This window comes from Pannonibacter sp. CBAS1226, assembly GCF_055685825.1.
On sequence record NZ_JBVOUO010000002.1, the window covers coordinates 507097 to 619162 of the forward strand.

At 63.6% G+C, this 112066-nt stretch carries 110 protein-coding genes (2 of these 110 running past the window's edge); 74 read left to right on the forward strand and 36 right to left on the reverse strand.

Features of this window, described 5'->3' with window-relative positions:
* The 9 genes from AC0CMF_RS09325 to AC0CMF_RS09365 all read left to right on the forward strand — a co-directional run.
* A protein-coding gene (locus AC0CMF_RS09325; RefSeq protein ID WP_050471094.1) for a Na+/H+ antiporter subunit B crosses the window boundary here: on the forward strand, positions 1-345 show its 3' portion. It extends 75 nt beyond the left edge of the window; only the last 345 of its 420 coding nucleotides appear in the window; its start codon lies beyond the left edge, outside the window; it ends in the stop codon at positions 343-345.
* Positions 345-722, forward strand: a complete 378-nt coding sequence (locus tag AC0CMF_RS09330; RefSeq protein ID WP_050471095.1) for a Na+/H+ antiporter subunit C — start codon at positions 345-347, stop codon at positions 720-722. Before AC0CMF_RS09325 ends, AC0CMF_RS09330 begins: the two co-directional genes overlap by 1 nt.
* Before the next feature lie 3 nt (positions 723-725).
* Positions 726-2330 (forward strand): Na+/H+ antiporter subunit D, encoded by a 1605-nt coding sequence (locus AC0CMF_RS09335; RefSeq protein ID WP_374628637.1) that lies wholly within the window; start codon positions 726-728, stop codon positions 2328-2330.
* Positions 2327-2803: a Na+/H+ antiporter subunit E gene (locus AC0CMF_RS09340; protein WP_050471097.1), complete on the forward strand. Its 477-nt coding sequence runs from the start codon at positions 2327-2329 to the stop codon at positions 2801-2803. Before AC0CMF_RS09335 ends, AC0CMF_RS09340 begins: the two co-directional genes overlap by 4 nt.
* Positions 2800-3156: a cation:proton antiporter gene (locus tag AC0CMF_RS09345; protein ID WP_050471098.1), complete on the forward strand. Its 357-nt coding sequence runs from the start codon at positions 2800-2802 to the stop codon at positions 3154-3156. Before AC0CMF_RS09340 ends, AC0CMF_RS09345 begins: the two co-directional genes overlap by 4 nt.
* A complete protein-coding gene (mnhG, locus tag AC0CMF_RS09350) occupies positions 3153-3509 on the forward strand; it encodes a monovalent cation/H(+) antiporter subunit G (RefSeq protein ID WP_374628638.1) in 357 nt (118 codons plus the stop codon). Before AC0CMF_RS09345 ends, mnhG begins: the two co-directional genes overlap by 4 nt.
* 450 nt (positions 3510-3959) lie before the next feature.
* The gene (locus AC0CMF_RS09355) at positions 3960-4376 is read left to right on the forward strand and encodes a Ros/MucR family transcriptional regulator (RefSeq protein WP_050471100.1); all 417 of its coding nucleotides are present in this window, start codon (positions 3960-3962) and stop codon (positions 4374-4376) included.
* Positions 4377-5261: 885 nt separating this feature from the next.
* On the forward strand, positions 5262-5588 hold the full coding sequence (locus AC0CMF_RS09360) for a helix-turn-helix domain-containing protein (RefSeq protein WP_050471101.1): 327 nt from the start codon (positions 5262-5264) through the stop codon (positions 5586-5588).
* On the forward strand, positions 5585-6427 hold the full coding sequence (locus AC0CMF_RS09365) for a DUF6456 domain-containing protein (RefSeq protein WP_374628641.1): 843 nt from the start codon (positions 5585-5587) through the stop codon (positions 6425-6427). The genes AC0CMF_RS09360 and AC0CMF_RS09365 overlap by 4 nt, the downstream gene beginning before the upstream one ends.
* On the opposite strand, the gene AC0CMF_RS09370 is transcribed toward AC0CMF_RS09365, so the two are convergent.
* Complete coding sequence (locus tag AC0CMF_RS09370) at positions 6390-6821, reverse strand: SufE family protein (protein WP_050471103.1); 432 nt, start codon at positions 6819-6821, stop codon at positions 6390-6392. The genes AC0CMF_RS09365 and AC0CMF_RS09370 overlap by 38 nt on opposite strands.
* A 264-nt stretch (positions 6822-7085) precedes the next feature.
* The gene (locus AC0CMF_RS09375) at positions 7086-7568 is read right to left on the reverse strand and encodes a DUF5330 domain-containing protein (RefSeq protein ID WP_058900372.1); all 483 of its coding nucleotides are present in this window, start codon (positions 7566-7568) and stop codon (positions 7086-7088) included.
* A gap of 332 nt (positions 7569-7900) precedes the next feature.
* On the opposite strand from AC0CMF_RS09375, the gene AC0CMF_RS09380 reads away from it, so the two are divergent.
* From AC0CMF_RS09380 to AC0CMF_RS09390, 3 genes are read left to right on the forward strand one after another with little or no spacing between them, the layout of a single operon-like run.
* Positions 7901-9646 (forward strand): sensor histidine kinase, encoded by a 1746-nt coding sequence (locus AC0CMF_RS09380; protein ID WP_374628642.1) that lies wholly within the window; start codon positions 7901-7903, stop codon positions 9644-9646.
* A 30-nt stretch (positions 9647-9676) separates the two neighbouring features.
* Positions 9677-10585 carry a peptidoglycan-binding domain-containing protein gene (locus tag AC0CMF_RS09385; protein ID WP_374628643.1) on the forward strand — a complete coding sequence of 303 codons (909 nt, stop codon included), beginning with the start codon at positions 9677-9679 and terminating at the stop codon, positions 10583-10585.
* A 42-nt stretch (positions 10586-10627) separates the two neighbouring features.
* Positions 10628-10975, forward strand: a complete 348-nt coding sequence (locus tag AC0CMF_RS09390) for a DUF1491 family protein (protein WP_208997463.1) — start codon at positions 10628-10630, stop codon at positions 10973-10975.
* Between the two features lie 39 nt (positions 10976-11014).
* Here AC0CMF_RS09390 and AC0CMF_RS09395 read toward each other — a convergent pair whose 3' ends face one another.
* The gene (locus AC0CMF_RS09395) at positions 11015-11908 is read right to left on the reverse strand and encodes a DMT family transporter (protein ID WP_374628644.1); all 894 of its coding nucleotides are present in this window, start codon (positions 11906-11908) and stop codon (positions 11015-11017) included.
* A 118-nt stretch (positions 11909-12026) separates the two neighbouring features.
* Here AC0CMF_RS09395 and AC0CMF_RS09400 point away from each other — a divergent pair, with 118 nt between their 5' ends.
* Positions 12027-12866, forward strand: coding sequence for a helix-turn-helix transcriptional regulator (locus tag AC0CMF_RS09400; protein ID WP_374628645.1), 840 nt, complete (start codon positions 12027-12029; stop codon positions 12864-12866).
* Positions 12867-12922: 56 nt separating this feature from the next.
* On the opposite strand, the gene AC0CMF_RS09405 is transcribed toward AC0CMF_RS09400, so the two are convergent.
* On the reverse strand, positions 12923-14098 hold the full coding sequence (locus AC0CMF_RS09405) for a hypothetical protein (protein ID WP_374628646.1): 1176 nt from the start codon (positions 14096-14098) through the stop codon (positions 12923-12925).
* A 193-nt stretch (positions 14099-14291) separates the two neighbouring features.
* On the opposite strand from AC0CMF_RS09405, the gene AC0CMF_RS09410 reads away from it, so the two are divergent.
* Complete coding sequence (locus AC0CMF_RS09410; RefSeq protein ID WP_082205770.1) at positions 14292-14489, forward strand: hypothetical protein; 198 nt, start codon at positions 14292-14294, stop codon at positions 14487-14489.
* Positions 14490-14719: 230 nt separating this feature from the next.
* Positions 14720-15406, forward strand: coding sequence for a hypothetical protein (locus tag AC0CMF_RS09415; protein WP_208975833.1), 687 nt, complete (start codon positions 14720-14722; stop codon positions 15404-15406).
* Between the two features lie 70 nt (positions 15407-15476).
* Here AC0CMF_RS09415 and AC0CMF_RS09420 read toward each other — a convergent pair whose 3' ends face one another.
* The 3 genes from AC0CMF_RS09420 to AC0CMF_RS09430 are packed head-to-tail and all read right to left on the reverse strand — an operon-like array spanning position 15477 to position 18861.
* Positions 15477-16067, reverse strand: a complete 591-nt coding sequence (locus AC0CMF_RS09420; protein WP_208977360.1) for a DUF1254 domain-containing protein — start codon at positions 16065-16067, stop codon at positions 15477-15479.
* 38 nt (positions 16068-16105) lie between these two features.
* The gene (locus AC0CMF_RS09425) at positions 16106-16768 is read right to left on the reverse strand and encodes a DUF1214 domain-containing protein (RefSeq protein WP_374628648.1); all 663 of its coding nucleotides are present in this window, start codon (positions 16766-16768) and stop codon (positions 16106-16108) included.
* A complete protein-coding gene (locus tag AC0CMF_RS09430; protein WP_247647846.1) occupies positions 16765-18861 on the reverse strand; it encodes a transglycosylase domain-containing protein in 2097 nt (698 codons plus the stop codon). Before AC0CMF_RS09430 ends, AC0CMF_RS09425 begins: the two co-directional genes overlap by 4 nt.
* A gap of 324 nt (positions 18862-19185) precedes the next feature.
* Here AC0CMF_RS09430 and AC0CMF_RS09435 point away from each other — a divergent pair, with 324 nt between their 5' ends.
* The gene (locus AC0CMF_RS09435; RefSeq protein ID WP_058900364.1) at positions 19186-19689 is read left to right on the forward strand and encodes a YcgN family cysteine cluster protein; all 504 of its coding nucleotides are present in this window, start codon (positions 19186-19188) and stop codon (positions 19687-19689) included.
* 48 nt (positions 19690-19737) lie between these two features.
* Here AC0CMF_RS09435 and AC0CMF_RS09440 read toward each other — a convergent pair whose 3' ends face one another.
* From AC0CMF_RS09440 to AC0CMF_RS09450, 3 genes are all read right to left on the reverse strand, one after another.
* Positions 19738-20355, reverse strand: coding sequence for an alpha/beta hydrolase (locus AC0CMF_RS09440; protein ID WP_374628649.1), 618 nt, complete (start codon positions 20353-20355; stop codon positions 19738-19740).
* 103 nt (positions 20356-20458) lie between these two features.
* A complete protein-coding gene (locus AC0CMF_RS09445) occupies positions 20459-21391 on the reverse strand; it encodes a VOC family protein (RefSeq protein ID WP_122519650.1) in 933 nt (310 codons plus the stop codon).
* A gap of 136 nt (positions 21392-21527) precedes the next feature.
* Positions 21528-22079 (reverse strand): DUF3833 family protein, encoded by a 552-nt coding sequence (locus tag AC0CMF_RS09450; protein ID WP_374628651.1) that lies wholly within the window; start codon positions 22077-22079, stop codon positions 21528-21530.
* 214 nt (positions 22080-22293) lie between these two features.
* Between AC0CMF_RS09450 and AC0CMF_RS09455 the strand changes: the two genes are divergently transcribed.
* The 15 genes from AC0CMF_RS09455 (at position 22294) to AC0CMF_RS09525 (ending at position 32521) form a co-directional block, all read left to right on the forward strand.
* Positions 22294-22977: a PAS domain-containing protein gene (locus tag AC0CMF_RS09455; protein WP_374628652.1), complete on the forward strand. Its 684-nt coding sequence runs from the start codon at positions 22294-22296 to the stop codon at positions 22975-22977.
* Complete coding sequence (locus AC0CMF_RS09460; RefSeq protein WP_374628653.1) at positions 22934-23770, forward strand: methyl-accepting chemotaxis protein; 837 nt, start codon at positions 22934-22936, stop codon at positions 23768-23770. Before AC0CMF_RS09455 ends, AC0CMF_RS09460 begins: the two co-directional genes overlap by 44 nt.
* A gap of 350 nt (positions 23771-24120) precedes the next feature.
* Positions 24121-24684, forward strand: a complete 564-nt coding sequence (locus AC0CMF_RS09465; RefSeq protein WP_122519651.1) for a hypothetical protein — start codon at positions 24121-24123, stop codon at positions 24682-24684.
* Positions 24665-25909, forward strand: a complete 1245-nt coding sequence (locus AC0CMF_RS09470; RefSeq protein WP_122521159.1) for a DNA-packaging protein — start codon at positions 24665-24667, stop codon at positions 25907-25909. The genes AC0CMF_RS09465 and AC0CMF_RS09470 overlap by 20 nt, the downstream gene beginning before the upstream one ends.
* An 87-nt stretch (positions 25910-25996) precedes the next feature.
* On the forward strand, positions 25997-27190 hold the full coding sequence (locus AC0CMF_RS09475) for a phage portal protein (protein WP_374628654.1): 1194 nt from the start codon (positions 25997-25999) through the stop codon (positions 27188-27190).
* The gene (locus AC0CMF_RS09480) at positions 27187-27381 is read left to right on the forward strand and encodes a hypothetical protein (RefSeq protein ID WP_374628655.1); all 195 of its coding nucleotides are present in this window, start codon (positions 27187-27189) and stop codon (positions 27379-27381) included. The genes AC0CMF_RS09475 and AC0CMF_RS09480 overlap by 4 nt, the downstream gene beginning before the upstream one ends.
* Positions 27382-27714: 333 nt before the next feature.
* Complete coding sequence (locus AC0CMF_RS09485; RefSeq protein ID WP_374628656.1) at positions 27715-28203, forward strand: HK97 family phage prohead protease; 489 nt, start codon at positions 27715-27717, stop codon at positions 28201-28203.
* Complete coding sequence (locus tag AC0CMF_RS09490; protein ID WP_472481533.1) at positions 28200-29501, forward strand: phage major capsid protein; 1302 nt, start codon at positions 28200-28202, stop codon at positions 29499-29501. Before AC0CMF_RS09485 ends, AC0CMF_RS09490 begins: the two co-directional genes overlap by 4 nt.
* Before the next feature lie 111 nt (positions 29502-29612).
* Complete coding sequence (locus AC0CMF_RS09495; protein WP_374628658.1) at positions 29613-30179, forward strand: head-tail connector protein; 567 nt, start codon at positions 29613-29615, stop codon at positions 30177-30179.
* The gene (locus AC0CMF_RS09500; RefSeq protein WP_374628659.1) at positions 30176-30499 is read left to right on the forward strand and encodes a phage head closure protein; all 324 of its coding nucleotides are present in this window, start codon (positions 30176-30178) and stop codon (positions 30497-30499) included. Before AC0CMF_RS09495 ends, AC0CMF_RS09500 begins: the two co-directional genes overlap by 4 nt.
* A complete protein-coding gene (locus AC0CMF_RS09505) occupies positions 30496-30903 on the forward strand; it encodes a DUF3168 domain-containing protein (protein ID WP_374628661.1) in 408 nt (135 codons plus the stop codon). Before AC0CMF_RS09500 ends, AC0CMF_RS09505 begins: the two co-directional genes overlap by 4 nt.
* A gap of 31 nt (positions 30904-30934) precedes the next feature.
* On the forward strand, positions 30935-31348 hold the full coding sequence (locus AC0CMF_RS09510; RefSeq protein WP_374628662.1) for a phage major tail protein, TP901-1 family: 414 nt from the start codon (positions 30935-30937) through the stop codon (positions 31346-31348).
* 14 nt (positions 31349-31362) lie between these two features.
* Positions 31363-31713: a gene transfer agent family protein gene (locus AC0CMF_RS09515; protein WP_374628663.1), complete on the forward strand. Its 351-nt coding sequence runs from the start codon at positions 31363-31365 to the stop codon at positions 31711-31713.
* The gene (locus AC0CMF_RS09520; RefSeq protein WP_050471126.1) at positions 31710-31958 is read left to right on the forward strand and encodes a phage tail assembly chaperone; all 249 of its coding nucleotides are present in this window, start codon (positions 31710-31712) and stop codon (positions 31956-31958) included. Before AC0CMF_RS09515 ends, AC0CMF_RS09520 begins: the two co-directional genes overlap by 4 nt.
* A complete protein-coding gene (locus AC0CMF_RS09525; protein WP_374628664.1) occupies positions 31940-32521 on the forward strand; it encodes a phage tail tape measure protein in 582 nt (193 codons plus the stop codon). The genes AC0CMF_RS09520 and AC0CMF_RS09525 overlap by 19 nt, the downstream gene beginning before the upstream one ends.
* Before the next feature lie 99 nt (positions 32522-32620).
* On the opposite strand, the gene AC0CMF_RS09530 is transcribed toward AC0CMF_RS09525, so the two are convergent.
* Entirely contained in the window at positions 32621-32857 is a 237-nt protein-coding gene (locus tag AC0CMF_RS09530) for a YdcH family protein (RefSeq protein WP_050471128.1), read from the reverse strand.
* 94 nt (positions 32858-32951) lie between these two features.
* On the opposite strand from AC0CMF_RS09530, the gene AC0CMF_RS09535 reads away from it, so the two are divergent.
* The 11 genes from AC0CMF_RS09535 to AC0CMF_RS09585 all read left to right on the forward strand — a co-directional run bounded on the left by AC0CMF_RS09535 (position 32952) and on the right by AC0CMF_RS09585 (position 43960).
* Entirely contained in the window at positions 32952-33584 is a 633-nt protein-coding gene (locus AC0CMF_RS09535) for a phage distal tail protein, Rcc01695 family (RefSeq protein ID WP_374628665.1), read from the forward strand.
* Positions 33585-33640: 56 nt separating this feature from the next.
* Entirely contained in the window at positions 33641-34534 is an 894-nt protein-coding gene (locus tag AC0CMF_RS09540) for a DUF2163 domain-containing protein (protein WP_374628666.1), read from the forward strand.
* Positions 34524-34979: an NlpC/P60 family protein gene (locus AC0CMF_RS09545; RefSeq protein ID WP_374628668.1), complete on the forward strand. Its 456-nt coding sequence runs from the start codon at positions 34524-34526 to the stop codon at positions 34977-34979. The genes AC0CMF_RS09540 and AC0CMF_RS09545 overlap by 11 nt, the downstream gene beginning before the upstream one ends.
* Complete coding sequence (locus AC0CMF_RS09550; RefSeq protein WP_374628669.1) at positions 34967-38833, forward strand: baseplate multidomain protein megatron; 3867 nt, start codon at positions 34967-34969, stop codon at positions 38831-38833. Before AC0CMF_RS09545 ends, AC0CMF_RS09550 begins: the two co-directional genes overlap by 13 nt.
* Positions 38826-39551 (forward strand): DUF2793 domain-containing protein, encoded by a 726-nt coding sequence (locus tag AC0CMF_RS09555; protein WP_374628670.1) that lies wholly within the window; start codon positions 38826-38828, stop codon positions 39549-39551. Before AC0CMF_RS09550 ends, AC0CMF_RS09555 begins: the two co-directional genes overlap by 8 nt.
* Before the next feature lie 45 nt (positions 39552-39596).
* Entirely contained in the window at positions 39597-40481 is an 885-nt protein-coding gene (locus AC0CMF_RS09560; RefSeq protein ID WP_208997467.1) for a glycoside hydrolase family protein, read from the forward strand.
* Positions 40482-40505: 24 nt separating this feature from the next.
* Positions 40506-40706 (forward strand): hypothetical protein, encoded by a 201-nt coding sequence (locus AC0CMF_RS09565; protein WP_050471135.1) that lies wholly within the window; start codon positions 40506-40508, stop codon positions 40704-40706.
* A gap of 120 nt (positions 40707-40826) precedes the next feature.
* A complete protein-coding gene (locus AC0CMF_RS09570; protein WP_055455670.1) occupies positions 40827-41084 on the forward strand; it encodes a PepSY domain-containing protein in 258 nt (85 codons plus the stop codon).
* 57 nt (positions 41085-41141) lie between these two features.
* Positions 41142-41804, forward strand: a complete 663-nt coding sequence (locus AC0CMF_RS09575; protein ID WP_050471136.1) for a response regulator transcription factor — start codon at positions 41142-41144, stop codon at positions 41802-41804.
* Positions 41801-43201 (forward strand): ATP-binding protein, encoded by a 1401-nt coding sequence (locus AC0CMF_RS09580; RefSeq protein ID WP_374628671.1) that lies wholly within the window; start codon positions 41801-41803, stop codon positions 43199-43201. The genes AC0CMF_RS09575 and AC0CMF_RS09580 overlap by 4 nt, the downstream gene beginning before the upstream one ends.
* 303 nt (positions 43202-43504) lie before the next feature.
* The gene (locus tag AC0CMF_RS09585) at positions 43505-43960 is read left to right on the forward strand and encodes an RT0821/Lpp0805 family surface protein (RefSeq protein WP_050471387.1); all 456 of its coding nucleotides are present in this window, start codon (positions 43505-43507) and stop codon (positions 43958-43960) included.
* Between the two features lie 6 nt (positions 43961-43966).
* Here the strand turns inward: AC0CMF_RS09585 and AC0CMF_RS09590 are convergent, their stop codons facing one another.
* Positions 43967-44164 (reverse strand): hypothetical protein, encoded by a 198-nt coding sequence (locus tag AC0CMF_RS09590; RefSeq protein ID WP_058900345.1) that lies wholly within the window; start codon positions 44162-44164, stop codon positions 43967-43969.
* A gap of 70 nt (positions 44165-44234) precedes the next feature.
* Here AC0CMF_RS09590 and AC0CMF_RS09595 point away from each other — a divergent pair, with 70 nt between their 5' ends.
* The 5 genes from AC0CMF_RS09595 to AC0CMF_RS09615 all read left to right on the forward strand — a co-directional run bounded on the left by AC0CMF_RS09595 (position 44235) and on the right by AC0CMF_RS09615 (position 49877).
* Positions 44235-45590 carry a hypothetical protein gene (locus AC0CMF_RS09595; RefSeq protein WP_374628672.1) on the forward strand — a complete coding sequence of 452 codons (1356 nt, stop codon included), beginning with the start codon at positions 44235-44237 and terminating at the stop codon, positions 45588-45590.
* A gap of 104 nt (positions 45591-45694) precedes the next feature.
* Entirely contained in the window at positions 45695-46840 is a 1146-nt protein-coding gene (gene ccmI / locus AC0CMF_RS09600) for a c-type cytochrome biogenesis protein CcmI (protein ID WP_472481540.1), read from the forward strand.
* Between the two features lie 41 nt (positions 46841-46881).
* Positions 46882-47334: a cytochrome c maturation protein CcmE gene (gene ccmE / locus AC0CMF_RS09605; protein WP_122519666.1), complete on the forward strand. Its 453-nt coding sequence runs from the start codon at positions 46882-46884 to the stop codon at positions 47332-47334.
* Between the two features lie 48 nt (positions 47335-47382).
* Complete coding sequence (locus AC0CMF_RS09610; RefSeq protein ID WP_050471140.1) at positions 47383-49374, forward strand: heme lyase CcmF/NrfE family subunit; 1992 nt, start codon at positions 47383-47385, stop codon at positions 49372-49374.
* Between the two features lie 5 nt (positions 49375-49379).
* A complete protein-coding gene (locus AC0CMF_RS09615; RefSeq protein WP_050471141.1) occupies positions 49380-49877 on the forward strand; it encodes a cytochrome c-type biogenesis protein in 498 nt (165 codons plus the stop codon).
* Positions 49878-49902: 25 nt separating this feature from the next.
* Here the strand turns inward: AC0CMF_RS09615 and AC0CMF_RS09620 are convergent, their stop codons facing one another.
* Positions 49903-50982: a DUF2336 domain-containing protein gene (locus AC0CMF_RS09620; RefSeq protein WP_374628673.1), complete on the reverse strand. Its 1080-nt coding sequence runs from the start codon at positions 50980-50982 to the stop codon at positions 49903-49905.
* A gap of 275 nt (positions 50983-51257) precedes the next feature.
* On the opposite strand from AC0CMF_RS09620, the gene AC0CMF_RS09625 reads away from it, so the two are divergent.
* The 4 genes from AC0CMF_RS09625 to AC0CMF_RS09640 all read left to right on the forward strand — a co-directional run bounded on the left by AC0CMF_RS09625 (position 51258) and on the right by AC0CMF_RS09640 (position 58075).
* Positions 51258-52805: a Do family serine endopeptidase gene (locus AC0CMF_RS09625; protein ID WP_374628674.1), complete on the forward strand. Its 1548-nt coding sequence runs from the start codon at positions 51258-51260 to the stop codon at positions 52803-52805.
* A 192-nt stretch (positions 52806-52997) separates the two neighbouring features.
* Complete coding sequence (locus AC0CMF_RS09630; RefSeq protein ID WP_019962717.1) at positions 52998-53684, forward strand: winged helix-turn-helix domain-containing protein; 687 nt, start codon at positions 52998-53000, stop codon at positions 53682-53684.
* Positions 53668-55131 carry a sensor histidine kinase gene (locus AC0CMF_RS09635; RefSeq protein ID WP_050471144.1) on the forward strand — a complete coding sequence of 488 codons (1464 nt, stop codon included), beginning with the start codon at positions 53668-53670 and terminating at the stop codon, positions 55129-55131. Before AC0CMF_RS09630 ends, AC0CMF_RS09635 begins: the two co-directional genes overlap by 17 nt.
* A complete protein-coding gene (locus tag AC0CMF_RS09640) occupies positions 55094-58075 on the forward strand; it encodes a bifunctional [glutamine synthetase] adenylyltransferase/[glutamine synthetase]-adenylyl-L-tyrosine phosphorylase (protein WP_058900339.1) in 2982 nt (993 codons plus the stop codon). Before AC0CMF_RS09635 ends, AC0CMF_RS09640 begins: the two co-directional genes overlap by 38 nt.
* Before the next feature lie 92 nt (positions 58076-58167).
* Here AC0CMF_RS09640 and AC0CMF_RS09645 read toward each other — a convergent pair whose 3' ends face one another.
* Both AC0CMF_RS09645 and pepN read right to left on the reverse strand, forming a co-directional pair.
* The gene (locus AC0CMF_RS09645; RefSeq protein WP_244274418.1) at positions 58168-60480 is read right to left on the reverse strand and encodes an ATP-binding protein; all 2313 of its coding nucleotides are present in this window, start codon (positions 60478-60480) and stop codon (positions 58168-58170) included.
* A gap of 207 nt (positions 60481-60687) precedes the next feature.
* Positions 60688-63321 (reverse strand): aminopeptidase N, encoded by a 2634-nt coding sequence (gene pepN / locus AC0CMF_RS09650; RefSeq protein ID WP_374628675.1) that lies wholly within the window; start codon positions 63319-63321, stop codon positions 60688-60690.
* A 187-nt stretch (positions 63322-63508) separates the two neighbouring features.
* Here pepN and AC0CMF_RS09655 point away from each other — a divergent pair, with 187 nt between their 5' ends.
* From AC0CMF_RS09655 to AC0CMF_RS09685, 7 genes are all read left to right on the forward strand, one after another.
* Positions 63509-64687 (forward strand): CaiB/BaiF CoA transferase family protein, encoded by a 1179-nt coding sequence (locus AC0CMF_RS09655; protein WP_374628676.1) that lies wholly within the window; start codon positions 63509-63511, stop codon positions 64685-64687.
* Between the two features lie 98 nt (positions 64688-64785).
* Positions 64786-66660, forward strand: a complete 1875-nt coding sequence (locus tag AC0CMF_RS09660; RefSeq protein WP_208991384.1) for an adenylate/guanylate cyclase domain-containing protein — start codon at positions 64786-64788, stop codon at positions 66658-66660.
* 210 nt (positions 66661-66870) lie between these two features.
* A complete protein-coding gene (locus AC0CMF_RS09665) occupies positions 66871-68760 on the forward strand; it encodes an ABC transporter ATP-binding protein (RefSeq protein ID WP_374628677.1) in 1890 nt (629 codons plus the stop codon).
* Complete coding sequence (locus tag AC0CMF_RS09670) at positions 68757-70673, forward strand: ABC transporter substrate-binding protein (RefSeq protein ID WP_374628678.1); 1917 nt, start codon at positions 68757-68759, stop codon at positions 70671-70673. The genes AC0CMF_RS09665 and AC0CMF_RS09670 overlap by 4 nt, the downstream gene beginning before the upstream one ends.
* A 78-nt stretch (positions 70674-70751) precedes the next feature.
* Positions 70752-71777 (forward strand): ABC transporter permease, encoded by a 1026-nt coding sequence (locus tag AC0CMF_RS09675; protein ID WP_050471152.1) that lies wholly within the window; start codon positions 70752-70754, stop codon positions 71775-71777.
* Complete coding sequence (locus tag AC0CMF_RS09680) at positions 71774-72937, forward strand: ABC transporter permease (protein ID WP_374628680.1); 1164 nt, start codon at positions 71774-71776, stop codon at positions 72935-72937. Before AC0CMF_RS09675 ends, AC0CMF_RS09680 begins: the two co-directional genes overlap by 4 nt.
* A 90-nt stretch (positions 72938-73027) precedes the next feature.
* Positions 73028-73621: a class I SAM-dependent methyltransferase gene (locus AC0CMF_RS09685; protein WP_374628681.1), complete on the forward strand. Its 594-nt coding sequence runs from the start codon at positions 73028-73030 to the stop codon at positions 73619-73621.
* Here AC0CMF_RS09685 and AC0CMF_RS09690 read toward each other — a convergent pair.
* The 5 genes from AC0CMF_RS09690 to AC0CMF_RS09710 all read right to left on the reverse strand — a co-directional run bounded on the left by AC0CMF_RS09690 (position 73605) and on the right by AC0CMF_RS09710 (position 79646).
* Positions 73605-75278: an ABC transporter ATP-binding protein gene (locus tag AC0CMF_RS09690; RefSeq protein ID WP_374628683.1), complete on the reverse strand. Its 1674-nt coding sequence runs from the start codon at positions 75276-75278 to the stop codon at positions 73605-73607. The genes AC0CMF_RS09685 and AC0CMF_RS09690 overlap by 17 nt on opposite strands.
* Positions 75275-76093 carry an ABC transporter permease gene (locus AC0CMF_RS09695; protein WP_050471156.1) on the reverse strand — a complete coding sequence of 273 codons (819 nt, stop codon included), beginning with the start codon at positions 76091-76093 and terminating at the stop codon, positions 75275-75277. Before AC0CMF_RS09695 ends, AC0CMF_RS09690 begins: the two co-directional genes overlap by 4 nt.
* Complete coding sequence (locus tag AC0CMF_RS09700) at positions 76090-77040, reverse strand: ABC transporter permease (protein ID WP_374628685.1); 951 nt, start codon at positions 77038-77040, stop codon at positions 76090-76092. Before AC0CMF_RS09700 ends, AC0CMF_RS09695 begins: the two co-directional genes overlap by 4 nt.
* Positions 77041-77101: 61 nt before the next feature.
* A complete protein-coding gene (locus AC0CMF_RS09705; RefSeq protein ID WP_374628687.1) occupies positions 77102-78604 on the reverse strand; it encodes an ABC transporter substrate-binding protein in 1503 nt (500 codons plus the stop codon).
* A gap of 115 nt (positions 78605-78719) precedes the next feature.
* Positions 78720-79646, reverse strand: coding sequence for a pirin family protein (locus AC0CMF_RS09710; RefSeq protein WP_058900327.1), 927 nt, complete (start codon positions 79644-79646; stop codon positions 78720-78722).
* Between the two features lie 122 nt (positions 79647-79768).
* Here AC0CMF_RS09710 and AC0CMF_RS09715 point away from each other — a divergent pair, with 122 nt between their 5' ends.
* Positions 79769-80290 (forward strand): AAA family ATPase, encoded by a 522-nt coding sequence (locus AC0CMF_RS09715; protein ID WP_374628688.1) that lies wholly within the window; start codon positions 79769-79771, stop codon positions 80288-80290.
* A gap of 12 nt (positions 80291-80302) precedes the next feature.
* Here AC0CMF_RS09715 and AC0CMF_RS09720 read toward each other — a convergent pair whose 3' ends face one another.
* Positions 80303-81184, reverse strand: a complete 882-nt coding sequence (locus tag AC0CMF_RS09720) for a LysR family transcriptional regulator (protein ID WP_374628690.1) — start codon at positions 81182-81184, stop codon at positions 80303-80305.
* Positions 81185-81317: 133 nt separating this feature from the next.
* Between AC0CMF_RS09720 and AC0CMF_RS09725 the strand changes: the two genes are divergently transcribed.
* Positions 81318-82817, forward strand: coding sequence for a CoA-acylating methylmalonate-semialdehyde dehydrogenase (locus AC0CMF_RS09725; protein WP_374628691.1), 1500 nt, complete (start codon positions 81318-81320; stop codon positions 82815-82817).
* Positions 82818-82898: 81 nt separating this feature from the next.
* Here AC0CMF_RS09725 and AC0CMF_RS09730 read toward each other — a convergent pair whose 3' ends face one another.
* A complete protein-coding gene (locus tag AC0CMF_RS09730) occupies positions 82899-83384 on the reverse strand; it encodes a glyoxalase superfamily protein (protein WP_374628692.1) in 486 nt (161 codons plus the stop codon).
* A 411-nt stretch (positions 83385-83795) separates the two neighbouring features.
* Here AC0CMF_RS09730 and cydD point away from each other — a divergent pair, with 411 nt between their 5' ends.
* The 5 genes from cydD (at position 83796) to cydX (ending at position 90390) form a co-directional block, all read left to right on the forward strand.
* A complete protein-coding gene (cydD, locus tag AC0CMF_RS09735; protein WP_374628693.1) occupies positions 83796-85604 on the forward strand; it encodes a thiol reductant ABC exporter subunit CydD in 1809 nt (602 codons plus the stop codon).
* Positions 85601-87265: a thiol reductant ABC exporter subunit CydC gene (gene cydC / locus AC0CMF_RS09740; protein ID WP_374628694.1), complete on the forward strand. Its 1665-nt coding sequence runs from the start codon at positions 85601-85603 to the stop codon at positions 87263-87265. Before cydD ends, cydC begins: the two co-directional genes overlap by 4 nt.
* Before the next feature lie 256 nt (positions 87266-87521).
* A complete protein-coding gene (locus tag AC0CMF_RS09745) occupies positions 87522-89105 on the forward strand; it encodes a cytochrome ubiquinol oxidase subunit I (protein ID WP_374628695.1) in 1584 nt (527 codons plus the stop codon).
* A gap of 4 nt (positions 89106-89109) precedes the next feature.
* A complete protein-coding gene (gene cydB / locus AC0CMF_RS09750) occupies positions 89110-90264 on the forward strand; it encodes a cytochrome d ubiquinol oxidase subunit II (RefSeq protein WP_374628696.1) in 1155 nt (384 codons plus the stop codon).
* Positions 90265-90276: 12 nt separating this feature from the next.
* Positions 90277-90390, forward strand: a complete 114-nt coding sequence (gene cydX / locus AC0CMF_RS09755) for a cytochrome bd-I oxidase subunit CydX (protein ID WP_019962693.1) — start codon at positions 90277-90279, stop codon at positions 90388-90390.
* A 103-nt stretch (positions 90391-90493) separates the two neighbouring features.
* On the opposite strand, the gene AC0CMF_RS09760 is transcribed toward cydX, so the two are convergent.
* Positions 90494-91444, reverse strand: a complete 951-nt coding sequence (locus AC0CMF_RS09760) for a LysR family transcriptional regulator (RefSeq protein ID WP_374628697.1) — start codon at positions 91442-91444, stop codon at positions 90494-90496.
* A gap of 47 nt (positions 91445-91491) precedes the next feature.
* On the opposite strand from AC0CMF_RS09760, the gene AC0CMF_RS09765 reads away from it, so the two are divergent.
* Together AC0CMF_RS09765 and AC0CMF_RS09770 are read left to right on the forward strand one after the other, a co-directional pair.
* Entirely contained in the window at positions 91492-91815 is a 324-nt protein-coding gene (locus AC0CMF_RS09765; RefSeq protein WP_374628698.1) for a nuclear transport factor 2 family protein, read from the forward strand.
* Entirely contained in the window at positions 91812-92591 is a 780-nt protein-coding gene (locus tag AC0CMF_RS09770; protein WP_050471168.1) for an SDR family oxidoreductase, read from the forward strand. Before AC0CMF_RS09765 ends, AC0CMF_RS09770 begins: the two co-directional genes overlap by 4 nt.
* A gap of 23 nt (positions 92592-92614) precedes the next feature.
* Here the strand turns inward: AC0CMF_RS09770 and AC0CMF_RS09775 are convergent, their stop codons facing one another.
* Positions 92615-93082, reverse strand: coding sequence for a MarR family winged helix-turn-helix transcriptional regulator (locus AC0CMF_RS09775; RefSeq protein WP_050471169.1), 468 nt, complete (start codon positions 93080-93082; stop codon positions 92615-92617).
* 141 nt (positions 93083-93223) lie between these two features.
* Here AC0CMF_RS09775 and AC0CMF_RS09780 point away from each other — a divergent pair, with 141 nt between their 5' ends.
* The gene (locus tag AC0CMF_RS09780) at positions 93224-94018 is read left to right on the forward strand and encodes an alpha/beta fold hydrolase (protein ID WP_050471170.1); all 795 of its coding nucleotides are present in this window, start codon (positions 93224-93226) and stop codon (positions 94016-94018) included.
* Between the two features lie 118 nt (positions 94019-94136).
* On the opposite strand, the gene AC0CMF_RS09785 is transcribed toward AC0CMF_RS09780, so the two are convergent.
* The 6 genes from AC0CMF_RS09785 to AC0CMF_RS09810 form a co-directional block, all read right to left on the reverse strand.
* Positions 94137-94682 (reverse strand): peroxiredoxin, encoded by a 546-nt coding sequence (locus tag AC0CMF_RS09785; RefSeq protein ID WP_050471171.1) that lies wholly within the window; start codon positions 94680-94682, stop codon positions 94137-94139.
* A gap of 359 nt (positions 94683-95041) precedes the next feature.
* The gene (locus AC0CMF_RS09790) at positions 95042-95923 is read right to left on the reverse strand and encodes an ABC transporter permease (RefSeq protein ID WP_374628700.1); all 882 of its coding nucleotides are present in this window, start codon (positions 95921-95923) and stop codon (positions 95042-95044) included.
* 21 nt (positions 95924-95944) lie between these two features.
* Positions 95945-96895, reverse strand: a complete 951-nt coding sequence (locus tag AC0CMF_RS09795; protein ID WP_050471173.1) for an ABC transporter permease — start codon at positions 96893-96895, stop codon at positions 95945-95947.
* Positions 96896-96964: 69 nt separating this feature from the next.
* Positions 96965-98626, reverse strand: a complete 1662-nt coding sequence (locus AC0CMF_RS09800) for a peptide ABC transporter substrate-binding protein (protein ID WP_374628701.1) — start codon at positions 98624-98626, stop codon at positions 96965-96967.
* 41 nt (positions 98627-98667) lie between these two features.
* A complete protein-coding gene (locus AC0CMF_RS09805; RefSeq protein WP_374628702.1) occupies positions 98668-100326 on the reverse strand; it encodes an ABC transporter ATP-binding protein in 1659 nt (552 codons plus the stop codon).
* 100 nt (positions 100327-100426) lie between these two features.
* Positions 100427-100714, reverse strand: coding sequence for a hypothetical protein (locus tag AC0CMF_RS09810; protein WP_157757190.1), 288 nt, complete (start codon positions 100712-100714; stop codon positions 100427-100429).
* Between the two features lie 319 nt (positions 100715-101033).
* Between AC0CMF_RS09810 and AC0CMF_RS09815 the strand changes: the two genes are divergently transcribed.
* Positions 101034-101864 carry a GNAT family N-acetyltransferase gene (locus tag AC0CMF_RS09815; RefSeq protein WP_374628703.1) on the forward strand — a complete coding sequence of 277 codons (831 nt, stop codon included), beginning with the start codon at positions 101034-101036 and terminating at the stop codon, positions 101862-101864.
* A gap of 131 nt (positions 101865-101995) precedes the next feature.
* On the opposite strand, the gene AC0CMF_RS09820 is transcribed toward AC0CMF_RS09815, so the two are convergent.
* The 3 genes from AC0CMF_RS09820 to AC0CMF_RS09830 all read right to left on the reverse strand — a co-directional run bounded on the left by AC0CMF_RS09820 (position 101996) and on the right by AC0CMF_RS09830 (position 105212).
* Positions 101996-102676, reverse strand: coding sequence for a GntR family transcriptional regulator (locus AC0CMF_RS09820; RefSeq protein ID WP_123193907.1), 681 nt, complete (start codon positions 102674-102676; stop codon positions 101996-101998).
* 92 nt (positions 102677-102768) lie between these two features.
* On the reverse strand, positions 102769-104139 hold the full coding sequence (locus tag AC0CMF_RS09825) for an aspartate aminotransferase family protein (protein ID WP_186393873.1): 1371 nt from the start codon (positions 104137-104139) through the stop codon (positions 102769-102771).
* Positions 104140-104147: 8 nt separating this feature from the next.
* A complete protein-coding gene (locus AC0CMF_RS09830; RefSeq protein ID WP_374628704.1) occupies positions 104148-105212 on the reverse strand; it encodes a phosphotransferase in 1065 nt (354 codons plus the stop codon).
* 416 nt (positions 105213-105628) lie between these two features.
* On the opposite strand from AC0CMF_RS09830, the gene AC0CMF_RS09835 reads away from it, so the two are divergent.
* From AC0CMF_RS09835 to AC0CMF_RS09855, 5 genes are all read left to right on the forward strand, one after another.
* Complete coding sequence (locus tag AC0CMF_RS09835; protein ID WP_058900312.1) at positions 105629-106318, forward strand: haloacid dehalogenase type II; 690 nt, start codon at positions 105629-105631, stop codon at positions 106316-106318.
* Between the two features lie 117 nt (positions 106319-106435).
* Positions 106436-107761 (forward strand): NAD(P)/FAD-dependent oxidoreductase, encoded by a 1326-nt coding sequence (locus AC0CMF_RS09840; RefSeq protein ID WP_374628706.1) that lies wholly within the window; start codon positions 106436-106438, stop codon positions 107759-107761.
* A gap of 74 nt (positions 107762-107835) precedes the next feature.
* The gene (locus AC0CMF_RS09845; RefSeq protein WP_122521170.1) at positions 107836-108312 is read left to right on the forward strand and encodes an Lrp/AsnC family transcriptional regulator; all 477 of its coding nucleotides are present in this window, start codon (positions 107836-107838) and stop codon (positions 108310-108312) included.
* Between the two features lie 233 nt (positions 108313-108545).
* Positions 108546-109637 carry a tRNA dihydrouridine(20/20a) synthase DusA gene (gene dusA / locus AC0CMF_RS09850; protein ID WP_374628708.1) on the forward strand — a complete coding sequence of 364 codons (1092 nt, stop codon included), beginning with the start codon at positions 108546-108548 and terminating at the stop codon, positions 109635-109637.
* Between the two features lie 84 nt (positions 109638-109721).
* On the forward strand, positions 109722-110543 hold the full coding sequence (locus AC0CMF_RS09855) for a sulfite exporter TauE/SafE family protein (protein ID WP_050471392.1): 822 nt from the start codon (positions 109722-109724) through the stop codon (positions 110541-110543).
* A 316-nt stretch (positions 110544-110859) separates the two neighbouring features.
* Here the strand turns inward: AC0CMF_RS09855 and AC0CMF_RS09860 are convergent, their stop codons facing one another.
* The 3 genes in view from AC0CMF_RS09860 to AC0CMF_RS09870 are tightly spaced (at most 32 nt apart) and all read right to left on the reverse strand, a layout consistent with a single transcriptional unit that may run on beyond the window.
* Positions 110860-111564: a retropepsin-like aspartic protease family protein gene (locus tag AC0CMF_RS09860; RefSeq protein WP_050471183.1), complete on the reverse strand. Its 705-nt coding sequence runs from the start codon at positions 111562-111564 to the stop codon at positions 110860-110862.
* A 12-nt stretch (positions 111565-111576) separates the two neighbouring features.
* Complete coding sequence (locus tag AC0CMF_RS09865) at positions 111577-111795, reverse strand: DUF1289 domain-containing protein (protein ID WP_055455636.1); 219 nt, start codon at positions 111793-111795, stop codon at positions 111577-111579.
* Between the two features lie 32 nt (positions 111796-111827).
* Positions 111828-112066, reverse strand: the 3' portion of a protein-coding gene (locus tag AC0CMF_RS09870) for an alpha/beta hydrolase (RefSeq protein ID WP_058900310.1). It continues 931 nt past the right edge of the window; the window shows 239 of its 1170 coding nt (coding positions 932-1170); its start codon lies beyond the right edge, outside the window — the gene reads right to left on this strand; its stop codon occupies positions 111828-111830.

Here is a 112066-nt window from a genome sequence, read left to right on the forward strand (position 1 = left end):
CTGCGCGGCCACAATGAGCCCGGAGGCGGTTTCATTGGCGGCCTGATTGCAGCTTCCGCCCTGGCCATCTACGGCATCGCCTGCGGTGTGGAGGGTGTCCGCAGGGCCATCGGCGTGCATCCGATGACGCTCGCTGGTATCGGTCTGCTGCTGGCTGCCGTTGCCGGGCTGCTGTCGGCTTTCACGGGGCAGGCCTACATGACCAGCCAGTGGGCTGTCGTGCATATTTTCGGCACGGATGTGGATCTGTCCACGCCGATGTTCTTCGATATCGGGGTTTATCTCGTCGTGGTGGGAGCCTTCGGCTCCATCGCGCTCGCGCTTGAGGAAAGGGAGAGCGACTGATGGAAGCCGGACTGTCCATCCTCATCGGCCTGTTCTTCACCGTGGCCGTCTATCTGATGCTGTCGCGCATGTTCGTGCGGATGCTGATCGGTGTCGTCATCCTCGGCAATGCGGTCAACATGCTGATCTTCGTCAACGGGCGCCTGACCCGCGAAGTGCCGCCGCTGATCCCGCTGGATCAGGCGACTGTCACGCAGGCAACCGCCAATCCGCTGCCGCAGGCCCTCGTGCTGACGGCCATCGTGATTTCCTTCTCCTTCTTCGCCTTCCTGCTGGTGCTGGCCTACCGCACCTATCAGGAACTGGGCACCGATGACGTGAACGACATGCGCATCGCCGAGCCCAAGGGTGAAGCCGGTCCTCCGCAGGGGTACTGATCCATGGCCGGACCTTCCTATTCGGTTGATATTTCGCAGGCTATGACCACCGCGCCGGTGACGGCGGCGGACTGGCTCATCGTCGTGCCCTCGATTCTCACCCTCATCGGCGGTTCACTCTGCCTGCTGCTGCGCAAGAACACGTCCCTGCAGCCCAAACTGGCGCTGGCCTTCCTCGGTCTGCTGGTTCTGGCGACCGGAGCCCTGCTGGTGCATGTGCTGAAGGCCGGCGTCGTGACCATGGTAATGGGCAACTGGCTGCCGCCTTTTGGCATCGCCTTCACGGCCGATCCTCTGGGCGCAGTCCTTGCCTTCATTGCCTCGGTGGTGGCGCTGTGTGCGGGCATCTACGGAGCAGGGACCATTGACACCTCCGGGCGGCGTTACGGGTTCTATCCGTTCCTGCTGTTCCTGATGACGGGTGCCTGCGGCGCCTTCCTGACCGGCGACATTTTCAACATGTATGTCTGGTTCGAGGTGCTGCTGATCTCGTCCTACGGTCTTCTTGTGCTGGGCAACGGCAGGGCGCAGCTGGACGGCGCCGTGAAATACGGTGTGCTGAACCTGATCGGCACAAACCTCTTTCTGATCGCCACAGGCCTGCTCTATGGCCATCTGGGCACGCTGAACATGGCGGATGCCGCCATGAAGCTGGCGAATGCAGAGCCTTCCGGCCCGGTGATGACCATCGGTGCCCTGTATCTGCTGGCCTTTGCGATGAAGGCGGCAGCCTTCCCGGTGAATGCCTGGCTTCCGGCGTCCTATCACACCCCGACTGTTGCGGTTTCGGCGATCTTTGCCGGACTTCTGACCAAGGTTGGCGTCTATGCGCTGCTGCGCGTCATGGTGATGCTGATGCCGGTGGCCCGCGCCGAAATGAGTGAAGTGATTGCCTGGGTGGCGGCTCTGACCATGCTGGTGGGGGTTATCGGTGCGCTGGCGCAGTCCGATCTCCGGCGTCTGCTCGGCTATCTGGTCATTTCCGGCATCGGCTCGATGTTGGCGGGCATCGCCATGGGCACGCCTGCGGCGATTTCCGGCACCATTTTCTATGCGGTGCATTCGATCATCGTCATGACGGCGCTCTATCTGGCCGCCGGTGTGATGGCTTCGATGTGCGGCAGCAATGATCTGCGCAAGCTGGGCGGCCTTTACGGCGAGAGCCCGGCCCTTGCAGCCGTGTTCCTGATCCTTGCCTTTGCCGTGGCCGGCCTGCCGCCCTTCTCGGGCTTCTGGCCCAAGCTGATCCTCGTCGATGCCGCGCTGGAGACCGGCTGGTCCTGGCTGGCGGCCGCCATCCTCGTGACAGGGTTCCTGACCTCAATGGCCGTTGGCCGGGTGTGGATCTATGCGTTCTGGCGCGGCGGGCCCGAGGGAACGGCTGACGGCGGCCAGGTGGCGCTGCAAGGCGGTGGTTCTGCAGCGGTTGCCGTGCAGGCCTCAGGCCTTGCTTCTCCGGCGCTCTGGATCCCGGTTGGCGCGCTGACGGCACTGGTCATCCTGTTCGGACTTGCGCCGGAATGGCTGATGAACATCGCCATGCGCGGTGCCGGCGGCCTGATTGATCCGGCCGGTTACTTCCTGTCTGTCTTCGGAGGTGCAGCATGAGCGGCCTGTTCCTCGTCAATATCCTGCTGGCTGCCGCATGGGGGGCGGTGACTGGCTCCTTCTCGGTGGTCAATCTTGCTTTCGGCTTCGTGCTCGGACTGGGAGCGCTGTATCTGATCCGCGAGCAGATCAACACCGGCGGCTATTTCCGCCGTGCCTCGCGCGTCACCGGGCTGATCCTGCTCTTCCTCTACGAGTTGGTCATGTCGGCCTGGCGCGTGGCACGGATCGTGATCCGCCCGAAACTTGACCTCAATCCGGGGTTCATCGCGTTCCCCCTGACGGTTGAAAGCGACTTCGAGATAGCGCTTCTGGCCAATCTGATCACGCTGACGCCGGGAACGCTGTCCGTGGATGTCTCAGAGGACCGGAAGGTGCTCTACATCCACTGCATCGACGTTCCTGATCCGGAAGGGACCATTGCGGACATCCGCAATGGGTTCGAACGCAAGATCATGGAGGCCTTCCATTGAGCCCGCTTGACCTGTTTGCCGAAAACTTCCTTGAGGTCTGCATCCAGATTTCTCTGGTGCTGCTGGTCTTCACCTTCGCCGTGACGGTGGTGCGCACAGTGCTCGGACCGAGCCTTCCGGACCGGGTGGTGGCGCTCGACATGCTGGTGGCGACGGCGATCGGCTTCATTGCCGTGATCGGCATTGCAACCGAGTTCTATCTCTACGTGGACATCGCCATTACGCTTGGCCTTGTCGGGTTCCTCAGCACAGTGGCGCTGGCGCGCTTCATTCTGAACCGGGGGCAGGTTGGCGATCCGACCATCTCCGCGGAAGTGAAGGAAGATCTCGCCCGCAGAAAGGCTGGAAAATGAACGCTGTAATCGAAATCGCCAGTGGGCTCTTCCTGGTTGCCGGAGCGCTGTTTGCGGCAGCTGCCGCACTTGGCCTCATCCGCTTTCCCGACGTGTTCTCGCGCATGCATGCCGCGTCAAAGGCCGGGACCCTGGGGTCCGGGCTGATGCTGATCGCGCTGGCTCTGCACGCGAGGGAACTGGATGTGATCACCAGAGCGATCGCTGGCGTTGTTTTCTTTCTGCTGACCGCTCCGATTTCGGCGCATCTTGTGGCCAAGGCGGCTCTTGCTGCCGGATACCGCCCTTGCGCGGTGACAAAAATGGACGTCCTCGCACCGCTTCTCGACCGGAAGAAGAAGCAGAAGACCTGACAGGGTTGCCCTTCCGGTCAGGAGAGGAAAGTGCTTGTTGCAAGGCCTGGTGTCAGACACCGGGCCTTACTTTTGCCGGGACAAGTTTCGGCTCTGTGAAAGCTTGCAGGGCCGGGCAGGGCGCGGCCAAAGGCTGGTTGCGCGCGGGATGCGGGAAAGCCGCAACTTGACGGCACTACAGCGGGTTTTTACCACAATATGGACAAATTTGGACTACAGATGACGGAGGTGTTTCGTTGAAAACAGGCCGTTTTACTTTTTTCTTGTTTGTTAGGGCTTGTCCAATGAATGAAGCATCTATATAAGCTCGAATACGTTGCCTCTGCATAAGAATCAAATTTTTCTCGTCGCGCTTCCCAAGTAAGCTTGTGCTGCAAAGCGTCGATTGGTGAAGACCTTGGGTTTGTGCAGGAATGCGAACACGCGACAAATTTACGAGATGGGTGAGAAATGACTGACACGCCGGTAGATGCAAACCTGATCGACCTGACCGCTGAGATTGTTTCCGCTTATGTGAGCAATAATACCGTAGCGGCAACTGAGCTTCCGGGCCTGATCAACGAAGTTTACGGTGCATTGCAGCGCACGTCTGGCGCCCAGGTCGAGCCGGAGCCGGAGCCGCTCAAGCCGGCCGTTCCGGTCAAGAAGTCTGTGATGCCGGACTACATCATCTGTCTGGAAGACGGCAAGAAGTTCAAGTCGCTGAAGCGTCACCTGCGCACGCACTACGACATGACCCCGGAAGAGTACCGCGAGAAGTGGGACCTGCCGGCCGACTACCCGATGGTTGCTCCGAACTATGCTGCTGCACGTTCGGAACTGGCCAAGAAGATGGGCCTGGGTCAGCAGCGCAAGCGCGCCAAGTAACTGGCAGCCCTGCACTGCAGGCATGATTTTGAGACCGCTGCGGGAAACCGCAGCGGTCTTTTGCATTTGTGGCTGCAGTGCTTGGAGGCTCAGGCGCCGCACCGGCCGGAGCTCTTTCGGTGAAAACGACGGCGCTGAGAGGCTCTCTCTTGGCCTTGAAGTAAGTATGGCCGAAAAGCCGGTTCCCGCTTCTGTCCGAGTTGCCTGAGATGAGCTGCTGGCAGGACAAGCTCACCGGCGGCGGCATGAGTGGCGCAGGGGCCACAATATGCGGAAGGAAGCGCGCAGTCCGGCAAGGCGGTTGAGATCGCCTGTCCAGTGCGCTTGCCGGCACCTTGCCCGCTCTGCCCGCATGGCACGGACCAGGCTGAGCAGCAGGGTGGGAATGCCGATGCCGCGGTCATGGTGATCAGTCCCTCCCATTTCTGCCCCAAGCCCAAGACGCGCAAGACGCATCCAGAACAATCCGTCCGGCACTGTCGGTTTATGCATCCGGGCTCCCTTCACGCCTCCTGGAGCAAGCCAAGGCTTCGATGCTGACGCGTTCTGCCAAGGCTTTCGATGCTGACGCATCACGCCTTGAAATTGCTCAGGCGCCGAAGAGGCTCAGGCTCCGGTTTCCCGTCCGCAGCTGCAGACAGGAATTTATCCATCATCGCCGGACTGGCTGGCATGGGGAGAAATGGCGGATATCTGCGCTCCCTTAAAAGTTGCTAGGAAACTTATCCCTCACCCCGGATTGCTGACGTATTATGTAGGAATATAAGCCTAAAGGGGAAGCCCACGGGGAGATTGGTGATGGAGTGCGTAGCGAGGACTTCTATCCGGCAACAGCGTCAGGGTGGAGGCGGGGGACAGGCGGGAGAGGTGAGGAACAGAACCGTCTTGGCCCGGCTTCTGCTGATCGAGGGGTTGGTTGCGGAAGTTTATGGCATCAGCCCGCCGGAGCTGCTCAGTGAGGGCCGTGGCGTCCGGCTGATTGCCGATGCCCGGCAGCTGGTGATGTATCTGGCCCATGTCGCCCTTGGCCTCTCCTGCGCCGAAGTGGGGGACTACTACGGCCGAGACCGGTCCACGGTCGCCTACGCCTGCCGCAAGTGGGAGGACCGGCGCGATGATCCTCAGGTCGACGCCGTACTTTTCAAGATTGAACAACTGATTGCAGGTGGCATGACGGTCTATGGTCTTGCCCGCTGGGAGGGTTTCCGATGAGCAGAGCGCTGACAGAGGAAGGTCGCAAGGTTCTCAAGTTTCTGGCCGCGACAGGGGCTGTCATTGTGTCCGGCAGCGGTCAGGAAGACGCTCCGGTCCGGCTTGAGGGACGCCAGGAGACAGGCGGGAAGCGCCGGCAGATGATTGCGACAGTGCGGGTGCTGCACGAACTGAAGCATCTGGGCCTGACGCGTGAGGCGCCGGATGGCGCATTGAGGCTTTCGACTGAAGGCCGCCTGCATGTGCGCAGGATGTTGAGCGGGGGCAGGGACGGCTTTCAGCTGCAGCACCAGATCCGGGAGGCGCAGACGCTGCAAGCAGGGGCGGACGGCCCGATCCGGGTGACGGTCAATCTGGCGGAAAGCCCTCTTGCCTGGCTGGCGCGGAGAAAGGATGGCAAGGGCAAGGCGATGCTGACGGCAGCCCAGTTTGAGGCAGGTGAACGCCTGCGGGAAGACTATACATTTGCGGCGATGATGCCGAACCTGTCCGGCGGCTGGCGCACGGAAGCCGGAGCCGGGCGCCATACCGGCCGTGGCCCGGCCGGACCGGACATGAGCGACAATGTGATGGCGGCGCGCCTCCGGGTGGAGCGGGCTCTGGATGCCGTCGGCCGCGGGCTTGGCGGCGTGCTTGTGGATGTCTGCTGCCTGCTCAAGGGGCTGGAGACAGTCGAGCGGGAACGGGGCTGGCCGGTCCGCTCGGCAAAGGTGGTGCTGGGGATCGGCCTGTCCGCTCTGGCCTCGCACTACGGCATGGCGGAAGCGAGGAAAGCGCGCCGGAAATGCGATGGCCCGGCGGTCACGCCGCAGCCAGAGCCGAGGCCGCGTCGTCCTTGATGCGCTGGACCATGGACTTCAGGCCGTTGGAGCGCTGCGGTGTGAGGTGATCCTTGAGACCGATGCGGGCAAAAATCGCGTCCACATCGGTCGCAAGAATGTCTTTGGCTGAATGGCCCGAGAAGACGGCAAGCACGATGGCGACAAGACCCTGCACGATCAGGGCGTCGCTGTCGCCGAGGAACGTAAGAATGGCACTGCCATCCTCGCCATGCGTGATCTGGGTGACGAGCCAGACCTGGGACACGCAGCCGCGCACCTTGTTGTCTTCGGTGCGCTGGTCATCAGGAAAGGCGGGCAGGGCGCGGCCCAGTTCGATGACATATTTGTAGCGGTCTTCCCAGTCATCGATGAATTCAAAGTTCTCGAGGATTTCGTCAAGACTGGCGGTCATGTGCCGGGGTTCCGCTTTCTGGAGCACGTCAGGTGCGCAGATATAGACGTTGCGGCCCGGCAGGCAAGGGTGCCCGGCATGGCGGCAGGAAAAAAGACGCCGCAAGTGGAAGGGGCAGCAATCCACTTGCGGCGCGGCGGCATGGCCACCGAGTTTTTCCGTCTCTCCAGTCCGGCCCCGGGTCAGGACGGGGGACCGGTCCGGTCATGCGGGCGCAAACCACCGCGGTCCGGAATGACAGGCCCGGTGCCGCGGCAGGGTCGGTCAGACCCGGGGGACTGACCTGGGATTGGGCCGTGGCACCGGCCCAAAGGAGGCCTCCGGAACGGAGGAATTCTGCTGTGCAATCTCCGGCGCAGGCAGATGCCACGACGGGATGCTGAGTTCACCGCCGGATGTGCCATCCGGGGCTGGAATGGAGCCAGTGACGTCACCGGGGGCAGGGTGCGCTGCCAGCGCCGGATCGTTTGTTCCACTTCCTGCCTCTGCGCCGTCGAAATACTGGTAGACCAGCTTTGCGCCGTCGCGGGCATTGGCGCCGATGGCCGCAAGGGCCTCGCCACCGGTTTCACAGGCCTGCGGATTGCGGCCGCAGAAGCCTGTCAGATCACTTACGGTTGCCTGAGCGGCCATGAAAGCCGCCACAGGGTCGACGTTGAAGCCGCCTGCCTGCTCCTTGCCGGCGAAGAACGGCACCATCGCCAGCACCAAGACAAGCCAGAAGGCTTTCCTGACGAGGAAGAACATTGCGCTACCCTTCAGTTTTCCGGTTCCGCCAGTCTCCGTGCCATGGGCTGACGGTTTTGTTATGGCACGACATTAGCCGGTACATCCAAAAGCGGCGTTTCTCTCCGGGGGGTGATTTTCTTCAAAGAAAACAGAATGTTGAATATATATTTCGGCAAACTTGATTCAAATTTGAACGGGATTGAGCCAAGGGGCTGCGCGGAACTGGTGTTTTTTTGCCCGGGCTTTTGAGGAGTTTCGATCCGCCTTCAACGTTCCTTAAGTGATCCGGGCGAAAAATCGGGTAACGAGAAACTGGAGGTACCGGGCTTACCGGTCCCGTGGTGAGTGTGTTGCGTAGCGTATCCAGGTTCCTAACCATCTATGGCCAGCCCATAGCCCGTTTTGTCGAGGGACTGGTTCATCCATCCGTCGAAGGGGATGAGCTGCGCGCGCCGCGCCACAAGACCTTTATCACGGCCAATCTGGTGACAGGCTCGGCCGCTCTGCTTCTGTTTCCGTTGCATCTCGCTGTCGCCGGGCCGGCCTCGCTGCCCTTGACGCTGATTCTCGGCTGGGCTCTGGCTCAGTGGCCGCTGGCACTGTTCCTGTCGCGCACAGGCAATCTGACGGTGGCACAGGCCGCCTCTGCGGCAGTCTTTGCGCTGTTCATTGGCGGCATTGCGGCCATAACGGGCGGTATTGCGTCCTTTGCCCTGATCTGGCTGATCCTGGCGCCCGTTGAGGCGGCCTTGACCGCCGACCGGCGCGCGATTCTCTACGTGACAGCGCTCTGCATAGTCGAAGTGGGACTGCTGGCTCTGCTGGGAGCCGTTGCACCCGTCTATGCCCTGGCCGGCAGCCCGGAAGCGGCGCTGGCCGTCTCCTCTGGCGGTGCTCTCGCCTATGCCATGATGATGGGCGTCAAGCTTGCGCGCGAACAGCAGCGCGGCGAGGGCCTGTTCCGCCATCTGGAAAGCCGCCTGAAGATGGTCAATGACGAGGCCAGCGGCATGGTTGCATTGCTGGGCGAAGGCGGTGACGTGATTTCCATCGGCGGATCCTGCGAGGCATTGCTTGGCGCCAGCGCACGGCAGGTGCAGCGGGAAGGGCTGTTCCAGCGGCTGCATGTGGCAGACCGGCCGGCCTTCCTGAAGATGGTGTCGGATGTGGAGCGCGACCGCTGCTCCATGAGCCTTGAGGTGCGGCTGCGGCAGGGCCGGAACCGTCCGGGTGAGGCGGGAATGGCCGATTACCGCAGCGTTCTGATCGAATGCCGCCCGGCTTCGCGTGCCGATGCAAGAGACAGGTCCGGCCGCGTGCTCGCGGTGCTGCGGGAAGCGGCGGGCCACAGCAATGCAGGATCTGCCGAAGAGAATGTGTCGCGGACAGTTGCTGAAGCCGGGCATGAATTGCGTGCGCCGCTGACCGCGATTGCCGGTTTTTCCGAGGTGTTGCGGGAACGGCCAGACAGCCTGAGTGATGCTGCCCGCAGGCGCGAATATGCCGACCTGATCCATGCGTCCAGCACCCATCTGCTGGACGTGGTGGACGGGATGATATCCGGGCAGCACAAGCCGGCCGTTCCTCTCAAGCCCGGCAGCCGGGCTGAGGCGGATCTGGTTGCCTGCCTGCAGGACTGTGTGCGGGTGGCAGCGGATGAGGCGCGGCTGCGCAATGCTGCGCTGGTTAGTGAAATCGATCCGGCGCTGGGAAGTTTTCCGGCGGACGAGGTAGCTTGCCGCCAGATCGTGATCAATCTGCTGTCCAATGCCGTGAAGTCGGCACAAGCGGGAGGGCGGGTCGAGCTTCTGGCCCGGCATCTCGGCAATGGCGCGGAATTCCGCGTGACGGCGACGGGGATGCTGCCGGATGCAGGCGCGGCCTCGCGGCGCGGGCAGCCGGAGCCGCTGCCGGGCGCTGAAATCGGTCTTGCCCTGGTGAGAGGCCTTGCCGAGCTGCATGGCGGCAGCTTCCGTGTTGATGCGACACGGGGCAACGGGACAAGCATGACGGTTCTTCTGCCGCCCTCTGCGGCAGGGGCAAAAACAAATTCACCGCGCAAGGCAGGTCAGCTGCCGGTGCGAACGGTGGCCTGAGGCCGGAAAGCGGAGAGCGGACTGGAGCGCATGGCACGCAAGCGAGTTGACCCTGAACCGCCGCCCCGTGAGGGGCTGGTTGCCCGCATGGGCACGGCTGCGATGGACAATCCCGTCGCGGCCGGTGGTTCCATCGTCATGGCGCTGACCGGGTGCCTGATCATTGCCAATGCGGTTGGACTTCAGCCAGGCCGTCATCCGGCGCCGCTGGTCGTGACGCGTGAGCGGCACAGCGAAGTGGTGCCCCAGGAAAACCGTGTGGTGATGCCGCAGGCGGTTTCGACGCTGGTTCTGGACGTACAGACCGAATTGCGCCGCATCGGCCTGTATGAGGGGCTGCTGGACGGCATGGTGGGCCCTGCGACGGAACGGTCCATCCGCCGCTACGAGATCCTGACCGGTTTGCCGGAAAGCGGCGAGGTGAACAGCGCCCTGCTTGCCCGTCTGCTGATGGAGACCGAAGGGTTGGTGGAGCGGGCCGCTGCCAGCAGCAGCAGCAGCGGCGGCGGGGCGGTGCCCTTGCCGAGACCCTCACCTTTCGCCAGCCCGGCACATCGCAACAGCGCAGCTGCGGCGAGCCCGGCACCGGCTGCGGCTGCTCCTCAGCCTCCGGCAACGATTGCGGCTCTTGTCGAACAGTCGCAGCCGGTGCGCCATGTGCCGCTTCCCACCGCAACAGGCACAGTGCCTGTGCCCCCCCAGGAGGTGGGCAGAGGGACACAGGTTGCGGAGAATGGCGGTGGGCAGCTTGCCAAGGTGCAGCGGCTTCTCTCGGAACTTGGCTATGGCCCCTTGCGGGCAGACGGCATGATGAGCGACAACACCGCCAACGCGATTCAGCGCTTCGAGCTGGACCGGGGGCTTGCCATCACCGGACAGGTGTCGCCCTCGCTCATTCGTGAGCTCGAAGAATTCACAGGGATTCCGTTCGAGGGATAACCGGGCCTGCCTTGCGGGCTGGCCCGCAGGAAGGAAATGCGCATGCCGCGGCTTACATCCAGATTTTTCGTCAGCGCGCTGGTGCGGCAGGTCTTCACGGCCGGTAGCTTTGCCGCGACCACCCGCAAGGGCGCGGAGGAAGCCGGGGTTGTTTTCGTGCTGGTGGACCGGATGGACGGTACGGTCGACCTCTACGGTCCTGCGCCGCAGGCCTTCATGGATACGGCGGCCGATGACAGGGCTTTCGAACTGCTGATCTCCCAAGGCACGCGCGAAGACGCACGGGCGCGGCTTGAGAGCGAAAAGCGGATGGACCCGGATTTCTGGGTCGTCGAAATCGAGAGCAAGGGCGGGACGGATCTGTTGCAGGTGGTGGATACGGGCGCCTGATCGCAAGGCTGGGGGGAGAGAGTCAGACGCCCGCCGCCGTCACGCCACGGCTCTTGCCGGACGGAAGCTGACCTTCGTGAACATCACCAGATTGCCAAGACCGGTCAGCGCCAGCCCGGCGATGGCTTCGGGCGTCCACTGATAGCCTTCAAACAGGCTGGAGGCGGCAAGGGCGATGACCGGAAACAGCACCGTGGCATAGCCTGCCTTGGCCGAGCCGATGCGTGCGACAAGCATCAGATAGGCCGTGAAACCTGCCACAGAGCCGAAGACGGCAAGGTATCCGGCGGCGAGCCAGTAGGCCGAAGAGGGCGGGGTCACCAGGGTGTTGCCGGTGGCGTAGATGATCGCCAGCAAGGCAATGGCGCCAAAGCTCATGCCCCAGGCATTGGCCGTGGCTGGGGGAACGCCTTCTGCCGTGTTGCGCCGCGAGGCCATGTTGCCGAGCGAAAAGAAGCAGGTGCCGAGCGCCGCCCAGCCGATGCCTTTCAGCACGGAAATGTCGAAGTCGACCGTCAGGTCGTGCCAGAACAGCAGCAGCAGCCCGCAGGCCCCGAGGGCTGCGGCAACCAGGGTGCGCGGCGTGATCCTGTCGCCGAAGAAGATCCGCGCATTCACCGCGTTGAAGAGCGAGGCCAGCGAGAAGATCACCGAAACGAGGCCGGAAGGGATGAGCGTTGTGGCCGTGTAAAGCGCGATGAAGTTGCAGCAGAACAGGCAAAGCGCCTGCGCGAACACAAAACGCCAGACACGGGGGCGGCGCAGGCGGCCCATGAGCGCCAGCCCCGCGACCATGACAAGGGCGGCCAGCGCAAAGCGGTGGAAGATGGAGACGAAGACCGGGACGGGCGCGGCCTCAATCTGGAAGGCAATGGCGATCCAGGTGGTGCCCCAGAGCAGGACGGTGGAAGCGAAAAGCAGAATGTTGGTCATGGGCAGGCTCCTTGCCTGCCGGTGTTACGCTGTCTCTTGAATGCAAGGCTTGCACGATCTTGCGGTATTCTCCGTCCAGCCTCTGCCTTGCAGGCCGTCAATGATGTAGAAAGTGGTCATGCGTCCGACCGTTCACGACTTTCTCAGCCAGTCTGCCACCGCCTTTGCGGCCGCCCATCTCGGCATGGGGGCTGAACGCTCTGTGACGATCTGGGAAAATCATGACGACGAAGTGTCCTATGAGACGCCGGAGCGGCATACGTTCAGCCTCTATCTTCAGGGTGGAACGGGCACATCACGGCTCGACAAGGGCGCCTTGCCCGGCTGGCAGGGGGCAGTCTGCGTGATGCCGGAGGGGGAGGCATCGGACTGGAAGATCACCGAGCCTTTCCGCTTCGTGCATCTCTATGTCAGCGACAAGGCGTTGCGTGCGGCCTTCGCCGAGGTGCATGACTGCGACGCGCGGCGGCTGGACCTGAGGGATGAAACCTTTGTGGCGGCGCCTTCCATCGCTGTGCCGTTGTTCCAGATGGCCGAGGCGGCCATGGCCGGAGATGCTCTCAAGGCGGATGAGGCCTTTGCCGTGATGGTGGCGCATCTCACGCGTGGTGCACCGTTGCTCAAAGGCGGGCTCAGCCCGCATCAACTGCGGCGGGTGGATGACTGGGTGCGGGCCCATATGGACGGCGTGATCCATCTGGAGGACCTTGCCGCGCTGACGGGCCTTTCCGTGTTTCATTTCCACCGCATGTTCAAGCTGGCGCGCGGCATGGCGCCCAGCGAATGGGTGATGATGCAGCGGATCAATCTGGCCAGGCAATTGCTGAGGGCAGGGGAAACGGCGGCAGGAGTTTCGGCTGCCTGCGGCTTTGCCAACCAGAGCCACATGACGCGGGCCTTCCGCAAGCAGACGGGAATGACGCCCGGCCGCTATGGCGAGCTGACTGCTGGCCGGTGAAGCAGGGGTGGTGAAGCAGGGGTGGTGAAGCAGGGGCGCTGACCCCTCTGCCCCGGTCAGACGCTGGTGATACGGCGGGTCGAAGGAACGGCGCGCGGTGCGGGCCTGTGGGTTGGCAGCGGGCGTTCGCCGGGGCGGGCAATGTCCTGCGGCCGCTGGCCGGCGCGGGCACCTCCGGCCTGCTGCAGGCGGGCAGCTGCGGCCTGCTGAAGCTCTCCGTCGATGATTTCGCCCCTGTGACGCCAGCTTGATAGCAGGCAATCGGCCGCATCAAGGGACATGTTCTCGAACAGGTGTTGAAGCTTGCGCAGGCGTGCAAGATCCAGTGTGACGCCGCCAAGGCGCACCAGCATTGCGGTTGCGCTCTCGCTGTCAAAGCCGAGTACCTTCAGGCAGACCGTCAGGGCTTCGCCCTGTTCGTCTGCGGCCAGATGCAGGGCAAGTCCGGCATCGAGCCCCAGTGCATAGGCAATACCTTCCGCAAAGGCCTCGTGGCCACCGGACAGGGCAGTCTCGCGCAGCCGCTGCAGCAGGGCGGGCTTGAAAGCCGGACGGGGCGGGCGATTGCCGCCCTGCCGGGTCAGGTTGCCAAGGGCGCGCAGCTCTGCAGCGCCAATGGCCAGCAGACGGTTTGCATGATCCAGAAACGGGAAGTTGGCGAGCAGAAGCGGCGTTGGCAGCAGGGCGCGGGCGGCCAGATCCGGCCCGATCACGGCCATGACATCGGAGCGTTCGCTGAGCGCTGCGAGGATTTCGGGACGGTTTGCAAGATCAATGCGGGGCAGAAGCTGCTGAAGCGATTGGGCATCCGCAGTTCGGGCGAGCACGGTCTGGGCGGCAAGGACGAGATCTTCACGGCGGATCAAGGCCCGGCGCAGGCTCTCCGGTCCGCGCTCGGCAATGAGAAGCTGCGCCTGTGTGCTGATCATGGCCGCATGCAGAACAATCGGATAGGCGACGAGCGCGTCTTCATCACGGGCGAGAAGATCCAGAAACTCGGCCGGAATATCGCTGGCGCGGGCGGCGAGGCAGGCGATGCGGCGGCGGTCTGCCACATCGGTTCCTTCGTAGAGATTGATGGCCAGCTCGCCAAAGGCGCGGATCTCCTGCCGGTCGTGCCGTTCGCGGGCCACAAACAGCTCGGTGGCCGCCAGTAGCAAGCGTTCGCGCCGGGTGAGATCCGGAGTGCCGCTCAGGAAGTTGGGACCGCGACCAGGCGGAACTGATGACATGATACGCGCCGCTACAGCCAGATACTCAATACAAGGACGGACAGGCTACCCCCAGTCCAGTGGCTAAAATTAGACATAAACCGTTAGCGGCCTGTTAACCCTGCAGGGGCGTTACTCTGAAAACCAGCATAAGTGTCCACAGTCCTGAAACAGCCCGCGCCTTTTGCCGGAGCTGCTGCCGAAGGAGGAAGCGATGGGATACGTGCTTGATTTCCGCATGGCACCAAGGCGGCCGCAGCGCAAAGCAGCGGGCGGGCAGGGGCCTGTTTCACAGGAAGACGTGGTCGTTCTGTTCCCCGGAGCGCGTATCGAGCGGGAAGCGCTTGATCTTGCCGCCCGAATCGGGACCATCGGAACACCAGCCGGACAGGCTGCGCCCGAGGCGGAGTGACGCGCAAGGCGTGCCTGCCGCACCCATGGCCAGGGAACGCCAGCATGACCACTACCAGGGCAAACAGTGCCCGGCCGGCCTGTGTTGCGATCCGGCCCATCCGGACGAAGCGCGGCCCCTCGCGTTCTGCCGTTTTGCCGCTGCTGTGCTGTGCTGTGCTGGTTGCAGGATGCAGCCGGCCGACGGGAGATTTCGGCAGGGCGGAGCCCTCCGTCATACATGACACGATCATGCCTGAAGCAGGCAAGCTGGCGGCGCGGGTGCGCGGTGAGCCGGTGTCGGAGTTTATTCTCACGGACGATGAAAAGCTGCTGCGGGATCTTGGCTGGGGGCTGATCCGGCCGCCCTGGGCGAAGGACTGGATCGGTGGCACCAAGGTGGAACTGGCCCGCACGCGAGTGCTGCCGGAAAAAGAGGGCAAGGTTCCGGTGACACTCTATTCGGTGTTCCTCGGATCCGAAAAGTTCAACTCCAGCGAGGCGCGGTTTGACCGGATTGCCGCGGATGCCCGCGGCGACACCAAGCTGGTGCCGCCGTTCTGCGAGGTGGCAGCGCGCGTGGAGGCCGCCGACCGGGAGAGGCTGGCTGCGGTGTCGCGCCGGGATATCCTGACGCAGGATACCTTCGAAGGGGCTAATGCCCGCGTCTGGGAGAACCGGGCCTATATCGGCTGGGTGGCACAGGCGCTGCGCTTCCGCATCCAGGCCTATCAGACGGCAACAGACCATTTCGAGATCGAGACCCCGTCCGGATCCCGGCTTTGGGACACGAACCGGGCGATCAAGGAACTGGAAGACGTGGTGCGTCTGACGGAAAAAGGCTGTGCGGCGGAAAACCGGTTCGATACCCCAGACGATCTGAAGCGGTCGCGTATCTATAACAACTGGGGGCTGGAGCGTCCGCCAGTTCAGAAGTGATGCCAAGGCTTTCGATGCTTAGACGCATCGCGTCTTGAATTTGCTCAGGCCCGGTGCGTCTCAGGCTGGTTTATGTATCCGGCGTGAAGATATCCGCACATCTGGCGGCACCCAGTTCATCCGCAAGGACGGGGTCTGCGGCGGCATCCGGCACGAAGGCGCGCAGGAGAGCGAAGCCCTCGTTCTGATCGGTCTCGATGACGATCATCTCATCCAGGTTTTCCGGCGGGTTCTCACGCAGGATCGACAGCTGGCTTGATGTCAGGACCAGCATGGCGAGGGCGCCTGAGCCGGAGGTGCGGTTGTTGAGGCTGTAGACCACCTCTCCACGCCCGTTGAACAGCGCCATGGACCAGAAGGGCGAGTCCACGTTGGCCGCAAGTGTCAGGGGACCATCCTCCAGGCGGAACCAGCAGACGGCATGGCGCATGGCCGGGTCCAGCATGGGGGCGAGTTCTTCCCCGCCGGTAATGGGGGGGAGGACATGGAAAATGCGGTCCGGGCCGAGGTGACGCAACTCGGCAAATGCCTTGGCGCGCACGTGGCCGGGAACAGTCAGAACCACGAAGATATGAATGATGCCGCCGATCAGCAGCATCGCGAGCAGCCAGAGCGAGAACCGGGGCAGAGCGGCCCGGACGTGTCCGGATGCACGGCTCAAGAGACGGGGCAACCGCATAGATCCGGTGATGGCGCGGCTCATGGGCAGGAGACCTCGCTGATCGCGGGCATGGTCAGGCCTGCAAGGGAGGAGCCCGTGGTGATGGGCGCATCATAGAGGCGCAGAATGAAGGAAAGGCCCTCGCCTTTGCCTGTCGGCAGCCAGTTTCCGGGGGCAGGGCGGGCGGAGGCGGTGATGTCGAAGGATCCGTCCGGTTTGCGCAGGATCTGGTTGCTGTCGAGATAGAGCCGTTCCATCGGTACCGGGACGAGACGGGCCTCTCCATCAGCGGAGGTCAGTGTCCACAGGCGTGCGGATGGGGTCAGGCCCGAAATCAGATAGGTGCAGCCGGGGCGGAGCGGGCGTCCGGCGGAGGTTTCCCTGGCGATGAAGGCCACACCCTCGCCGGAGGCAAGCGGTATACGGCCCAGCCGTGCAAAGATGGCTGCGGAATAGGGATCGGCCTCCGGTGTTCCGGCCAGCGGATGAGCACCCCAGACACCGATGCGCACGCTCTGGAAAAGATCCTCACGGCTGAGGGCCAGATAAGCAGAGCCGACGCCAATGATGAGCGCACCGGCAAACAGCAGCGTGATGGTGAAGGCCCGCCACAGCGGATGCGGCTTGCGGCGCGACAGGACGGCGGGTGTTTCCACCTGTTTCCAGTCGAGTTCCGGGCCTGAGTCAAAGCGGGCGTTCATGGCTGGGCTGCCCCGCTGCTGTCCATGCCGGCCGCGCTGGCCGTCTGGCCAATGGCCGCGAGTGCGTCGCCGATCTGCGTGATGACCGCCAGCGAGCGGCTGTTGAGAATACGGGGCTGGCTGCCGGTGCTGGCCACTTCCGGTCTTGCAGCCAGCTGCTTGGCAGGCTTGACCTTGGCCGCATCAACGCCGGGAATGGGCTGGATTTCAATGCCCTCATGCGCATAGGCCATGAAACGCTGCCAGATCATGGCCGGAAGCGTGCCGCCGGTGACATTGTTCGTGCCGGTGAAATCATCATTGCCTACCCAGACGGCGGCGGTGAAGTTGCCGGTATAGCCCACGAACCACGCATCTCGGTAGGCCGAGGTGGTGCCGGTCTTGCCTGCTGCCACGACCCCGTCCAGCAGGGCGCGCCTGCCGGTGCCGCGCTCCACCACGTTGACGAGAATGTCGTTCATCTCGAAGACCTTTTCCTCCGGCAGGATACGCTGGGGCTCAGGCTCGTTTTGGGCGCGGTCATAGATGACAGTGCCGCTGGAGCTGCGAACCTCCAGAATGGTGTAGGGCGTTGCCTTGTAGCCGCCATTGGCGAAGACGGAATAGCCTGCGGCCATGTCGATGACCGAGACATCCGAAGAGCCGAGCGCCAGAGAGGTGGAGTTCTGCAGTTCGTGACTGATACCCATGAGATAGGACATCTCGATGATCTTCGGACGGCCAAGGGCAATGGACAGGCGGACGGGGATCGTGTTGATCGAGCGGGTGAGGGCTTCTTTCAAGGTGATTGCACCGGCATAGCCGCGCGAGTAATTGCGCGGGCTCCAGTTGCCGATGGAAACGGGGGCATCCGGAACGATGCTGTCCTTCGAATAGCCGTTCATGAAGGCCGTCATGTAGACGAAGGGCTTGAAGGCCGATCCTGGCTGACGCAGCGCGTCAACGGCCCGGTTGAACTGGCTGGCACCATAATCGCGGCCGCCGACCATGGCGCGCACCGCGCCATCCGGCACCAGGGCGACGATGGCCGCTTCGCGGGCACGCCGCTCTTCCGAGAACTGACGCATGATGGCATCGATGGACTGCTCGGCTTCCCGCTGAAGGGCGGGGTCGAGTGTGGTCCGGACGGTCACGATACGGTCGCGGGCGAGGGCGGGATAGCGGCGGGCGAGACGCTTGACCTCGTTGAAGGCCCAGTCGAGATAGAAATCGGGGGCCTGCTCACGGGAGCGGTCGACTGCAACGGCCGGATTGCGCCGCGCACCGATGACCTGGCCTTCCGTCATGAAGCCGGCCTGCACCATGTTGCTCAGCACCTCGTTGGCGCGGGCACGGGCGGCGGGAAGGTTGATATGCGGGGCGTATTTCGAGGGGGCCTTGTAAAGGCCTGACAGCATGGCGGCCTCAGCCAGCGTCAGTTCCCGGACATTCTTGCGGAAATAGAATTCAGACGCCGCCGTGACGCCGAAAACGCCGCCGCCCATATAGGCGCGGTCCAGATAGAGTTTCAGGATCTCGCGCTTGGAGAGGTTCGCTTCCAGCCAGAGGGCGAGGAAAGCTTCCTTGATCTTGCGCTCCAGCGTGCGCTCGTTGGAGAGGAAGAGGTTCTTGGCCAGCTGCTGGGTGAGAGATGAACCGCCCTGCACAACGGTGCGGGCGCGCAGGTTCTCCACCATGGCGCGGGCGGTGCCCAATACGTCGATGCCGAAATGCTCGAAGAACCGGCGGTCTTCCGTCGCCAGCGTTGCCTTGATCAGGATATCGGGAAGTTCGTCGAGGGGCACGGTGTCGTTGAGCACAATGCCGCGCCGGCCGACTTCCTTGCCGAAACGGTCGAGGAAGGTGACGGCGAAGTCATCCGTCGTGCGCCAGTCCGCCACACGCGTTGCCTCAAAGGCGGGCTGGGCAAAGGTGAGCAGGATGATGAAGCCGAGAAGGCCGAAGGTGAAGCCATCCGAGCCAAGCTCTGCCAGCCCACGCCAAAGGCCGCGGGCCCGGAAGCGGCGCAGGAACCGGGAATAAGCATCCCAGCCGTCCGTGATGGCCTGCCAGCTGCGCCACAGGGCCGTATCCAGCCAGGCGTCAATTGACATGAGCAGGGCCGGCAGCGACCGGCGCGGACGGGTGGCAAACGGCTGGCGGGGTTTTTCTTCAGGAGGTAATGGGACGGAATGGACTTCAGCCTCGGGCGGCGCGTGAGTTTCAGCGCTCACCGCATCCGGCTGGCCAGCCTCCGTCACTGCAGCCTCAGAAGGGCTGTCCATATCCGGTTTGCTGCCGTTCTCCGGCGGGCTTCCGTTGCCGTTGTGTTGGTCCGACGTCACCGCAAGCTACCTGTGCCCTGCAGATGGTGATAAGGAAACTATCGAGTGACATACCCTGTCCCGCAAGGGAAGCCGAAAGCGAACATGAAATCAATGACCGAAGCGGAAAACCCGGGAAATGCGCCCTTCTGGAAGACAAAAACTCTGGAGGAGATGACGCAGACCGAATGGGAATCGCTGTGCGACGGCTGTGCCCGCTGCTGCCTGAACAAGCTGGAGGATTGGGACACGGGGGCAATCGTGTGGACGGATGTGGCCTGCGAGCTGCTGGATGGCACCACGTGCCGTTGCCGCGACTATGCGAACCGGACCGATACCGTGCCTGATTGCATCCAGCTGACGCCGGCTGAAGTGCGGACGCTGACATGGCTGCCGCCAACCTGTGCCTACCGCCTGGTGCGGGACGGGGAGGATCTGGCCTGGTGGCATCCGCTGATCTCGGGCTCGCCGGAGACGGTGCATCTGGCAGGCATCTCCGTATCCGGCCGCACGGTGACGGAAGCGGGGATCGAGATCGAGGACTACGAGAACCATGTGGTCAGCTGGCCGGAGGAATGGCCGGAAGAGGCACTTGAAAGGCCCGCGCAGAAGGCCTGAAACGTGCCGCCGGACAGCACCTTGCGGGTGCCGTCCGGCGGGTTTTGGTCACAGATGAGAGCTGGCGAAGGCGGCGAGCGCCTGTATTTCGCCCTGGCGCAGTTCGTGGCCGCCATCGTGCCACACCAGTTCCACATCCGCTGTCTGGCCCGTGAACCAGTCCGCCAGCGACTGGGTGAGAGGCGCGGGGCAGATCGGGTCACGCCGCCCGGCGGTGATCAGGACCGGCAGGCCGGGGAGGCCCGCATTCTCCTTCGGTGTGAAGGGAATGAGCGGATGCAGCAGCGCAATGGCGCTGAAGAGTTCCGGCCGCTGGAACGCAACGCTCGCCAGAATGTTGGCGCCGTTGGAATAGCCATAGGCGAAGACCTTTGATGGGGCGAGACGCGCCGTCTGGTCCGCGATGAAGGCTGCCATCCGGTCCGTGCGGGCCGCAAGGTCCGCCATGTCATAGACGCCTTCGCCGGTGCGGCGGAAGAAGCGCAGGGCGCCGCCTTCCGAGACATCGCCTCTGGGGTTGAGGAGCGCGGCCTGCGGAAAAATCTCTGCCGAAAGCCCCGCAAACTGGTGCTCATCCCCGCCCGTGCCATGAAAGGCGAGGACGAGGGGAGCTGGCGCCCCGCCGGGGGCAGGGCGCTCGTATGTGGTGTAGGGTGCTGTGGTCATATCTACCAAGTCTTTCGATGCTGACGCATCAGGCCTTGAACAGGCTCAGACGCCGCTCGGGCTTGATTCTTTCCCGGTGAGACGTGCCCACCGGGAAAGAATTTCAGCCTTCCAGTGAAACCAACTGCTTTTCCAGATAAGGGCGCAGGTGGGCATGCTGGGTGGGAAGCTTGAGTGCTTCGCCCAGATGGGCCGTGTCCTCATCCCGGTTGAAGCCCGGTTCATTGGTGGCAATCTCGAACAGCACGCCGCCGGGCGTGCGGAAATAGATCGCGTAGAAGTAGTCGCGGTCGATCACCGGGGTGACCTGATAGCCCGTGTCCATGAGGGCCTTGCGGACCTCAAGCTGGGCGGCCCGGTCCTCCACCGCGAAGGCGATGTGGTGGACGGAACCGGCACCGGAGACGGCCGGGGCAATCGAGGGCATGGTTTCCACATCGATGACATGGGCGCCATTGCCGCCGGGCACCGCGAAACGCTTCACGCCATCTGCGGAGTCTGCCAGTTCATAGCCCATGAAGCCGAGCAGTTCCGCCGTTGCACCATCATCGCGGAGGCGCAGGCTGGTGGAGTGGAAGCCGCGGATGGCCGCATCTTCCGGGACGCCGCCCGCCGTCCAGGGCGCGCGGGCGTCTCCGTCCACTTCAACAAGCGCGAAGGCATCGTTGTCGGGGCCGAAGAAATGCAGGCGCTTCTGGCCGAAAGCCGTGTCTTCGACAAGTCCGGCCGCCCCGGCGCCGGCAAGCCGCGTCTGCCAGAAGCCGAGAGAGTCTTTCGGGACGGAGAAGAGCGTGGTGCCGACTTCCCCCGTGCCCGGGCGGCCCTGACGGGCACCTGGGAAGGGGAAGTAGGTCATCACCGTGCCGGCGGAACCGGTCTCGTCACCATAGTAGAGATGATAGACATCGGGCGCATCGAAGTTGACCGTCTTCTTCACGCGGCGCAGGCCGAGCACGCGGGTGAAGAACGCATTGTTCGCCACAGCATCGTCAGCAATCGACGTGACATGGTGCAGGCCTTTGATCTGCGTGATCATTTCCTATCTCCTGATCTGGCGCGGCGGGGCCGCGCCTTCGTTCTGGAGTGAACATAGGTGGTGAACAGCGATCTGATTAGCCGGTCCAGACTTCGACTGATGTTCAGTATATGTGAACAGTTGCTGTGAGCCAGCCTTACTTTGTGAAAGTCAGGTCAACAGTTCCCACGATGATACCGTATTTCATGACGGTGGCCGTATTGCGGACCGTGCGGGGGCCGGTCTGGGTGAGCGTGTCATAGAAACGCAGAGCGACACTGCCGTCCTTCAAGGGCACTTCGACCGGATAGGTGAAGACGATGCTATCGCCCTGATAGCCGATGTTGACCGGGGTCAGAACATCGGAGCGCTGGCCGATGTAGCGGTCTTCTGCGACTTTCTGGAAAAACCAGATCTTGGTGTCCTTCTCGCCATCGTCATAGACGAAGTCCTCGCGCAGGCGGAGGGTGAAGGTCCTGGGATCCCATGTGCCGGTGAGCTTGACGGTGAATTCGCGACGCACGCCGGCGATCCTGCTTTCGAAAACTCCGTGGGCGGTGGTGGTGCCGCGGAAGTAGTCTTCAAGGACGAGCCGTTGACTTGCGCTTGCAAAATTCGTCCATGATATTGTCGAAATTATCAGGGCGAAAATCACTAGAAAAAATGACTTTAACTTCCTGGTTAAAAATAACTCAACCCTGAATTTCATTCGCAGTTCTCCTTCTCAGGGTTTACGTACGCGCGGGATTTGGCTTTGGATCTCTGATTTGCATTCTTTTTTTTAAGTTTACGTAGTTGTGCTGAGAGGGTTGTATTTGCCGTTCAGGAGTTCGTTAAGTTTTTAGTGGGATTTTTGAACGGCTACCCGCATGCAGCCGTTCTGCGTCTCGTGGGTTATGAGGCCGCTTTCTGAGGTGCTTTCGATGCTTATGCATATGTCGCTTTCCAAATCCAAACTCGACGCAATCGGGCGCTCGCAAGCCATTATCGAGTTTGACACTGAAGGGCGGATCGTTACGGCAAACCAGAATTTTCTGGATGTCTTAGGATATACGCTGGCTGAGATCACCGGGAAGCACCACAGCATGTTCGTTCCTGCTGAGGAGGTGAACACGCCCGCCTACAAGGAGTTCTGGCGGGATCTGGCGGCTGGCAAATGGTCGTCGCGGGAGTTCCGGCGCATTGCCAAGGGCGGCCGCGATGTGTGGATCCAGGCATCCTACAACCCGATCATCGGGCGTGGAGGCAGGGTGACCGGTGTCATCAAGGTGGCTGCTGATATAACGGCCGCCAAGCGTAATGCACTCGAAACCGCCAGCAAACTATCGGCCATCAACCGCTCGAACGCTATTATTGAATTTGAGCCGGATGGCACGATCGTCGAGGCCAACGAGAACTTCCTGAAAACGGTCGGCTACCGCCTGGACGAGATCAAGGGGCGCCATCACAGCATGTTCATGCCTCCGGAAGGGGTGAAGAGTGCAGACTACCGGGCATTCTGGGAAAATCTGCGCCAGGGAAAGTTCCAGGCTGGCGATTTCCACCGCCTTGGCAAGGGGGGGCGTGGATGTCTACATCGCCGCCAGCTACAATCCTGTTTTCGATGAAGCCGGGCGTGTTGTGAAGGTGATCAAGTTCGCCGTTGACCGGACTGAATCGGTGCGCCAGCGAATGGCGCGCGAGGAGATTCAGAGGCAGATCGTCGCCGAGCTGGCGAATATCGCCGGTGAAGTGGATATCGCCAATGAACAGATCCGTGAGGTTTCGGCTGCGTCCACAAACACATCCGACAATGTTCAGACGGTTGCTGCAGCCTCCGAGGAACTGGTGGCTTCGATTGCCGAAATCAGCCGGCAGGTGAATCAGGCCAGCGGAATTTCTGCGCAGGCGGCCGAAGAGGCTGCCCAGTCCCGCCAGATCATGGAAGGGCTGAATGCCAATTCGCAGAAAATCGGCGAGGTTCTGGAACTGATCGAGGCGATTGCCGGTCAGACCAACCTCTTGGCCCTCAACGCCACCATTGAAGCGGCGCGCGCCGGTGAAGCAGGCAAGGGCTTTGCGGTGGTGGCGTCGGAAGTGAAGAACCTCGCGTCCCAGACCAGCAAGGCGACGGAGGACATTGCGGCACAGATTGCCTCGGTGCAAAGCTCAGCGGACCGCGCCGGGGAGGCAATTGGTTCCATCCTGGCGACGATCGAGAGCATCCGGACCATTTCGTCCACGATCGCAGCGGCCGTGGAAGAGCAGACGGCCGTGACACGGGATATTTCGCACAACATGCAGGCGGCCTCCACGGGAGTGCAGTCGATCACATCCAGCATGGGCGATATCAGCAACTCCTCGGAGCGTATTGCGCAGGCGACGTCTGAAGTGCGGGAAATGTCGCGCCGGATTGCCTGAGGCGCAGAGATTTGAAACCGGCCCGAATCTGGGCCGGTTTTTTCTTGCAATGGAATAGGAAAATAATCCTTGACACCCGCACGCTGTTTGGGTAGGGTTTTGTCATGATCCGAAAAGTGCGGCTGCGGCGCACAATTGGTTCTGGCGGCAGTTTAGGCTGACATGGACCGGTGAGGGATAGAATTCGGATGACGATTTTGGCGGGCGCCAGCGAGGGCTGGTTGGCCCGCTTTTTGTTTGAGCTGGAATGAGCCTGGGCAGGCTGCGGCCTGCACCGGCTTATGAGACTGGTGCAGGCGGTTTGCCTGTGAGCGCTGCAGGCGCGTTTTGAACACTCCGGAGACGACGGGATGACAGGGGATGCAGCGGTGGAAGGGCCGGGCAGGGACGGGACACGTGTGCCTGCAGCGCGCAAGGGCACGCGCAGCCGCAAGGCGGCGGCTTCTCCAGCTGAGGCAGTCGGGGAAGAGCTGAAAGTTGAGGCGGTGCCCAAGGCACCGGTACGGCGCAGGCGGACGGCGAAGGGCGCGGCGGAGACTGTGGTGCCTTCGCTGGATGCGGCGGCTTTTGCGGCGGCGGGGCCGGAAGCGCGGGGCGTGATGGTGGTCCGGCTCTACCGGGCCTTCGAAGCGCAGGTGGCGCAGCTGGAAGAGCGGCTGGCGGGGCTGGCCAAGGGCGAGCTGAAGCTGACCGAGATGGATCAGGGGGCCAAGACACTGGCGAGCCTGGCCCGCACGCTCGACACGCTGCTGGAATTGCACAGGGACCAGAGCGGGGAGGCGGATGAGACAGGCGATCCCGAACAGATGCGCGAGGAACTTGCGCGCCGCCTTGGCAGCCTGCCGGACGGCGGGGCGGATCGGCACGGTGCTGGACAGCCTGACCCCGGCGGAGATGGCGTTTCTGCTGCATGACTGGCCGACCTTCGCCCATGAGCACCAGCTGCCGCCCGAAGGGGACTGGGGCATCTGGCTGATGATGGGCGGGCGCGGTGCGGGCAAGACGCGGGCCGGGGCCGAATGGGTGCGGGCGATGGCGCTGGGGCACCGCTGGTGCGCGCCGCACGGCCCGGCTGGCCGGATTGCGCTGGTGGGGGAAACCTATGGCGACGTGCGGGAGGTGATGATCGAGGGCGTCTCGGGCCTGCTCGCCATTCACCCCAAGGCGGAGCGGCCGCAGTGGAATGCCAGCCGCAGGCGGCTGGAGTGGCCGAATGGCTCCATTGCACAGGCCTTTTCCTCGGAAGACCCGGAGGCCCTGCGCGGGCCGCAATTTGACATCGCCTGGGCCGATGAACTGGCCAAGTGGCGCCACGGCGAGGAGACTTTCGACATGCTGCAATTCGGATTGAGACTGGGGCTGCGGCCCCGGCAGCTGGTGACGACGACACCGCGCGCGGTGCCGCTGCTGAAGCGCATCATGGAGATGCCGACAACGGTGCTGAGCCGGGCGGGGACGCGGGACAATGCGCTGTTTCTGGCGCCGGGATTTCTGGAGCAGGTGGTGGCCCGTTATGCGGGCACGCGGCTGGGGCGACAGGAGCTGGACGGTGAGCTGATCGAGGACCGGCCCGGTGCGCTGTGGCGGCGGGACCTGCTGGAGGCCTGCCGGGTGAGCCGGGCGCCGGAAAGTTTCACCCGCATCGTCATAGCCATCGATCCGCCTGCCAGTGCGACCAAGCGGTCGGACGCCTGCGGGCTGGTGGTGGCGGGGATTACGGATGCCGGGCAGGCCTATGTGCTGGGGGATCACAGCATGGCACAGGCGCGCCCCTCTGACTGGGCGGCGAAGGCGGTGGCTCTGTGGCATCACCATGAGGCGGACTGCCTTGTGGCGGAGGTGAACCAGGGCGGTGACATGGTGCGGGAGGTGATCCATGCGGCTGATCCCACGGTGCCGGTGAAGTCTGTCCGCGCGAGCCGGGGCAAGTTTGCGCGGGCCGAGCCGGTAGCGCTTTTCTACGAGCAGGGGCGGGTGCACCACGTTGGCACCATGCCGGAGCTGGAAGACGAGATGGCCGACTTTGGGTCTTCGGGTCTTTCCAGCGGGCGTTCGCCGGACCGGATGGATGCGCTGGTCTGGGCGCTGACGGAGTTGCTGATGAGCGGGCGGGCAGAGCCGCGCCTGCGCCAGCTTTGATCCTCCGCTCGAATTCTCCTGCACTGAATCACAGTCTCAAGACGCTGATTTACCACGTGAAGACGGCGCAAAAAGGAGTCTGAAATCATGAACTTGGGACGGCTTCTGGACTCTTTTCGCAAGGCGCCTGCAGTTGAAGAGAAAGCTTCAAGAACGGCGCCGGTGATCGCCTGGCAGACGGCGGGGCGGCCCGTCTGGAGCCCGCGTGACTATGGCGCCCTGTCCCGCGAAGGTTATTGCCGGAACCCGGTGGTCTACCGGGTGATCCGCATGGTGAGCGAGGCGGCGGCGAGTGTGCCGCTGCTGCTGTTCGAGGGAGAAGAGGAGCTGGTGCGCCATCCGCTGCTCGCGCTTCTGGGGCGGCCCAATCCGGGACAGAGCGGGCCGGATTTCCTCGAACAGGTCTATGGTCATCTGCTGACGGCGGGCAATGCCTATGTGGAGCAGGTGCCGCTGGACGGCAGCCCCCGCGAGTTGCATGCGCTGCGGCCGGACAGGGTGAAGGTGGTGCCGGGAGCGGATGGCTGGCCTTCGGCCTTTGACTACAGCAACGGGGCGAAGACCGTGCGCCTGTCCGGAGAGGCAGGGAATGCGGGCGAACCGGCTCAGGTGCGCCAGCTGAAGCTGTTCCATCCGCTGTCGGATCACTATGGTTTCGCCCCCATCGAGGCGGCGCAGGTGAGCCTCGACATCCACAATGCGGCATCGGGCTGGAACAAGGCGCTGCTGGACAATGCGGCGCGGCCCTCCGGCGCGCTGGTCTATGGGGCGGGGGAGGGAGTGAACCTCTCGGCGGACCAGTTCGAGCGGCTGAAGGCGGAGTTGGAGGCGGGCTATCAGGGTGCGCGCAATGCGGGGCGCCCGCTGTTGCTGGAAGGCGGGCTCGACTGGCGGCCCATGGGACTGACGCCGAAGGACATGGACTTCATCGAGGCCAAGCGCGAGGCGGCGCGGGAGATCGCGCTGGCCTTCGGCGTGCCGCCGATGCTGATCGGCATTCCGGGCGACAACACCTTCGCCAACTATCAGGAAGCCAACCGGGCCTTCTGGCGGCAGAGCGTGCTGCCGATGGTGCGCAGGACCGCACTGAGCTTTTCAGCCTGGCTGGCGCCTGCCTTCGGCGAGGGGCTGAGGCTGGAGCCGGATATGGATGCCATCGATGCCTTGTCTACCGAGCGCGAGGCGCTGTGGCGGCGGGTGGGGGAAGCGGACTTCCTGAGCCGGGACGAGAAGCGGCAGGCGGTCGGCTATGGCACGGAAGGCGGCGAGGCCGGGGCATGAGCGGCGTGACGCAGGCCGTCGTCGAACGGGGCGACCTGGCGCATCTGGCGCTGTTTCTCTGGGCGGCCTCCGCCTCGGCACTGGCCGTTGCGCTGCTGAAGGAGCTGGCGGCCTGCAACCGGCGTTTCGGTGACTTCGTTGATGAGATCGACCGCTTGAATCAGATCTTCAACGACCGTGATGCGGGTTGAGCGGATGTAGGCAGAGCGTTGGAATGACTCATGGAACGGGCTTCATTCTGACGTCTGGTGAAATTGGCCGGCACGGTATTCCGGACTTAGGATGTGAAGATTCTGACGTTACGTCAGAAAAGCCTCGTCCGGAATCAGACCGGACAGAAGAGGGAAGAACCTCATGACATTGCTGGGATTTTTGCGAGGGCGGGCGCCGGATGCCCGCCGCGAGGGCTCACGCTTGCCCAAACACACGGGTAACCGCTGCCATCGCTTTGTTTTTGCAGCCTTTGTCTGCCGTCTGGCGCAGCTGGCCGGGGCTGGAGAGCGGACCGGTGACGGGAGGGCCTCATGAAGGCTGGCGTCAAGCGCCTGGCGGCGGCTTCTGCCGGTGAGCCCGCCTTGCGGATCGCGGGCTATGCCAGCCTGTTCAATCTGAGGGATGGCGGCGGCGATGTGGTGGCCAAGGGGGCCTTCCGGACCGCGCTGGGCCGCCGGGGCGCCTCCGGCGTCCGCATGCTCTGGCAGCATGACCCGTCGCGCCCCATCGGCATCTGGGACCGGATCGAGGAGGACCAACTGGGCCTTTATGTGGCCGGGCGGCTGCTGACCGGGCTGGAACTTGGGCGGGAGGCGGCGCTGCTGATCACGGCGGGGGCTCTGGATGGGCTCTCCATCGGGTTCCGGGCGATCAAGGCCCAGAAAATGGCAGGCGGCGCGCTGCGGCGGCTGGCCGAGATCGATCTTTGGGAAGTGTCGCTGGTGACCTTTCCGCTGCTGGATGCGGCGCGGCTGAAGCCCGTGCCGTCTCTGTCCTCTTCTGCAACTGGAGACGCATGATGGATTGCGAGATGAACGGCATGACGGTGGATCATGGCCTTGCGACCAAGAGCCTGCCGCCCTACGAGACCAAGGCGGGCGCTGCTCCGTCCGTTTCCGGCGAGCATCCGCTGAACGAGATGTATGCGGCCTTCGCGGCCTACCGCGAGGCCAATGAGGAGCGGCTTTCGGATATCGAGCGGCGCGGTTCGGCCGATGTGCTGACGCTGGAGCGGCTGGACCGGCTGGATACGGCGCTGGATGCCACCCGCCGCCGCCTTGACGAGCTGTCGCTGAAGAGCCGCCGCCCGGAGCTGAGCCACAAGAGCTTTGAAGGCAGCACACAGGTGCTGGAGCACAAGACCGCCTTCGAGGGTTACATGCGCTCCGGCCGCGAGGAGGGGCTGCGGCCGCTGGAGGTGAAGGCCATGTCCATCGGCTCGGATCCTGATGGCGGCTATCTGGTGCCGGAAGAGACGGAAGCGGGCATCCTGAGCCGCCTTGCGGCAGTCTCTCCGATCCGTGCGATTGCGGGCAACCGGCAGGTCTCGTCGAGTGTGTTCAAGAAGCCCTTCGCCATCTCCGGCCCGCAGACCGGCTGGGTGGGCGAGACCGCAGCGCGGCCGCAGACGGCCGCTCCGGCGCTGGCAGAACTGACCTTCCCGGCGATGGAGCTTTACGCCATGCCGGCGGCCACCGCCTCGCTGCTGGAGGATGCGGCGGTGAATGTGGATGAGTGGCTTGCCGAGGAGGTGGAAACCGCCTTTGCAGAGCAGGAGGGCGCGGCCTTTGTCAATGGCGACGGGGTGAACAAGCCGGTTGGCTTCCTCTCGGTGCCGCGGCTTGCGGACAGTGCCTGGGCCTGGGGCTCGCTCGGAACGCTCAACACCGGTGTCAATGCCGCCTTTGCCGCCACCAGCCCGGCGGACAAGCTGATCGACCTCGTCTATGCGCTGAAGAGCGGCTACCGGCAGAACGGCCGCTTCGTCATGAACCGGCGCACGCAGGCCGCGGTGCGCAAGATGAAGGATGCTGACGGCAACTACCTGTGGCAGCCGCCGGTGAGTTCCGATGCGCCGGCAACCCTGCTGAACTTCCCGGTCAGCGAGGCGGAGGCAATGCCGGATATTGCCACGGGTGCTGCGGCAATTGCCTTTGGTGATTTCCGCCGCGGCTATCTGGTGGTGGACCGCACGGGCGTGCGCATCCTGCGCGATCCCTACTCGGCCAAGCCCTATGTGCTGTTCTACACGACCAAGCGCGTCGGCGGCGGCGTGCAGGACTTCGCGGCCATCAAGCTGCTGGTGTTCTCCGCCTGAGGGCAGGCTGAGCCGATGAGATGAGGATGGGTCGCCCCGGCTGACCGGGGCGGCCTTTTTTCTGCCCGTCTTTTTCTGGCCGCGCGGGTGGCGTGATTTTCCGAGGACAAGATGACCCATATGGTGACGAGCCCGCCAGCGGTGGAGCCGGTGAGCGTGGCTGAACTGCGGGCGCAGGTGCGCCTTGTTCACACGCAGGAAGATGCCCTGCTGGAGCATTACATCAAGGCGGCGCGCCAGCATGTGGAGGCCCTGACGCGGCGGGCGCTGATCACGCAGACGCTTCAGGTGATGCTGGATGCGTGGCCTTCTGGGAGGGCGGTGCGCCTGCCGGTGGGGCCGGTGCAGGACGTGCTGGCGGTGAGCCTGATGGACGGGGACGGGGTGCCACAGCCTCTGCCTTCTTCTGCCTGGCGGTTCTACCGTGGTTCCGAGCCGGGAAGCCTCAGGGCGGCGCCGGGAATGGGGCCGGTTGAGCCGGTGAACGGGATCCAGATTGAGTTCATTGCCGGATACGGGGCTGATGGCTCGTCGGTGCCTGAGCCTTTGCGGCAGGCAATCCTGCTGCTGGCGGCGCATTGGTACGAGAACCGGGAGGCCTCCGTCGAGTTCGGCAACGGCACCATGCCGCAGGCGCTGGACCGGCTGCTTTCCACCTATCGTCTGGTGCTGCTGTGAGCGGGGCGGGGGATCTGCGCCGTCTGGTGCGGCTGTGGAAGCCGGAGCGGACGGCGGATGCCGGGGGCACGGCGCAGACAAGCTTTGAGGACATGGGCGTCGATCATGCGGCGGTGCGGCTGCGCAGCCAGGCAGAGCGGGCGAGTGATGCGCGGGCCGATGGCGTGGCAACGCATGAAATCCGCCTGCGGCACCGCGAAGACATTGCGGGCGGATGGCGCATTGCGGACGGGGCGAAGAGCTACCGGGTGCTGGCGGCGGCGGACCCGGACGGGTGTCGGCGCTGGACCCAGTGCCTGTGCGAGGAGGAAGAGGCATGACCGGCGAAATGGCGCTGCGGGACGCGCTGATTGCCCGGCTTTCCACTGACGCTGACCTGACGCTGATTCTCGGCGCGGGACACGTGCATGACGGGGCGCCGCGTAGTGCGGCGCATCCCTATCTGACGCTGGAGAGCATCACGTCCCGGCCTTTGGCCGGTGAGCCGGACGAGGGCATGGAGCATCAACTGGTGCTGGCGCTCTATTCCCGCGCGGACAGCCGCGACGAGGCGGTGAAGGGCGTTATGGCGGCGGCAGCGGCGCTCTTCGGTTCCGATCTCAGCCTGAACGGCTGGCATCTGGCTGACCTGCGGGCCGTCGAGACTTCCAGCGAACGGCTGAGGGACGGGCGGAGCTGGCGGGCGGCATTGCGCCTGCGCGCCGTGACCGGCCCGGAAGACTGACAGCAACACATCAAACGGCAAGGAGCGCGCAATGGCGGCGCAGCGTGGACGTGACCTTTTGCTGAAGCTCGGCACGGGCAGCGGCAATTCCTTTGTGACATTGGCGGGGCTTCGGGCCCGCAGGATCGCGCTCAATGCAGCAACGGTGGACATCACCAATGCGGACAGCGCCGGGCGCTGGCGTGAATTGCTGGCCGGGGCTGGCACCCGCAGTGCCAGCATCTCGGGCTCCGGCCTTTTCCGTGATGCCAGTGCGGACGAGACGGCGCGGGCGCTGTTCTTCAGTGGCGAGATCAGGGCCTTTCAGGTGGTGATCCCGGATTTCGGCACGCTTCAGGGGCCGTTCCAGATCACGGCGCTGGAATATGCCGGGCAGCACGACGGGGAGGTGACCTATGAGGTCGCCCTCGAGTCCGCGGGCGAACTGGCCTTTACGGCGCTTTGAGGGGAGCGGCAGGGATGACGAACCGGCTGAGAGGCGAAATCAGCGCCATGCTGGACGGGCGGGAATGGACGCTGGTGCTGACGCTGGGCGCGCTGGCGGAACTGGAGGCGGCCTTTGCCTGCGAGGATTTGCAGGGGCTGGTGGAGCGCTTTGCCAGCGGGCGGCTGGCGGCACGGGACATCATCCGCGTGCTGGGGGCGGGCCTGCGCGGGGCAGGCAACAGCGTTTCCGACGAGCAGGTGGCGATGATGCGGGCGCCCGGCGGCGTGGCCGGTTTCGCGGCGATTGCGGCGGATCTGCTGCGGATCACCTTTGGTGCCACCGAAGAGACAGCGGAGGCAGCAGGGGCCCCCGCGCGCCCTTGAGTGGCGGCGCGGGGCAGAAGGCTGCGGCGGGCGGGGCCGGGGCGTTTCCATGGGAGGCGGTGCTTCATGCCGCCATGGGGCGCCTCGGCTGGAGCCCGGCCGGAACCTGGGCCGCGACGCCGCGTGAACTGGCCTTCGCGCTGGGCCTCCGGCGGGGAGCGGGCGCTCTCAACCGCCGTGGGCTGGAGGCGCTGATGCAGCGTTTTCCGGATGAAGGAGGAACTGGATGGCAGACGACAGCCTGATTGGCGCGGGGAGCGCGGACCTCGACCGCATGGCCCAGCAGATGCAGAACATGCAGAGGACAGCGGGCGACTTCTCCCGCGTGCTGAATGCCGGACTTCGAACGGCGGTGGTTAGCGGCAAGTCACTCGACAGCGTGATGAAGTCGATGGTTCTGAGCCTGTCGTCGCGGACGCTTTCCAGCGCGCTGGCACCGCTGACAAACCTGGCGGGAAGTGCAGTGAGCAGCCTGCTGGGTTCGGCAGCCTCAAGCGTTGCAAGCGGTGTGTCCGGGCTGTTCAGCTCCGGCGTGTCGCTGTTTGCCGATGGGGGCGTGGTGTCCTCACCGACCTTTTTCGATCATGGCAGTGGGCTGGGGCTGATGGGGGAGGCAGGGGCAGAGGCCATTTTGCCCCTGCAGCGCGGCGCGGACGGACGGCTGGGGGTGGCTGGACCTAGCGGCAATGGCGGGGGAACGGTGGTCGTCAACGTGACCACGCCGGATGCGCCCAGTTTCCGCAGGTCGGAAGCGCAGGTTTCGGCAATGGTGGCCCGCGCCGTCGGACGGGGACGGCGCGGGCTCTAACACCGGCTTGAAGAGGAGGGGCTCAATGGCCGGTGTTCCCGGGAAGCATTGGCCGGTCAGGTGAGGTACCGGACCGGCCAATGCTTGCATCTGTACACTTCAGGCAGCCAGCATGGCTGCGATCTGGTCCTTCAGTTGAAGGCGTTTCTTCTTGAGGTCTTCCGTAGCTTCATCAGACGCAGGGGCAATGCCGCTCTCGATCCTGTGAAGCTCCCTGTTTACTTCATGATAATCGTCGGCCAGTTTCGCAAAGTGGGCGTTGGACAGCTTCAACGCGTGAAGCGCCCCGGCCGCCTCCGGAAATTCCTCATGAAGTTCGTGGGCAACGTGGCTCATTCAGGTCCTCCTTATGTGTGCTGACCATGGCCGGGCGACCCGGAACCGTCTTTGAGCAAGATCAAAAAACCGCAAGAACACGGGGGAGCATGCCGTGGCTGGATTTCTGGACGAGAGTTTTCCATTGCCGGTGGCCTTTGGTGCCAGAGGCGGGCCGGAACGCCGGACCGAGGTGGTACAGCTGGCGAGCGGTCAGGAAGCCCGTAACGCCAGATGGGCGGACAGCCGCAGGCGCTATGATGCGGGCTCCGGCGTGCGGTCGCTGATGGACCTGCGGGCGGTCGCCGGGCTCTTCGAGCGGGCACGGGGGCGGCTTTACGGGTTCCGGTTCCGAGATCCCTTTGACAACAGTTCTGCCTTGGCCGGGGGGGCGCCCGGGGCAGGAGATTGTCTGCTGGGGCTGGGGGATGGATCGCGGACCCGGTTTGCGTTGGTGAAGACCTACGGGGCAGGCAATCTTTCCTATACGCGCAGTATAACGCTGCCGGTTGCCGGAAGCCTGCAGGTCAGCGTGGAAGGTGTGGCGCTGGCTCCGGCGGCGTTCAGTTTTGATGCCGGGACGGGTGAGGTGGTGCTGACCGCCGCGCCTGCAAACGGGGCGAGGGTGTGGGCGGGGTTCCTGTTCGATGTGCCGGTGCGGTTTGACACCGATACGCTGGATTTCAGCCTGACGCACTTTGAGGCAGGCGAGGCGCCGGCCATTCCGCTGGTGGAAATCCGGCTCTAGGAATTTTTGCCGCAAGCCGCGGAAATCGTTCGCACTGCGAAGCAGGAAAATCATCCATGAAAACAATCGACGAGGCACTGGCCGCCCATCTGGCGGGCCGGATCACGACGCTTTGCGCCTGCTGGCTGGTGACGCGCAGCGATGGGGTGACGCTTGGCTTCACCGACCACGACCGGACGCTGACCGTGCAGGGCGTGATGTGCCACCCGGCCAACGGGCTGGAGCGCAGCGCGGTGACGGAAGGGCCGGGACTGGCCGTGGGTGGCGGCGAGGTGAGCGGTAGCCTGACGAGCGAGGGCCTGAGCGACGCCGAACTGGAGGCGGGGCTGTGGGATGGGGCCGGGGTGCGCGCCTATCTCGTCAACTGGGCTGACCCCTCGCAGGTGCTCCTGGAGCGGCGGGCCACGATCGGCGAGGTGACACGGGCGGGGCTTGTGTTCCGGGCCGAGCTGCGCGGCCTTTCGCAGGCGCTGGAGGCGCGGCGGGGGCGGGTGTTCTCCGGCCAGTGCGACGCGGATCTGGGGGATGCGCGCTGCGGTGTGGATCTGGCCTCGGCCACCTACCGGGGAACAGGAACGGTGCTCCTCTCGCATGACGCGCGGCGGCTGCGGGTCTCAGGACTTCATTCCTACGCCGGCGGCTGGTTCGACGGCGGGCGGCTGGTGGTGACCAGTGGCACGCTGTCCGGCTTTGCCTGCGAGGTGGCCCGGCACGACCGGACGGATGAAGGCGCGGAGCTGGTGCTGTGGCTGGCGTCGCCGCAGATGCTGGCGCCGGGGACCGGCATCACGGTGACGGCGGGCTGTGACAAGCGCTTTGCCACCTGTCAGGCGAGATTCGCCAATGCACTGAACTTTCAGGGCTTTCCGCATATGCCGGGGACGGATTTCGTCTTGTCCTACCCGAACCGCAATTCAGGTGAGAACGATGGAGGGGCGATTGTCTCCTGACGGGATTTCACGGGCGGTGTTGCTGGCCGAAGCGCGCAGTTGGATCGGCACACCCTACCGGCATCAGGCCTCGCTGAAGGGCGTGGGGTGCGACTGCCTCGGACTTGTCCGGGGGCTGTGGCGCCAGTTTGTGGGGCCGGAGCCTGTGCCTGTGCCGGCCTATTCGCCGCAGTGGGCGGAAGCTGGCAGTGCGGGCGAGAGCCTGCTGAAGGCGGCCGGGACCTGGCTTATGCCGGCGCCAGGGACTGGCGCGCCGGGGGATGTGGTGCTGTTCCGCTGGCGCGACGGCGCACCGGTGAAACACGCAGGTCTCCTGAGTGAAACGGGCGGCCTGATCCACGCCTATGAGCGGGCAGGCGTGATCGAAAGCCCGCTGGTGCCTGCGTGGTCGCGGCGCATTTCGCATGTGTTTTCCTTTCCCGGAGTTCTGCCATGGCAACCCTGATCCTTGCAGCGGCCGGTCAGGCCCTTGGCAACATGGCTGGAATTGGGGCCATTGGTGGCATTCTGGGGCGTGCGGCGGGCGCTGTGGCCGGGAGTCTGATCGACAATTCCCTGTTCGGCAGCAGCCGGACGGTGGAGTCCGGCCGGCTGGCCGATCTTTCAGTCCAGTCCTCTGTTGAGGGGGCCTCCCTGCCATTGATCTATGGCCGGGTGCGGCTGGCAGGGCAGGTGATCTGGGCGACACGTTTCGAGGAGGAAGTCAGCGAGGAGACCTCCGGCGGAAAGGCGGGCGGCGGATCACGCACGACGGTGCGCAGCTACAGCTATTACGGCAGTTTGGCCGTGGCCCTGTGCGAAGGGCCGGTGGCGCGGATCGGGCGCGTGTGGGCCGATGGCAAGCTGCTGGATCTCTCCGGCATCAATCACCGCATCTATACGGGCACGCGGACGCAAGGGCCGGATCCCTTGATCACGGCCGTGCAGGGTGTGGCTCCGGCCTATCGCGGGACGGCCTATGTGGTGTTCGAGCGGCTGCCGCTGGAGAGCTTCGGCAACCGTCTGCCGCAGCTGTCCTTCGAGGTGGTGCGGGTGGTGGAGCGGCTGGAGCCGATGGTGAAGGCTGTGACGCTGATCCCCGGTGCGGGCGAGTTTGTCTATGCTCCCACCAAGGTCACGGACGAGCCCTCCACCGGCACGACGGTGGTGGTGAACCGGCACACGTCCATCGCCGCCAGCGACTGGCACGCGGCGCTGGATGAGTTGCAGGGCCTGTGTCCGGCGCTGGAGAGCGTGGCACTCGTGGTGGCCTGGTTCGGGGATGACCTTAGAGCCGGACAGTGCTCCATCCGGCCGAAGGTGGAGACAGCGAGCCGCAACACCTCCGGCATGACCTGGCAGGTGGGCCCGGTGACGCGGGAGGGCGCGCAGCTTGTTTCGCAGATTGACGGGCGGCCAGCCTTTGGTGGAACGCCTTGTGATGCCAGCGTGATTGCAGCCATCCGCGATCTGAAGGCCCGGGGGCTGAGGGTGGTGCTCTATCCCTTCATCCTCATGGATATCCCGGCTGGCAACAGCCTGCCTGCGCCTGAGGGCGGGGCGCCGCAGCCGGTCTATCCCTGGCGCGGGCGGATCGTGCCTTCGGGGAGTGTTGCGGCAGATGTGGCGGCCTTCATGGGAGGCGCGATGCCGGCCCATTTCAGTGTGAGCGGCGAGGCGATCGGGTTCAGCGGCAATACGGAGGACTGGGGTTACCGGCGTTTCATCCTGCATCTGGCGCATCTGGCGGAAGCGGCGGGCGGTGTTGATGCCTTTCTGACCGGCTCGGAAATGCGCGGGCTGACCAGGGCAAGCGCTGGCGGCGGCAGCTATCCCTTCGTGACGGCGCTGAGAGCATTGACCGCAGATGTACGCGGCGTGCTGAGGGCCGGGACGAAGATTTCCTATGCGGCGGATTGGTCTGAATATGGCGCGCATCAGCCGGAGGAGGGGGAGGTGCGGTTTCCGCTGGATCCTTTTTGGGCTGACCCCGCGGTGGATTTCGTCGGCATCGACAATTACCTGCCGCTGACGGACCTGAAGGGCGAAGACGGCGAGGCGCCCTACGATCTTGAAGCCTTGCGGGCCGGAGTGGCGGGCGGGGAGTATTTCGACTGGTATTACCGCTCGGATGCGGAGCGGCGGGCCGGACAGCGCACGCCGATCACCGATGGGGCCTATGGCAAGCCGTTCGTCTACCGCGCCAAGGATATCCGGGGATGGTGGGAAAACCCGCATGTGGAGCGGGTGGGCGGAGTTGAACTGGCGGCTGCGACGGCCTGGGTGCCCATGTCCAAGCCCATCTGGTTCACCGAGCTGGGCATTCCGGCGATTGACCGTGGGGCGAACCAGCCGAATGTCTTCGTCGATCCGAAATCGTCGGAATCCACCCCGCCGCATTTTTCCAGCGGAACGCGTGACGACGCCATGCAGCGGATGGGGCTGGAGGCGGTGCTGAGCTACTGGGGCGGCAATCATCCGGAGCTGGCGCGCGGGGACAATCCGGTCTCACCCGTCTATGGCGGGCGGATGGTGGATGAGGCCAATCTGCATCTTTGGACCTATGACGCCCGGCCCTTTCCGGCCTTTCCGGTCTATGGCGACGTCTGGTCGGACGGGGGCAACTGGGAGGTCGGGCACTGGCTGAACGGGCGGCTTGGCTCGGTGAGTATTGCCGGATTGATACGGCAGATGCTGGAGGATTTCGGCATCGGCGGCGAGGCCTGCGACGTGCTTGGGCCAGCCGCAGTTGTCGAGGGGATGACGCTGGCGGGGCCGGTTTCCTTGCGTGATGCCATCGAGCCGCTGCTGGAGGCCTTTGGCGGGCAGGCGCTGGATCTGGGGGACCGGCTGCGTTTTGCCATTGCCGGAGTAGGACGGGTGCATGCGCTGGACGGGCACCTGCTGGCAGAAGAGGCGGAAGACCAGCCACTGCTGAGCCGGGTGCGGGCGCAGAATGCCGAGCTGACGAGCGAGATCCGGCTGTCGGGCGAAGACCCGCAGCAGGACTTCCGCCGTCAGGTGGTGGCCAGCCGCCGCCTGGAAGGAGGAAGCCGGACGGTGAGTTCGCAGGATCTGGCCGTGACCGCCAATCCGGTGGTGCTGATGCAGGCGGCAGATGCCCGGCTGCAGCGGGTCTGGGCGGAGCGGGAGCGGGTGGAATTCTCCCTGCCGCCCACAGAGGCCAGATTTGAGGTGGGCGATCTGGTTGAGATTGCGGAAACGCCGGATCAGGTGTTCTCGCCTGCGCTGCGCCTGCGGATCGAGCGGATCGAGACTGCGCAGACGCGGAAGATCGAGGCGGTGCGCAGCGCGCCGGTTCTGGCGGTGTCCCGCACGCCGCAGAGCCGGGCGTCTGTCTGGCAGGATACGGAAGCGGGGCCGCCGCATGTGGTGATGATGGACCTGCCGCTGCTGCAGGACACGGATGGTGCCTTCTCTCCCGTGGTTGCGGCTTTTGCGCGGCCCTGGCCGGGGGAACTGGCGGTGCTGCGCAGCCGGACGGGCGACAGTTTCGAGGAAGTGGCGCGGCTGGAGCGGCCGGCCACGACGGGCACGCTGAGGGCGGATCTGCCGCCGAGGCCGGTGTGGCGGTGGGATGAAGCATCCGTCTGCGAGGTGGAGATCCATGGCGGGTTGATGCAGAGCCGCAGTGCGGAAGCTGTGCTTTCCGGTGCCAATGCGTTGGCCGTTCTGAGCCGGACGGGTGGATATGAGCTGCTGCAATTCCGCAATGCGGAGCTGACGGGTACGCGGCGGTACCGCCTGACAGGGCTGCTGCGCGGGCAGAAGGGCAGCGAGGCAGAGGCGGCGGCTGGAGCTGAAGCCGGTGCGGTCATCGTTCTGTTGGATGGCACCCACGGGGTGCTGCCGCTGGAGGCGGATCTGCTGGGGCGGGCGCTGACCTATCGAATCCTGCCCGCCGGTGCGGCTCTGGACACGGTGGCCCGCAGGGATGTGGTCTTTGCGGCGAGCGGCCGGGCGGCCTTGCCGCTGGCGCCGGTGCATCTGAGGGCATTGCGGGAGAGCGGAGGCATCCGCCTGTCGTGGATACGGCGGACCCGAAAGGGCGGCGACAGCTGGGACCTTGCCGAGGTGCCGCTGGGCGAGACGGCGGAAGTCTACCGTGTGGACCTTCTGTCTGCCTCGGGCGGAAGCGTTCTGCGGTCGCTGACCAGCACGGCCACGAGTCTGGTTTATCCGGCAGCGGATGAAGTTGCCGATTTCGGCGGGCCGGTGGCGAGCCTTGCGGTGCGGGTCTGTCAGATTTCGCCCGAGGCAGGGCCGGGCGCATTCCTGAAAGAGGTGTTGAATGTCTGAGACAGCAAGGCTGGGCCTGCCGCTGATTGCGGCGGCGCAGGCGCAGAAACACGTGACCCACAACGAGGCGCTGGTGCGGCTGGATGCGCTGGCGCATCTGCGGCTGATCGAGGAGCGGCAGGCGCCGCTTGCCGTTGCCGGAGAAGGCGATAGTTTTCTGGTCGCCTCCGGTGCCTGGGGCGCTTTTGCCGGGCACGAGGGCAAAGCAGCACATTACAGCGGCGGGGCCTGGGTGTTCTATCCGGGCTTTGAGGGCCTGCGGGCCTTTCTCGCGTCCGAGGGCAGGCTGCTGGTTTTCTCCGGTGGGGGCTGGCGGGACTATGCCGCACTGCTCGGGCCGCAGATGGTGCTGGCCCGCAGCAGCGGCGGGGCGACGGCAGGTCTCTCCGTACTGGAGGCGACGCTCTCCGGGATGAGCGGGGCTTATGTCGAGGCGCCGGACCTGATCCCGGACCGGGCGGTGGTCTTCGCCGTCTCCTGCCGGACACTCACAACAGTCACAGGTGCAGCGTCCTACGACTGCGGACTTTCTTCCGAAAGGTCGAAGTTTGGCGGGTCTCTGGGCATCAGCGCCGGAGCGCAGAATGCGGGAGTGATTGGCCCGACCGCCTTCTACGCGCCCACCAGCGTGCGCCTGTCGGCCAATGGCGGGAACTTCACCGGCGGTGCCGTCCGCGTGGCCGTGCAGTGTCTGGTGGCAGGAGTGCCTGCAGCGTGAGGGCGCAAGGCCACGAGTTCAAGTGTTTTCGAGGGAGTGATGATCATGAATGTCAGTCCTGAAGGGCTTGCCTTTATTGCCCGGCACGAGGGCTTTTCCTCGCGTGCCTACATGGATCCGGCCGGGGTACCGACGATCGGTTACGGCTTCACCCTTGCCTCCCGGCTGTTCCGTGACTGGTGGACGAAGCGGGGCCGCAAGGACCTCAAGGCCGGAGACATGATCGACCGGGCCGAAGCCAATACCGTGCTGAAGACGCTGGCGGATCATGAATATGGCGCTGCGGTGCTGCGCCGCTTCGGCAAGCTGCCGCAGAACCAGTTCGATGCGGTTGTTTCGGCTGTCTACAATCTCGGGGAACAGTGCCTCTCCTGGCGCTGGGCGGCGGCGCTGGCGGCCGGAAACGTGGCCGAGGCCGCGCGGCTGCTGGCCATGACCGGCATCCGGGCCGGGGGGCGCATTCTGCCGGGACTGGTCCGGCGCAGGTCCGAAGAAGCCCAGCTTCTTCAGGGCGGCGATTATGGCTTCAACGGGCATAACTCCTTGCCAGAGCCGGACCCTGAGGTGATGCGGGGCCAGCAGATGCTGGCACGGCTTGGCTTCAAGCCCGGCCCTGCCGACGGGATCGAAGGGCCGATCACACGGGCGGCGGTGCTGGCATTCCAGATCGAGCACCCGCCGCTGAAGCTCGACGGCAGGCTGGGCCCCGCAACCCTCTCCGAACTGGAGCGCGCCGTTGGAAAGCAGAAAGGTGTGGCCGGAACACTCATCTGCGGTGCGACTGGCGCGGGCGTTTCCGTTTCGAATGGCGATGCCTGGGTGGAAGTCCTTGGCTGGGGGCTGGCGCTGGCTGGCCTTGCCTTCGTGACCTATCTGGTGTGGGCAAACCGGGGCCGTATCCGGCTGCTTGCCCGCCAGCTCATTTCCTGAAACCTGATGCGGAAGGACAGGCACATGAATGGTTGGAAGACACTTGCCTTCAATGGAGCGGTTGGCATCGCCAGTCTGGGTGGCGGAGTGCTGGACCAGCTGGAGGTGATCGACTGGAGCAAAATTTTACCGGGTGGCTGGGGGCCGTTTGCCGTCATGGCGATCGGCCTCATCAACATCCTCCTGCGGCATGTGACGACGGAGCCTGCGGCCTGGCGCAAGTAAGCGGGGCCTGAAAAGATGCTTGGGGCTGACGGGAGACTGTCAGCCCCGTTCATTTGCCATTCAGGCAGAGGCAGCTACAAAAGGGATACTTCCGGCCCGAACCGAAGCAGGAACAGTCCCGTGACCAGATCTTTTGCCGCCGCCCTTCTCTTTCTTCTTGCCGGACTTGTCCCGGCTGCAGCCAATTGCCTGTCGCAGGGCGAGGCACAGCAGGCCGTGGCAAGCGGGCAGGCGCAGCCGCTGGGTGCTGTTGCAGGCTCCGTGGGCGGCGAAATCGTCAAGGCGCAGCTGTGTATCGAGGGCGGGCGCTATGTCTACCGTCTCTCCGTGCTGGCCAACGGACAGGTGACGACAGTCGTTGTCGATGCCAGCCGGTAGGCACAGGGCGAAGACTCGCCTAAATGTGACGATAGACAGATCCATCCGGGAAGACAGATGCGCCTCCTCATTGTTGAAGACGACAAGGACCTGAACCGCCAGCTTGCCGAGGCACTGACCGAAGCGGGCTATGTTGTGGATCGTGCCTATGACGGCGAGGAGGGGCACTATCTCGGCGACACGGAGCCCTATGACGCTGTGGTGCTGGATCTCGGCCTGCCAGTGCTCGACGGCATTTCGGTGCTGGAAAAATGGCGCCGGAACAAGCGCACGATGCCTGTGCTGATCCTGACCGCCCGCGACCGCTGGTCTGACAAGGTGGCTGGCATTGATGCGGGCGCGGATGACTATGTGGCCAAGCCCTTCCATATGGAGGAAGTGCTGGCGCGGGTGCGGGCGCTGGTGCGCCGCGCGGCCGGCCTTGCCTCCAATGAAATCGAATGCGGTGACCTGCGCGCCGATTTGCGCACCAGCCGCGTGACGGTGGGCGGCAGTCCGGTGAAGCTGACGTCGCTGGAATACCGCCTTCTGGCCTATCTGCTGCACCACAAGGGCAAGGTGATCTCCCGCACTGAGCTGGTGGAGCATCTCTACGATCAGGACTTTGACCGGGATTCCAATACGATCGAGGTTTTTGTCGGACGGCTGCGCAAGAAGCTGGGCGGGGACTATATCGAAACCATCCGTGGGCTTGGCTACCGGATGGGAGAACCGGTGTGAGCGGGCCGGATCAGGCTTCGCGGAGTGAGGCGGCAGGGCCGCCGCGGCGCAGGTCCCTGGCAACACGGCTGGTGCTCGCTGCCTCGCTCTGGTCGACGGCAGCTCTTGTGATCGCGGGCGTCATTCTGGTTGGCCTCTACCGCGAGGCGGTGGAACGCGGCTTTGACAGCCAGCTTGAAGTCTACCAGAAGAGCATCATTGGCGCGATGGCGCCTGCCGCTGCTGGAGAGCCGCTGAACAGGCCGGACAATCTGGGAGAGCCGCGCTTCTCCCTGCCGCTTTCGGGCTGGTACTGGACGGTGACGGATCTGGCGGGAGGCGAGCGGGTGTTCGCCTCGCCTTCGCTGCTCGGAGATCCGCTGAACCTTCCCGCGCTGGGCGAGGGCGAGCGCAGCGGCAGCGCCGCCATGACAGGCCCGGGTGACGACGAATTGCGGGTGACGCAGCGGATCATCTCCTTCGGAGGCAAAAGCTATCTCATTGCCGTGGCCGGTCGCACAGCCGGGCTGCGGCAGGATGTGAGAGCCTTTGCCGGGCAGGTGGCGCTGACGCTGTTCGTCTTTGGCCTCGGGCTGGTGGCTGCGGTGTTTCTTCAGGTCCGCTATGGACTTATGCCGCTGAAGCGCCTGCAGGCATCGCTGGCGGCGGTCCGTCAGGGCGACGCCGAGCGGGTGGAGGAGGATCTGCCCTCGGAACTTGCGCCGCTTGCCGTGGAGCTGAATGCGCTGATTGCCTCGAACAGGGAAGTGGTGGAGCGTGCCCGCACGCATGTGGGCAATCTGGCCCATGCCCTGAAGACGCCGCTAAGCGTGATTTCCAATGAAGCCCGGGCACAGGGCGGGCCATTTGCGGAAAAGATGGCCGAACAGGCCGGCATCATGCGCACGCAGGTTGATCACCATCTTGAGCGGGCGCGGATGGCTGCCCAGCGGCGGGTGATTGGCGTCGCAACTCCGGCCGAACCGGTTCTGACAAAGCTGGCCCGCGTGATGGAACGTATCCACGATGCCAAGGGGCTGGATATTTCCGCCGATTGCGCCGAGGGGATGCGTTTCCGGGGTGAGCAGCAGGATCTTGAGGAAATGGCTGGCAACCTCATGGACAATGCCTGCAAGTGGGCAAGGTACGAGGTGCGGCTGACATCGCGGCTGACAGACACCGGAACCCCAGGCCGTCAGTTCATCGAAATCATCGTCGAGGATGACGGACCGGGCCTGACGGAGGAGCAGCGCAAGGAAGCCGTGAAACGCGGCAAGCGGCTGGACGAAAGCGTGCCCGGCACGGGGCTCGGGCTGTCGATCGTTGCCGATCTGGCGGGGCTTTATGGCGGCAGTTTCGAGCTGTCGTCTTCGGAACTTGGCGGACTGAAAGCACGCCTGCTGCTGCCTGCGGTCTGACGCCAGGTCTTTCGGTGCTGACGCATCACACCGTGACACTGCCCATGCGCCGCACAGGTTTGTAGGAGGGACTCTGTAAGGTTGGGTAATGCAGCTTTACTGGACGTCCGCCACCCTGTGACCTACATCACTAAGAGTGCGCTGCAACATCCCTAATGTTTCATCAAGATGGCGTGATTCGGCCATAAATTTGGGAAATTTTAAGGATAACGGGCGCAGTATGGGAACCTTGTTACCATTCTTGCGTTGTCGCGTTTGAGAACGCGCGAACCGGTCCTTGGCGGCCGGTTGATGGAGTGCGAGATGCGGTTGAGCAAAAGTGGGTTGATTGTGCTCTTGTCTGCAGGCCTGTCGGCTTGCGGCTCGCTCGGCAGTGACAGCAGCTCCGGCGGCGCGGATCTGTGGGGATCGGCTTTTGGCCGCTCCGAGAAATCCATCGCTGAGGCCGAAGCCAACGCAGCTATCAACAAGCTGCTGGAAGGCACCCCCGGCCTCGTGCTGGAAACGAGTGACCGGCGCGTTGCCGCCGAGGCGCAAAAGCAGGCGCTGGCCACACCGGGAGCCGGTGGCGCCGTGCGCTGGGACAATCCGCGGACCGGACGGCAAGGTGAAGTTCGTCCGGGACCCAAATATCAGGTCAACAACACCGAGTGCCGGGAGTTCACCCATCAGGTGACGTCCAAGGACAATCCCGTGCCTGTGGTGGCCCGCGCAACGGCCTGCACCGACGAAAAGGGGCTGTGGCGCCCGATCGGTTGAGCCGCATCAGAGCTTCGCATATCCCGGTCCGACTTGCGGCCCGCCGGTTTCCGGCGGGTTTTCTGTTTTTGCAAGCAACGCCGTGATCTGGAGGACGTGCAGGATTTTAATGTTCAGGTCAACCAATTGGAAAGGAACACTTAAGCCCTGAAGTGCTAGGCTTCCCGCCAGTCTTATCCGGTTGATCAAAGTTCTGCGTATCATGACCGATCAGGATCTTCTGAAAAGGAAGATACAGTCCTATCTCGGAGAGCTGTCTCCGGGTGCTGTCTCCATGCTGGCCAGAAGCCTGGAGAGGACACATGCACTTGGACAGAACGAGCCCCATGCAGAGCTTATTCTGGCGGCCGCGCTGGCTCTGTTGTCTGGACAGGCCTCCGGCGAAGAGCCTGTGAATGCAATTCCAGCCCGGCATGCCGGCCGCGACGGGCGCCAGAAGCTGGAGCGGAGCTTTTTCGCGCCGCTCGATGCCTTTGCCATAAATGAACAGCTTCCCCACAAGCAGGAAGGCCGGATTTACCGACCTTATCTGAGTGAATTCTGGAACTGGATGGAGCGTGATGTCCTGGCGGACGACATTTCCCGGGCGGTCGAGTTTCTGGAAAAGCGTCCGGATGATGACGAGCGGGTTCACCGCGTGGCTGCGGTCTTGCGTAAGAAGGCGGGAGAGGCGCTGACGGGCATTCTCGAGGAATGCGCCGCATCTGAACGCGAGCAGCGCCGGCTGAAGATGATGCTGGGCGGCGAACGTGCGCTGCAGGATCTTGCCGATGTGGCCAAGGTGTTCAAGGCGGAGCCCTGGCTGAGAGCCTTCCTCCGGCGCATTCCAGATACGCTCAGCGAGCGGGCGTTGAAACAGGATGGGGACATCCTTGATCTGGTTTCCGCCTATGCCACGCGTCATCCCCAAGATGTGCCGGTGATCGCGGCCGCCATGCTGGACCGGGCGGAGGCACCCTGGTCGCTTGGCCCCTTTGCGGAGCGGCTGGCGAAGGTGCGCGGCGCCAGGTGGCTGACGAAGACCCGGTATGCGCCCTTTGCCTCGATTGTGATCTCGGAGGTGGAGCGGCTGCATCTGCTGGCCCATGAGCACCGCAAGAACAACCCCGACCCCGTTGGTTTTGCTGCCGCGCTATCCGCCTATGTCTGCGTGGTCAAAGGGGTGGAACTGGACATGGATCTGACGGGCGCCGACCAGTGGCGCAGCCGGATCGCCGAAACCCGCCGGAGCATTTCGGGCGCTGTTGCTGATGAGCTTTCCGGGGCTGCGGGCGCTGTCCGCCGCGCCTTGCTGGTGCCTAAGGCCGAAGAGCCGGGTGAGAATCGGCCGGATGAGGCGGCCCTTGATGCGGCCGTTCGCGCGCTCCGTGTGCTGGACCTGAGCCGTAGCGCTGCCGAGGTCCTGGCCGTGAATGAAGCTGGAAAGCGGGCACGTCAGTCGGTCGAGCAGACGCTGGAGATTATCTCGCGCTCCCTGATTTCCGATCTGGGAAAGGCGAAAGGAGCCCAGAAAGAGGCTGTTGCTTCTGCCGCCGAGGCAGCCATTCTGCTGAGTGAAATCTGTTTCGGGCAGGAATATGCCGCTCTTTTGAGGCGAAGCCGCCAAAGCGCGATGGCCGCAGCAGCCTGAGGGTGCCGGTCTGTCCGTATTTTCCAGATCCGTGTTTTCACCGCGACCCAAGGTCACACACTCTTTTGTTGCCAGACGGGGTGTGTCTCGATCTATATGACCGCATGACACTGTGGATCTTTTTTGCCGTTCTGACCGCCCTGGCTGCGCTGTCCATTCTCGTGCCCCTGAGGCGCGGGCCCGCCACGTTTTCCAAATACGGCGAAGCGTCTGCGGGCGAAGCTGTCTATAAGGCGCAGCTCGACGAACTGGAGAAGGATCTTGCCTGGGGCGTCATTGACGAGACCGCGGCCAAGGCAGCGCGCACCGAAATTGCCCGGCGTCTTCTGGCTCTGCGCAAGGGCGCAACGGAAGAGGCCGGCGAGCCGCTGGCTGGGTCCGGCAGCGGCGGGGCCCGGCACACGGCAGTCTTGATGCTGGCGCTGGTTGCAGTGCCTCTGGCAACTGTCGCTGTTTACTTGGCCATCGGTTCTCCAGCTTACCCGGACCAGCCGCTGCAGGCGCGGCTTGATGTGCCGGCCGAGACGTTGCCGGTGAGCCAGATGATTGCCCGCGTCGAGCAGCACCTCGCCCAGAACCCGGCCGATGGACGCGGCTGGGAAGTTCTTGCACCCGTTTATCTGTCGATGGGACGCCCGGAAGAATCTGCAAGAGCCTACAGCAACGCCATCCGCCTGAACGGTAGCCGCGAGGATCTGGAATCGGGATTGGGTGAAGCGCTGACCGTTGCCGCCCGCGGCGTGGTGACCGCGGATGCCAAGACGGCTTTCGAGCGGGCGGCCGCCCTATCGCCTGATGCTGTGAAGCCCCGGTTTTTTCTGGCCTTGGCATTGGGGCAGGACGGCAAAAGGGACGAAGCCATCAGGGCATGGAAGCAACTGCTGGCAAGTGCTGATGGCAATGAACCCTGGGTGCCGGTCGCCCGGCAGGAGCTGGCAGTTGTCGAGGGGCGCGTCCCGCCTGCTGCATTACCAGGCCCGGCGGCAGAAGACATAGAGGCCGCCAGCAAAATGGCTGCAGAAGATCGTCAGTCCAGGATCCAGAGCATGGTGGACGGCCTTCAGCAGAGGTTAAATGCGGATGGTGGCTCGATTGATGAATGGGAACGGCTCGTGCGCTCCCAGATCGTTCTCGGGGCGCGTGATGCAGCGAGGGACAGCCTCGGCAAGGCACGCGAGGCGATGGCGCAGGATCAGGACGCGCTGGCCCGCCTGACAGACCTGGAAAAGGAACTCGGGCTCGGATCCTGAGGACCTGAAATAGCTGGAACCGTGAGGGAGCGGAGCGGGGAATGACCAGAAAACAGCGCCGCCTTACGCTGATCGGAGGAGCCGGAGCCGTGCTTGCCGCTGCTGCCGGCCTGATCCTTTATGCGCTGAGCGACCAGATTGTCTTCTTCCAGACACCGACCGATGTGATCACGAAGCAGATTGCGCCGGGCCAGCGCATCCGTCTGGGCGGGCTTGTTGAAGACGGCTCGGTCGAGCGGCGTGCCAACGCGGAAGTTCTGTTCCGTGTGACTGACACGGCGAACACCGTGCAGGTGACCTACAAGGGCATATTGCCCGACCTGTTCCGCGAAGGGCAGGGCGTCGTGACAGAGGGCATGATTGGCCCGGACGGGGTGTTCAAGGCCGACAACGTGCTGGCCAAGCACGACGAGAATTATGTACCGAAAGAAGTCGCCGATGCCCTGAAGGAACAGGGCGTCTGGAAGGGCGATGAGGATCAGCAAAGCAATTGATGCCGTCCGTGCCGGGGAGCCGGACTGGCGTGAGGGAGAACAGGACGCATGATCGTTGAGGCCGGCCATTTCGCCCTTGTACTGGCGCTTGTCATGTCGCTGGTGCAGTCGGTGGTGCCCGTGTGGGGCGCCAAGACTGGCGATCTGCGCCTGATGTCCGTTGCGGCGCCTGTCGCCAATCTGATCTTTGTGCTGGTCGCGATTTCCTTCGCATCGCTGACCTGGGCCTATCTGAGTTCCGATTTTTCCGTCCTGAATGTCTGGGAGAACTCCCATTCGGCCAAGCCGCTGATCTTCAAGATCTCCGGTGTCTGGGGCAATCACGAAGGCTCCATGCTGCTGTGGGTGCTTATTCTGGTGCTCTTCGGGGCCCTGGTGGGTCTGTTCAGCAGCAATGTGCCCGCACCACTGCGGGCGACTGTCCTGAGTGTCCAGTCCTGGGTGTCGACGGCTTTCCTGCTGTTCATCCTGATCACCTCGAACCCGTTCCAGCGGATCGCCGAGGCGCCTTTCGAGGGCAATGACCTCAACCCGATCCTGCAGGACATTGGCCTCGCGATCCATCCGCCGTTGCTCTATCTGGGTTATGTCGGCTTCTCGATCACCTTTTCCTTTGCTGTCGCAGCGCTGATTCTCGGGCGGATTGACGCGGCCTGGGCGCGCTGGGTGCGGCCCTGGACGCTGCTGGCCTGGCTGTTCCTGACGCTCGGTATCTCCATGGGCTCCTACTGGGCCTATTATGAACTGGGCTGGGGCGGCTGGTGGTTCTGGGACCCGGTCGAGAATGCGTCCTTCATGCCCTGGCTGGCTGGCACAGCACTGCTGCATTCGGCCATCGTCATGGAAAAGCGCGAGGCGTTGAAGGTCTGGACGGTTCTGCTCGCCATCTTCACCTTTTCCCTGTCGCTGCTTGGAACATTCCTCGTCCGCTCGGGCGTTCTGACCAGCGTGCATGCCTTTGCGGTCGATCCGTCACGCGGCGTGTTCATTCTGGGAATCCTGTGCGTCTTCATTGGCGGCTCACTGGCGCTCTACGCCTGGCGTGCGCCGATGCTGAAGCAGGGGGGGATCTTCTCGCCGATCAGCCGTGAAGGTTCGCTGGTCCTGAACAACCTGTTCCTGACGGCAGCCTGCGCAGCGGTGTTTGTGGGCACGCTCTATCCGCTGGCGCTCGAGACGCTGACGGGGGAGAAAATTTCCGTAGGGGCGCCATTCTTCAACCTGACTTTCGGCCCATTGATGATTCCGCTGCTGATTGCGGTTCCTTTTGGTCCTCTGCTGGCCTGGAAGCGCGGCGATCTGCTGGCAGCCTGTGAAAGGCTCTATGCAGTGTTCGGCCTGACACTTGTGGCCACGCTCTTTGTCTTCTGGCTTTGGGGCATGGACCGTGTTCTGGCGCCGCTGGGTGTTGGCCTCGCAGTCTGGGTGATGGCGGGCTCGATTGCGGAAGTCATCTCCCGCAGCAGGCTTCTCGAAGTTGGCCTTGCGCGTGGTCTGCCGCGCCTGTTTGGTCTGCCGCGCTCGGCCTGGGGAACGGTGCTGGGGCACTTTGGCCTTGGCATGACCGTTCTGGGCATCGTGGTGGCTTCTGCTTTCCAGATTGAGGTGGTGCGCAACGCCAAGCCGGGCGATACGTTTGACGTATCCGGCTATCAGTTCACGTTTGACGGCGTCGCGCCCCAGCAGGGGCCGAACTTCACGGCGCAGGTGGGGCATTTTACCGTGCGCTCGGGCGGAAGCGAAGTCGCAAAGCTGGATCCTTCGAAGCGGGTCTATACGGCGCGAGGCATGCCGACGACCGAGGCGGCGATTGCCACTTTCGGTTTCTCGCAGCTCTACATCTCTCTGGGCGAAAGCCACGCGGACGGCAGTGTGGACCTGCGCGCCTATCACAAGCCGCTGATCACCCTGATCTGGCTGGGCACGCTGGTGATGTCGCTGGGTGGAGCCGTATCCCTGACCGACCGGCGCCTTAGGGTCGGGGCACCCAAGCCGGCCAAGGCAAAGGCAGGCAAGCCGCAAACCGTGGCAGCGGAGTGAGCCGGATGAGACGTTTTCTTGCAAGCCTGCTCATGGTCTTTTCGCTGTGCGGAACTGCCCTCGCCATTGGACCGGACGAAATCCTGCCAGATCCTGCGCTGGAAGCGCGCGCGCGGGAGCTCTCGGCACAGCTGCGCTGCATGGTTTGCCAGAACCAGTCGATCGACGACAGCGATGCGCCGCTCGCCAAGGATCTGCGTGTGCTTGTGCGTGAACGTCTTGTCGCGGGCGACAGCAACGAGGCCGTCATCGACTATCTCGTTTCCCGTTACGGTGAGTTTGTGCTGCTGAAGCCGCGGATCGGCTGGAACACGATCTTTTTGTGGGCCTCTGCGCCCCTGGCTCTCTTCGCTGGAGGTATCGCGGTTCTGGTGGCGTCCCGGCGTCAGAAGCGAAGGGCAGCCATAGCCGAAGCAGAGCCTCTGACAGCTGCCGAAGAGGCAGAGCTGGCGGCGATCCTCAAGGAGGAACCAGAGGCAGACGCATCCGGGCAGGGCAGGTAGTACCACGCCTCCCGATGCGGGCTCCTCACGCTGCCGCAGCTGCCATGACAGACAGGCGGACCTTGATGAAGCGCATGGTGCGCTGTGCTTCTGCTTCTGAGAGGATCCGGTATTCTCCTGCCCAATGTTCAACCTGAGTGGAGGGGCAGCGCATGTGGCGGCAGCGGGCCTTGCAAAGCGCGCCGAAGGCGGTGTCGCTTACTCCGACTGATCTGCACAGAACGGCAATGGCCTCAACATCTGGGCGCACCATGATATTGCGGACAAACCTTTCGTCGATCTGGGCGAACTGGCCGAGCAGGAAAGCAAGCTCGTAGAGTTCGTTGGACAGACTGTACTCGATAACAGCCTGGTCCAGCTGCTTGTGACCGTCACGCAGATCCTTCAGTGTTGCCTTGGCATTCAGGCGTGATTTGCGCCGCTCCAGCTTTCCCTCGTCAACAAGGGCGCTCGCCTCCTTGAACAAGCTGCGGGCCATCCGCTCGTTGTTTTCAAAGATGTAGCGCAGCTTTGCCTGACGGTCGGGGGGCAGCATGGACAAAAGCCTGTCGAAGTTCGGCTTGGACAGATCGTGCCGTTCTGTCAGTGCCTCGCGCAGCTCCCGGTCACTTTCGGCGAGTTTCACCAGAAGCCGCCCGCCCCAGTCTGAAAGCTCTGCGCCCGTATTGGCCGCAACCGAGTGCTGGACAGGCTTTTCGCCCCGTTCCAGCAACACATCGGTGATCTTCGGCCTGAGACTGCCCCGCCGCGAAATAGCCATCAGATGATCTTGCCCCTTGGTCCGGGCCAGCTGGAAAAGATCCTCATCCGTGAGCACGCATGAATGCTCCAGTACAGGTGCTGCAACATCCGCCTTGTCATTGGCCAGTTTGAGGATGAGCGGACGGGGCGTTGTATCTACATGCGCCATCCGGCCGGAAAATTCCCGGCGCTCATTGATGTCTATCAGATCAAGCAGGTTGATCAGGATGTCATTGAACAGCGTCAGCTCTTCATCCGTGTGGCGGTCTGCGCCTTCAATGAAGAGGCTGGCGATATGGCCCATCAGTTCGCGGCGTTTGCCGCTGCAGCTTTCCTTCGCCAGATCAACGAGCGATCTCAGCATTCTGTCCTCTATACAATGCGGTGTATTTGTGTTGGACATTGCAGAAAACAGATTTACGGAGAGATAAGTTGAATGCTGAAAATTTGATGTTTCCGGATGTATTTTTGCTAATTGTTACTTGTAACATTGTCTGATCTTTCATGCGTGAAAATACATTACGAAGGTTTAATCTGCCGGTCAGGCGCCTGTAATGCGGCGCTCTCCATATTCGTTTGCAACAAGGCGCGGTGCCCCGCCTGCGCCGGAAAGACAGTCAGACGATGAGGAGTGATTTCATGTCCGAGCAGCAGAATTCTGAGCAGTCCGGCAAGCCGTCCGCCGGGTTTTTCGCCCGCCACAAGGCAAGCCTGCTGGCTGGTGCCATGGCGCTTGGCCTCGCCGGTGCTCTGACCGTTCAGGGTCTCGTTCCTTCCAATTATGCTTTTGCTGCCCCCGTCGAGGTCAGCCAGCCCGCCCCGCTGAATTTCTCCAACGTCGTGTCCGCCGTGCAGCCGGCCGTGGTCAGCGTCAAGGTGAAGCAGGCCGCCCAGCCGCGCATGATGAATTTCCGTGGCGGCGAAGACTTCTTTGGCCTGCCGGGGATGGATGAGCTGCCGGACGGTCATCCGCTGAAGCGTTTCTTCGAGCGCCGTGGCCAGGGAGGACAGGGTGGCGGCCAGCAGAATTCCCGTCCTTATGAAATGTCCCAGGGCTCCGGCTTCTTCATCTCCGATGACGGCTATGTGGTGACCAACAACCACGTGGTCGACAAGGGCACGGAATTCACCGTGACCGACAACGAAGGCCATGACTACAAGGCCAAGCTGATCGGGGCGGACCCGCGCACGGACCTTGCGGTCTTGAAGGTGGAATCGGACAAGAAATTCACCTATGTGGCTTTCGCAGATGACGCCCCTTCCGTCGGTGAGTGGGTTGTGGCCATTGGCAACCCCTTCGGCCTTGGCGGAACCGTGACTGCCGGTATCGTCTCGGCGCGCGGCCGTGACATTGGCGCGGGTCCCTATGACGACTTCATCCAGATCGATGCCCCGGTCAACCGCGGCAACTCGGGTGGCCCGGCCTTCAACATGAAGGGTGAGGTGATCGGCATCAACGCAGCCATCTACTCGCCGTCTGGCGGCAACGTCGGCATTGCCTTCGCCATCCCTGCTTCGACGGCGCGTGATGTTGTTGCCTCGCTGCAGAAGGATGGCGCCGTGACGCGCGGCTGGCTGGGCGTCCAGATCCAGCCGGTAACGGATGACATTGCAGCCAGCCTCGGCCTCGCCGATGCACAGGGAGCAATCGTCTCCGATCCGCAGAACGGCAGCCCTGCCGCCAAGGCCGGGATTGAGGCCGGCGACACGATCCTCAAGGTCGATGGCGCGGATGTGAAGGGTCCGCGGGAGCTGTCCCGCATGATTGCGGCCTATGCGCCAGGAACGAAGGTGGACCTGACGGTCTGGCGCAATGGCAAGGAAAAGGATGTCTCCGTCACGCTGGGCAAACTGACCGACAGCCAGCAGATGGCTGCCGCCGGTGATGAGGGTGCGGGCAAGACCGAGCTTGAAGATCTCGGAATTGATCTGGCATCCGCCTCCCAGGCCGGACTTGATGTCGAGGGCGTGGTGGTCCTGAACGTGGACCCGGCTGGGCCTGCCGCAGACAAGGGCCTTGCCCGCGGTGATGTGATTGCCGAAGTCGCCGGTCAGAAAGTCTCAACCCCGGCGGACGTTCAGGCGGCGCTGGCCAAGGCCGAAAAGGATGGCCGCAAGGCCGTGCTGATGCGGGTCTTCCGCGATGACAGCGCCCGTTTCGTCGCCTTGCCGCTCAACGTCGGTTAAGCGGCATGGATTGGGGCGGGGCATCCGGCAGCCTCCGGTGATCCCCCGCCTCATGCCTGGCCTTTCGGGTCTCCGCTGCCCCCGATCCCACCCCGCAGAGGTCAGGCCAAGTGTCCGCAGCACCCGCAAGAGGGTTGCTGCGGACACTTCTTTCCGGTTCTTTCCGGGCAAAAGCTCAGGTAAAAGATTGGCATGCTGAAAATTCTCATCATCGAAGACGACAAGCAAGCCGCCGCCTATGTTGCCAAGGGGCTGCGCGAGGTCGGCCACTCTGCAGATCTTGCCGCCGATGGCGAGGAAGGGCTGCAGATGGCGCAGGACAGCCGCTATGACGTGCTGATCGTCGACCGCATGCTGCCGCGCCTGGATGGTCTTGCGATCATCCAGTCCCTGCGCAAGAGCGGCGACCACACGCCCGTGCTGATCCTCTCGGCGCTCGGCCAGGTCGATGACCGGGTGACGGGCCTCAGGGCAGGGGGCGATGATTATCTGCCCAAGCCTTTCGCCTTCACCGAGCTGCTGGCCCGTGTCGAGGCGCTGGGGCGCCGGCCCAAGGCCGGTGGTGACAGCGAGACGACCTACCGGGTTGCGGATCTTGAGCTGGACCGCCTTGCCCACCGCTGCACCCGCAGCGGCAAGGACATTCCACTGCAGCCGCGCGAGTTCCGCCTGCTTGAGTATCTGATGCAGCACGCCGGTCAGGTGGTGACGCGCACCATGCTGCTGGAGAATGTCTGGGAATATCACTTCGACCCCCAGACCAACGTGATTGACGTGCATGTGTCCCGGCTGCGGTCCAAGATCGACAAGGATTTTGACGTGCCGCTGCTTCACACTGTCCGTGGTGCGGGATACACGATCCGTGACAGCGCTGGCTAGGCTCATCCGCACGACGGCTTTCAAGCTGTCGCTGCTCTATCTGGCTGTGTTCACCGCGCTGTCCGGGTTTCTGCTCTTCTCCATTTCCAGCAACACCAACACGCTGATCACCGGTCAGGTGGTGCAGACCGTTGATGCGGAAATCGAAGGCCTTGCCGACCAGTTCGCGCGCGGCGGCGTCCGGGCGCTGGTCACGGCCATTGACGCGCGGGCGCGCCGGCCTGACGCCAGCATCTATCTTCTCATCGATTTTGCTGGCAATGCGCTTGCCGGGAACATCTCCCGTCTTCCGACGACCGTGCTGGAGGAGGCTGACGGCGGCGTGCGCCGGGTGACCTATTTCCGCCGCGAGGCCGATGGCGAGGTCAACCGGGAAAGCGAGCGGCAGGCCGTTGTCCGGACCTTCGAAATCCCCGGCGGCTTCCGTCTGCTGGTCGGGCGTGATCTTGGGGAGCAGCAGCGCTTCAAGGAAGTGCTGGCCGGGGCCATGCGGGTGTGGCTGCTGGTGGTTCTGGCCATGGCGGGCGTGTCCTGGCTCTTCGTCTCGCGCTATGTGCTGCGCCGCATCGACGCCATGGCTGCGACCAGCAACCAGATCATGGAAGGCAATCTGTCCCGCCGCCTGCCCGTTGCCGGAAACGGCGATGAGTTCGACCGTCTGGCCCTCAGCCTCAACGGCATGCTGGAGCGGATCGAGCAACTCATGCAGGGCTTGCGCGATGTGACCGATAACATTGCCCACGATCTCAAGACGCCGCTCACCCGCATGCGCACCCGTATCGAGGCGGCGCTGCGCGATGGCGGAACCGGGACGGACTACCGGCAGGCCATGGAAGAAACGCTTGAAGACTGCGATGGCCTTCTGCGGATCTTCGATGCCTTGCTGCGGATTGCCCGTGTTGAATCCATGTCGCCGGAAGCCGGGCATGAACAGGTCGATCTGAAGCAGGTGGCGCTTGAAGTGGCGGATCTTTATCAGCCCGTCGTCGAGGATGACGGCGGAAGCCTCACCGTCGTGGGGGAGGGAGAATTCCGGGCTCTGGCCAACCGCGAGCTTGTCGCCCAGGCTCTGGTCAACCTCATTGAGAATGCTCTGAAATACGGCCAGCCCGAGGATGGACAGCCGCTCGCGATCACCTTAAAGCTCGAACAGGAGCATGACCGGATCGCCATAAGCGTCGCTGACAACGGGCGGGGCATTGAAGAAAAGGATCGCGGGCGTGTTCTGGACCGTTTTGTCCGGCTGGAGGAGAGCCGGACCGAGCCGGGATACGGGCTGGGCCTGAGCCTTGTGAAGGCGATTGCCCGGCTGCATGGCGGCTCCCTTGCACTGGGGGATGCCGGGCCGGGGCTGGTTGCGAGGATTGATCTTCCGGCAGCTCAAGTGGACATGCCGGGAGGCGCAAGACGTGACGACAGAAGCAGGGAAGCGGGAAGCCGGAGCTGAAAAGGGGCCGCTGCGCCATCGCATCAAGGTCATTCCGCGGCCACAGTCTCCCGAAAGGGCAGAGAGCGTTCTCTCCGATCTGCTGATCCGGGCAGCGGAGGATGCAAGCACCTCGGATCTTGCGGCATGGCTCGGCCAGGATCCTCAGCTTGGTGCGTTTCTCGCCGGTGTCTTTGCCAATGCCCCTTATCTGCGCGAGCTCGCCATGGTGCGCCCGCAGCGTTTGCAGCGGGTGCTGGGGGAGGATCTGGAAGGCCTGATCTCCGGCACGATCCATGCTGCCCGGGAGGCGCGGCCTGCTGATGAGGCCGGGCTGATGCGCGAGTTGCGCCAGCTCAAGCAGGATCTGGCCCTTGCCGTTGCCCTTGCCGACATTGGCGGGGCGATTGACCTTGATGATGTGACGCGCGCGCTGGCCGAACTTGCCGATGCCAGCCTCACCGCCGCTATCCGTCTGTGCCTGCGGGAGCTTGCCGCGCGCGGCAAGTTTTCGCCGCTGGACTTAGACGAGCCGGAAAAGGGCTCCGGCCTCATCGTTCTTGCCATGGGCAAGCACGGTGCCTTCGAGCTGAACTACTCCAGCGATATCGATCTGATTGTCTTCTATGATCCAGAGATCGCTCCGCTTTCCGCCAATGCCGAGGCCCCGGTGGAGTTCGTGCGCCTGACCAAGCGGCTGGTGAAGATCATGCAGGAGCGCACGGCGGACGGCTATGTCTTCCGCACCGATCTGCGGCTCCGGCCGGATCCCGGTGCAACGCCAGTGGCCATCTCTGTGCCGGCGGCTCTCGCCTATTACGAAGCGCTGGGGCAGAACTGGGAGCGTGCGGCGCTGATCAAGGCGCGGCCATGCGCCGGTGACATTCCGGCGGGCGAAGCCTTCCTGCACGAGATCGTGCCCTTCATCTGGCGCAAGTATCTGGACTTTGCCGCCATTGCCGACGTGCATTCCATCAAGCGCCAGATCCACATGCACAAGGGGCACGGCAAGATCGCCGTTGCCGGGCACAATGTGAAGCTGGGCCGGGGCGGCATCCGCGAGGTCGAGTTTTTCGTCCAGACGCAGCAGCTGATCGCAGGCGGGCGCAATCCCGAACTGCGCGGGCGCCGCACGCTCGACATGCTCGACCGGCTGGTCGCGTTCAACTGGATCAAGCCGGACACCCGCGACGACCTGAAAGAGGCCTACCGCTTCCTGCGCAAGGTCGAGCATCGCATCCAGATGCTCAATGACGAGCAGACCCACCTGCTGCCGCAGTTGGGCGAAGGCCTGCAGCGCGTGGCTTTCCTCGCCGGTTTCGATGACCTGCCGTCTTTTGAGGCCGAGTTGCTGAAGCAGTTGCAGACCGTGCAGAGGCATTATGCCGGTCTGTTCGAGGATGAGCCGGAACTGGCGTCGGACATGGGCAATCTTGTCTTCACCGGCGACGACGATGACCCGGACACGCTGGAAACCCTCTCCCGTCTCGGCTACCGCCAGCCTTCGGATGCGGCGAAGATCATCAAGGCCTGGCATTTCGGCCGTTATCCGGCCATGCGCTCGACCAAGGCGCGCGAGCGGCTGACCGAGCTGCATCCGGCACTGATTTCGGCGCTTGCCCGCAGCGACAATGCGGACGCGGCACTGCGCGCCTTCGACGCGTTTCTGGCCCGTCTGCCGGCGGGCGTGCAGCTTTTCTCGCTGCTGCGCTCCAACCCCCAGCTTCTGCATCTGATGGCAACGGTCATGGGCTCCGCCCCGCGTCTGGCCGAAACGGTGGCGCGCCGGGTGCATGTGCTGGATGCGGTGCTCGATCCGGCTTTCTTCGGTGCCATGCCGAGCCGCGAAGAGTTCCGCGCTGGTCTTGATCAGACACTTGCCCTCGCCCGCTACTATGAAGAGGCGCTGGACAGGGCGCGCATCTTTGCGCAGGAGCAGCAGTTCCTGATCGGCCTGCGGCTGCTGTCGGACACCCTGTCGGCCGATCAGGTCGGCCATGCTCTGGCCCGGCTTGCCGAAGTGGTGCTGGACCGCATTCTGGCACGGGTGGTGGACCATGTGGCTGCGTCCCATGGCCACGTGCCGGGCGGAGAGTTTGCGCTTCTGTCCATGGGCAAGCTCGGCGGCGAAGAGATGACGGCCAGCTCCGATCTGGATCTCATCCTGCTCTATGAAGTGCCGGAAGATGCCGCCGGCTCTGATGGCGCGAGGCCGCTGCCGGTCAGCCAGTACTACATCCGCCTGACCCAGCGGCTTGTGACGGCCCTGTCCGCCCCGACGGCGGAAGGCAGCCTCTACGAGGTGGATTTCCGCCTGCGCCCCTCCGGCAATGCCGGTCCGCTGGCCACCAGCATCACCGCCTTTGAAACCTATCAGCGCAACGAGGCCTGGACCTGGGAGCATATGGCCCTGACCCGGGCGCGTGTGCTGACCAGCTCGTCGGAAGCCTTCTCCGCCAAGGTCTCCGCCTTCCTGCAGGAAATCCTCTGCCGGCCGCGCGAGGCGCAGAAGATTGCCGCTGACGTGGCATCCATGCGCGGGCGTATCGAGAAGGAGAAGGGCACCAAGGATATCTGGGATCTGAAACAGGTCGCAGGCGGGCTCGTCGATATCGAGTTCGTCGCCCAGTATCTGCAGCTGGTGCATGGCCACGCGCATCCTGAGGTTCTGGCCCAGAACACGGAGATTGCCCTTGGCCGGGCGCTGGAACTCGGGCTGCTGAATGCGGATGACGCGGGCGGGCTCTTGCAGGCGTTGCGGCTCTATCACCGCCTGACCCAAATCCTGCGCATGACGCTGACGGGCAAGTTCCAGCCGGTCGAGGCGCCGGGCGGCGTGCTCGCGCTGCTGCTCAACGCAGCGGCAGCACCTGATCTCGCCCGCCTTGAGGTGGAGCTGGCCGAGACACAGGCCAATGTCCGCAGCATCTTCGAAAGGCTGGTCGGCCCGGTCAATCCGGACTGATATCCTCTCTTTCTTGAACGAAGAAGAAAAAATCCCGGGATGCGCTACGGCGCATCCCGGGATTTTTTTGTTTCAGGAAACTGTTCCTGGCCTCACGCCGCCACGGCGTCTTGCGTCAGGGGAAGTGTGAAGGAGACGGTGGTGCCCTGGCCCGGAACGGAGTCGATCATCATGGCGCCGCCCTGCATTTCGATCAGAGACCGGGCGATGGCGAGGCCGAGGCCCGAGCCCTTGTGCGTCTTGGTGAACTGGTTCTCCACCTGGACGAAAGGCTTGGCGAGCCGTTCCACGTCCGACTTGCGGATGCCGATGCCTGTGTCCGTGACTTCGATCCGGGCAAATCCGTCCGCAGTCGTGGCCTTGAGGCGCACCTCGCCGTGGTCCGGCGTGAACTTGATGCCGTTGGACAGGAGGTTCAGCAGCACCTGCTTGAAGGCACGGCGGTCGGCGGTGATGTCAAGCCCGTCCTCGACTTCACAGGTGACCTCGATGTCCTTCTCCTGTGCCGGGGCGCGGATGATGCGCACGGCTTCCTCGATCACCGACTGGGCGTCGAAGGGCGTCATGCTCATGTCCATGCGGCCGGCTTCGATCTTCGACATGTCGAGGATGTCGTTGATCACGTTGAGCAGGTAGGTGCCGCTTTCGTAGATGTCGCGGCAGTATTCTGCATAGCGCTCCGAGCCGATGGGGCCGAACATGGCCTTGTCCATGATGTCGGAGAAACCGATGATGGCGTTCAGCGGCGTGCGCAGTTCATGCGAGATATTGGCCAGGAACTCGGACTTGGCGCGGTTGGCGTTCTCCGCGTTGGTCTTTTCCTGGGCGTATTTGTCGGCCAGTTCCACCAGCTGCTGCGCCTGCATTTCCAGTGTCTGGCGCGACTTGCGCAGGTCCGAAACGGTGGCCATCAGGCGCCGCTCGCTCTCCATCAGCCGCTCTTCCTGCCGCTTCAGCGGGGTGATGTCCGTACCCACCGACACGAAGCCGCCGTCCTTGGTGCGCCGTTCGGAGATCTGCAGCCAGCGGCCGTCATCCAGCTGCGCTTCATAGGCGGTGTTGCTGCCCGGGATCAGCGTGGAGGGCAGGGAGGGCACGGTCTTGATGTGCGAGTTGCGCGCCGCTTCCATGACGGTTGTGTAGGGCGTGCCGGGGCGCACCACCGTGTCGGGCAGATTATGCAGCGACTGGTAGTTCGAGTTGCAGATCACCAGTTCGTTGTCCGAGTTCCACAGCACGAAGGCTTCGGAGATCGTCTCGATGGCGTCGCGCAGGCGCAGGTCGGCGGTGCGCCCCTGCTCGGCAAGCTGATGCTGCTCGGTCACGTCGATGCAGATGCCGATCAGATGCGGCTCATGGCGGCCCGGCTCGGTCTGGACTTCACCGCGGGCCCGCAGCCACACCCAGGAGCCGTTGGCATGGCGCATGCGGAACATGCGGTCCACCGTCGTCTCGCCATCCGCCAGCAGGCTTTCGGCCAGAGCGTAGAGGTTGATGTCTTCCGGGTGCGTCAGGTCGGAAATCTCGGCAAAGCCAAGGATGTCGTCCTTCGGCTCACGACCGAGCAGATGGTAGAGCGAGGCAGACCAGAAGATGCGTCCGCGCGACAGGTCCCAGTCGAACAGGCCACAGCGGCCATGGGTCAGGGCCGTGTCGATGCGGCTGCGGGTGGCGGCGTAGATCTCATCAGCCTGCTCGGCGCGGGTCGCCTGCGCGAAGAAACCGTAGATCATCACCAGCAGAACCGTCGATGTGCCGACGAAGAGGGTGACGTTGGTTGATACATCCGAGCGCCATCCGGCGAAAAGCTGATGTTCGGGCTGCATCACGGCAACCATGCCCAGCCGTCCGGCCAGATGATGCACGGTGGCCAGAGCGGCCTCGTCGCTACCCTTGTTGATCGTGAGCACACCGGCGCGAGCACCAAACACCGTCAGCGGCTGCGAGGGGCCGAACAGGTCGGCAATCATCGTGCCTTCCAGCTCGGGACGCATCGGGGAGGAGGCAACGATCTGGCCTTCCGGATCGGTCAGCAGGATCTGGCGGCCTTCGCTGGTGGCGCCTGCGGGCAGGGCGTCGGCCAGCACGCGCTGCAGCGCGGTCCGGTAGCCCACTTCCGGCATGGCGCTTTCCTCGCTGACGAGCCGCGACGACAGAACCGAGGCGATCAGCGCGATCTTGTCGCGCGCCTGCTGCTCGGTCTCCTGATAGGCGAATGTCAGCTCGAGCACGCGGTAAAGCGCAAGGCTGGCGATAAAGACGAGGCAAAGTGCCGGGATCAGGCGGCGGAACAGGGGTTCGGTCCGCAGCAGCCGCTGATAGGTCGGCTGAGCCAGAAGCCGGATGTGCCCGGTCAGAGAGTTCGTGGCCTTGTTAGAGCCAGTGATTTGGGCAAGGCGTCGCATGGACGCGCTGCCGGCAAAAGCCCGCGCCATCGGCAAGGTCCCGATTGTGGTGAATTTCGCTGATCCGGTAATTGGTTACGTCCGAATCAATTGCATTTGAATCCAGCTTTAATGGTTTGTCCAGATGCAAAATGAAAAAAATGGTTAACGCCAGAGGCTTGGCAAAACCTCTGGCGTTAACCTCTTCCGGTGCGGTTTTTCTGCCGCTCAGGCGAGGCAGCGTTCCACGATGTCGCTGCAATCACGCGACAGATCCGGCTGCGCTGCAATGGACTTCAGCGCCGCTTCGGCAAGCGCCGCGCGGCCCGGCTCATAAGCCTTCCACGAGCGGAACACCGTCAGAAGCCTTGCGGCCACCTGCGGGTTCTTCGGGTCCAGCCGCTTGATTGCCTCGGCGGCAAAGATGAATCCGGCCCCATCCGCCCTTGCAAATTGCGACTGGTTTCCGGTGGCAAAGGCGCCGATCAGCGCGCGCACCCGGTTGGGGTTGAACCAGTCGAAGGCCGCATGGTGGGTGAGGCTGTCGGTGGTGGTCAGCGCGGAAGGATGCGGCCGCGTGGCCTGCACGGTGAACCATTTGTCCATTGCCAGCGCATGGCCCCCATGCCGCGCCTCGAAACTGAGCAGCGCCTCTTCGGCCACCGGCAGCCCTTCGTGAACGGCGGCCGTCAGGGCCGCCAGACGGTCGGTCATGTTGCCTGCGCTGCGCACGGCACGGGCCACAAGTTCCGGCGTCTCCGGCAGCCCGGAAGCTGCGGCATAGCTCAGGCACAGGCCTTTCAGGGCGCGCTGCCCGGCGCTGGCTGCATCCGGGCGGAAGGGCCCGCTGTCATCCAGCCTGATCACCATATCCGCAAGAAGTGCCCCATGCTGACGGCCGATGGCCTGGCGCAAGGTCTTGCGTGCAGCAAGGATCGCGTCGGTGTCCACGTTGCTGCCGATGTCACGGGCAAGGTCTGCCTCGCCCGGCAGGGCCAGGATCTGCGCCCGGAAGGCATGGTCCAGATCCTCGTTGCCCAGAACGTCTCCCAGCGCATTCACCAGAGCCATGTCGCAGGCGAGCGTTCCGCCCCTGCGGGCCTCCTCGTAAAGCCGCATCAGTTCGCGCGTTGCCAGATCCTGCCCGGCCTGCCAGCGGTTGAAGGGATCGCTGTCCTTGCGCAGCATCATCAGCAGATCGGCCGGTGTCAGCCCCGCCTCCAGCTTCACCGGCGCGGAGAAGCCGCGCAGCAGCGAGGGCAGGGGCTTGTCGAAGATGCCTTCAAAGGTGAAGCTCTGCCGCTGTTCCGTCAGAACCAGCACGCCTTCCGGGTCGCCATCCCCGCGCTCAAGCGCCAGATCCCTGCCATCGGGTCCGATGAGGCCGAAGCTGACCGGAATTTCGAAGGCATTGCACCCGGCATCCTGCGCCGCCTTGGAGAGTTCCTGCGTGAAGGTCAGGGTCAGGCGCCCGGCTGCCGCATCATGATGAACGTCTGCCTGCAGGCGCGGCGTGCCGGGATGGTCGTACCAGCGGGCAAATTGCGTCAGATCCCGGCCTGAAGCCTCGGCGAAGCAGGCGATGAATTCCTCGATTGTTGCCGCCGTCCCGTCATGCCGTTCCACATAGAGGTCAAATCCCTTGCGGAACGCCTCAGCCCCCAGCAGGGTCTTGAGCATGCGGATGATCTCGGCGCCCTTTTCATAGACCGTCGCCGTGTAGAAGTTGTTGATTTCCTTGTAGGCGCGCGGCCGCACAGGGTGGGCGAGGGGGCCGGCATCCTCCGGAAACTGATGCGAGCGCAGCAGCCGCACATCGGCGATGCGCTTCACCGGGCGCGAGCGCATGTCCGAGCTGAATTCCTGATCGCGGAAGACGGTCAGCCCTTCCTTGAGGCACAGCTGGAACCAGTCGCGGCAGGTGATGCGGTTGCCGGTCCAGTTGTGGAAGTACTCGTGTGCGATCACGGCTTCCACGTGGGCATAGTCCTGGTCGGTCGCCGTTTCCTCATCGGCCAGAACGTATTTGTCGTTGAAGATGTTGAGGCCCTTGTTCTCCATCGCGCCCATGTTGAAATCCGAGACGGCAACGATGTTGAAGACATCAAGGTCATATTCGAGGCCGAAAACCTCCTCGTCCCAGATCATGGAACGGCGCAGGCTGTCCATGGCCCAGCCGCACATGTGCTCCTTGCCGGGCTCAACATAGATGCCGAGTTCCACCGCGCGGCCCGAGCGGGTGGTGAAGGTCTCCGTGAGCCGGGCGAGTTTGCCCGCGACCAGCGCAAACAGATAGGCGGGCTTGGGGTGCGGGTCATGCCACACCGCATAGTGACGGCCGGTGCCTTCGATCCGCCCGTGCTCCACCGGGTTGCCGTTGCCCAGCAGAACCGGCGCCTCGGCCTCATTGGCTTCGATCCGGGTGGTGTAGATGCTCAGCACATCCGGCCGGTCGAGGAAATAGGTGATACGGCGGAAGCCTTCGGCCTCACACTGGGTGCAGTAGGTGCCCGACGACCGGTAGAGCCCCATCAGCGTGCTGTTGGCCTCCGGGTTGAGGCAGGTCACGAATGTGAGGGTGAAGGGCGCTTGCGGCGTCTGCTTCAGTTCAAAGCGGCTGGGCGAAGCCTCGTAGCTGTCCTTGTCCAGACGTTCGCCATTCAGATGCACCTCCAGCAGCGCGAGGCCATCACCGTCCAGAATGAGGGCGCTGCGATTCTGGCTGGAAGGCTCGATCTCCAGTGTGGCTGTTATGCGCGTGTCATGCGGCGCCAGATGCACATCAAGAGAAATGCGCGGAATCTGGAAGGCGGGCGCCCGGTAGTCTTCGAGGCGTATGATGGCGTTTTCCTGCGATGACATGGGGCACTCCTGAAGGCTGGCTGGATGCCTGTTCAAACAGACCCGGCGGCTGCTTGCAACCCCGTGAAAAAGCGAAGTCCCTGCTGGCAGCTTGTTTGCATCCGTCAGGCCGCGGATTGTGGTGATTGCACCCGTGCGCCCAAGGCGCTACGCAGGGTCCGGCAATCGTTGATGAGGAGATTCCATCGTGGGCGCACCGCTCGAAGGTCTCAAGGTACTGGAACTTGCGCGTATTCTGGCAGGCCCCTGGGCCGGGCAGACGCTGGCAGACCTCGGCGCGGATGTGATCAAGGTGGAAAGCCCGGCCGGGGACGACACCCGCACATGGGGCCCTCCCTTCCTGACCGGCGCGGATGGCGAGCCGTCTGACGCGGCCTATTACCATGCCTGCAACCGCGGCAAGCGCTCCATCACAGCGGATTTCACCACGGCGGACGGGCAGGCGCTGGTGCGCCGTCTTGCGCAGGATGCGGACATTCTCATCGAGAATTTCAAGGTCGGCGGCCTCGTGAAATACGGGCTGGACTATGACAGCCTGAAAGCGGTCAACCCGAGGCTGATCTATTGCTCCATCACCGGCTTCGGTCAGGATGGGCCCTATGCCCACCGGGCCGGCTATGACTTCATGATCCAGGGCACCGGCGGGCTCATGGATCTCACGGGAGACCGGGACGGCGAACCGCAGAAGGTTGGCGTTGCCATTGCCGACATCTTCACCGGCGTCTACGGCGTCATCGGCATTCTGGCAGCGCTCCGCCGCCGCGACATGACCGGTGAGGGCGAGCATGTGGACATGGCGCTTCTGGACACGCAGGTGGCGGTGCTGGCCAATCAGGCGGAGAATTACTTCATTTCCGGCAAGGCGCCGCGCCGCCTGGGCAATGCCCATCCAAACATCGTGCCCTATCAGGTGTTCCCCTCCAGCGACGGGCACCTGATCATCGCCTGCGGCAACGACGGCCAGTTCCAGCGCCTGTGTGCAATCCTCGGCTGCCCGCAGTTTGCCACAGATCCGGCCTATGCCACCAACGCGGGCCGTGTGGCCGGGCGCGATGTGCTGGTGCCGCAGCTGGCGGATCTCACGGCCCGCTTCACGCGGGATGATCTTCTGGCAGCGCTTGAGACGGCAGGCGTGCCCGCCGGTCCGATCAACACGGTCGCCGATGTCTTCGAGGACCCTCAGGTTCTGCACCGCCAGCTCAAGGTGGACCTTCCGGCAACCCATGTTGCCGCCGGTTCTGTGCCTTCGGTGCGCACGCCCATCCGCTTCCGCAATGCGGAGCTGTCCCTTAAAACGGCTGCTCCGGGCCTTGGCGAGCATACAGCGTCGGTGCTTGCCGAAATCGGCTGGGAGAAGGGTGAATAGGCGCCTTCACGTTTGCATTGCCCGGCAAAGCGGGACAAGGATGTAAGGGCACCTGAGAGCGGGGCAGGTGCTGCAGCTTTTTGGAGGACGATGCGGAATTGAATATCTTCCGGATTTTCGGCGGCAGGCGGCGCAACTTTGCCCTGACCCGCATCGTGAGCTTCAGCTTCGGGCTTTTGATAGCCTCAGGCATGGCGCTGGTGCTCTTTATGTCCGTGAAGGCCAATTTCGAGAACACGTTCTCCCTGCTCAACGACAAGGCAATCCTGACGATCCAGAGCATGGAGCGGCAGGTTCGCGGCCATCTTGACCAGGTCGAGGATGCTGCCGTCGCGCTCAAACGGCTCTTTGACGAAGGCATGATGAAGCCGGAGGCAAGCGAGCAGACGCTGGCTGACCTGAGCGCCGCTGCGGCTGCCAACGGCCGTCTCTCCGTGATCCTGATCCGGGATCTGCGCGGCAACAGCTTTGGCATTTTCAAGGCTGACAATGGCAAGCTCTGGCCGTTCAAGGAAGCAGCCGACGTTCCGGGCCGCGCGCCGGACAGTTTGCCGCGGCTGGAGCCCTCGTCCCGCCCGGTCTGGGGCCCGCTGGTCACGCATCCCACCGGCGTCTACGCCAATGTGACGGTTCCTCTGCTGCGTGATGGCCAGACTGTCGCCTATCTGACGGCGGCAACGTCGCTTGCCAGCATCGGCGAAGCCGTGAGGGCTTTGGATGAAGGGCCGGACACGACAACGTTCGTGCTCACCTCCGGCGGCGACGTCCTGGTGCATTCCGACCAGCATCTGCTGATCACCGGCACGGCCCCGGCCACTGCGCCTCCCGCCAGCCTTGAAGATTTCGGCGATCCGGTTCTCTCAGGTATCGCCACGGGGCAGCGTTACGCGACCTTCCAGCGTGCCGCGGATCTGGGTATCGAAGTGATCGGCATCAACGCAGCTGCTCAGGAGTTCATTCTGATGCGGGTGCCGGTTTCCGGCTACAGTCCGGAACCCTGGATCATCGGGCAGTATTTCCGCGCCACATCCGTCTCGCGTGAGATCCAGCGCGTTTCCGGTTCCGCGCTTGTGGGAGTGGCGGCCATCGTCATCGGCGTCCTGATCGCGGTCTGGCTTGGCCGCCGCGTCGCCCGGCCTTTGCGGCTTCTGGCGGCCCAGTCCGAACATGTGGGCCGTCTCGCCCTGGATGAGGTGACGCCCCTGCCGAGGAGCCGCGTCAAGGAGGTCGATCAGGTGGCGCTGGCCTTCAATGCCATGGTCATCGGCCTCAAGGCCATGAACACCTATGTGCCCCGTTCCCTGTTCCGCAAGCTGATGCGGATTGGTCTTGACCAGGCAGCCCTTGCCCGTGAGGCGGAACTGAGCATCCTCTTCACCGACATCATGGGCTTCACCTCCCTGTCCGAGAGCCTGACAGCCTCGGAAACGGCGGCGATGCTGAATGAGCATTTTGCCATTCTGGTTGCGGCCGTGGAGGAGGAGGGCGGCACGGTCGACAAGTTCATCGGTGATGGCATGATGGCCTTCTGGGGCGCCCCCGATGCACGGGCCGACCACGCCCTCGCGGCCGCCCGCACCGCGCAGAAGATCGGCCATGCAATCATGGTCCAGAACCGGCAGCGGCGCGAACAGGGGCTTACGCCCGTCCGTGTGCGCGTCGGTCTGCATTCCGGGCCGGTCGTGGTTGGCAATGTCGGGGCGCTGGACCGGTGGAACTACACGATCGTGGGCGATGCCGTGAATGTCTGCGAGCGGCTGCAGTCTCTGGGGCGTGAGTTTGCCGGTGAGGAGGATGTCATCATCCTCGTCAGTGGCGAGACGGTCTGTCAGCTCCCGCAGGACGCGTGTGTGAAGCGGGTCGGGCAGCAGCAGCTGCGCGGGCGCAGCGGCGACATCGAGGTGTGGAGGCTCGATGTGCATGGCAAGGTCCTGTCTGCCATGCCCGCCGAAGACGCCTCCGCTGCGGAATAAGGTCCCGTCAGCACTGCATTTCTCCGGATCATCAACGCCTGTCTCTTGCCGCCGGGTATTCTGTGCGGATAGGCTGAACATGTGATGGCCGTCACGGAAGCGGCATGACTTCCCTATACCGTTATGAACACAGGTATTACGGGGGAGAGCATGCCATGCGGCAGGCGGCCTTCGTGTGCAGCAACTGTCTCTTGGGGGAGGGACACCAGAGTGAATGTACTCTCGATCAACGGCCTGACCGTTGATTTCCATACGGACGAAGGCGTCTCGCGCGCCGTCGACGGAATTTCTTTCGCCATTCCCCAGAACAAGACAGTTGCCCTGGTGGGCGAGTCCGGTTCCGGCAAGACTGTCGTATCCCAAACGATCATGGGCCTGCTGCCCGCATCGGCCCACGTTTCGTCCGGTGAAGTGGTGTTGAGCGATCCCACCGGCAAGACCCCGCCGGTGAATATTGCAGCGCTCGACCGCAAGGGCCCGCAGATGCGGCACCTGCGCGGCAACCGGGTGGCCATCATCTTCCAGGAGCCGATGACCTCGCTTTCGCCGCTGCACACCATCGGCGACCAGATCGGCGAGGCGGCGCGGCTGCACCGCAATTGCGGGGCGGGCGAGGCGCGGGAGCTGACGCGCGAGATGCTGCGTCTCGTGCATTTCCCGGACCCGGCCCGCGCGCTCGACAACTACCCCTTCGAGCTGTCCGGCGGCCTGCGCCAGCGCGCCATGATTGCCATGGCCCTGATCTGCCGCCCGGCGCTGCTGATCGCCGATGAGCCGACAACGGCCCTCGATGTGACGATCCAGGCCGAAATCCTCAAGCTCATCAAGGAAGTGCAGTCCGAGCTGCAGATGTCCGTGCTGATGATCACCCATGACTTCGGCGTTGTCGCCAACATGGCGGACGAGGTGGTGGTGATCTATCATGGGCGCATCATGGAAAAGGGTACGGCCAGCCAGCTGTTTTCCGCGCCGGGCCACCCCTATCTCAAGGCGCTGCTTCATGCCGTGCCGCGCTTCCACATGGACAAGGCCGAGCGGCTGGAGCCGATCCGCCCGATCAAGGTGGATACATCCGGCATCCGCAGAACCGCATGTGCGGCCTCTGATCTGCCGGCCGGCAAGCCCCTGATCGAGATCAAGGGCGTTTCCAAGGATTTCACCACACGCAAGGGCAGCCTCTTTTCGGGCAAGCCGCGCACGGTGAAGGCGCTCGACGATATCAACCTGACGGTCCGCAAGGGCGAGTGTCTGGGCATCGTCGGCGAGTCCGGCTCCGGCAAGACCACCCTTGCCAAGGCGATCCTGCGGGCCATTCCGGTATCTGACGGCTCGATCATCTATCACGGCGGCAAGACACCGGCCAATGTGGCGGAACTTTCTGGCGCCGAACTTCTGGACTATCGCCGCCGGGCCCAGTTCATCTTCCAGGACCCGTTCTCCTCGCTCAATCCCCGCATGACGGTGAACGAGATCCTCAGCGAGCCCTTGCAGATCCACAAGGTCGGCACGCCGAAGGAACAGGCCGAGCGGGTGCGTGAGCTGATCCAGCTTGTCGGCCTCGATCCGCGCTATCTGCGCCGCTATCCCCATTCCTTCTCCGGTGGCCAGCGCCAGCGCATCGGCATCGCCCGCGCCCTGGCACTCGGACCCGAGTTCATTCTCTGCGACGAGCCAACCTCCGCGCTTGATGTGTCCGTGCAGGCTCAGGTGCTCAACCTGCTGCAGGATCTCAAGGCCGATCTCGGCCTCACCTATCTCTTCGTCAGCCACAATCTCGCGGTCGTTGACTACATCGCCGACCGCATCGCCGTGATGTGCCGCGGGCGGCTGGTCGAGCTGGGCCGGACGAGGGACGTCATATCCAATCCGCAGCATCCCTATACGCGCGCTCTGCTGGCCGCCGTGCCGGAACCGGATCTGAACTGTCCGCTGGATTTTGCCGCTCTCGGCGCGCAGCGGGCCTCGGACCCATCCGCCTGGCCGGCGCCATACCGTCTTGGCGCAGGCATGGCGCCCACACTTGTTGAGGTGGCGCCCGAACATCTGGTTTGCGCCCCGGGCCTTGCCGCAGGCGGCCCCCTGAAGGAGACCGCAGCATGAGCGGGCATATTCTGGCAGCAGGCCGGCGGCTGGCCGCAGCCTGCCTTGTCGCCGCCGCGCTTCTGTCTCCGGCATCCGCGCTGGTGCTGAAGGAAACGGCTGGCCTTGAGCAGCTTGGCTTCATCAATCCGCCGCCGGTCAGCGAGCGCGTGCCGCAAGAGCCGCTGATCGTGGATATGGAGGCCAAGGGCCGCAAGACCGGCGTGCCGGGCGGTGATATCAACACCCTCATCGGCCGGGCCCGTGATGTGCGCCTGATCAACGTCTGGGGCTATGCCCGGCTTGTCGGTTACAATGCGGATCTGGAGCTTGTTCCCGATATTCTCAAGGATGTCGAGGTGGTGGACGGGCGCATCTTCACGCTGCATCTGCGCAAGGGGCACAAGTGGTCCAACGGCCAGCCCTTCACCTCCGAGGATTTCCGCTACTTCTTCGAGGATGTGATCACCAATCCGGAGCTGACACCGGCCGGCCTGCCGCCCTTCCTGCTGGCGGGCGGCAAGGGGCCGGTGTTCGAGGTTCTGGACGAGACGACCGTCCGCTACAGCTGGGACAGCCCCAATCCACTGTTCCTGCCGGAACTGGCGTTGTCCCGCCCGCCGTTCATCTACCGCCCGGCGCATTACCTGAAGCAGTATCATGCCCAGTATGGCGATCCGGCCATCATCGAACGGGCGGCGCAGGCACAGAAAGCACGCTCCTGGGCGGCGCTGCATAACAAGCTGGATGACATGTACAATGCGGGCAACCCGGATCTGCCCTCGCTGCAGCCCTGGGTCCGGATCACGGGGGAAAGTGACCAGCGGTTCGTTCTGGTGCGCAATCCCTTCTATCACCGGGTGGACAGCACCGGCCAGCAGCTGCCCTATGTCGACCGGGTGATCATGACCGTGGCCGACGGCAAGCTGATCCCGGCCAAGACCCAGGCGGGCGACGTCAATCTTCAGGCCCGCAACCTGTCCTTCGCCGATATCACGGTGCTGAAGAAGGGCGAGAAGAACCAGGGCTACAAGACGCTGCTCTGGCCGATTTCCAAGGGCGCGGAGATTGCCATCCTGCCGAACCTGACGGTGAAAGACCCGGTCTGGCGCACTCTTCTGCGCGACACCCGCTTCCGCCATGCCCTGTCTCTGGGCATCGACCGGGAAATGATCAACCGGGTGCTCTATTTCGGCCTTGCCGTGCCGGGCAATGACACGGTCATCGACATCAGCCCGCTCTACAGGGAAGACTACCGCACCCGCTGGGCGGACTTCGATCCGGACAAGGCCAATGCCCTGCTGGACGAGATGGGCCTGACCAAGCGGCGCGGCGATGGCATCCGCCTGCTGCCCGATGGCCGCCCGCTGGAAATCATCGTGGAGACCTCCGGCGAGAGCCAGACGGAATCTGATGCGCTGGAGCTGGTGGGCGAGACCTGGCGCGATATCGGCGTGAAGCTGTTCGTGAAGCCAAGCCAGCGCGACACCATGCGTGACAGGGCCATTTCCGGCGATCTCGTCATGGCGGTCTGGTCGGGCCTCGACAATGGCATCCCGACATCGGAAATGCCGCCCACCGAGCTTGTGCCCTCCCGTGTCGACTGGCTGTCCTGGCCCTCCTGGGGGGATTTCTACGAGACCGGCGGCAAGAGCGGTGAAAAGCCTGACTGGGAGCCTGCCATCAAGCTGATGCAGCTTTACGACGCCTGGCTCACCTCCATCTCGCCGGAACAGCGCGAACAGATCTGGCACCAGATTCTCCAGATCCACGCAGACGAGACCATCCGCATCGGCCTCGTCTCGCAGGTGCGCCAGCCGGTGGTGGTCAAGGGTGTCGAAAACGTGCCGGAGGAAGCCATCTACGGCTGGGACCCCGGTTCCCAGTTCGGGCTTCACCGCATGGACGAATTCTGGCTGTCCGGTCAGCGTTGAGGGGGCGTGAGAGAGAATGACTGTCCTGTTGTTTGAGCAGGTGTGCGCCATCCGCGCCGGGCAGAGAGAGGGGCTCTGATGTTTGTCTACATCCTGCGCCGGGTCCTGACGATGATCCCGACGCTCTTTGTGATCAGCCTGCTGATCTTCTTCATCATCGAGCTGCCGGCGGGTGATTACATCTCCAACCAGATCGCCATGCTGCGCTCCACCGGCGAGGCGTCCTCCATTGCCAAGCTGGAGTTCCTGCGCGCCGAATTTGCCATGGACCGGCCGTTCTTCGAGCGCTATCTCATCTGGATCGGTGCCTGGTCCGGTCCCCACGGCTTTGACGGCCTGCTCCAGGGCAACTGGGGCTGGTCCTTCGAGTTTGAAAAGCCGGTCTCCGAAGTGGTGGGGCCGACCCTGCCGCTGACCTTGATCCTGAATGCCGCCACCATCCTCTTCGTCTATGTCGTGTCCTTCCCCATCGGCATCTACTCGGCAACACGGCAATATTCCTGGGGGGATTACGGCTTCACCCTGCTGGGGTATCTCGGCCTTGCGACCCCGAACTTCCTGCTGGGCCTGATCCTGCTCTATTTCTTCAATCAATGGTTCGGCCTGTCGATCGGCGGCCTGATGGACCCGCAGTACATCGGCCAGCCGTGGAGCATGGACAAGGCCATGTCCGTCATGGCGCATCTGATCGTGCCGACCATCGTCATCGGCACCTCCGGCACGGCCGCGATGATCCGCCGCCTCAGGGCCAACCTGCTGGACGAACTGCACAAGCAATATGTCACCACCGCCCGCGCCAAGGGTCTCAGCGAGGGCAAGGCGCTGGTGAAATATCCGCTGCGCATGGCGCTGAACCCCTTCATCTCCGACATTGGCAACCTGATCCCTTCGCTTGTCTCCGGCTCGGTCATCGTCTCCGTGGTGCTCAATCTGCCCACCGTCGGGCCGGTGCTTCTGTCGGCGCTGCAGTCGCAGGATCAGTTCCTGGCCGGCTTCATCCTGCTCTTCGTTGCCATGCTGACCCTGCTGGGCATGCTGGTGTCCGATCTTCTTCTGGCGGTCCTTGATCCGCGCATCCGTCTGGGCGGGAGGGCCGGGGCATGAGTGCAACCGATCGTGACGAGGGGCATTTCGTTGACGATGTCCCCTTCAACCCGCGCGAAACCAAGGCCCTGACCCCGGAGCAGGAACGCTATTTCCAGGCCTCCCAGTGGCAGATCATGTGGTGGAAGTTCCGCCGCCACAAACTCGCCCTGTGGTCCGGCGTCATTCTGCTGCTGTTCTATCTCTGCGTGCCCTTCGCCGAGGTGATTGCGCCCTACAAGCCGTCGGAGCGCGATTCCCAGCATCTCTATGCGCCGCCGCAGGTCGTGCGCTTCTTCCATGAGGGCCGCCTGACCACGCCCTTCGTCTATGACCTCAAGGCCGAGGTCGACATGGAGAACCTGCGCTGGGTCTATACGGAAGACCGCAGCACACCGAAGCATCTGCGCTTCTTCTGCCGTGGCAGCACCTATCAGTTCTGGGGGCTGTTCGACGCCAGCTTCCGCCTCGTGTGTGCGCCGTCTGACGGGACATTCTTCCCGCTGGGCACGGACCGTCTCGGCCGCGACCAGTTCTCCGGTCTCGTCTATGGCGCAAGGCTGTCGCTGACCGTCGGCCTCGTTGGCGTTGCCATCTCCATCGTGCTTGGGCTGTTCTTCGGCGGCATTGCCGGCTATTTCGGCGGGTTCATCGACAGCGCCATCCAACGCCTCATCGAGATCATGCGCTCCCTGCCGGAACTGCCGCTGTGGATGGCGCTCTCCGCTGCCCTGCCGGTGACGTGGAATCCGGTCTGGATCTATTTCGGCATCACCATCATTCTGGGCCTGCTCGACTGGCCGGGCCTTGCCCGTGCGGTGCGCTCCAAGCTCCTGTCCCTGCGCGAGGAGGAATATGCACAGGCGGCACTGCTGATGGGCGCAAAGCCGTCCCGCGTCATCCGCAAGCATCTGCTGCCCGGTTTCACCAGCCACATCATCGCCTCGGCCACCCTGTCCATTCCGGGCATGATCCTGGGTGAAACCGCGCTGTCCTTCCTCAATCTGGGCCTGCGCCGTCCGGCCGTCTCCTGGGGCGTGCTGCTCAATGAGGCGCAGAACATCTCGGTGGTGACGGTCTATCCCTGGCTGATGGCGCCGATCATCCCGATCATCATTGTCGTCCTTGCGTTCAATTTCCTGGGAGATGGTTTGCGCGACGCAGCCGACCCCTATAAGTGAAGCCATGCGAGAATGAGCGCTTCCGGCGCTTCAGGAGAATACAGGGCATGACGCAACTGCATGCCGGCGCCCTGGCACAGGAGTTTTGACATGTCGAAGAATGCCACCACCGCCGAAGGCTGGGACGAGGAATACGAGGCCGGCCGCTGGGCCTTCCTGCGTGATCTTCCAGAAAGCGGGCGTTACGGCATCATCGGCATGTGGCTGCTGCTGAACAAGGCCTTTGACCGGGTGCTGGATATCGGCTGCGGCGAGGGCCTTCTCTATGAGCGCCTCGCCCCGCTCGGGCTCAAGCACTACACCGGCGTGGACCTGGCCCCGCGTGCGCTGGAAATCGCCAATGTGGACCCGTCCATCGCCTCGCTGCGGGCGGGCGACATGCACAGCTTCGCGCCCAATGAAGGCGAACACTACAGCGCCGTTGTCTTCAACGAGGTGCTGCATTTCGCCGATGATCCGGCAGCCGTCGTTTCCCGCTACGTGCCCTTCCTGGCGGAGGACGGGGTGATTGCCCTGTCGATGTATTCCCCGAAGCGGCCGGAGTCCGGTGCAAACAAGCTCATCGCCCGCCTCTGGGAAGCGACGGATGATGCCAGCCGCTGGCAGGTGCTGGATGACTACCGGCTGGTCTCGGACAAGAAGGGCGTCACCTGGCGTCTGCGTCTGATCAAGCCGGTGCGCTGAGCCCGGATTCTTCCGCCTCCCGCCGCTGCAGGATGGCGTCGAGATCCGGGGCGGAGGCCACCAGCAGTTTCGTATAGGGATGGGATGGCTCGGTCAGCACGGCTGCGGTCTTCCCCTCCTCGACAGCCACGCCCCCGTTCATCACCACCACCCGGTCGGTGATTGCGCGCACCACCGTCAGGTCGTGCGAGATGAAGAGATAGCTCAGGCCCAGCCGGTCCTGCAGGCTGGCGAAAAGATCGAGCACCTGCGCCCGGATCGATACATCCAGCGCTGACACGGGCTCATCTGCGATGATCAGCTTCGGTTCCGTCACCAGAGCCCGGGCGATGCCGATGCGCTGGCGCTGCCCGCCGGAAAACTCATGCGGGTATTTCTTCCTGTCCTCTGGAGTGAGGCCAACGGACACCAGCGCATCCACCACCCGCCGCCGCTTCTGCGCAGGCTTCAGCTCCGGATAAAGATGCAGCGGCTCGGCAATCGCCTGTTCCACCGTCTGGCGCGGATCGAAGCTGCCATAGGGGTCCTGAAACACCACCTGCACCTTGCGCCGCAGCGCCCGCATGGCCTCGCCGCGCACCTCGTGCGGCGCCTTCCCGTCAATCAGGATCGTGCCGCCGGACGGTTTCTGCAGGCCGAGAATGGTCCGCGCCAATGTGGACTTGCCGCAGCCGGATTCGCCCACCAGCCCGACGCTTTCCCCTTCCGCAACTTCCAGGCTGACACCATCGACCGCCCTGAGCCGTCCTCCGCGTCCGGTCAGGCGCGAGAGAAACCCTGCGCCGGGGACGGGATAGTCAACTGTCAGCCGGTCCACCCTCAGCAGCGGCGTGGCCGCTGTCTGCTTGCGGCCGGCTGCCGCTGGGCTGGCCGCAATGCGCTTCGGCATATGGCTGGAGGCCGCCAGCAGGCGGCGGGAGTAGGGGGCATTGAAACCGCGCAACAGCTGGCTGGTGGGGCCTTCCTCCACCAGTTCCCCGTCTTTCATGATGGCGATACGGGCGGCCATGTCGGCCACCACGGCTAGGTCATGGCTGATCAGCAGCAGTGCAACCTTCTCCCGCTCGACAATTTCCTTCAGCAGATCGAGGATCTGCGCCTGAACGGTTACATCGAGGGCCGTTGTCGGCTCATCGGCAATCAGCAGCTTCGGGCGGCAGGCGATGGCCATGGCAATGACCACGCGCTGGCGCTGCCCGCCTGACAGTTCATGCGGAAACCGGTCCGGCGAGACACGGGCGCGCGTGAGGCCCACCCGGTCCAGCAGCAGGGTTGCCTCCCGCGCTGCCTCCGCGCGGCTCGCCTTGCCATGCACGACGAGGCTCTCCGCCACCTGCGCACCGATGGTTTTCACCGGGTTCAGCGCCGTCATTGGCTCCTGAAACACCATGGAGACGAGATTGCCGCGCAAGGCGCACATGGCGGCCTCGCTCTTGTTCGTCAGTTCCTCCCCATCCAGCCGGATGGAGCCGGAGAGCCTTGCCCGGTGCGGCAGCAGACGCAGGATCGAGAGCGCTGTCAGCGACTTGCCCGATCCGCTTTCCCCCACCAGCCCCAGCACTTCGCCCGCACGGATCTCAAGACTGAGATCGCGGATGATTGGCCGGGAGCCAATGTCCAGCGACAGGTTGTTGACGGTCAGCAGCGGCGCGCTCATGGGCGCCCCCGCAGTTTCGGGTCGGTCAGGTCGCGCAGGCCATCCCCCAGCAGGTTGAGCCCCATCACCGTAAGTACGATGGCAAGGCCGGGGTAAAGCGCCAGTTGCGGCGCAAAGGCCATCATCGTCTGCGCCTCGTTCAGCATCCGCCCCCAGCTCGTCAGCGGCGGCTGGGCGCCGAGGCCGATGTAGGACAGAGACGCTTCGGCAAGGATGCCGAGAGAGAACTGGATGGTCGCCTGCACGATCAGCAGGTTGGCGATGTTCGGCAGCACATGTTCCACCGTCACCCGCACCTCGCCCTTTCCCGCCACCCGCGCCGCCATCAGATATTCGCGCGAGGAGAGGGCCAGCGCCGCGCCGCGTGCCACGCGGGCAAAGACGGGAATGTTGAACAGGCCGATGGCAAGAACCGCATTGAAGGCGCCGGGACCGGCCAGCGCCGTGATCAGCACGGCGGACAGCAGGGCGGGAAAGGCGAACACCAGATCGTTGAAGCGCATGATCGCCTCGTCCATCAGGCCCCGCCGGTTCGCGGCCCACAGCCCCAGCGGAATGCCGATCGCCATGCCGATGCCCACCGCCACCAGCGCCACGGCAATCGAGGTGCGCGCGCCCACCATGAGCATGGAGAGCACATCCCGGCCATAGTGGTCCGTGCCCAGCCAATAGGTAAGGCTGGGGCCCTGCAGCTTGGCGGACACCTTGAAGGTGGCAATGTCATGCGGCGTCCACACCAGCGACAGCAGGGCCGCGCCGAGGAACAGCAGCGTCAGCGCAAGGCCGAGTGCGAAGGAAAGATGCCGTCTGCTCACGCCGCCCTCCGCCGCAGCCGCGGATCCGCCAGCGCATAGGCTGCATCCACGAGGAAGGTCACGAAGATGACGAAGCCGACCATCAGCACCACGACGCTTTTGACGACGATCAGGTCGCGCTGGGTGATGGCCTGGAAGATCAGCCGCCCGAGCCCCGGCAGATAGAAGACGTTTTCGATGATGATCGTGCCCGTCACCAGAAACGATAGCTGCAATCCGAGAATGGTCAGGACCGGGATCATCGCGTTGCGCAGCGCATGACCCCAGAGCGCTGCACGTTCCGTCAGTCCCTTGGCGCGGGCGGTGCGGATATAATCCTCATGCAGGGTGTCGACCAGCGCCGAGCGCATGATGCGGGCAAGGATCGACGCCTGCGGCAGGGCGAGCGCCACAGCCGGCATGATCAGTGCGGCCAGCGCAGCGCCAACGCCCTTGTCCCAGCCCGGAAAACCGCCGGAGGGAAGCAGCCGCAGGCTGACGGCAAAGACATAGACCATGAGCATGGCGAACCAGAAATTCGGCACGGCCACGCCCACCTGCGTCAGCGCCATGATGCCGGTATCCGCCGCCCGGCCCCTGCGGCTCGCTGCCCAGACGCCTGCGGGGATGGCGATGACAATGCTCAGGAGCAGCGCGATGAGGGCCAGCGGCAAGGTGACGGGCAGCCGGGCAGCCACCAGATCGCGCACCGGCACCGAGTAGGTGTAGCTGACACCCAGATCTCCTTGCAGAAGGCCTGCGATCCAGAGCAGAAACCGTTCCGCCGCCGGGCGGTCGAGCCCCATCTGGTTGCGCAGGGCCTCCAGCGTGTCGGGCCGCGCCTCCACGCCCAGCATCAGCTGGGCCGTGTCGCCGGGGATGACTTCCAGGATCAGGAACACCGCCAGCGCCGCCGCCAGCAGCGTCAGGCACAGGCTCACGAACCGGCGCAGCAGGAAGCCGGTCATGCGGCCATCCTGCAGGGCGCGGGGACGCAAGACTCCTTATGCGTGCTGGCCCCCATGCGCCTCAGTCTTCCCAATAGACGCCGGTCAGGTCATTGGCCTGCACGGGCGCATTTTCCCAAAGGCCCTTCAGCTTCACGTCCCACACGCCGGTCTTGGGCAGCTGGAACAGGAAGCCGTTGACGGCATCCTTCGCCAGCATTTCCTGCGCCTGCCGCAGCAGCGTATTGCGCTCCGCCTCATCGCTGGTGACGCTGACCTTTGCCATCAGCTCGTTGAAGACGGGGTTCTTGTAATTGAAGTAGTAGTCATCGCGCCCATAGATATCGATATCATTGGCTTCGGTATGGGCGACGATGCTGAGGTCATAGTCCTTGCCCTTGAACACCTGCTCCAGCCACTGCGCCCATTCCAGCGGAATGATCTCCAGCTCGATGCCCGCTTCCTTGAACTGGGCGGCCAGAATTTCTCCGCTGCGGCGGGCATAGGCCGGTGGCGGCAATTTCAGTGTTGCCTTGAAGCCATCCGCATAACCGGCCTCCGCCAGCAGGGCCTTGGCTTTTTCGACGTCGAAGGGATAGGTGCCGGTCAGGTCTTCATAGGCCGGAGCATGCGGGGCAAAATGCGAGCCGATGGGCGTGCCATAGCCGAACTGCGCCCCGTCAATCAGCGCCTGCCGGTCGATCAGATGCGCGATGGCCTGCCGCACCCGCAGGTCATCAAACGGTTTGCGGGCATTGTTGGTGGCCAGCACCGTCTCGCCCTCGGTGGTGCCCACCACCACGGCAAAGCGTGGATCCGCCTCGAACTGCGGCAGGTTCTCCGGCGCCGGATAGATCGGGAAGCCGTCCACATCGCCCGACAGCAGCGCCGAAAAAGAGGCGGCATTGTCGCCAATGATCTTGAACACCGCCTTGTCCAGCTTCACCGGCGTGCCCCAGTAGTCCGCATTCTTCTGCAGTTCCACCCGGTCACCCTGCACCCACTGGCCGAAGCGGAAAGGCCCGGTGCCGACGGGAGCCGTCTTGTTGGTCTCAGCGCTTTCCGGCGCCACGATCACGGCGTCGCCGGTGCCCAGCAGGGTGATGAAATCGCCCACCGGCTGCTTCAGGGTGATGATCACTTCGGAGGCGCTGCTCGCCTCGACGCTGTCTATCGCCTCGAACCGGGCTTTCTGGGCGTTGACGCTGCCGTCTGCCTTGGCCCGCTCCAGCGAAAATTTCACGTCCCCGGCGTTAAAGCTGGTGCCATCGTGGAAGGTCACGCCTTCGCGCAGCTTGAATGTGTAGGTTTTGCCATCATCCGAAATGGTCCAGCTTTCGGCCAGCGCGGGCTTCACCGTGCCGTCGGCCGCAACCTGTGTCAGGCCTTCAAAGAGGTTGATGAACACCACCTCGTCGATGGCGGCTGCCGCGCCTGCGGTGGGATCAAGATGGGGCGGCTCCAGCCGTACGCCGAGCGTCACGTCCGTGCGCGCCGCCTCTGCGGGAACTGCAGCAAGGATCGCAAACGCTGAGAGACTGCAAAGCGCCATCCGGCGCAGGCCAAGGGCTGAAATCCGCGTCATTTCCCACTCCCCAACGGTTGAACTCCGCTTTGTGTTCAGGAGTTTAACCGCACACACGGGGAAGGGAAGTGAAAACTCGGCAAAGCCCTGGTGCCTTGCCCGTCTGGCTCTCCGTTCATGCCTCGGGCAGCGGGATGAAGTCTTCCTCATCGCCCGGCACGATGTCGAAGCGGCCCTTGCGCCAGTCTTCCTTGGCCTGTTCAATCCGTTCCTTCGACGAGGAGACGAAGTTCCACCAGATGTAGCGCCGCCCGTCCATCGGCTCGCCGCCCAGCAGCATGAAGCGGGCAGGGCCCTTCGCCGTGGCGCGGATCTCCAGCCGGTCGCCGGGCTTGAAGACGAGCAGCTGCGCCGGGCCAAAGGTCTGGCCGGACACCTCGACTTCGCCTTGCAGCATATAGATTGCGCGCTCCTCATAGCCTGCATCCAGCGGAATGCGGGCGCCTGCCTCCAGATGCACATCGGCGAAGAAGAGATCGGTTGCCGTTGTCACCGGCGACTGCGCCCCGTAAAGCCCGCCCGCAACAATGCGAACGGTTGCTCCCTGATCGCTCAGCGCGGGCAAAGCCGCATCGGAATGGTGGGCAAAGAAGGGCTCGCTCTCCTCCAGGTGCTTGGGCAGCGCCACCCAGCTCTGGGTGCCGAACAGGGGCCGTGGCGCCGCCTTGCGCTCGTCCCGCTCCCGTTCCGAATGCACGATGCCGCGCCCGGAGGACATCCAGTTCAGTTCACCCGGCTTGATCAGCTGGTCGGAGCCGAGGCTGTCGCGGTGGTAGAGCTCGCCTTCCAGCAGATAGGTGACGGTGGCAAGGCCGATATGCGGATGCGGCCGCACATCCACGCCGCCGCCGACGATCAGCTCCGCCGGGCCGATCTGGTCGAAGAAGATGAAAGGCCCGACCATCCGCCGCCGGGTGGAGGGCAGGGCGCGCCGCACCTCGAAACCGCCAAGATCCGACGTGCGCGGCATGATCACCGTTTCGATCTGGTCGCAGCTTGCCGCATCGCCGGGAACCGGATCAGGTGCATTCAGCCAGGTCATCGTCTCTCTCCTCGTGCGAACCCTTGCCATATTTGAACTTTAAGGTGGCCTTCTTCGTCCGGCCTGTCCATTGAACAGTCTGTTTCCTCTCCCGTTCCCTTCCACTTCACCAGAGACAGAACATGCAGCGCGTGATGATTGTTGGCGGCCCCGGTTCGGGCAAAAGCATCCTGGCGCGGCAACTGGGTGAGCGTACGGGCCTGCCCGTCTTCCACATGGATCAGATCCACTGGCTGCCGGGCTGGGTCGAGCGCAGCAAGGAAGACAAGGACTGTTTGACCAGCGAAGTCCACCAGCAGGAGCGCTGGATCTTCGAGGGCGGCCATTCGCGCACCTATCCGGAACGGATCGCCCGGGCAGATACCTTCATCTGGCTTGATGTGCCGGTCTGGCTGCGCATGGTCCGGGTGCTGCGCCGCAGCTGGCGCTACCGCGGGCAAAGCCGTCCGGATCTGACGGAAGGCTGCCCGGAGCAGTTCAGCAAGGAAACGCTTAAGTTCCTGCATTTCATCTGGACGACCCGGCACTCCGCCCGCGCCAAGCTGCTGGAGGTCTGGCAATCCCCGCCGCCGCATCTGGCCGTGCACCGCCTGAAAAACCTTGCTGAGGTCAGGGCCTTTCTCGGAACCGTGAAGCGCTTATAGGCCCTGCATTCCTCACCCGAACATCGCCCTGTCCTCCGCCACGCAGGCGCGCAGGAAGTCCTGCACGGCGGCGATGTGGCGCAGCGGGCGGGAGCTTTCGTGCGTCACCATCCAATAGGCTCGCTTCACCTGCACCTCCGGCAGCACGGGGCGGAGGTTTGCGTCATTGCGGGCGATGAAGGCGTGCAGAATGCCGATGCCGGCGCCCGCCCGCACCGCCTCCGTCTGGCCAAGCGCCGAGGCAATCTCGAAGCGCGACGTCCAGTTGCGGGTGAAATCGGCCGCATAGTTGAGGGCAGGGGAATAGATGAGGTCTTCCACCGAGCCGACGAGATCATGCGCTGAAAGATCCGCCAGCGTCTGCGGCGCGCCGCACCGGGCGAGATACTCTGTCGAGGCATAAAGGCCGAGGGCATAGTCGACAAGTTTCGCCGCCACCAGCCGGCCATGCTCAGGCCGCTCGATGGTCACCGCAATATCCGCCTCGCGCCGGGAGAGCGAAAAGGAGCGCGGCATGGGCACAAGCTGGATGGTCAGCCCCGGATGCGCCCGCGTCAGCCGGGCAAGGCGCGGGGCGAGATAGGTGACGCCGAAGCCATCCGGCGCGCCGATGCGCACCGTGCCGCTGATCCCCGGATGCGTGCCGGAGAGGCCGGAACTTGCCGCCAGCAATTCCGCTTCCATCCGCTCGGCTGCGGGCAGCAGCCGCTCGCCCGCTTCCGTCAGGCTGCAGCCCGTCGTGCCGCGCTCCACCAGCCGTGTGTTCAGGCTGTCTTCCAGCGCGGTCAGCCGCCGGGCGACCGTGGCATGGTTCACCCCCAGCCGCTTTGCAGCGCCCAGCATCTGCCCCGAGCGGGCGACAGCCAGAAAGATCCTCAGGTCATCCCAGTTCATGCTGCGCTCCTTGATGTGCAAAAGTGCACAGCGGTTGCGGGAAATGCGCTGTTGTTTTTGCAAAATAACACAGGCAAGACAAGGGCATCAAAAGGGATGCCATGCGAGGCATCTTCAGCCCGGAGGACAGCAGATGCGCAAGATCGGACATTTCATCGGCGGCAAGCACGTGGAGGGCACCTCTGGCCGCTTTGCCGATGTCTTCAACCCGGCAACCGGTGAAGTTCAGGCGCAGGTGGCGCTGGCCACCAAGGCCGAACTGCGCGCTGCCGTCGAAAATGCCGCTGCCGCCCAGCCCGCCTGGGCTGCGCAGAACCCGCAGAAGCGCGCCCGCGTGCTGATGAAGTTCGTCGACCTTCTGCACCGAGACATGGACAAGCTGGCCGAGGCCCTGTCCCGCGAGCATGGCAAGACCATTCCGGACGCCAAGGGCGACGTGATCCGCGGTCTCGAAGTGGCCGAGTTCTGCATCGGCGTGCCGCATCTGATGAAGGGTGAGTTCACCGAAGGCGCAGGCCCCGGCATCGACATGTATTCCATGCGCCAGGCGCTGGGCGTTGTCGCAGGCATCACCCCGTTCAACTTCCCGGCCATGATCCCGATGTGGAAGTTCTGCCCGGCCATCGCAGCGGGCAATGCCTTCATCCTGAAGCCGTCCGAGCGCGACCCTTCCGTGCCGCTGATGCTGGCCGAATTGATGATCGAGGCTGGCCTGCCCGCCGGTATCCTCAACGTGGTCAACGGTGACAAGGACAGCGTGGACGCCATTCTGGACGACGATATCATCCAGGCCGTCGGCTTCGTCGGCTCCACCGCCATCGCCCATTACGTCTATTCGCGCGGCTGCGCGGCCGGCAAGCGCGTGCAGTGCTTCGGCGGCGCCAAGAACCACATGATCATCATGCCGGATGCGGATATGGATCAGGCGGTGGATGCTCTGGTCGGCGCCGGTTATGGCGCGGCAGGCGAGCGCTGCATGGCGATTTCCGTCGCCGTGCCGGTGGGCGAAGACACGGCCGACCGCCTCATCGCCAAGCTTGCCCCCCGCGTCGAGAGCCTCAAGATCGGGCCTTACACCGGCGGCAACGACATCGACTTCGGTCCGCTGGTCACGAAGGATGCCTACACCCGCGTCAAGGGCCTCGTCGACAAGGGTGTTGCGGAAGGCGCCAAGCTCGTCGTCGATGGCCGCGGCTTCAAGCTTCAGGGCTATGAGAACGGCTATTTCATCGGCGGCTGCCTGTTCGACAACGTGACCAAGGACATGGAGATCTACAAGACCGAGATCTTCGGTCCGGTTCTCTCCGTCGTCCGCGCCAAGACCTATGAGGAGGCCATCGACCTGCCGATGAGCCATGAATACGGCAACGGCGCTGCCATCTTCACCCGTGATGGTGATGCAGCCCGCGACTTTGCCTCGCGCATCAACATCGGCATGGTCGGCATCAACGTGCCGATCCCGGTTCCGCTCGCCTACCACACCTTCGGCGGCTGGAAGAAGTCCGGCTTCGGCGACCTGAACCAGCACGGCCCGGATGCCTTCAAGTTCTACACCCGCACCAAGACGGTCACCTCCCGCTGGCCCTCGGGCATCAAGGACGGCGCCGAGTTCGTCATCCCGACGATGCGCTGATCCGGTTCGGATCAAATTGGAAAGGGCGGCCCCGGTGGCCGCCCTTTCTGCTTCTGACCGATGCGATCACCACAGCGGTGTCTACACCGGCAACGTGTTCTCCGGCTCGATCACCAGATGCGGCTCTCCGTTGGAGTTTCGCTGGGGTGAAACGCCGTTCACATCCACGATTGCCGCAATGCGGCGGCGGAAGGCGGAGAAGCTGTCGAAAGTGACCACGTCGACGGGTTCGTCGAACTGGATACCGATTTTGAAGCGCTTGCCACCAGACATGGAGGTGACAGATAGAACCGTGCCCTCGAACGGCTGGCCCAAATAGCGGCCGCGCACCCTCGCGCTCACCTGAAGGAAGTGCGGGGTCGCCATCTTTGCAGCTTGCCGCATCGACACCGGTGCTGCCGCCCGGGCGGCAAGCGTGTTCCAGTCGCGGGCCCCATGGGTCTCGGCAATCAGCTCTAGTGCACGGGAATGGGAAACCGGTGTGCCTTGCGCGGCCATAGCGTTGCGCAGCCTCTTGGCCTGCGCCTTGTAATCCCCGGCTGTCACGGGAGGTGTTCTGTTTGTCATTGGATCTGCCTTCATCAGCATGTGCATGCTAGAAAGCCACGGGTGCTCGCATTGCCATGAGCGCATGCGCTGGTCTGGCTGATGTCTTCACGAGGGCTTCACCACAGATAAGCTTGCGAGCGGCCGGTGCCTCGAACCGGCCCCAGATGTGGTGTATGGCCGGGCCGTGTCAAGAGGCAGGGCGAGGCGGTAGGGAACGGATCAGGATCAGACGCCTATCCTTCCCTCCGGCATAGAGAACTTGTTCACCGCTTCATCCAAATGCGACAAAACGCGTTTTTTTCCCAAGTTGCCTCCCTCTGTGGCCAGTCTATAACCGGACTAAGGTAAAGCTGGCTGCCGTGACCCGCATGGCGGCTGGCCCTGTTGGGGGACAGACAAGGCTGCTTCGTGCGGCCGGTCAGGAAACGCATGAGTGAGCAGACAAGCGCCCACACCGCAGCGGACGGCTGCGCGGCGCATGGCGTGGAGGCCGGCAAGGCCGCAGCACAACCCGTTCCGGCCGGAACGGAGCTTCTTCGCGCCATCACGGCACCGGAGCGCCGGACCATCGCCCGGGCCGGGATGCTGGCCGGGTTTGCTGATTGTCTCTGGATTGTCCAGGCCGCCGCCATTGCCACGGCAGTGGTGCAGATCGCCTTTCCCGTTGCCCTGAAGCTGCCCGGCTGGCCCACGCCGCTGTCTTCCCTTGAAACGGCGCAGGTGATGGCCGGCGTTGTCATCCTGCTGGCTGTCCTGCGCTACGCGCTCTCGCTGGCCGCAAGCCGCCTTGCCTTTGAGGCCGCCGAGCGGGTGAAAACCACCCTGCGCCGCCGCCTGCTCACCGGCCTTGCCAAGGCGGGGCCTGCCGCACAACTGCCGGTCAGCGGTGCCGTGGCGGCAGCCGTCACCGATCAGGTCGAGGCGGTCGGCCCCTATCTCCGCCGCTTCCTGCCGATCCGCATCCGGCTGGTTCTGGCGCCGCTGGCGATCCTGCTCATCAGCTTCTGGGTCAACTGGTTCGTAGCCGTGATCCTGCTGGTGGCAGGACCCATGATCCCGCTTTTCATGGCCCTCATCGGCATTCGGGCACAATCGGCCTCTGACGAACAGCAGGGCGAACTGACCCGGCTTGGCGGGTTCCTCATGGACCGGCTGGCGGGGCTCGAAACCCTCAAGCTTCTGGGCGCGGCAGAGCGCACGGGCCGGCAGGTGGCAGAGGCCGGGCAGTCCTTCCGCGTGGCAACCATGAAGGTGCTGCGCATCGCCTTCCTCTCCTCCACCGTTCTGGAGCTGTTCAGCGCGTTGGGCGTTGCCTTTGTCGCCGTCTATGTCGGCTTTTCCCTGCTCGGGCAGCTCACCTTCGGCACGTGGGGTGCGCCGGTTGATCTGTGGTCCGGCCTGTTCGTCCTGCTGCTGGCACCGGAATTCTTCTCGCCCCTGCGTGCCTTTGCGGCTGCCTATCACGACAAGGCGGGCGCGCAGGCCGCAGCCGGGCATCTGGCTCTCCTGCCCATGGCGGAGGAAGATGCGGCTCCCACGCCAGCTCAGGCTGCGATGACGCCGCCTGCCGGACCGGTGGCCGTCACGTTCCGGTCTGTCACGCTTGGCCATGAAGCCAGGCCGGTGCTCGCCGGGCTTGATCTTGATTTGCGCCCCGGCGAGTTGCTCCATCTGCGCGGACCGAGCGGCTCGGGCAAATCCACCTTGATGGATGCGCTCATCGGCCTCAATCCGCCGCTGTCGGGCGAAATCCTGATCAGCGGCACGCCGCTTTCCGCGCTGGACCAGGGGCTCTGGCGCAGCCGCATTGCCTGGCTGTCGCAGGACCCGCGCCTGTTCTTCGGTTCCGTGCGCGCCAATCTGCGCCGCGCCGCGCCAGACGCCACAGATACCGGCATCTGGGCTGCGCTGGAACTCGCAGGGGCTAAAACTCTTGTCGAACAGATGCCGCGCGGCCTGTCCACCAGCCTGGGCGAGGACGGCTTCGGCCTGTCGGTCGGCGAGGCGCGCCGCATTGCTCTGGCCCGCGCCATGCTGCGGCCTGATCCGCTGCTGGTGCTCGCAGACGAACCCACCGCCGGGCTCGATGAGGACACAGCGGCCGTCGTCATCGCGGGCCTCAAAGTCCTGTGCCGGGGCCGCAGTGCGCTTATCGCCAGCCACGATCCGGCGCTGCTCGCGCTGCCGGGCCGGGTGTTCGATCTTGAGCCCCAGAGCCTGCCGGAGGTGGCCGAATGAGATCCGTTCTCCAGCTCTTGCGCCTGCAATTTGCCGCTGGCCGTGCCAGTTTCCTGCTGGGGCTCGCGGCTGCCCTCGTCCCTGCGCTGGCGGGTTTCCTGCTGCTGGGCGTATCCGGCTGGTTCATCACTGCCTCCGCCCTCGCAGGGGTGGCCGGCACGCTGCTGAATTTCTTCGTCCCCAGCGCGCTCATCCGCGCCTTTGCCATTGCCCGCACCGCCGGGCGCTATGGCGAGCGGATGCTGACCCATGACGCCACCTTCCGTTTTCTGGCGGACCTGCGCGCCCGTGTCTTCACCGGCTTTGCCCATCGCCGCGCCGCCAGCGCCCAGCAGAGCCGCAGCGGCCTGAAGCTCTCCCGCCTGACGCTGGATATCGACCAGCTCGACCGGGTGTATCTGCGCCTCGCCGTGCCTGCTGCGGCGCTGGCCGCCGTGCTGGCGGTGGCAGCGCTCATGGCCGCCAGCCTTGTGCCCGCCGCGTTGCTGCTGGTGCTGCTCGGCCCGCTGGTGCTGCTGGGCGCTGCCCGCCGGGTGATGGCACCAGGCATGGCAGGGGAGGCGCGAAGGGCGGAAGCGGCCGAAGAAGCCATCCGCCTGCGCACCGTTGATCTCGTGGCTGGCCGCCGCGATCTTGCCGTCTATGGCGGGCTGGAGCAGCCGGTGGAGGCAGTTCTTTCCGCGGACCGGCGCCGCGCCAAGGCTGCCCGCCGCATCGAGCATGTCACCTCCCGCGCGGAACTTGCCGTCATGGCCTCGGGGCAAGCGATTGCCGCCATTGCGCTGGCCGTGATGGCACGTGAAGTGGAAGGCGGGCTGGCGGGCGCTGCCATTGCCGCAGGTGTCATTCTGGCCTCGCTGGCTTTGGCCGAAACGCTGGCCGGCTTGCTGCCCGGCCTTGCCGCCTTCACCCGCACCCGCCGCGCGGCGGACCGGCTGGTGCCGCTTGCCGCCGGTGCGGATGTCCGTCCGGCGGAACCTGCTGCGGCCTCTTATGCCGGAACCGCCCCCGCTGGCGCCGTGCTGGCACTTTCATCGGTCAGCTTCACCTATCCCGGGGCCATCCGCCCCGTGCTGGAGGATTTCAGCCTCACGGTTGCGCCGGGCGAATGGCTTTGCCTTGCCGGACCCAGCGGCTGCGGCAAGTCCACGGTTCTGGCCCTCGCCAGCCGCCTGATGCCGCCGGACAGCGGCCAGATCTGGCTGGAGGGGCAGCCCCTCGAAGCTCTGGATGAGGCCGCACTGCGCCGCTCTGTTGCCGTGGTCACGCAAAAGCCCGTTCTCTTCGCAGGGACGGTGGCCGAAAACCTGCGCCTTGCCGCCCCGGAGGCTACTCCGGACGCGATGTGGCAGGCGCTGGAGCGGGTGGGTCTTCAGGATGTCATCGCTGCCCGGCCGGAGGGGTTGCTGAGCCCCTTGGGGCAGGGCAGCACCGGCCTTTCCGGCGGCGAGGCCCGGCGCTTCACGCTGGCCCGGGCGCTCTTGCAGCGCCCCTGCTTGTGGCTGCTGGACGAGGTGACGGAAGGGCTTGACCCGATAAGCGCTGCCCGCGTGCTCGACACGATCGAAATCCTGCGCGGCGACTCTGCCGTTCTGATGATCTCGCATCACAGACGTGAAATGGACCGCGCCACCCGTGTTCTGCACTTCCGCCAGTCTTGATCTCGATCAGGCGCATCTATTGTTTGAAATCGGGGCTTGTACGTATCAAGAGGGGGCGAAACCTTTGAAATCAAGGCGTCATCAGTCTGAAATACCCTACGGGCTGAACCTTGTTGCCCCTGCGCGAAACCGCCGCGGCAACTGTTGGTAACAAAACGTCCACCAGCGTTCTATTATAGTTCGTCAAATCCGAAACTATGTCACCGGTGGAACGCGAGATGGGGCTCTCGCGCCAGTCCGGGACGGGAGACAAGCCATGGATATCGGGGTCGTAGAACTCTCTCGTCTGCAGTTTGCCATGACTGCGCTTTATCACTTTCTCTTCGTGCCACTCACCCTCGGGCTCTCTGTCATTCTGGCGGTCATGGAAACCGTCTATGTGATGACGGGCCGCGAGATCTGGAAGCGCATGGTCAAATTCTGGGGCACGCTGTTCGGCATCAACTTCGTGCTGGGGGTGTCCACAGGCCTCACCATGGAATTCCAGTTCGGCATGAACTGGAGCTACTACAGCCAGTATGTGGGCGATGTCTTCGGCGCGCCGCTGGCCATCGAGGGGCTGATGGCCTTCTTCCTTGAGGCAACCTTCGTCGGCCTGTTCTTCTTCGGCTGGGACAAGATGACCCCGCGCGGCCATCTGACCGCCACCTGGGCCATGGCGCTGGGCACCAATTTCTCCGCCCTGTGGATCCTCATCGCCAATGGCTGGATGCAGCACCCGGTAGGTGCGGTGTTCAACATCGACACCATGCGCATGGAAGTCGCAAGCTTCTATGATGTGATCTTCAACCCGGTGGCGCAGTCCAAGTTCGTGCACACGGTCTCCGCCGGCTATGTCACGGCGGCGCTGTTCGTGCTGGGTGTGTCGGCCTGGTACATGCTGAAAGGCCGTCATCTGGAGCTGGCCCGCCGCTCCATCGCCGTGGCCGCCGCCTTCGGCTTTGCCTCTGCCCTGTCCGTCGTCGTGCTGGGCGATGAAAGCGGTTACGAGGCCAACACGAACCAGAAGATGAAGCTGGCCGTGATGGAAGCCATGTGGGAAACCGAGCCCGCTCCTGCTTCCTTCAACATCATCGCCATTCCGGACATGGCAAAGCGCGAGAACAGCTTCGCCATCCACGTGCCTTACGTGATGGGCCTCATCGCCACCCGCTCGCTGGATCAGGAAATGCCAGGCATCAAGGAGCTGGTGGAACAGTCGAAGGACCGCATCCGCTCCGGCGCCATTGCCCTTGAGACCCTGCGCGAGATCCGCGCCGGAGACGACACGCCGGAAAAGCGTGAGCTGTTCCAGCAGCATGTGCAGGATCTGGGCTACGGCTACCTGCTCCAGCCGCATACGGATACGCCGATGGAGGCCACAGAGGCTCAGATTGACGCAGCCGCCTGGAACACGGTGCCCAATGTCTGGCCGATGTTCTATGCCTTCCGCATCATGGTCGCTTGCGGCTTCTTCTTCATCCTGCTGACGGCGGTGTTCTTCTATCTCTCCTCCGCAGGCAAGCTGGAGACGGTCCGCCAGAACCACCGCTGGCTGCTGCATGTCGCCGTCTGGTCCATTCCGCTGCCCTGGATCGCTGCGGAAATGGGCTGGTTCGTCGCCGAATATGGCCGCCAGCCGTGGATCATCGAAGGTGTGCTGACCACCGCTGCCGGTGTCTCGAGCCTCACGGTCGGGGATGTGCTCATGACGCTGGCCGGCTTCGTGGCGCTTTACACCGTGCTTCTCGTCATCGAGGTGAAGCTGCTGCTGAAATACATCCGCAAGGGGCCCGAAGAGCCCTCCCTTCCCGAGACGGGCATGAGTGCGCCCCGTCCCATCCAGATTGCTGCGGAGTAAGACCATGGTCCTTTATGAACTCATCGACTATTCCGTCCTCAAGCTCATCTGGTGGGGCCTGCTCGGCATCCTGCTGATCGGCTTTGCCGCCACGGACGGCTTCGACATGGGTGTCGGCACCCTTCTGCCGGTCGTGGGCCGCACCGACATCGAGCGGCGCGTCGCCATCAACTCCATCGCCCCCACATGGGAAGGCAATCAGGTGTGGCTGGTGCTGGGGGGCGGGGCCATCTTCGCCGCATGGCCCGCGCTTTATGCGGTCAGCTTCTCCGGCTTCTACCTTGCCATGTTCGTGGCGCTCGCCGCGCTCATCCTGCGCCCCGTTGCCTTCAAGTACCGCTCCAAGAGCCCGGATCCGGCCTGGCGCAGCCGCTGGGACTGGGCGCTGTTCACCGGCAGTGCCGTGCCTGCGCTGGTGTTTGGCGTGGCCGTCGGCAACGCGCTGCAGGGCGTACCCTTCAGCTTCGACAATGACCTGAGGATGACCTATTCCGGGTCCTTCTTCGGCCTGTTCTCGCCCTTCGCGCTGCTCTGCGGCCTGCTGTCCGTCGCCATGCTGGTGATGCACGGCGGGGCCTGGCTCGGCCTCAAGGCTGATGGCGTGGTGGCGAAGCGCGGCCGCTTCTACGGCACGGTTGCCGCGCTCGCCGTCATCGCCCTCTTTGCGCTGGGCGGCCTTGCCGTCTCCTCCGGCTTTGTCGAGGGCTACCGCATCACCAGCGCCATTGACCCGCAGATGCAGGCCAACCCGCTGGCCAAGGTGGTGGAACGGGCGCCCGGCGCCTGGATGGAGAATTACAGCCTCTATCCCTGGATGATCCTTGCCCCCGTGCTCGGCTTTGCCGGGGCAGTGGGCGCGCTCATCGGCCTCAACACCCGCTTCGAGGCGCTGACCTTCATCTCCTCGAAGCTGGCCGTCTTCGGCATCATCTCCACGGTGGGCGTTTCCATGTTCCCCTTCATCCTGCCCAGCTCGCTGCAGCCGCAGGCCGGACTGACGGTATGGGACTCGCCCTCAAGCCACGCCACCCTGTTCAACATGCTCGTTGCGACCATCATCTTCCTGCCGCTGATCCTCATGTACACCGCCTATGTCTACCGGGTGCTGTGGGGCAAGGTGAGCGAGGAAAGCGTCGCCAACGATCACGCCTCTTACTGAAGGAACCTGCCCATGTGGTACTTCGCCTGGATCCTCGGTATGCCTCTGGCCTGCTGCCTCGCCATCCTCAACGCCATGTGGCTTGAAATGCGCGAGGACACTGAAAAGCAGAAGAAGGCAAGCTGAGAACGAAGAAGCAGCCCGCCAGTGCTGCCTCATGCCACGGCTACGGCCGTGGCATCGTTGTTTCGTGGTCTCTGTGTTGGCAAGACCCGTACAGTTCCACCGTTCATCCGCTGCGGCGCGCATATTCCCTGGCAAGGTCCAGAAACGCCCGCACACCAGCGGAAAGATTGCGGCGGCCGGGATAATAGAGGCACAGCCCCGGATAGGGTGGTGTCCAGTCCTCCAGGACCCGGACAAGGCGTCCCGCTTCGATGTCCGCAAGCGCTTCCTGTTCCATCGTATAGCCCACACCGGTGCCTTCAAGCGCGGCTGCCCGCACGAGGCTCGCCTCATCGAGGGTGATTGGCCCCGGCACATCAAGATGCAGCTGCTCCCCCTCCTTTTCGAACCACCAGCGGAACAGCGCGCCATCGGGCAGGCGGACGCGGATGCACCGGTGATTGAGCAGATCGGGCGGGACCATCGGCCGGCCATGTTTCTCGAAATAGGCAGGGCTTCCCACCACCGCATGCCGCTGGGGTTGGCCCAGGGATACGGCGATCATGTCGCTCGGAACGAGCCCCGCAACCCTGACGCCCAGATCGAACCCGTCCCGGACAATATCGACCATCTTTCCTTCGGTAACGATATCGGCGTGCATCTCCGGATAGCGGCGCAGAAACTCCAGCACGAGCGGCGAAAGGATCGCGCGGGCTGCAAAGGGCGCGGCGTTGATCCTTATCGTTCCGGACGGGGTGCCGCGTTGCGCACGGACGCAATCCAAAGCCGTATGCAGGTCCTGGAGCGCAGGCGAGATCTGCTGCACGAAAAGCCGGCCGGCCTCCGTCAGTGACACGCTGCGTGTGGTGCGGTTGAACAGCCGCACACCCAGCCCCGCTTCCAGCTTGCCGACCGTGTGGCTGAGTGCCGTTGTCGACATGCCGAGTTCGATCGCCGCTGCCCGGAATGTTCCCCGCCGTGCAATGGCGATGACCGCTTCAAGTTCCCTCAGGCTGGCCTGTTCCATTATCCCGATCCATTCATCACGATATTCATGTTTGTCCTGCTTATCCATACAATGCTTGAAGGCTAAAGTCGTGTCATCGGAAAAGGAGACACACGATGGAAATGCCCCTTATCGTGAAAGCGTTTTTTGACGCTGACAGCCGCAACGACGCAGATGCCTTGTCGGACGCCTTCGCGGCGGACGCGGTCGTGCAGGACGAAGGCGCCCGCCATCAGGGCACGGCTGCCATTCGCAGCTGGTGGAGCGCAGCCAAGGCCGCATCCCAGTTTGTTGCCGAGCCGCTTGAAGCCACATCAGGAGACGGTAAGGCTTTCGTCCGTGCGAGGGTCAGCGGCCAGTTTCCCGGCAGCCCGCTGATCCTCTCCTATGCCTTCACCCTCAGGAACGGCGAGATCGCAGCGCTGGAGATCACGGCATGAGCGGCTTTCTCGATCTGGAGGGCAAGCGGGTTCTCGTCACTGCCGGAACCAAGGGGGCGGGGGCTGCGGTGGTGAGCCTGTTCCGCGAGCTGGGTGCGCAGGTCCTGACCACGGCGCGGGCACGTCCGGCAAGCCTGCCGGAGGCGCTTTTCGTCGAAGCGGACCTGACCACCCTTGAGGGATGCGAAACCGTCTCAGAGGCTGCACGTCAACGGCTCGGCGGCACAGACATTATTGTCCACATGCTGGGGGGCTCGTCAGCCCCCGGCGGCGGCTTTGCGGCGCTGACGGAGGATCACTGGCAGCAGGAACTGTCGCTCAATCTTTTGCCTGCCGTCCGGCTGGACCGGCTGCTGGTCCCGGAGATGGCGGCCCGGGGAAGTGGCGTGGTCGTGCATGTCACTTCCATCCAGAGCGTGATGCCGCTGCCGGAAGCCACCACCGGCTATGCCGCAGCCAAGGCGGCGCTGTCGGCCTACAGCAAGGCCCTCTCCAAGGAAGTCTCCCCCAAGGGCGTGCGGGTGGTCCGGGTGTCCCCCGGCTGGATCGAGACCGAAGCCTCGGTTCATCTGGCGCAGCGTTTGGCAAGAGAAGCGGGCACGGACCTTGAGGGCGGCAAGAAGATCATCATGGACGCGCTGGGGGGCATTCCGCTGGGCCGCCCAGCAAAACCGGAGGAGGTCGCCAATCTGATCGCTTTCATGGCCTCCAGCCGCGCCGCCTCGATCACTGGCAGCGAATACACCATCGACGGGGGAACCGTGCCAACTGTGTAACCGCCACTGCATGTAACCGCTGGTCAGGCGGGCGTGTCCCACCCGCCGAGCTGCGCATAGACTGCATCGCGCAGATGGCGGATGCCGCGGTTCAGATCAGCCAGTTGCTGTGGCGTCTGGGCCGAGGCGGCAAGCAGGGTGTCGCTGAGACAGCCCGCCTTGTGCTTCAAGGCGATGCCCTCTTCCGTCAAGGCGATCAGCACCTGCCGTTCGTTGTTCAGGTTCCGGGTTCTGCGCAGCAGTCCGGATGTTTCGAGGCGCTTCAGGACCGGGGTAAGCGTGCTGGATTCCAGGGCCAGGGCGCGGGCGATGGCCCCCACCGTCTGGCCATCTTCGCTCCACAGCACGTTGAGCACCAGATACTGCGGATACGTCAGGCCCAGCCCGTCGAGCAGGGGCTTGTAGGCGCGCTGGATGGCGATGCCGGCACTGTAGATTGCGTAGCACAACTGGTCGTGCAAGGGCGGCGGATCATTGGGGCGTTCGGTCATTCGGGGCTCCTGTCAGCCGGTATATAACCCATGCGCCGGCGAAAACCAATATCGCGATAACAATCCGCTTGACGTGTCGAATGAGGTTCGATAATAAAGATATCGCTATAAATGTTATTGCAACTTAAGAAGGAGATAATCATGACCCGCCAGATCAGGACCACCATCGCCGCGATTGCAGCGGCCGCCGCAATGTCTGCCGCACAGGTGGCAAACGCTGCTGACAGCATTCCTCACGATCAGTCCGTCAAGAACGTCGTGCTCGTCCATGGCGCTTTCGCGGATGGCTCGGGCTGGAAGGGCGTTTACGACAACCTCACACAGCGCGGTTACCGTGTGACCATCGTCCAGAACCCGCTGACCTCTCTTGAGGACGATGTTGCGGCCACCCGGCGTGCGCTTGAGCGGCAGGACGGCCCGGTCATTCTTGTCGGGCACTCCTGGGGCGGCACCGTCATCACGGAAGCAGGCATTGATCCCAAGGTCGCAGGGCTGGTCTATGTCTCCGCGTTGTCCCCGGATGCGGGCGAGACGACAGCTCAGCAATATGAGGGCTTTGCCCCGGCGTCGGAATTCGTGCTGGACATCACGGCCGATGGGTTCGGCTATGTCAGCCCGGAAAAGTTCAAGGCTGGCTTCGCGCATGACACGACGGATGCCGAGGCCGCCTTCATGCGGGACTCGCAGGTTCCGATCAATATGTCGGCATTCGGCACCAAGCTCGAAAACGCAGCCTGGCGCATGAAGCCCAGCTGGGCGGTGATCGCCACCGAAGACAAGGCATTTGATCAGGCCATGCTGGTCCATATGGCCGAGCGCATCAATGCCAGGATCACAAGGGTGCAGGCGAGCCATGCTCTGTTCATGACGCAGCCGGAGACTGTCTCTGACACCATTGACGAGGCCGCCAGAACCGTCTCAGCCGCAAGCAAGTGATGGCCGCTGTGCGAACGGGCGGGCCGTTTGCAAGCCCCAGGCACAAAACTCCAGACACAAAACCCCGGCGCGATGTCTCGCGCCGGGGTTTGCTGTTTTCGTCAGCCGGAAAGCCGGATCAGGCGGCCTTGGTGGCCGCGTCCGCCTTCAGGGCTTCGAGGATGTTCTGCGGCGAGGAGACGCCATAGGGGTCGGTGGCGCAGTTGTCGGAGAAGCCTTCTTCCTCGAACCACTTCTCGACGCGGCCATTGTCGACAACGGCGGCATAGCGCCAGGAGCGCATGCCGAAGCCGACGTTGTCCTTGGCGACCAGCATGCCCATCTTGCGGGTGAATTCGCCCGAGCCATCCGGAATGACCTGAACGTTCTTGATTTCCTGAGCCTTGGCCCAGGCGTTCATCACGAAGGCATCATTGACCGAGATGCAGTAGATGGCATCGACGCCGAGCGCCTGAAACTCGCCGAACAGCTTCTCGAAATCCGGCAGCTGATAGGTGGAGCAGGTCGGCGTGAAGGCGCCGGGCAGGGAGAACAGCACCACGCGCTTGCCGGCAAAATAGTCGGCCGTGGTCTTGTCTTCCCAGCGGAACGGGTTCGGCCCGCCAACGCTTTCGTCACGCACGCGGGTGCGGAAGGTCACATCGGGAACGTTTCTGCCGAGCATGGGTCAACTCCTTGAAGTCATGAGTGTTTCCAGCAGCGCCGGGAGGTGTGCCGGGAAAGGGGGGGCTTGCCGCCCCTGAATTTGGGTGCCTGGACAGCCGGGAGGGGCCATCCGCAAAAACCGCTACCCCAAATGCTGCAACGCCGCAACCCCATGCGGCAGTGCGGTGGAGAGTTAGCTGCCAAATGACGCGGCAAGGCTGCCATGACGGCGCCATAACCCCCCCAACACATGCGCCCAGCACCGCCGCACCGGTCTGTGCGGGCAACGGCAGGCCGGATAAAGGCGGTGGCAAGGCTGTCTTCCAACACCAATGACGCGCGATCCGGACAGGCTGGAATGCGGACGTCAAGATCTCCTCAGAAGCTGTCGTTGCGGACGTCAAGCGCATCACGCAGACCGTCACCGATGAAGTTGAAGCTGGACACGGCGATGGTAATGGCGGCGCCCGGAATGATCGCCATCCACGGGGCTGATCCAAGGTATTGTTGCGCCCCGTTCAACATGTTGCCCCAGCTTGGCAGAGGCGGCTGGATGCCGAAGCCCAGGAAGCTGATATAGGCTTCCAACAGGATAGCGCGGGCCACTGTCAGGGTGGCCGCGACGATGATTGGCCCCACGCAATTGGGCAGAATCTCGCGGAACATGACATGGCTGTGCGACAAGCCCAGCATGCGGCCGGCAAGAACATATTCCCGCTCTTTCAGTGACCGCACTTCGGCTTCGACGATGCGGGCCACTTCCATCCAGCCGGTAAGTGCGATGATCACCGTGATCATGATCGGGCTGGGTTTCAGTGCGACTGCCAGAGCCAGCAGAAGAAAGATCGTGGGAAAAGACAGGAACCCGTCAACAAGCCGCATCATGACAGCGTTCACCGTGCGCCCGCTGTATCCTGCGACAACACCGATCAACGTCCCGAGGATCGTCGCCAGAAGCATGGCGAAAAAGCCGACGAGCAGCGAAATCCTGCCCGCCATCAGCAAACGTGCTGCAATGTCACGGCCCAGAGGGTCCGTCCCCAGATAGTGCTGGCCGGTAAGTGGCGGTGCGAAGCGTGCCCGCAGGTCGACCTGCAGCATGTCATAGGGAAGAAAGTAGGGTCCGAAGGCGCACAGCAATATGACAATGCTGATCATCAGCAGCCCCAGGAGGGCCAGCCGGTGCGTAAGGAACCGCCGCACGACGAGGCTTTGCCACCAGCGGGGCATCGGGGCAGGGAGAATTTGCACGGTGGTCATGGGAGCCTCCTCAAGCGCGGTTCAGGTAAGACGGATGCGCGGATCGACGAGTGCGACCACGATATCGGCGACAAGGTTGGCGGCGATGGTCAGCACCGCCGAGAACATGAGCAGGCCCATCACCACCGGATAATCGCTATAGCCCAGGCTATCGAGGAACAGACGTCCCATGCCCGGCCAGGTGAAGACGGTTTCGGTCACCAGTGCGCCCGTCAGCAACGAAGGCAGTTGAACCCCCGCAAGCGTGATCATCGGCAAAAGCGCATTGCCCACGACATGCTTCATGATCACCCGGCGTTCGCTAACCCCTTTTGCCCGGGCAGTCTTGACGAACTCCTGGCTGATAGCGTCCAGCGTGGCCGTGCGCATGAAACGGCTCCAGATCGCAATGTGGACCAGCGCAAGCACGACTGATGGCATGATGAGGTGGTGCATGTAGTTCAGCACCGATCCGTCGCCGATCGTGTACATGTTGCCCGCAGGCAACCAGCCGAGCTTCAGCGAGAATACATAGATGCCGATGAGCCCGAACCAGAAGGTCGGGATCGACAGCGCGATCATCGCACCGACAGTCGCCATGTAATCAAAGGCCGAATAGCGATGCGTAGCACCGCGGATACCAACCCATGTGCCCACGGCCACTGCAATCACGGTCGATGACCCCATCAGAAGGAGAGTGGCAGGCACATGCCGGGAAATCACCGACAAAACCGGACTGCCATCGCGAAACGACGTTCCCCAGTCTCCCAGTAACAGGCGCCCGGCCCAATCGATGTATTGGGTCCAGACTGGCCTGTTCAGCCCCAGCTGTTCCTTGATCCGCGCCATGTCTTCCTGCGTCATGCCGGGATCCAGGGCGTATTGCGCCAGAGGGCCGCCGGGGATCATATTCAGGACGGTAAAGCCAATGATCGAAACGATCACCAGCAGCACCAGGCTCTGCATCAGTCGGCCTAACAGGAATGCAGCCATGTTTCCCTCCGGTGGCGTGCGGATAAGTTCGCCGCCCGCCACGAAGGACGGGCGGCGGCATCTGTGACGTCAGTCCAAGTACCAGGAAGCCGCGTTTGAAGATTCCGTGCGGGTGTTGCTGTTTGCCTCGAAACCCTGAACGTTTGACTTCCAACCGTACACTGCGGTGTTGATGAACAACGGCAGGAAAGGCAAATCGTCACGAATGATTTCTTGTACCTTCAGGTAGATTGCACGCCGCGCTTCGGGATCGAAGGTCTTGGCGCCCTCTTCCAGCAGCTTGTCCACTTCCGGGTTGGAATACTGGGCGTTGTTCGATCCGCGCCCACCTTGAGCCGCAATGGCATTGGTATGGAAGCGGGTGGTCACATCAGGGTCAGCGCCGACCAGATAGGTGATGGCAACCATCGCGCTTTCGAATTGTGACAGTCTCCAGAAATCACCCCACATGACCGCCGGGGGCATATTCTCGATCGTCATTTCGACGCCGATCTCGGCGAAAGACTGCTGGATGAACTGCTGGGCCTGTTCGCGAAGATGCGCACCCGTCGTTGTCGAGTTCTTGAACGACAGCCTGACCCCGTCCTTGGTCCGGATTCCATCCGCTCCGCGTACCCAACCCGCTGCGTCCAGCATCTCCGCGGCCCGGGCGGGGTTGTACTCATGCTTCGGCAGATTCTCATGATAGTAGAAAGACTGCGGCGGCATGAATGTCTCAATCTGACGTGCGACACCGTAGTACAGAATGTCGATGATCGACTGCCGGTCGATGGCGAAGTACAGCGCCTCGCGCACAGCCTTCTCCTTGAACTGCGGCAGACCCTGGTTCAGATAGATCGACTCGACGGAACTGCGCGGCACCAGGGTCACGGTGCGGTCCGGCAGGGTGCTCGCCTCATGATAGTTGTCGGGAGTTATGAAGGCATTTCCGACCAGGTCGATGTCTCCGCTGCGGAACTGGGTGTAGAGCACAGTCTGGTCCGGGATGTATTTGAAGATGAGCTTCTCGATATAGGGGCCGTCATCGTGGTAGTTCGGGTTGGCAACCAGCTCGACGTGATCGCCAGCCTGACGCTGACCCCACTTGAATGCGCCGGTGCCGACAGGCGCCTGATTGAAGGCTGCCTCGTTGACGTTGCTCTCATCCTTCAGCAGGTGCTCAGGAACGATGAAGGTTTCGGTCAGGAATGAGAGGTAAGGCGCGAAGGGCTCTTCCATGCGCCAAGTGATTTCGGTCGGAGAAACAACGGTAATGTCGCGGACCAAATTATGGCCGGTCGTCCTCCAGGCCTTGAAGTTGGGGTTGACGATCAGTTCCAGCGTGAACTTCACGTCATTGGCGGTAAAAGGCGTGCCATCATGCCAGCGCACATCGTCGCGCAGACGGATGCGCCAGGACAGGCCATCTGCTGAAATGCCGCCGTTGGCCTGAGTGGGCACTTCGACCGCGAGGTTCGGCACGATCTGACCTTCAGCCGTGATCCGGAACAGCGCATCGAAAACCGAGTAGATGACGCTGTCGTCGACTTCGATATGCGGCATCAGCGGGTTGAACACGGTCGGTTCCTGCGACAGACCGACGACAATTCGGCCACTTGGTGTCGCGGGCTGGGCGAAGGCGGGTTTGCCGAAGAGGTGCGGTGCAAAGGCCCCAATCGCGCCGCCTGCCGCCAGAATTTGCAGTGCGGCACGGCGGGAATATCCGGCAGGTCTGGTGATCTTACTGGTCATCTTGTTCTCCTCTGTTTGTCTCTGGTTGATGATCACCGAATTCAGCAAGCCGCTGAAACTCCGGGGTCAATGCCTTCTCCCGGAATGGCCGAGACCAGCTCGCGCGTGTAGTCAGCTTGCGGGTTGAAGAAGATCTGTGAGGGCGGCCCCATCTCGACGATCCGGCCCTTCTGCATCACGGCGATTTCATCGCAGATCTGGCTGGCCACGCGCAGGTCATGCGTGATGAAGATCATCGCCACCCCGGTTTCGCGCTGGATACGGTCCAGCAGTTCCAGGATCTGTGCCTGGATCGAGACATCCAGTGCGGAGACCGCTTCATCGGCGACAAGCAGCTTCGGCTTGAACATCAAGGCACGGGCAATGCCGATCCGCTGGCGTTGTCCGCCCGAGAACTCGTGCGGATAGCGCTCCAGCGCGCGGGGCTCGAGCCCAACCTTGGTCAGAAGGTCTTTTGCGGCTTCACGCGCCTGCGCTGCGGGTACTCCATGTGCGACAGGTCCGACGGTCAGAATGGTGCCGATCGTCATGCGGGGATTAAGCGAGGCAAAGGGGTCCTGAAAGATCATCTGGATCTTCGGCCGCATACCGCTGAAGTCCCTTTCGGAAAGCCGGGCAATGTCGCGCCCCTCGAAAAGGATTGACCCGCTGTCGGCCGGCATCAGCTTGATGAGCAGGCGTCCGAGAGAGGATTTGCCCGACCCGCTTTCGCCGACGACGCCCAGAGTGCGGCCGGGACTGACGTCAAACGACACTTCACGCACGGCAGGTACCACCCGCTCGGTGCGAAACAGTTTGCTGCCGCTGCGATAGGTCCGGACCAGACCACGGACCTTCAGCACCGGCTCGGCGCTTGCCGTCACAACCGGCACCCGATCTTCGCTGCGCAGATGCGGCACGGCGGCTATCAGGCGTTGGGTATAGGGATGATCGGGGCTCTTCAGGACCTTCGCTGCCAGCCCCGCCTCGACCAAATGGCCTTTTTCCATGACCACCACGGAGTCGGCGATCTCTGCGACGACGCCGAAATCATGGGTGATGAACATCACACTCATGCCCTTGCGGCGCTGGATGTCCCGGATAAGCTTCAGGATCTGCGCCTGCGTCGTCACATCCAGCGCCGTCGTTGGCTCGTCCGCTATCAGGATCGACGGCTCCAGCGCCAGCGCCATGGCGATCATCACCCTCTGACGCTGGCCGCCCGACAGGCGGAACGGATACTGGTGATACATCAGCTCAGGCTCGGGCAGGCCGACCTCGGTCAGCAGTTCCAGCGAGCGTTCCCGGCGCGACACCACTGTGCCGACGCCATGGGCTGCCATTGCTTCGTCGATCTGGGCGCCCACGGTCATCAGCGGATTCAGCGCCGACAGCGGATCCTGGAAGATCATGGAGACCACGCGCCCACGCAGACTGCGCAGCTCTTCAGCGCCCATTCCGATGATTTCGCGATCTTCCAGACGGACAGACCCGGCAGTGACCCTCATGGCTTTGGGCAGAAGTCCCATGACGGTATTGGCCGTCATGGACTTGCCCGAACCGCTTTCGCCGATCACGCAGAGGATCTGACCACGCGGCAAGTCGAAGGACACGCCGTCGATCGCGTGTGCCCGCTCCATTCCCTCGGGCAGACTCACAGTCAGGCCACGAACCGAAAGCGCGATGTCGTTCTTGAAGGTACTTTCAAGTCCCTGGCTCATCGCGTCCCCTTCGCTACCGTTGCCGTCCCGCTTTTCCTTGGAATTCCTGCCGCCCTCGAAAGGCGCGGTCCGGACCAGATCTAAAGCTCCCGAGCATCCGTCATCTCTTCTTCATGATTGGTCTTTTCAGGCTCAAAAAGCAGTCGTTTATGGTTGAAGCAGCAGCACGAACCACCGAACTTTCGCGGCTGTCAGGCATATTCTTCTGTGCTTTCTCTAGGGCAGGGAGAATGGGGTACGATGCGGCCAGCCCGCCTGTCCCTTCAAGGGGGGCAAACAGTGCCTGCAGCCATTGATGCTCATCCCCTCCAGAGCCCCAGAACGCCAGACCGGAACGATATGCCGGCGTGACAGAGGAAACGGGCTCATTGCCGGTGATAATCCGCATCTTGTTGCGGATACCAAGCTTATGCGCGGTCCTTCATGGCATTGAGGCCGGACGTCTTCGGGCTGCCCGTATCGTGCCGGTGATCCGCTGCCGGCCGGCGTTTCCCGTGCCCGCAAGCCCGAAAAGTTCCACACCCGCAGTGAATTGCGCGTCGCTCGCGCGCTGGCCCGGCGTCTGGCGGGAGGCATCCGCGGCGAACGGCATTTTCTGCGGCCACCTTCGCAAGCGCTGGCGCAAACAGCCGCAAGAGCATGGGAACGGGCCAAAAATTCTGCAGCCGGCGGGATAATCTTCAGGAAACGAAACAGGGAAACCTGCAATGACGATGGTTGATACATCAGCTCTGACAAAAGTCGAGATCGTCCCCTTTTGCGCAGAACACTTACCCGGCGCGCTGGCCCTGTCGCAGGCTGCAGGGTGGCCGCACCGTATCGAGGACTGGCAGCTTGGACTGACCGTTTCTCAAGGCGTTGCCGCCGTCGCGCATGGGCAGGTGGTCGCAACGGGGCTGTGTTCCTTTCACGGCCCTGTGGCGACACTCAACATGATCATCGTCGATGCCGCCATGCGCGGGTGCGGGCTTGGGGGGCGGGTGATGAAAGCGATCATGGCCCTTGCCGGGGACCGCGAGATGCGGCTTGTGGCCACGGATGCGGGCTTGCCGCTTTACCGCAAACAGGGCTTTGTGCCCTCTGGACGGATCCTGCAGCTTCAGGGCCTGGCTCGTGCGGAGCGCCCGGAGCGCCCGGTCCGCGCCGGCCCGGCTGATATCGCCATTCTTCAGAAGATGGACCGTGACGCCAGCGGGATGGACCGTGCAGGGCTTTTGTCGCGTATTGCAGAAATGGGCGAGACCCTGACCACCAAGGGCGGCTTTGCCTTGTTGCGCCCATTTGGGCTTGGTCATGTGCTGGGCCCCGTGGTGGCAGATGATAAAGCCGCAGCGCGGGCGCTCATCGCTGCTTCCGCCACGCATCTGTCCGGCCGCTTCCTGCGGATGGACCTGCCCGAAGACCAGGGACTTGCTGCCTATGCCGAGGCGCTTGGCCTGTCCGTCGCAGGGAGCGGAATGGCAATGGTGCATTCACCCCGCCCCCGCCCGGCAACCGGCCTGCAGTCTTACGCCCTGATTTCTCAAGCTCTTGGCTGATCACAGGAGCAGATCATGCCGTCCAGTCCGCTGTCCCTGGACACTCAACCTTGCGGCATTTCTGGTTTTTGAGCGTCTCGCATGGAAAAGGCGGAAGGGAGTGAAAGCAGAGGCTGCCATACAAAAATACTTTAGCGCTGGTCGAGCAACTTGATCTGCAGATCTTCCCAGTGTTCCTGAAACGCGTCGCGCGCAGTATCGTAATGGCGGCTTTTCAGGCTGATGATGAGCCGTTCGTGCTCTTCAGCCATTTCCGCTGCGGTGCCATAAAAGCCCTGCCGCTGCACGAGCAGCAACTCGATCTCGCCTTCGAGACCAGCGTAGGTCCGCTTCAGGCGGGGGCTGCCGCTCGCGGCGATGATGGCACGGTGAAAGTCCCGGTCTGCCGTGACCAGCGCAGTTTTATCGGCAGTGAGGGTTGAAGCCTGCATCACTGCGACGGCCTCAAGCGCGGCAGGCGGGATGATCCCGGTCAGCACGATCAGGCGGATGGCTTCGCCCTCGATGGCACCCCGCACGCGTGTGATGTCGACGATGTCGTCGGGCCCGAACTCGGGGAGCATGAAGCCGCGGTTGGGGATCTGGCGCAACAGGCCTTGGGTGACCAAAACCTGTGCTGCTGTGCGGAAGGTGTGCCGCGAGGTTTTGTGTTCTTCGCACATCTTGATGTCGCGGAGGAATTCGCCGGGCTGGAAATCGCCCGACAGAATGCGCTGTCGCAGCGTCTGCGTGAGGAGGTCCACAGCGCTGACGGAAGCAGGTTCTGCTTCCGTCCCAAGATCGTCTGTTTGTGTCATGATGTTCAGCTGCATCGCTCGGCTCTGGTCGTGCTAGGTGCAGCTACGCCACAGGTGGTGGCGCAGGGCAAGCATGAAGGTGTGTCCGCCGGCACATCCCGCCCGAACTAGACGTGGACGGCGCGCAGCGCGGCATCGACCCCTTCGAGCAGACGCGCCGCATGATCCGGAGTGAAGACCAGCGGCGGCCGGATCTTCAGGATATGCGCATCCGCACCCGTTGCGGAGATCAGGATGCGCTGCTCGCGCAAGGCATTGACGGCAGCGAGCGCGCGGTCCATGTCCGGCGTCTTGCTCTCGCGGTCCTTGACCAGTTCCACGGCGAAATAGAGTCCGGCGCCGCGCACATCGCCGACAAATTCATACTTCGCCTGCAAGTCGCGCAGGCCATCGAGGATCTGTCCGCCGACCTTCACCGCATTCTGCATCAACCCCTCTTCATGGATTGTGTCGAGAACGGCCTGTGCTGCAGCAATGGCGACGGAATTGCCGCCGAAGGTGTTGAAGTAACGCATGCTGGCGCCGAATTCGCTGACGAGTTCCGGCCGCAGCACAAGGCCCGCAACCGGATAGCCGTTGCCCATTGGCTTGCCCATGGTAACGATGTCCGGATCCACCCTGTGACGCGCGTGCCCCCACAGATGGGTGCCGGTGCGCCCGAAGCCGGATTGCACCTCGTCGGCGATGAACAGGCCGCCCGCCTTGCGGACCACCTCGGCGACCGGCGCCAGAACATCGGTGGGTTCGGTGTAGAGGCCATCGGAGGAGAAGACGGAATCCGCGATGAAGGCGGCCAGACCACCGCCGTGGCGCTGCAGGTCGGCGATCTGACGCGCGACATCTTCGGCCATCCTCCGGCCGATTTCGGCGGCGGGCAGGCGATAGGAATCCGGTGCCGCGACGGTACGCAGATAGGGATCGAGTGCCGATTTTTTGCCCAGTGACGGTGAGATCGCCGCCACTGCACCGCTGTTGCCGTGATAGGCCTCGGAGGTGACGATGACGCCGGTCTTACCGGTGTGGAAACGCGCGATGCGAAGAGCAAGATCGTTTGCTTCCGACCCGGTGCAGGTGAACATCGCGCAGCCGTTCCGGCCGAGTTCACCGCCGAAGGTGCCGATCAGAGCCTCAGCAAAGTCCAGCAAGGGCTCCTGCATGTAGCGTGTATGGGTGCAGAGAGTTTCCATCTGCTTGCTGATCGCCGCGACGACGCGGGGATGGGAATGGCCGAGCGAGACCACGTTGTTGTAGGCGTCCAGATATTCGTTGCCGTCCCGGTCATAGAGAAAAACGCCCTTCGCCCGCGAGATCTGCACCGGCGACTTGTAAAACAGCCGGTATGCGGGTCCGAGCAGCCGTTGCCGCCTTGCGACATGCGCCAGGTCTTCACTTTCGAGATGGGCTGCATCCTGAGGGTTGAAGCCATTCGCCATGTCGCCACGGAAGCCTTTGGGCAAGGGAGCGGTCTGCTTGGACATTTCGGTTCCTATCGGGTCAGGAGTTGGGAAATCTGCGCGGCCGAAAGTGAGTGAAACCACGCGAGGTGAGCCCATCCAGCCTCAGTATGACGCAGGATGTAGTGGCTGTTCTGGGGGAAAATTTCAGCGCGCCAGCAGGTCAGAAGGGCCCGGACCGCGAGCCGCCCCATCGCCAGGAAGGGGATGAGGCGAAGTTCCTCAGTGGTCAGGTCGGCATGGCGCAGATAGCCACGCAGAACGTCGCGCGGTTCGTCGAACAGATCGCACCGGCCCGCAGTATCGATGTTCTTCGGCATCTGGTTCATCAGCGCTGTCGAGACATCGACGGCGATGGCCGTGCGGACCGCGTCGCCGAAATCGATGACGCCGGTCAGGAACTGCGGATTGGCGTGATCGACGACGAGGTTCGACGTGTTGAAGTCGTTGTGCAGTACCTGACGCCGGCACAGGTCAAGCTGCGGCCTGATTTCGGCGAACCGCTCAAGCGCACGGAGGACCCAGTCCCGTTTGGGTCCTTCGGGAATGAAGCTCGTCAGGTCGGCGAGATCGAGCAAGTGGGTGACATCCCAGGCCAGCGTCCGGCCGTCGGCCGGATGGGAAAAGCCGGCCATGGCGTGGCGCAGCTTTGCCAGCACTTCGCCGATCTGCTCCCGCTGCGGGGCCGTGGAGGTCGTCCGGTCGAGCGGTGTCCCGGGCAGAAAGGTGATGAGCCGCACGGCGCGCCGCTCGCCGGCGCGTGTGGTGATGATGGGCAGTTCAGCGCCATTCAGGTCACGATGGGCACGGGGGACCGGCAGGTCAGCTGCCTGCGCCTCAAGATGACGCAAAAGCGCGACCTGAAAGTCGAGTTCCTCCAGCTGTTCAGAGGGATGGGCGATCTTGAGCACGAACCGCCCCCGCTCCTGACCGTCGATCAGGAACGTATCGTCCTTTTCGGTGTCGAAGCGCGTGGCTGCGCCCGGCAGGTCATAGAGCCGGACAGCGATGTCTTCGGCTTCAGCGGCGCTCACCGGGCAGCAGGCATCCGACAGCTCGGAGGCGCGGGCAGGTCGGGGCGAAGGATTGTGACCCATTTTTCACTCGATCTAAGGGATGTCCCAAGGCTGGCCAGCAGCATGGAACTTGCGTACCCCATATCCATAAATTGTACAACAATAATATCATTCGGAGTGATCTATTATGCAAGAGTGCGACACGTCAGAAAGACAAGGATGAGTGGGGTGGCGCATTCTTTTGATGTATGTGATTTCATTTAAATAGCTGTTTTTTATATATATTTTGTAAACTTCGAGCATGAGTTCGCTGCCCTCCAGATGGCGTGTGTCGTTCGACTCAATCATAAAATTGTTGTACAATATGTTGCAATGATCGCGACGCTGTGCTTTTTTAGACCTGCAGGCTGAGCTGAGTCAGGCGAGCTGGAGTGTTCCGTCTGTCATGGCTGCCCTCAGGGGGCGCCGTGCCGTGAAATCTTGAAGGGATACCCACCATGGCCAAACTTCGGTCGAAATACGTCACCTTTGACTGCTATGGCACGCTCACCAACTACGACATGGCCGGGGCTGCCCGGCGCGTGTATGGCGAACGCCTCTCGCCGGAAGCCATGGCAAGCTTCGTCGAGGCATTCAGAGGCTATCGGCTGGACGAGGTGCTCGGGGCATGGAAACCTCTCGCCGATGTGGTGCACAATTCCGTCGAGCGCAGCTGCAAGCGGATCGGCATCCGGTTCGACGCCGAAGACGCGCAGCGCATCTATGACGAGGTGCCGTCTTGGGGGCCGCACCCGGACGTCCCCGCCGGTCTTGCCCGGGTCGCCAAGGATATCCCGCTGGTGATCCTGTCCAACGCGATGAATGATGTGATCATGTCGAATGTGGAAAAGCTCGGCGCACCCGTTCACATGGTCATCACGGCTGAAGAGGTTGGCGCCTACAAGCCGCTCATGAAGGGCTTTGAATACATGCTCGACAAGCTCGGTGTTGGCCCCGAGGAGATCACGCATGTCTCATCTTCGTTCCGCTATGACCTGATGCCGGCCTATGATCTGGGGATCAAGAACAAGGTGTGGGTCAACCGCGGCCATGAGCCTGCCAACCCGTTCTACGAATACACCGAGATCAAGGGTATCGGCGAACTGCCGGCCGCCTTGGGTCTGGAACCCGCGCCGCAGCAGGCCTGAAGCCTGCTCGAACGCTTCTTCTATCTGGTAAGGAACCGGCGGACCCATCCGGCCGGTTCCCGAGGTACACTTCCGGCAATGGCACGCTGAAATGACTGCGTGTCTCAGGAGCTCTTCATGCCTGCACCCCTGCTACATATTGAGTCCAGTGCAGATCTGCCTCGCGAGGCGGATGCAGTCGTCATAGGTGGTGGCGTGGTGGGTGTATTCACCGCTTACTATCTGGCGCGCCGGGGTGTGCGGGTTGCCTTGCTCGAAAAGGGGCGTGTCGCCGCTGAGCAATCGAGCCGGAACTGGGGCTGGTGCCGCCAGCAGAACCGCGACGCCCGCGAACTGACGATGGCCACGAAGAGCCTGCAACTTTGGGAAAATGTTGCAAGGGAGACCGGGGAAGACACCAACTTCCGGCGTTGTGGCCTGCTTTACCTTTCTCAGGACGAGAGCCAGCTGGCCACGTGGGAGACGTGGCGGGATTTCGCGCGTACGGCCGGTGTGACCACATTTATGCTTGGCGCCGAAGAGGCCAATGAGAGAGGGAAGGCGACCGGACGGCAGTGGAAGGGGGGCGTGTTCTCGCCAACCGACGGAACCGCTGATCCCTCGCGAGCGGTACCCGTGGTCGCGCGCGGTATCATGGCTGCAGGCGGCTCTGTGCATCAGTTCTGCGCTGCCCGGGGCATTGAGCTGAGTGCCGGCCGGGTCAGTGGGGTGGTCACCGAAAAGGGCACAATCGCCACGAAGACGGTTGTCATGGCAGGTGGCGCTTGGGCGTCTTCCTTCTGCAATCAGCTGGGATTCAAGTTCCCCCAGGCCACCGTGCGTTCAACAATCCTGGCCGTTTCCCCCGGAGCACCGGAACTGCCAGCTGCCCTTGCCGGGCCGGACGTTGCCATTACACGGCGCGCCAATGGTGGCTATACCCTGGCGATCGCTGGCCGGGCGCGCCTGGACCCGACACCTCAGCAGCTCCGCTTCGCGCGGGATTTCCTGCCCATGTTTGCACGCCGCTGGCGCAGCCTTTCCCTTGGCGGACTGGAGGGATGGCGTCAGGGCCATGAAACCTTGAAAAAGTGGCAGCTCGATCAGATCACGCCGATGGAGCGCAACCGGATTCTCGACCCGAGGCCCGACATGGCACAGGTTCGGCTCACCTATGAACGCGCCGGTAAGCTCCTCCCGGAGATCCGGAACCTTTCCATCACCAGTTCCTGGGCAGGCTATATCGACAGCACGCCGGATGGCATTCCCGTGATCGGCGAGATCGAAGGGCTTCCGGGCTTCATCCTGGCGGCTGGGTTCAGCGGCCATGGTTTTGGCATCGGGCCAGGTGCCGGGCATCTGATCGCAGACATTATCACAGGAATGCCGCCAATCGTGGACCCGGCCCACTTCCGTCCCGAGCGGTTGCAGACAGCAGCCTGGGGGAAGGTTGCCGAGTTCTAGAGTTCCGCCCGGCAAGCAGCGAGTTGATACCCACGGCAAAGCGCCACTCTGCAGTTCTTGGAATGGGAACCGCCATGAAACTCGACAGGACCGACATCAGGATTTTGGCCGAACTGCAGAAGAACGCGCGGATCACCAATGTCGAGCTGGCCGAGTTGGTCAATCTGTCGCCGAGCCCCTGCCTGATGCGGGTCAAAAGGCTCCAGGCGGAAGGCTTCATCACCGGGTACAGCGCCCAGATCGACATGGCAAAGCTCGGGCAGACCCTGACGGTTTTTGCGGAAATAACGCTACGAAATCACAGCCCCAACTCTCTCGCGCACTTTCTGGAAGCTGTCGAGAAAATTGAAGCGGTTGTTGAGTGCCACCTGGTCTCGGGCGGATATGACTACCTGGTGAAGTTTGTTACGGTCGGCGTCAGTGAGTATCAGGCAATCATCGACCGGCTGATTGAACTTGATATAGGCATCCACAAGTATTTCAGCTTCGTGATTCTGAAGTCCCCGATCGTGAAATCACAAATGCGCGTTGAGAACATTCTCAACGTCTGAAGGCGGTCGGCTGCGCCGGAAGGCGTGCCGGGAAAGGGGGGGCTTGCCGCCCCTGAATTTGGGTGCCTGGACAGCCGGGAGGGGCCATCCGCCAAAACCGCCGCCTCAGATGCTGCAACGCCGCAACCCCATGCGGCAGTGCGGTAGGGGAGTTAGCTGCCAAATGACGCGGCAAGGCTGCCACGATGGCGCCATTCTGGAATTTCTGCGGGAATGGGCGTATATGCGGCGCCATGACGATCAAGACACCCAACGCGGCCGGGGCAAACGCCCCTGATGCCTCCAGCGCAATCTATACACCCGGCGCGCCGGTTTTCTCCGTCGCCCCCATGATGGACTGGACTGATACCCACTGCAGGAGCTTCCACCGGCAGTTTTCGGCGCGGGCGCTGCTTTATACGGAGATGGTGACGACCGGGGCGGTGATCCATGGCGACCGGGAGAAGCTCTTGGGCTTCTCGGGTGCGGAGCATCCGGTGGCCTGTCAGCTGGGCGGGTCGGAGCCGCAGGATCTTGCGGCAGCGGCGCGGATCGTCGAGGACTTCGGCTATGACGAGGTGAACCTCAATGTCGGCTGCCCGTCCGACCGGGTGCAGTCCGGCTCTTTCGGCGCATGCCTGATGCAGGAGCCGCAGCTGGTGGCTGATTGCGTGGCGGCGATGAAGGCGGTGGTGAAGATCCCCGTCACGGTGAAATGCCGCATCGGCGTTGATGATCAGGACCCGGAAGAGGCGCTGGATGCCTTGGCAGACCGGGTGCTGGCGGCGGGCGTCGATGCCCTGTGGGTGCATGCGCGCAAGGCCTGGCTCAAGGGGCTCAGCCCCAAGGAAAACCGCGATATTCCGCCGCTGGATTACGGCCGGGTGCGGCGCCTCAAGGCGCGGCTGCCGCAGCTGTTCATCGGCATCAACGGCGGCATTCCTTCGCTTGATGCCAGCGAAGCCCTGCTGGCGGAGGCTGACGGCCTTCCCGGTCTTGACGGGGTGATGCTGGGCCGCGCTGCCTATCATGATCCGGCGCTGATGGGCGCGGTGGACCGGCGGATCTACGGGCTGGAGACGGGCGACGTCAGCCCGCGTCAGGCCATCGAGGCCTATATTCCCTATATCGAGGACTGCCTGTCGCGGGGCATCCGCCTGTCGCACATCACGCGCCACATGCTGGGGGCCTTCACCGCCGTTCCGGGTGCGCGCCTCTTCCGCCGCATCCTCACGGTGGAGGGCGTCAAGGCCGGTGCGGGCCTCGAAGTACTCACTTCGGCCCTTGCTGCCCTTGACGAGGCACAGGAAAGGGCGGCAGATCGGATTGCGGACAGCGCCGCCTGATCAGCTCTCTGAGCGGATGGGCTGACCGCGTGCCCGCATTTTTCGATCTGCCCGCCAGCGTCCTTTCAAGAGGCCCCCATGGATATGTCCCTTCTCACCGGCGAGACGCTGGGTCTCGTTGCCGCGCTCGTTGCCTCCGGCATCATCGCCGGGCTCATGGCCGGGCTCTTCGGCATTGGCGGCGGGGCGGTGCTGGTGCCGGTGTTCTATCAGTTTCTCGCCATTGTCGGCGTGGATGAGGCGGTGCGCATGCATGTGGCGGTGGCCACGTCGCTGGGCATCATCGTGCCCACGTCCTTGCGCTCCTTCTTCGCCCACAAGGCACGCGGGGCGGTGGACATGGAACTGCTGAAAAGCTGGCTCATTCCGCTGCCGCTCGGCGTTGTTGCAGCCTCGCTTGTGGCCGCCCATGTGTCGGGGCAGGGGCTCAAGGGCATCTTTGCGGTGATTGCGGTCGCCGTCAGCCTGCGCATGTTCTTCAACCGGGACAGCTGGCGCCTCGGCAACGACATTCCGGGCTTTCCCATCCGCCCGCTCTGCGGCGCGCTCATCGGCTTCTTTTCGACGCTCATGGGCATCGGCGGCGGGGTGATGAACAACACCTTCATGACGCTCTATGGCCGCCCGATCCATCAGGCGGTGGCGACGTCTGCAGGCACCGGCGTGCTGATCTCGATTCCCGGCGTCATCGGCATGGTCTGGGCCGGCTGGGGCGAACCTTTGCTGCCGCAGTTTTCGCTGGGCTATGTCAACCTGCTGGGCGTTGCCGTCATCATGCCGCTGACAACCCTTGCCGCCCCCTATGGGGTGAAGCTGGCCCACCGCATGCCCAAGCGCGCGCTCGAGCTTGCCTTCGGCACCTTCCTGATGCTGGTCGCCATCCGCTTCGGCATCAGCCTGTTGTAACAACGCAGGGCTGCCCTCCCCACCACGCCGTCCCGGCCTCTGTGCCGGGACCGGTCAGGAACGCACTGCCAAGCGGTTCCCTCAGGCCGTCGCCCCGGCCTTTGAGCCGGGGCCTACTCGCTTGCAGAGAGCTGCTGTCAGCTCACGCCGCGCGGCAGCGGGATCTTTTGCAAGCCTTGGCGCCCCCTTCAAACTCGCCGCTCTGCAAGCGAGTGGACCCCGGGTCTGCGCTTCGCTCCGCCCGGGGTGACTCCGGGTATGAGGCACGGCTGGGCTTCTACGGCAGGAGCAGCAATGAATTATCCGCCCGCTGCCCTCACGGCTTCAGCACCAGCCGTTCGCCCTCCACCTGCCAGCCGGACAGGCGGGAGAGGGCGCTCATGCCGAGGAGGCTGGTTTCGAGGCTGCCGGGGCGGGCGACGAAGCCGCGCACGTTGGACAGGGAAATGCTGCCGATGCTGACCTGCGCCAGGTTGACCGGTGCCACCATGGTTCGGCCATTGGCGGTGGACACGGGCACGGAATAGGACAGGCTGGCCGGGTCGATGCCCGAGGCCTCAGCATCGCGTTCGGTCAGCACCACGGCCGAGGCACCGGTATCGACAAGAAACCGGACCTTGTTGTCATTCACCAGCGCCTCCAGCTGAAAATGGCCGGAGGCATCCCGCATCACGGCGACAGTGCCATCGGTCTGCGGCACGGTCATGCCCGGCGCCAGCGCTCCCAGAATGCGGTAGCCGCCGGCCACCAGCTCTGTCCGGTAGGTGTAGCCGCCCACGAGCACAAGGCCGAGCAGGCCCCAGACCACGACAGCACGCAGCACTTCGCCCGCGCGCGGCGCGCCAAAGACAAGACTTGCCATCACCACGCAGCCGATGGCCGACAGGGCCACGATGCGCGGGGTTTCGGAGGTGCTGGAAAAGGTCTCTTCCAGCATGGGAAATTCAAAGAGATACGTCAGGCCGGCCGCAATCATGACGAGCACGAGGACGGCCAGTGTAAGTCCATAGATCTGCCGCATGGGTGCTCCTGATCAAGTGGCCGGGACGGGGGCAGGGCTGGAAATTGCACCAAGGGAGGCACCCATCCGCGCCCGCCGTGCGTCAAGCTCCGCCATCACCTTGCGGCGGTGCTCCGGGGCAAATCCCGCCCAGCCGGCGATCTCGTCCAGCGTCCGGGCGCAGCCGTGGCACAGCCCGCTCACCGGCTCCATGATGCAGATCTTCACACAAGGGCTTTCAATGCCCGCCATCGGTCCATCCTGTTTCCTGCAACTCCCTTGGCCTAGCGGCCTCCCATCACAATCTCAACCGGCGTTGTCACCAAAGTCACAGGCAATGTCACGGCGATGTTGACCGTGCCTGTCACAAAGCTTCCAAGCGTGCGGCCGGTGCTGGCCAGGGCGCCGCCGTCCCCATTGGGAACGTCCAGTTTGTTCTGGCCCAGAACGGAGGATAATTGTGGCGCGATGGCGGCGAGGGCGGCAAACTTGGAGTGATTGGTCGGGTCCGGCCCCTTCAGAT

Excerpts from the sequence above, each read along its gene's own strand:
- AC0CMF_RS09680 (WP_374628680.1), top strand. The coding sequence starts at position 71,774 with ATGAGTGCAACCGATCGTGACGAGGGGCATTTCGTTGACGATGTCCCC.
- AC0CMF_RS09815 (WP_374628703.1), top strand. The coding sequence starts at position 101,034 with ATGACGATGGTTGATACATCAGCTCTGACAAAAGTCGAGATCGTCCCC.
- AC0CMF_RS09745 (WP_374628695.1), top strand. The coding sequence starts at position 87,522 with ATGGATATCGGGGTCGTAGAACTCTCTCGTCTGCAGTTTGCCATGACT.
- AC0CMF_RS09615 (WP_050471141.1), top strand. The coding sequence starts at position 49,380 with ATGAGACGTTTTCTTGCAAGCCTGCTCATGGTCTTTTCGCTGTGCGGA.
- AC0CMF_RS09540 (WP_374628666.1), top strand. The coding sequence starts at position 33,641 with ATGAAAACAATCGACGAGGCACTGGCCGCCCATCTGGCGGGCCGGATC.
- AC0CMF_RS09375 (WP_058900372.1), bottom strand. The coding sequence starts at position 7,568 with ATGTTCTTCCTCGTCAGGAAAGCCTTCTGGCTTGTCTTGGTGCTGGCG.
- AC0CMF_RS09565 (WP_050471135.1), top strand. The coding sequence starts at position 40,506 with ATGAATGGTTGGAAGACACTTGCCTTCAATGGAGCGGTTGGCATCGCC.
- AC0CMF_RS09355 (WP_050471100.1), top strand. The coding sequence starts at position 3,960 with ATGACTGACACGCCGGTAGATGCAAACCTGATCGACCTGACCGCTGAG.
- AC0CMF_RS09555 (WP_374628670.1), top strand. The coding sequence starts at position 38,826 with ATGTCTGAGACAGCAAGGCTGGGCCTGCCGCTGATTGCGGCGGCGCAG.
- cydB (WP_374628696.1), top strand. The coding sequence starts at position 89,110 with ATGGTCCTTTATGAACTCATCGACTATTCCGTCCTCAAGCTCATCTGG.
- AC0CMF_RS09385 (WP_374628643.1), top strand. The coding sequence starts at position 9,677 with ATGGCACGCAAGCGAGTTGACCCTGAACCGCCGCCCCGTGAGGGGCTG.
- AC0CMF_RS09630 (WP_019962717.1), top strand. The coding sequence starts at position 52,998 with ATGCTGAAAATTCTCATCATCGAAGACGACAAGCAAGCCGCCGCCTAT.
- AC0CMF_RS09855 (WP_050471392.1), top strand. The coding sequence starts at position 109,722 with ATGTCCCTTCTCACCGGCGAGACGCTGGGTCTCGTTGCCGCGCTCGTT.
- AC0CMF_RS09610 (WP_050471140.1), top strand. The coding sequence starts at position 47,383 with ATGATCGTTGAGGCCGGCCATTTCGCCCTTGTACTGGCGCTTGTCATG.
- AC0CMF_RS09835 (WP_058900312.1), top strand. The coding sequence starts at position 105,629 with ATGGCCAAACTTCGGTCGAAATACGTCACCTTTGACTGCTATGGCACG.
- AC0CMF_RS09705 (WP_374628687.1), bottom strand. The coding sequence starts at position 78,604 with ATGACGCGGATTTCAGCCCTTGGCCTGCGCCGGATGGCGCTTTGCAGT.
- AC0CMF_RS09365 (WP_374628641.1), top strand. The coding sequence starts at position 5,585 with ATGAGCAGAGCGCTGACAGAGGAAGGTCGCAAGGTTCTCAAGTTTCTG.
- AC0CMF_RS09510 (WP_374628662.1), top strand. The coding sequence starts at position 30,935 with ATGGCGGCGCAGCGTGGACGTGACCTTTTGCTGAAGCTCGGCACGGGC.
- AC0CMF_RS09770 (WP_050471168.1), top strand. The coding sequence starts at position 91,812 with ATGAGCGGCTTTCTCGATCTGGAGGGCAAGCGGGTTCTCGTCACTGCC.
- AC0CMF_RS09340 (WP_050471097.1), top strand. The coding sequence starts at position 2,327 with ATGAGCGGCCTGTTCCTCGTCAATATCCTGCTGGCTGCCGCATGGGGG.
- AC0CMF_RS09825 (WP_186393873.1), bottom strand. The coding sequence starts at position 104,139 with ATGTCCAAGCAGACCGCTCCCTTGCCCAAAGGCTTCCGTGGCGACATG.
- AC0CMF_RS09845 (WP_122521170.1), top strand. The coding sequence starts at position 107,836 with ATGAAACTCGACAGGACCGACATCAGGATTTTGGCCGAACTGCAGAAG.
- AC0CMF_RS09715 (WP_374628688.1), top strand. The coding sequence starts at position 79,769 with ATGCAGCGCGTGATGATTGTTGGCGGCCCCGGTTCGGGCAAAAGCATC.
- AC0CMF_RS09455 (WP_374628652.1), top strand. The coding sequence starts at position 22,294 with ATGCTTATGCATATGTCGCTTTCCAAATCCAAACTCGACGCAATCGGG.
- AC0CMF_RS09795 (WP_050471173.1), bottom strand. The coding sequence starts at position 96,895 with ATGGCTGCATTCCTGTTAGGCCGACTGATGCAGAGCCTGGTGCTGCTG.
- AC0CMF_RS09330 (WP_050471095.1), top strand. The coding sequence starts at position 345 with ATGGAAGCCGGACTGTCCATCCTCATCGGCCTGTTCTTCACCGTGGCC.
- AC0CMF_RS09505 (WP_374628661.1), top strand. The coding sequence starts at position 30,496 with ATGACCGGCGAAATGGCGCTGCGGGACGCGCTGATTGCCCGGCTTTCC.
- cydD (WP_374628693.1), top strand. The coding sequence starts at position 83,796 with ATGAGTGAGCAGACAAGCGCCCACACCGCAGCGGACGGCTGCGCGGCG.
- AC0CMF_RS09860 (WP_050471183.1), bottom strand. The coding sequence starts at position 111,564 with ATGCGGCAGATCTATGGACTTACACTGGCCGTCCTCGTGCTCGTCATG.
- AC0CMF_RS09575 (WP_050471136.1), top strand. The coding sequence starts at position 41,142 with ATGCGCCTCCTCATTGTTGAAGACGACAAGGACCTGAACCGCCAGCTT.
- AC0CMF_RS09805 (WP_374628702.1), bottom strand. The coding sequence starts at position 100,326 with ATGAGCCAGGGACTTGAAAGTACCTTCAAGAACGACATCGCGCTTTCG.
- AC0CMF_RS09440 (WP_374628649.1), bottom strand. The coding sequence starts at position 20,355 with ATGACCACAGCACCCTACACCACATACGAGCGCCCTGCCCCCGGCGGG.
- AC0CMF_RS09335 (WP_374628637.1), top strand. The coding sequence starts at position 726 with ATGGCCGGACCTTCCTATTCGGTTGATATTTCGCAGGCTATGACCACC.
- AC0CMF_RS09710 (WP_058900327.1), bottom strand. The coding sequence starts at position 79,646 with ATGACCTGGCTGAATGCACCTGATCCGGTTCCCGGCGATGCGGCAAGC.
- ccmE (WP_122519666.1), top strand. The coding sequence starts at position 46,882 with ATGACCAGAAAACAGCGCCGCCTTACGCTGATCGGAGGAGCCGGAGCC.
- pepN (WP_374628675.1), bottom strand. The coding sequence starts at position 63,321 with ATGTCATCGCAGGAAAACGCCATCATACGCCTCGAAGACTACCGGGCG.
- AC0CMF_RS09415 (WP_208975833.1), top strand. The coding sequence starts at position 14,720 with ATGCCTGAAGCAGGCAAGCTGGCGGCGCGGGTGCGCGGTGAGCCGGTG.
- AC0CMF_RS09445 (WP_122519650.1), bottom strand. The coding sequence starts at position 21,391 with ATGATCACGCAGATCAAAGGCCTGCACCATGTCACGTCGATTGCTGAC.
- AC0CMF_RS09525 (WP_374628664.1), top strand. The coding sequence starts at position 31,940 with ATGGCAGACGACAGCCTGATTGGCGCGGGGAGCGCGGACCTCGACCGC.
- AC0CMF_RS09690 (WP_374628683.1), bottom strand. The coding sequence starts at position 75,278 with ATGAGCGCGCCGCTGCTGACCGTCAACAACCTGTCGCTGGACATTGGC.
- AC0CMF_RS09515 (WP_374628663.1), top strand. The coding sequence starts at position 31,363 with ATGACGAACCGGCTGAGAGGCGAAATCAGCGCCATGCTGGACGGGCGG.
- cydX (WP_019962693.1), top strand. The coding sequence starts at position 90,277 with ATGTGGTACTTCGCCTGGATCCTCGGTATGCCTCTGGCCTGCTGCCTC.
- AC0CMF_RS09620 (WP_374628673.1), bottom strand. The coding sequence starts at position 50,982 with ATGCTGAGATCGCTCGTTGATCTGGCGAAGGAAAGCTGCAGCGGCAAA.
- AC0CMF_RS09495 (WP_374628658.1), top strand. The coding sequence starts at position 29,613 with ATGACCCATATGGTGACGAGCCCGCCAGCGGTGGAGCCGGTGAGCGTG.
- AC0CMF_RS09530 (WP_050471128.1), bottom strand. The coding sequence starts at position 32,857 with ATGAGCCACGTTGCCCACGAACTTCATGAGGAATTTCCGGAGGCGGCC.
- AC0CMF_RS09435 (WP_058900364.1), top strand. The coding sequence starts at position 19,186 with ATGACCGAAGCGGAAAACCCGGGAAATGCGCCCTTCTGGAAGACAAAA.
- AC0CMF_RS09585 (WP_050471387.1), top strand. The coding sequence starts at position 43,505 with ATGCGGTTGAGCAAAAGTGGGTTGATTGTGCTCTTGTCTGCAGGCCTG.
- AC0CMF_RS09775 (WP_050471169.1), bottom strand. The coding sequence starts at position 93,082 with ATGACCGAACGCCCCAATGATCCGCCGCCCTTGCACGACCAGTTGTGC.
- AC0CMF_RS09790 (WP_374628700.1), bottom strand. The coding sequence starts at position 95,923 with ATGACCACCGTGCAAATTCTCCCTGCCCCGATGCCCCGCTGGTGGCAA.
- AC0CMF_RS09830 (WP_374628704.1), bottom strand. The coding sequence starts at position 105,212 with ATGGGTCACAATCCTTCGCCCCGACCTGCCCGCGCCTCCGAGCTGTCG.
- cydC (WP_374628694.1), top strand. The coding sequence starts at position 85,601 with ATGAGATCCGTTCTCCAGCTCTTGCGCCTGCAATTTGCCGCTGGCCGT.
- AC0CMF_RS09400 (WP_374628645.1), top strand. The coding sequence starts at position 12,027 with ATGCGTCCGACCGTTCACGACTTTCTCAGCCAGTCTGCCACCGCCTTT.
- AC0CMF_RS09625 (WP_374628674.1), top strand. The coding sequence starts at position 51,258 with ATGTCCGAGCAGCAGAATTCTGAGCAGTCCGGCAAGCCGTCCGCCGGG.
- AC0CMF_RS09645 (WP_244274418.1), bottom strand. The coding sequence starts at position 60,480 with ATGCGACGCCTTGCCCAAATCACTGGCTCTAACAAGGCCACGAACTCT.
- AC0CMF_RS09700 (WP_374628685.1), bottom strand. The coding sequence starts at position 77,040 with ATGACCGGCTTCCTGCTGCGCCGGTTCGTGAGCCTGTGCCTGACGCTG.
- AC0CMF_RS09390 (WP_208997463.1), top strand. The coding sequence starts at position 10,628 with ATGCCGCGGCTTACATCCAGATTTTTCGTCAGCGCGCTGGTGCGGCAG.
- AC0CMF_RS09465 (WP_122519651.1), top strand. The coding sequence starts at position 24,121 with ATGACAGGGGATGCAGCGGTGGAAGGGCCGGGCAGGGACGGGACACGT.
- ccmI (WP_472481540.1), top strand. The coding sequence starts at position 45,695 with ATGACACTGTGGATCTTTTTTGCCGTTCTGACCGCCCTGGCTGCGCTG.
- AC0CMF_RS09485 (WP_374628656.1), top strand. The coding sequence starts at position 27,715 with ATGAAGGCTGGCGTCAAGCGCCTGGCGGCGGCTTCTGCCGGTGAGCCC.
- AC0CMF_RS09865 (WP_055455636.1), bottom strand. The coding sequence starts at position 111,795 with ATGGCGGGCATTGAAAGCCCTTGTGTGAAGATCTGCATCATGGAGCCG.
- AC0CMF_RS09395 (WP_374628644.1), bottom strand. The coding sequence starts at position 11,908 with ATGACCAACATTCTGCTTTTCGCTTCCACCGTCCTGCTCTGGGGCACC.
- AC0CMF_RS09810 (WP_157757190.1), bottom strand. The coding sequence starts at position 100,714 with ATGCGGATTATCACCGGCAATGAGCCCGTTTCCTCTGTCACGCCGGCA.
- AC0CMF_RS09760 (WP_374628697.1), bottom strand. The coding sequence starts at position 91,444 with ATGGATAAGCAGGACAAACATGAATATCGTGATGAATGGATCGGGATA.
- AC0CMF_RS09470 (WP_122521159.1), top strand. The coding sequence starts at position 24,665 with ATGGCGTTTCTGCTGCATGACTGGCCGACCTTCGCCCATGAGCACCAG.
- AC0CMF_RS09780 (WP_050471170.1), top strand. The coding sequence starts at position 93,224 with ATGACCCGCCAGATCAGGACCACCATCGCCGCGATTGCAGCGGCCGCC.
- AC0CMF_RS09550 (WP_374628669.1), top strand. The coding sequence starts at position 34,967 with ATGGCAACCCTGATCCTTGCAGCGGCCGGTCAGGCCCTTGGCAACATG.
- AC0CMF_RS09425 (WP_374628648.1), bottom strand. The coding sequence starts at position 16,768 with ATGAACGCCCGCTTTGACTCAGGCCCGGAACTCGACTGGAAACAGGTG.
- AC0CMF_RS09730 (WP_374628692.1), bottom strand. The coding sequence starts at position 83,384 with ATGACAAACAGAACACCTCCCGTGACAGCCGGGGATTACAAGGCGCAG.
- AC0CMF_RS09685 (WP_374628681.1), top strand. The coding sequence starts at position 73,028 with ATGTCGAAGAATGCCACCACCGCCGAAGGCTGGGACGAGGAATACGAG.
- mnhG (WP_374628638.1), top strand. The coding sequence starts at position 3,153 with ATGAACGCTGTAATCGAAATCGCCAGTGGGCTCTTCCTGGTTGCCGGA.
- AC0CMF_RS09410 (WP_082205770.1), top strand. The coding sequence starts at position 14,292 with ATGGGATACGTGCTTGATTTCCGCATGGCACCAAGGCGGCCGCAGCGC.
- AC0CMF_RS09430 (WP_247647846.1), bottom strand. The coding sequence starts at position 18,861 with ATGTCAATTGACGCCTGGCTGGATACGGCCCTGTGGCGCAGCTGGCAG.
- AC0CMF_RS09590 (WP_058900345.1), bottom strand. The coding sequence starts at position 44,164 with ATGATACGCAGAACTTTGATCAACCGGATAAGACTGGCGGGAAGCCTA.
- AC0CMF_RS09675 (WP_050471152.1), top strand. The coding sequence starts at position 70,752 with ATGTTTGTCTACATCCTGCGCCGGGTCCTGACGATGATCCCGACGCTC.
- AC0CMF_RS09800 (WP_374628701.1), bottom strand. The coding sequence starts at position 98,626 with ATGACCAGTAAGATCACCAGACCTGCCGGATATTCCCGCCGTGCCGCA.
- AC0CMF_RS09480 (WP_374628655.1), top strand. The coding sequence starts at position 27,187 with ATGAGCGGCGTGACGCAGGCCGTCGTCGAACGGGGCGACCTGGCGCAT.
- dusA (WP_374628708.1), top strand. The coding sequence starts at position 108,546 with ATGACGATCAAGACACCCAACGCGGCCGGGGCAAACGCCCCTGATGCC.
- AC0CMF_RS09765 (WP_374628698.1), top strand. The coding sequence starts at position 91,492 with ATGGAAATGCCCCTTATCGTGAAAGCGTTTTTTGACGCTGACAGCCGC.
- AC0CMF_RS09785 (WP_050471171.1), bottom strand. The coding sequence starts at position 94,682 with ATGCTCGGCAGAAACGTTCCCGATGTGACCTTCCGCACCCGCGTGCGT.
- AC0CMF_RS09840 (WP_374628706.1), top strand. The coding sequence starts at position 106,436 with ATGCCTGCACCCCTGCTACATATTGAGTCCAGTGCAGATCTGCCTCGC.
- AC0CMF_RS09725 (WP_374628691.1), top strand. The coding sequence starts at position 81,318 with ATGCGCAAGATCGGACATTTCATCGGCGGCAAGCACGTGGAGGGCACC.
- AC0CMF_RS09475 (WP_374628654.1), top strand. The coding sequence starts at position 25,997 with ATGAACTTGGGACGGCTTCTGGACTCTTTTCGCAAGGCGCCTGCAGTT.
- AC0CMF_RS09595 (WP_374628672.1), top strand. The coding sequence starts at position 44,235 with ATGCTGGCCAGAAGCCTGGAGAGGACACATGCACTTGGACAGAACGAG.
- AC0CMF_RS09490 (WP_472481533.1), top strand. The coding sequence starts at position 28,200 with ATGATGGATTGCGAGATGAACGGCATGACGGTGGATCATGGCCTTGCG.
- AC0CMF_RS09820 (WP_123193907.1), bottom strand. The coding sequence starts at position 102,676 with ATGCAGCTGAACATCATGACACAAACAGACGATCTTGGGACGGAAGCA.
- AC0CMF_RS09670 (WP_374628678.1), top strand. The coding sequence starts at position 68,757 with ATGAGCGGGCATATTCTGGCAGCAGGCCGGCGGCTGGCCGCAGCCTGC.
- AC0CMF_RS09560 (WP_208997467.1), top strand. The coding sequence starts at position 39,597 with ATGAATGTCAGTCCTGAAGGGCTTGCCTTTATTGCCCGGCACGAGGGC.
- AC0CMF_RS09370 (WP_050471103.1), bottom strand. The coding sequence starts at position 6,821 with ATGACCGCCAGTCTTGACGAAATCCTCGAGAACTTTGAATTCATCGAT.
- AC0CMF_RS09405 (WP_374628646.1), bottom strand. The coding sequence starts at position 14,098 with ATGTCATCAGTTCCGCCTGGTCGCGGTCCCAACTTCCTGAGCGGCACT.
- AC0CMF_RS09450 (WP_374628651.1), bottom strand. The coding sequence starts at position 22,079 with ATGAAATTCAGGGTTGAGTTATTTTTAACCAGGAAGTTAAAGTCATTT.
- AC0CMF_RS09720 (WP_374628690.1), bottom strand. The coding sequence starts at position 81,184 with ATGAACTGGGATGACCTGAGGATCTTTCTGGCTGTCGCCCGCTCGGGG.